The organism is Xanthomonas sp. WHRI 10204 (assembly GCF_040202875.1).
GTDB lineage: Bacteria > Pseudomonadota > Gammaproteobacteria > Xanthomonadales > Xanthomonadaceae > Xanthomonas.
The window spans coordinates 1,669,501-1,771,819 of the sequence record NZ_JBEGDW010000001.1; the positions used below are offsets into that span (position 1 = coordinate 1,669,501).

At 65.1% G+C, this 102,319-nt stretch carries 82 protein-coding genes, 1 tRNA gene and 3 other RNA genes (1 of these 86 cut by a window edge); 43 read left to right on the forward strand and 43 right to left on the reverse strand.

The features are described from left to right. From ABQZ00_RS07280 to aptA, 6 genes are all read right to left on the reverse strand, one after another. Nucleotides 1-1,039 carry the 5' portion of a DHA2 family efflux MFS transporter permease subunit gene (locus tag ABQZ00_RS07280; protein WP_323520048.1) on the reverse strand. 398 nt of this gene lie to the left of the window's left edge, so the window shows 1,039 of its 1,437 coding nt (coding positions 1-1,039); it begins with the start codon at nucleotides 1,037-1,039; its stop codon lies off the left edge, out of view. Nucleotides 1,040-1,642: 603 nt separating this feature from the next. Then, on the reverse strand, nucleotides 1,643-2,635 hold the full coding sequence (locus ABQZ00_RS07285; protein WP_323537218.1) for an HD-GYP domain-containing protein: 993 nt from the start codon (nucleotides 2,633-2,635) through the stop codon (nucleotides 1,643-1,645). A 34-nt stretch (nucleotides 2,636-2,669) separates the two neighbouring features. After that, nucleotides 2,670-6,764, reverse strand: a complete 4,095-nt coding sequence (locus tag ABQZ00_RS07290) for a CHASE domain-containing protein (RefSeq protein WP_323537217.1) — start codon at nucleotides 6,762-6,764, stop codon at nucleotides 2,670-2,672. Nucleotides 6,765-6,915: 151 nt separating this feature from the next. After that, a complete protein-coding gene (locus tag ABQZ00_RS07295; RefSeq protein WP_055851787.1) occupies nucleotides 6,916-8,220 on the reverse strand; it encodes a DUF445 domain-containing protein in 1,305 nt (434 codons plus the stop codon). A gap of 568 nt (nucleotides 8,221-8,788) precedes the next feature. Next, the gene (locus ABQZ00_RS07300) at nucleotides 8,789-9,643 is read right to left on the reverse strand and encodes a plasmid replication/partition related protein (protein ID WP_323537216.1); all 855 of its coding nucleotides are present in this window, start codon (nucleotides 9,641-9,643) and stop codon (nucleotides 8,789-8,791) included. A 241-nt stretch (nucleotides 9,644-9,884) separates the two neighbouring features. Continuing rightward, nucleotides 9,885-11,237 carry an omega-aminotransferase AptA gene (gene aptA, locus ABQZ00_RS07305; RefSeq protein ID WP_323537215.1) on the reverse strand — a complete coding sequence of 451 codons (1,353 nt, stop codon included), beginning with the start codon at nucleotides 11,235-11,237 and terminating at the stop codon, nucleotides 9,885-9,887. 377 nt (nucleotides 11,238-11,614) lie between these two features. On the opposite strand from aptA, the gene ABQZ00_RS07310 reads away from it, so the two are divergent. From ABQZ00_RS07310 to ABQZ00_RS07325, 4 genes are read left to right on the forward strand one after another with little or no spacing between them, the layout of a single operon-like run. Further along, nucleotides 11,615-13,294, forward strand: coding sequence for an OFA family MFS transporter (locus ABQZ00_RS07310; RefSeq protein ID WP_055851795.1), 1,680 nt, complete (start codon nucleotides 11,615-11,617; stop codon nucleotides 13,292-13,294). 6 nt (nucleotides 13,295-13,300) lie between these two features. Next, complete coding sequence (gene fdhD, locus ABQZ00_RS07315) at nucleotides 13,301-14,146, forward strand: formate dehydrogenase accessory sulfurtransferase FdhD (RefSeq protein WP_055851798.1); 846 nt, start codon at nucleotides 13,301-13,303, stop codon at nucleotides 14,144-14,146. Then, nucleotides 14,143-16,491, forward strand: coding sequence for an FdhF/YdeP family oxidoreductase (locus tag ABQZ00_RS07320; RefSeq protein WP_323537214.1), 2,349 nt, complete (start codon nucleotides 14,143-14,145; stop codon nucleotides 16,489-16,491). The genes fdhD and ABQZ00_RS07320 overlap by 4 nt, the downstream gene beginning before the upstream one ends. After that, nucleotides 16,481-16,753, forward strand: a complete 273-nt coding sequence (locus tag ABQZ00_RS07325; protein WP_161961637.1) for a hypothetical protein — start codon at nucleotides 16,481-16,483, stop codon at nucleotides 16,751-16,753. Before ABQZ00_RS07320 ends, ABQZ00_RS07325 begins: the two co-directional genes overlap by 11 nt. A gap of 190 nt (nucleotides 16,754-16,943) precedes the next feature. Here ABQZ00_RS07325 and ABQZ00_RS07330 read toward each other — a convergent pair whose 3' ends face one another. Continuing rightward, complete coding sequence (locus ABQZ00_RS07330) at nucleotides 16,944-17,324, reverse strand: hypothetical protein (protein WP_323537213.1); 381 nt, start codon at nucleotides 17,322-17,324, stop codon at nucleotides 16,944-16,946. A 313-nt stretch (nucleotides 17,325-17,637) separates the two neighbouring features. On the opposite strand from ABQZ00_RS07330, the gene ABQZ00_RS07335 reads away from it, so the two are divergent. Further along, nucleotides 17,638-18,918 carry an MFS transporter gene (locus tag ABQZ00_RS07335; RefSeq protein WP_323537212.1) on the forward strand — a complete coding sequence of 427 codons (1,281 nt, stop codon included), beginning with the start codon at nucleotides 17,638-17,640 and terminating at the stop codon, nucleotides 18,916-18,918. Nucleotides 18,919-19,079: 161 nt separating this feature from the next. Here the strand turns inward: ABQZ00_RS07335 and ABQZ00_RS07340 are convergent, their stop codons facing one another. From ABQZ00_RS07340 to ABQZ00_RS07350, 3 genes are all read right to left on the reverse strand, one after another. Continuing rightward, the gene (locus tag ABQZ00_RS07340) at nucleotides 19,080-20,378 is read right to left on the reverse strand and encodes a diguanylate cyclase (protein WP_055851809.1); all 1,299 of its coding nucleotides are present in this window, start codon (nucleotides 20,376-20,378) and stop codon (nucleotides 19,080-19,082) included. A gap of 100 nt (nucleotides 20,379-20,478) precedes the next feature. Next, nucleotides 20,479-21,795: an NAD(P)/FAD-dependent oxidoreductase gene (locus ABQZ00_RS07345; RefSeq protein WP_323537211.1), complete on the reverse strand. Its 1,317-nt coding sequence runs from the start codon at nucleotides 21,793-21,795 to the stop codon at nucleotides 20,479-20,481. Then, nucleotides 21,795-23,174, reverse strand: coding sequence for a glutamine synthetase family protein (locus tag ABQZ00_RS07350; protein ID WP_323537210.1), 1,380 nt, complete (start codon nucleotides 23,172-23,174; stop codon nucleotides 21,795-21,797). The genes ABQZ00_RS07345 and ABQZ00_RS07350 overlap by 1 nt, the downstream gene beginning before the upstream one ends. A 147-nt stretch (nucleotides 23,175-23,321) precedes the next feature. Here ABQZ00_RS07350 and ABQZ00_RS07355 point away from each other — a divergent pair, with 147 nt between their 5' ends. Both ABQZ00_RS07355 and ABQZ00_RS07360 read left to right on the forward strand, forming a co-directional pair. Beyond that, nucleotides 23,322-24,077, forward strand: a complete 756-nt coding sequence (locus ABQZ00_RS07355; RefSeq protein ID WP_323537209.1) for a gamma-glutamyl-gamma-aminobutyrate hydrolase family protein — start codon at nucleotides 23,322-23,324, stop codon at nucleotides 24,075-24,077. 6 nt (nucleotides 24,078-24,083) lie between these two features. Then, a complete protein-coding gene (locus ABQZ00_RS07360) occupies nucleotides 24,084-25,469 on the forward strand; it encodes a glutamine synthetase family protein (RefSeq protein ID WP_055851821.1) in 1,386 nt (461 codons plus the stop codon). Between the two features lie 78 nt (nucleotides 25,470-25,547). On the opposite strand, the gene ABQZ00_RS07365 is transcribed toward ABQZ00_RS07360, so the two are convergent. Further along, entirely contained in the window at nucleotides 25,548-25,790 is a 243-nt protein-coding gene (locus ABQZ00_RS07365; RefSeq protein ID WP_323537208.1) for a hypothetical protein, read from the reverse strand. A 468-nt stretch (nucleotides 25,791-26,258) separates the two neighbouring features. On the opposite strand from ABQZ00_RS07365, the gene ABQZ00_RS07370 reads away from it, so the two are divergent. The 5 genes from ABQZ00_RS07370 to ABQZ00_RS07390 all read left to right on the forward strand — a co-directional run bounded on the left by ABQZ00_RS07370 (nucleotide 26,259) and on the right by ABQZ00_RS07390 (nucleotide 33,571). Then, a complete protein-coding gene (locus ABQZ00_RS07370; RefSeq protein ID WP_323537207.1) occupies nucleotides 26,259-27,626 on the forward strand; it encodes an aspartate aminotransferase family protein in 1,368 nt (455 codons plus the stop codon). A gap of 217 nt (nucleotides 27,627-27,843) precedes the next feature. Continuing rightward, the gene (locus ABQZ00_RS07375; protein ID WP_055851825.1) at nucleotides 27,844-28,959 is read left to right on the forward strand and encodes a polyamine ABC transporter substrate-binding protein; all 1,116 of its coding nucleotides are present in this window, start codon (nucleotides 27,844-27,846) and stop codon (nucleotides 28,957-28,959) included. Nucleotides 28,960-29,290: 331 nt separating this feature from the next. Beyond that, nucleotides 29,291-30,493, forward strand: a complete 1,203-nt coding sequence (locus ABQZ00_RS07380; protein ID WP_055851830.1) for an HlyD family secretion protein — start codon at nucleotides 29,291-29,293, stop codon at nucleotides 30,491-30,493. Then, nucleotides 30,490-32,076 carry an MDR family MFS transporter gene (locus ABQZ00_RS07385; RefSeq protein ID WP_115562271.1) on the forward strand — a complete coding sequence of 529 codons (1,587 nt, stop codon included), beginning with the start codon at nucleotides 30,490-30,492 and terminating at the stop codon, nucleotides 32,074-32,076. Before ABQZ00_RS07380 ends, ABQZ00_RS07385 begins: the two co-directional genes overlap by 4 nt. Nucleotides 32,077-32,080: 4 nt before the next feature. Beyond that, on the forward strand, nucleotides 32,081-33,571 hold the full coding sequence (locus ABQZ00_RS07390) for an efflux transporter outer membrane subunit (protein WP_055852292.1): 1,491 nt from the start codon (nucleotides 32,081-32,083) through the stop codon (nucleotides 33,569-33,571). Nucleotides 33,572-33,876: 305 nt separating this feature from the next. Here ABQZ00_RS07390 and ABQZ00_RS07395 read toward each other — a convergent pair. Then, nucleotides 33,877-33,952, reverse strand: a non-coding RNA gene (locus tag ABQZ00_RS07395) — sX9 sRNA. 307 nt (nucleotides 33,953-34,259) lie between these two features. Between ABQZ00_RS07395 and ABQZ00_RS07400 the strand changes: the two genes are divergently transcribed. Genes ABQZ00_RS07400 through ABQZ00_RS07410 form a run of 3 tightly spaced genes read left to right on the forward strand, consistent with a single transcriptional unit; the run spans nucleotide 34,260 to nucleotide 37,146 of the window. Then, nucleotides 34,260-35,390, forward strand: coding sequence for an ABC transporter ATP-binding protein (locus ABQZ00_RS07400; protein WP_311238636.1), 1,131 nt, complete (start codon nucleotides 34,260-34,262; stop codon nucleotides 35,388-35,390). Beyond that, nucleotides 35,387-36,301 carry an ABC transporter permease subunit gene (locus ABQZ00_RS07405; RefSeq protein ID WP_323537206.1) on the forward strand — a complete coding sequence of 305 codons (915 nt, stop codon included), beginning with the start codon at nucleotides 35,387-35,389 and terminating at the stop codon, nucleotides 36,299-36,301. The genes ABQZ00_RS07400 and ABQZ00_RS07405 overlap by 4 nt, the downstream gene beginning before the upstream one ends. Further along, nucleotides 36,298-37,146, forward strand: a complete 849-nt coding sequence (locus ABQZ00_RS07410; RefSeq protein ID WP_055851842.1) for an ABC transporter permease subunit — start codon at nucleotides 36,298-36,300, stop codon at nucleotides 37,144-37,146. The genes ABQZ00_RS07405 and ABQZ00_RS07410 overlap by 4 nt, the downstream gene beginning before the upstream one ends. 135 nt (nucleotides 37,147-37,281) lie before the next feature. Here the strand turns inward: ABQZ00_RS07410 and ABQZ00_RS07415 are convergent, their stop codons facing one another. Next, nucleotides 37,282-37,605, reverse strand: coding sequence for a hypothetical protein (locus ABQZ00_RS07415; RefSeq protein WP_323537205.1), 324 nt, complete (start codon nucleotides 37,603-37,605; stop codon nucleotides 37,282-37,284). 348 nt (nucleotides 37,606-37,953) lie between these two features. Between ABQZ00_RS07415 and ABQZ00_RS07420 the strand changes: the two genes are divergently transcribed. After that, nucleotides 37,954-39,318 carry an NAD-dependent succinate-semialdehyde dehydrogenase gene (locus ABQZ00_RS07420; RefSeq protein ID WP_323537204.1) on the forward strand — a complete coding sequence of 455 codons (1,365 nt, stop codon included), beginning with the start codon at nucleotides 37,954-37,956 and terminating at the stop codon, nucleotides 39,316-39,318. A gap of 276 nt (nucleotides 39,319-39,594) precedes the next feature. Here ABQZ00_RS07420 and ABQZ00_RS07425 read toward each other — a convergent pair whose 3' ends face one another. The 9 genes from ABQZ00_RS07425 to ABQZ00_RS07465 form a co-directional block, all read right to left on the reverse strand. Continuing rightward, nucleotides 39,595-40,596, reverse strand: a complete 1,002-nt coding sequence (locus ABQZ00_RS07425; RefSeq protein WP_115527960.1) for a magnesium and cobalt transport protein CorA — start codon at nucleotides 40,594-40,596, stop codon at nucleotides 39,595-39,597. Nucleotides 40,597-40,610: 14 nt separating this feature from the next. Further along, nucleotides 40,611-41,876, reverse strand: coding sequence for a lipoprotein N-acyltransferase Lnb domain-containing protein (locus ABQZ00_RS07430; RefSeq protein WP_323537203.1), 1,266 nt, complete (start codon nucleotides 41,874-41,876; stop codon nucleotides 40,611-40,613). Beyond that, nucleotides 41,873-42,751: a CorC family transporter gene (locus ABQZ00_RS07435; protein WP_055852298.1), complete on the reverse strand. Its 879-nt coding sequence runs from the start codon at nucleotides 42,749-42,751 to the stop codon at nucleotides 41,873-41,875. Before ABQZ00_RS07435 ends, ABQZ00_RS07430 begins: the two co-directional genes overlap by 4 nt. A 95-nt stretch (nucleotides 42,752-42,846) precedes the next feature. Then, nucleotides 42,847-43,365, reverse strand: a complete 519-nt coding sequence (locus ABQZ00_RS07440; RefSeq protein ID WP_323537202.1) for a hypothetical protein — start codon at nucleotides 43,363-43,365, stop codon at nucleotides 42,847-42,849. Next, nucleotides 43,365-43,850: an rRNA maturation RNase YbeY gene (gene ybeY / locus ABQZ00_RS07445; RefSeq protein WP_055851860.1), complete on the reverse strand. Its 486-nt coding sequence runs from the start codon at nucleotides 43,848-43,850 to the stop codon at nucleotides 43,365-43,367. The genes ABQZ00_RS07440 and ybeY overlap by 1 nt, the downstream gene beginning before the upstream one ends. A 55-nt stretch (nucleotides 43,851-43,905) precedes the next feature. Then, on the reverse strand, nucleotides 43,906-44,778 hold the full coding sequence (locus ABQZ00_RS07450; RefSeq protein ID WP_323537201.1) for a hypothetical protein: 873 nt from the start codon (nucleotides 44,776-44,778) through the stop codon (nucleotides 43,906-43,908). Between the two features lie 171 nt (nucleotides 44,779-44,949). Next, nucleotides 44,950-45,936, reverse strand: a complete 987-nt coding sequence (locus ABQZ00_RS07455; RefSeq protein WP_323537438.1) for a PhoH family protein — start codon at nucleotides 45,934-45,936, stop codon at nucleotides 44,950-44,952. 685 nt (nucleotides 45,937-46,621) lie between these two features. Then, the gene (miaB, locus tag ABQZ00_RS07460) at nucleotides 46,622-48,091 is read right to left on the reverse strand and encodes a tRNA (N6-isopentenyl adenosine(37)-C2)-methylthiotransferase MiaB (RefSeq protein ID WP_323537200.1); all 1,470 of its coding nucleotides are present in this window, start codon (nucleotides 48,089-48,091) and stop codon (nucleotides 46,622-46,624) included. 64 nt (nucleotides 48,092-48,155) lie between these two features. Then, the gene (locus ABQZ00_RS07465; RefSeq protein ID WP_323537199.1) at nucleotides 48,156-48,776 is read right to left on the reverse strand and encodes a glutathione S-transferase family protein; all 621 of its coding nucleotides are present in this window, start codon (nucleotides 48,774-48,776) and stop codon (nucleotides 48,156-48,158) included. 110 nt (nucleotides 48,777-48,886) lie between these two features. On the opposite strand from ABQZ00_RS07465, the gene ABQZ00_RS07470 reads away from it, so the two are divergent. The 9 genes from ABQZ00_RS07470 (at nucleotide 48,887) to ABQZ00_RS07510 (ending at nucleotide 56,402) form a co-directional block, all read left to right on the forward strand. Further along, nucleotides 48,887-49,852 (forward strand): helix-turn-helix transcriptional regulator, encoded by a 966-nt coding sequence (locus ABQZ00_RS07470; protein WP_323537198.1) that lies wholly within the window; start codon nucleotides 48,887-48,889, stop codon nucleotides 49,850-49,852. A gap of 49 nt (nucleotides 49,853-49,901) precedes the next feature. Then, nucleotides 49,902-50,891, forward strand: coding sequence for a lytic transglycosylase domain-containing protein (locus tag ABQZ00_RS07475; protein ID WP_323537197.1), 990 nt, complete (start codon nucleotides 49,902-49,904; stop codon nucleotides 50,889-50,891). A 366-nt stretch (nucleotides 50,892-51,257) separates the two neighbouring features. Next, nucleotides 51,258-51,902: a ubiquinol-cytochrome c reductase iron-sulfur subunit gene (gene petA / locus ABQZ00_RS07480; protein ID WP_323537196.1), complete on the forward strand. Its 645-nt coding sequence runs from the start codon at nucleotides 51,258-51,260 to the stop codon at nucleotides 51,900-51,902. Continuing rightward, nucleotides 51,902-53,161 (forward strand): cytochrome b, encoded by a 1,260-nt coding sequence (locus tag ABQZ00_RS07485; RefSeq protein ID WP_055851880.1) that lies wholly within the window; start codon nucleotides 51,902-51,904, stop codon nucleotides 53,159-53,161. The genes petA and ABQZ00_RS07485 overlap by 1 nt, the downstream gene beginning before the upstream one ends. After that, a complete protein-coding gene (locus ABQZ00_RS07490) occupies nucleotides 53,154-53,912 on the forward strand; it encodes a cytochrome c1 (RefSeq protein WP_055851883.1) in 759 nt (252 codons plus the stop codon). Before ABQZ00_RS07485 ends, ABQZ00_RS07490 begins: the two co-directional genes overlap by 8 nt. A gap of 758 nt (nucleotides 53,913-54,670) precedes the next feature. Continuing rightward, nucleotides 54,671-55,306 carry a glutathione S-transferase N-terminal domain-containing protein gene (locus ABQZ00_RS07495; RefSeq protein WP_024939278.1) on the forward strand — a complete coding sequence of 212 codons (636 nt, stop codon included), beginning with the start codon at nucleotides 54,671-54,673 and terminating at the stop codon, nucleotides 55,304-55,306. Nucleotides 55,307-55,384: 78 nt separating this feature from the next. After that, on the forward strand, nucleotides 55,385-55,825 hold the full coding sequence (locus ABQZ00_RS07500) for a ClpXP protease specificity-enhancing factor (protein WP_115513199.1): 441 nt from the start codon (nucleotides 55,385-55,387) through the stop codon (nucleotides 55,823-55,825). A gap of 31 nt (nucleotides 55,826-55,856) precedes the next feature. Continuing rightward, nucleotides 55,857-56,231: a hypothetical protein gene (locus ABQZ00_RS07505; RefSeq protein ID WP_323537195.1), complete on the forward strand. Its 375-nt coding sequence runs from the start codon at nucleotides 55,857-55,859 to the stop codon at nucleotides 56,229-56,231. 94 nt (nucleotides 56,232-56,325) lie between these two features. Continuing rightward, a non-coding RNA gene (locus ABQZ00_RS07510) (sX9 sRNA) lies at nucleotides 56,326-56,402 on the forward strand. A gap of 78 nt (nucleotides 56,403-56,480) precedes the next feature. On the opposite strand, the gene ABQZ00_RS07515 is transcribed toward ABQZ00_RS07510, so the two are convergent. Further along, nucleotides 56,481-56,861, reverse strand: coding sequence for a DUF3301 domain-containing protein (locus tag ABQZ00_RS07515; RefSeq protein ID WP_055852311.1), 381 nt, complete (start codon nucleotides 56,859-56,861; stop codon nucleotides 56,481-56,483). A gap of 257 nt (nucleotides 56,862-57,118) precedes the next feature. Continuing rightward, a non-coding RNA gene (locus ABQZ00_RS07520) (sX9 sRNA) lies at nucleotides 57,119-57,194 on the reverse strand. Between the two features lie 349 nt (nucleotides 57,195-57,543). Here ABQZ00_RS07520 and ABQZ00_RS07525 point away from each other — a divergent pair. Continuing rightward, nucleotides 57,544-61,938, forward strand: coding sequence for a DEAD/DEAH box helicase (locus ABQZ00_RS07525; protein WP_323537194.1), 4,395 nt, complete (start codon nucleotides 57,544-57,546; stop codon nucleotides 61,936-61,938). Here the strand turns inward: ABQZ00_RS07525 and ABQZ00_RS07530 are convergent. Continuing rightward, nucleotides 61,878-62,498, reverse strand: coding sequence for a DNA-3-methyladenine glycosylase (locus ABQZ00_RS07530; protein ID WP_323537193.1), 621 nt, complete (start codon nucleotides 62,496-62,498; stop codon nucleotides 61,878-61,880). The two genes, ABQZ00_RS07525 and ABQZ00_RS07530, sit on opposite strands and share 61 nt — an antisense overlap. A 299-nt stretch (nucleotides 62,499-62,797) precedes the next feature. Between ABQZ00_RS07530 and ABQZ00_RS07535 the strand changes: the two genes are divergently transcribed. Both ABQZ00_RS07535 and ABQZ00_RS07540 read left to right on the forward strand, forming a co-directional pair. Continuing rightward, the gene (locus tag ABQZ00_RS07535) at nucleotides 62,798-64,456 is read left to right on the forward strand and encodes a methyl-accepting chemotaxis protein (protein ID WP_115513197.1); all 1,659 of its coding nucleotides are present in this window, start codon (nucleotides 62,798-62,800) and stop codon (nucleotides 64,454-64,456) included. 11 nt (nucleotides 64,457-64,467) lie between these two features. Then, nucleotides 64,468-64,977, forward strand: coding sequence for a chemotaxis protein CheW (locus ABQZ00_RS07540; protein ID WP_055851899.1), 510 nt, complete (start codon nucleotides 64,468-64,470; stop codon nucleotides 64,975-64,977). A 338-nt stretch (nucleotides 64,978-65,315) separates the two neighbouring features. Here ABQZ00_RS07540 and ABQZ00_RS07545 read toward each other — a convergent pair whose 3' ends face one another. The 5 genes from ABQZ00_RS07545 to rnd all read right to left on the reverse strand — a co-directional run bounded on the left by ABQZ00_RS07545 (nucleotide 65,316) and on the right by rnd (nucleotide 69,142). Further along, nucleotides 65,316-66,401, reverse strand: coding sequence for a GGDEF domain-containing protein (locus tag ABQZ00_RS07545; RefSeq protein WP_323537192.1), 1,086 nt, complete (start codon nucleotides 66,399-66,401; stop codon nucleotides 65,316-65,318). 188 nt (nucleotides 66,402-66,589) lie between these two features. Next, nucleotides 66,590-66,766 (reverse strand): hypothetical protein, encoded by a 177-nt coding sequence (locus ABQZ00_RS07550; protein WP_162847468.1) that lies wholly within the window; start codon nucleotides 66,764-66,766, stop codon nucleotides 66,590-66,592. A 153-nt stretch (nucleotides 66,767-66,919) separates the two neighbouring features. Next, a tRNA-Ala gene (locus ABQZ00_RS07555) sits at nucleotides 66,920-66,995 on the reverse strand. Nucleotides 66,996-67,080: 85 nt separating this feature from the next. Next, a complete protein-coding gene (locus ABQZ00_RS07560) occupies nucleotides 67,081-67,482 on the reverse strand; it encodes an H-NS histone family protein (protein ID WP_055851906.1) in 402 nt (133 codons plus the stop codon). A gap of 565 nt (nucleotides 67,483-68,047) precedes the next feature. Continuing rightward, nucleotides 68,048-69,142: a ribonuclease D gene (rnd, locus tag ABQZ00_RS07565; RefSeq protein WP_115527947.1), complete on the reverse strand. Its 1,095-nt coding sequence runs from the start codon at nucleotides 69,140-69,142 to the stop codon at nucleotides 68,048-68,050. A gap of 118 nt (nucleotides 69,143-69,260) precedes the next feature. Between rnd and ABQZ00_RS07570 the strand changes: the two genes are divergently transcribed. Next, entirely contained in the window at nucleotides 69,261-71,108 is a 1,848-nt protein-coding gene (locus ABQZ00_RS07570) for a formylglycine-generating enzyme family protein (RefSeq protein ID WP_503064269.1), read from the forward strand. A 437-nt stretch (nucleotides 71,109-71,545) separates the two neighbouring features. Next, nucleotides 71,546-72,796 carry a virulence factor gene (locus ABQZ00_RS07575; protein WP_323537191.1) on the forward strand — a complete coding sequence of 417 codons (1,251 nt, stop codon included), beginning with the start codon at nucleotides 71,546-71,548 and terminating at the stop codon, nucleotides 72,794-72,796. Nucleotides 72,797-73,113: 317 nt separating this feature from the next. Here ABQZ00_RS07575 and xseA read toward each other — a convergent pair whose 3' ends face one another. Together xseA and queG are read right to left on the reverse strand one after the other, a co-directional pair. Continuing rightward, nucleotides 73,114-74,451, reverse strand: a complete 1,338-nt coding sequence (gene xseA / locus ABQZ00_RS07580; protein ID WP_323537190.1) for an exodeoxyribonuclease VII large subunit — start codon at nucleotides 74,449-74,451, stop codon at nucleotides 73,114-73,116. 54 nt (nucleotides 74,452-74,505) lie between these two features. Further along, nucleotides 74,506-75,573 carry a tRNA epoxyqueuosine(34) reductase QueG gene (queG, locus tag ABQZ00_RS07585; RefSeq protein ID WP_323522652.1) on the reverse strand — a complete coding sequence of 356 codons (1,068 nt, stop codon included), beginning with the start codon at nucleotides 75,571-75,573 and terminating at the stop codon, nucleotides 74,506-74,508. A gap of 24 nt (nucleotides 75,574-75,597) precedes the next feature. On the opposite strand from queG, the gene ABQZ00_RS07590 reads away from it, so the two are divergent. The 6 genes from ABQZ00_RS07590 to ABQZ00_RS07615 all read left to right on the forward strand — a co-directional run bounded on the left by ABQZ00_RS07590 (nucleotide 75,598) and on the right by ABQZ00_RS07615 (nucleotide 83,255). After that, complete coding sequence (locus ABQZ00_RS07590; protein ID WP_323537189.1) at nucleotides 75,598-77,085, forward strand: NAD(P)H-hydrate dehydratase; 1,488 nt, start codon at nucleotides 75,598-75,600, stop codon at nucleotides 77,083-77,085. Continuing rightward, a complete protein-coding gene (gene tsaE / locus ABQZ00_RS07595) occupies nucleotides 77,082-77,582 on the forward strand; it encodes a tRNA (adenosine(37)-N6)-threonylcarbamoyltransferase complex ATPase subunit type 1 TsaE (protein WP_323537188.1) in 501 nt (166 codons plus the stop codon). Before ABQZ00_RS07590 ends, tsaE begins: the two co-directional genes overlap by 4 nt. Nucleotides 77,583-77,652: 70 nt before the next feature. Continuing rightward, a complete protein-coding gene (locus ABQZ00_RS07600; RefSeq protein ID WP_323537187.1) occupies nucleotides 77,653-79,314 on the forward strand; it encodes an N-acetylmuramoyl-L-alanine amidase in 1,662 nt (553 codons plus the stop codon). Between the two features lie 138 nt (nucleotides 79,315-79,452). Continuing rightward, nucleotides 79,453-81,324 (forward strand): DNA mismatch repair endonuclease MutL, encoded by a 1,872-nt coding sequence (gene mutL, locus ABQZ00_RS07605; protein WP_323537437.1) that lies wholly within the window; start codon nucleotides 79,453-79,455, stop codon nucleotides 81,322-81,324. Next, nucleotides 81,324-82,259, forward strand: coding sequence for a DUF1684 domain-containing protein (locus tag ABQZ00_RS07610; protein ID WP_323537186.1), 936 nt, complete (start codon nucleotides 81,324-81,326; stop codon nucleotides 82,257-82,259). Before mutL ends, ABQZ00_RS07610 begins: the two co-directional genes overlap by 1 nt. Nucleotides 82,260-82,292: 33 nt before the next feature. Then, nucleotides 82,293-83,255, forward strand: coding sequence for a TraB/GumN family protein (locus tag ABQZ00_RS07615; RefSeq protein WP_323537436.1), 963 nt, complete (start codon nucleotides 82,293-82,295; stop codon nucleotides 83,253-83,255). Nucleotides 83,256-83,302: 47 nt separating this feature from the next. On the opposite strand, the gene phaR is transcribed toward ABQZ00_RS07615, so the two are convergent. The 3 genes from phaR to gluQRS all read right to left on the reverse strand — a co-directional run bounded on the left by phaR (nucleotide 83,303) and on the right by gluQRS (nucleotide 85,764). After that, on the reverse strand, nucleotides 83,303-83,878 hold the full coding sequence (gene phaR / locus ABQZ00_RS07620) for a polyhydroxyalkanoate synthesis repressor PhaR (RefSeq protein WP_005994381.1): 576 nt from the start codon (nucleotides 83,876-83,878) through the stop codon (nucleotides 83,303-83,305). Between the two features lie 159 nt (nucleotides 83,879-84,037). Further along, the gene (locus ABQZ00_RS07625; RefSeq protein ID WP_055851936.1) at nucleotides 84,038-84,778 is read right to left on the reverse strand and encodes a beta-ketoacyl-ACP reductase; all 741 of its coding nucleotides are present in this window, start codon (nucleotides 84,776-84,778) and stop codon (nucleotides 84,038-84,040) included. 86 nt (nucleotides 84,779-84,864) lie between these two features. Further along, the gene (gene gluQRS / locus ABQZ00_RS07630; RefSeq protein ID WP_323537185.1) at nucleotides 84,865-85,764 is read right to left on the reverse strand and encodes a tRNA glutamyl-Q(34) synthetase GluQRS; all 900 of its coding nucleotides are present in this window, start codon (nucleotides 85,762-85,764) and stop codon (nucleotides 84,865-84,867) included. A 97-nt stretch (nucleotides 85,765-85,861) separates the two neighbouring features. Between gluQRS and htpX the strand changes: the two genes are divergently transcribed. Then, entirely contained in the window at nucleotides 85,862-86,740 is an 879-nt protein-coding gene (htpX, locus tag ABQZ00_RS07635; protein WP_323537184.1) for a protease HtpX, read from the forward strand. Between the two features lie 227 nt (nucleotides 86,741-86,967). On the opposite strand, the gene ABQZ00_RS07640 is transcribed toward htpX, so the two are convergent. The 4 genes from ABQZ00_RS07640 to ABQZ00_RS07655 all read right to left on the reverse strand — a co-directional run bounded on the left by ABQZ00_RS07640 (nucleotide 86,968) and on the right by ABQZ00_RS07655 (nucleotide 91,423). Then, nucleotides 86,968-89,037 carry a GGDEF/EAL domain-containing response regulator gene (locus tag ABQZ00_RS07640; RefSeq protein WP_115514532.1) on the reverse strand — a complete coding sequence of 690 codons (2,070 nt, stop codon included), beginning with the start codon at nucleotides 89,035-89,037 and terminating at the stop codon, nucleotides 86,968-86,970. 117 nt (nucleotides 89,038-89,154) lie between these two features. Further along, nucleotides 89,155-90,336: a BaiN/RdsA family NAD(P)/FAD-dependent oxidoreductase gene (locus tag ABQZ00_RS07645; RefSeq protein ID WP_323537183.1), complete on the reverse strand. Its 1,182-nt coding sequence runs from the start codon at nucleotides 90,334-90,336 to the stop codon at nucleotides 89,155-89,157. Then, nucleotides 90,333-90,881: a YaeQ family protein gene (locus ABQZ00_RS07650; RefSeq protein ID WP_323526310.1), complete on the reverse strand. Its 549-nt coding sequence runs from the start codon at nucleotides 90,879-90,881 to the stop codon at nucleotides 90,333-90,335. The genes ABQZ00_RS07645 and ABQZ00_RS07650 overlap by 4 nt, the downstream gene beginning before the upstream one ends. Nucleotides 90,882-90,937: 56 nt before the next feature. Continuing rightward, nucleotides 90,938-91,423 carry a YaiI/YqxD family protein gene (locus ABQZ00_RS07655; protein ID WP_115513182.1) on the reverse strand — a complete coding sequence of 162 codons (486 nt, stop codon included), beginning with the start codon at nucleotides 91,421-91,423 and terminating at the stop codon, nucleotides 90,938-90,940. A gap of 268 nt (nucleotides 91,424-91,691) precedes the next feature. On the opposite strand from ABQZ00_RS07655, the gene ABQZ00_RS07660 reads away from it, so the two are divergent. Beyond that, nucleotides 91,692-91,907 (forward strand): cold-shock protein, encoded by a 216-nt coding sequence (locus ABQZ00_RS07660; RefSeq protein ID WP_005923176.1) that lies wholly within the window; start codon nucleotides 91,692-91,694, stop codon nucleotides 91,905-91,907. A 383-nt stretch (nucleotides 91,908-92,290) separates the two neighbouring features. Beyond that, entirely contained in the window at nucleotides 92,291-92,989 is a 699-nt protein-coding gene (locus tag ABQZ00_RS07665; RefSeq protein WP_323537182.1) for a glutathione S-transferase family protein, read from the forward strand. 109 nt (nucleotides 92,990-93,098) lie between these two features. On the opposite strand, the gene ABQZ00_RS07670 is transcribed toward ABQZ00_RS07665, so the two are convergent. After that, nucleotides 93,099-93,974 (reverse strand): alpha/beta hydrolase, encoded by an 876-nt coding sequence (locus tag ABQZ00_RS07670; protein ID WP_055851966.1) that lies wholly within the window; start codon nucleotides 93,972-93,974, stop codon nucleotides 93,099-93,101. A 280-nt stretch (nucleotides 93,975-94,254) separates the two neighbouring features. Here ABQZ00_RS07670 and ABQZ00_RS07675 point away from each other — a divergent pair, with 280 nt between their 5' ends. Both ABQZ00_RS07675 and ABQZ00_RS07680 read left to right on the forward strand, forming a co-directional pair. Continuing rightward, nucleotides 94,255-95,811 carry a protein adenylyltransferase SelO gene (locus ABQZ00_RS07675; RefSeq protein WP_323537181.1) on the forward strand — a complete coding sequence of 519 codons (1,557 nt, stop codon included), beginning with the start codon at nucleotides 94,255-94,257 and terminating at the stop codon, nucleotides 95,809-95,811. A gap of 92 nt (nucleotides 95,812-95,903) precedes the next feature. Continuing rightward, complete coding sequence (locus ABQZ00_RS07680) at nucleotides 95,904-96,464, forward strand: adenine phosphoribosyltransferase (protein ID WP_115513178.1); 561 nt, start codon at nucleotides 95,904-95,906, stop codon at nucleotides 96,462-96,464. 355 nt (nucleotides 96,465-96,819) lie between these two features. Here the strand turns inward: ABQZ00_RS07680 and dbpA are convergent, their stop codons facing one another. Further along, nucleotides 96,820-98,196, reverse strand: coding sequence for an ATP-dependent RNA helicase DbpA (gene dbpA / locus ABQZ00_RS07685; RefSeq protein WP_115513177.1), 1,377 nt, complete (start codon nucleotides 98,194-98,196; stop codon nucleotides 96,820-96,822). 108 nt (nucleotides 98,197-98,304) lie between these two features. On the opposite strand from dbpA, the gene ABQZ00_RS07690 reads away from it, so the two are divergent. Further along, complete coding sequence (locus ABQZ00_RS07690) at nucleotides 98,305-100,200, forward strand: ATP-binding cassette domain-containing protein (RefSeq protein WP_323537180.1); 1,896 nt, start codon at nucleotides 98,305-98,307, stop codon at nucleotides 100,198-100,200. Between the two features lie 190 nt (nucleotides 100,201-100,390). Here ABQZ00_RS07690 and ABQZ00_RS07695 read toward each other — a convergent pair whose 3' ends face one another. Both ABQZ00_RS07695 and ABQZ00_RS07700 read right to left on the reverse strand, forming a co-directional pair. Beyond that, nucleotides 100,391-100,816, reverse strand: coding sequence for a barstar family protein (locus tag ABQZ00_RS07695; RefSeq protein WP_115527929.1), 426 nt, complete (start codon nucleotides 100,814-100,816; stop codon nucleotides 100,391-100,393). Next, nucleotides 100,813-101,253 carry a ribonuclease gene (locus tag ABQZ00_RS07700; RefSeq protein WP_323537179.1) on the reverse strand — a complete coding sequence of 147 codons (441 nt, stop codon included), beginning with the start codon at nucleotides 101,251-101,253 and terminating at the stop codon, nucleotides 100,813-100,815. The genes ABQZ00_RS07695 and ABQZ00_RS07700 overlap by 4 nt, the downstream gene beginning before the upstream one ends. A gap of 263 nt (nucleotides 101,254-101,516) precedes the next feature. On the opposite strand from ABQZ00_RS07700, the gene ABQZ00_RS07705 reads away from it, so the two are divergent. After that, on the forward strand, nucleotides 101,517-102,128 hold the full coding sequence (locus tag ABQZ00_RS07705; RefSeq protein WP_323522665.1) for a superoxide dismutase: 612 nt from the start codon (nucleotides 101,517-101,519) through the stop codon (nucleotides 102,126-102,128). Nucleotides 102,129-102,319: the final 191 nt, after the last annotated feature.

The window sequence follows — 102,319 nt, forward strand, 5'->3', positions numbered from 1 at the left end:
GTACGCCGTTGCCGATCAGGCTGTTGCGGTAGCCAAAGCGGCGCAGCAATTGCGGGGTGATGGTGCGCATCAGCAACGCACCGAGTGCGGTGGCCAGAATCAGCCGCCCGCTGTGCGCGGCGCTGAAACCGAAGCTGATCTGAAACAGCAGCGGCAACAGAAACGGCTGCGCGCCCTGGGTGATGCGCATCAGCGCACCGCCGATCACCGACAGCCGGAACGAGTCGATGCGCAGCAGGGTCAGATCCAGCAGCGGTGCCGGGTGGTGGCGCGCATGCCACAGATATCCCACCGACGCGGCCGCGCCGATGGCCAGCAACCAACTGGCCATGCCGATGCCGTCCTGCTGGCTGACCATTTCCAGGCCGAACAACAAGCAGCCCAGCGCCATGCCGCACAACACGAAGCCGCGCAGGTCGAAGCGTGCCGGTGCGGTGTCGGTGGGAATTTCCGGGATGAAACGGCGCACCAGCAAAAAGCCGGCAATGCCGATCGGCACGTTGATGTAGAAGATCCAGCGCCAATCCAGATACGACACGAAAAAGCCGCCCAGCGGCGGGCCCAGCATCGGGCCGATGAAGGCGGGCACGAGCGTCCAGGCCATCGCCGACACCAGATGGCGGCGCTCCACGGTGCGCAGCAGGATCAGGCGCCCGAGCGGGGCCATCATCGCGCCGCCGGCGCCTTGCAGTACGCGTGCGGCCACCATGGTGGGCAGGCTGTCGGCCAGCGAACACAGGATCGAGCCGCCCACGAATACCCAGATCGAAGCGCCGAACACCCGGCGCAGGCCGAAGCGGTCGGCGATGGCACCGCTGGCCGGGATCAGTACCGCCAGCGCCAGCAGATAGCTGGTCATGGCGATGCTCATGGCGGGCGCGGCAACGCCGAAGTCGCGCGCCAGCGTCGGCAGTGCGGTCGCCAGCACCGTGGCGTCCATCTGCTCCATGAAGATGGCACACGCCAGGATCAACGAAATGATGCGGTAGTCGGGATAACGCGGCGGCGTGACGCCGGCCTCGGACACGCTGGAAGACATCGGACTCTCGGTTGCCGGGCCGTGTCCACGACGCCTGGAGGCGCCGGATCGGCCCGCGTCGCACGGTGTTGTGCGGCGCAGCATGGGCATTGTCCGCCTGCGTGGCGCACGGTTCAAGCGCGTGGCGGCAACGCTGCGTGCGGTCGGGAGTGTGGCCGGCGTTGGCTGTGTTGGGGTGCGAGCTGCTGCGGGGGCAGGGCGCGTGCGGTCGTCTTTAGTGGATGGAGGAGGCGCGCCGGAGCGCTGCTTCCTGTAGCGCAGATTGGCCGCGTTCTCGGTCGGAAAGGACGCACCAATGTTCGAGCCGGTCGTGTGGTGGCGCGCGGGATAGCAACGGCACTGCGTGGAGGCGATGTCTGATGGGTGTGGTGGTGATGCCTGCGTCGTACCCTCATCCGGCGCTTTGCGCCACCTTCTCCCGGTGGGAGAAGGGAGGTGATATGCATGCCGACCGTGCTGCGATGGCGAGCACCGATCACCAATCATCAAGTAACAAGCACTAAGTAACAAGCACCAAGCAACAAGCAACAAGCAACAAGCAACAAGCAACAAGCAACAAGCAACAAGCACTGTGCAGCCGGGAGCGCTTCCTAAAGTGTGGGATCAGCGCTGTGCGGTCGGGCTGTCCCAGGCCTCCTTGACCAGCAGGATCCTCGCCAGGGACTCGCGGAAATGCTGAACCAGACGCGGTTCCAATTGCTTGCCCGACATGCTTTCCAACTTGCGCATCGCGTCTTCCACCGTCCACGGCGCCTTGTAGGCGCGCCGTCCGCACAGCGCGTCGAATACATCGGCTACTGCGACGATGCGTGCCGATTCCGGAATGGCCTCGCCGGCCAGGCCGGTGGGATAGCCGCTGCCATCCCAGCATTCGTGGTGATGCAGTGCGATTTCGGCGGCCATCTGGAACACCGGTCCGCGGCCGTGTCGTAGCAGGTCGTGTCCGGCCTGCGGGTGCTGCCGCACCACCGAGCGCTCGTGCTCGTCCAGCGTGTCGGGCTTGTGCAGGATGCTGCCGGGCACGGCGATCTTGCCGGCGTCGTGCAGTGGTGCGGCATCCTGCAGCATCTGCGCCTGCTGCGGCGACCAGCCGGCGGTTTCGGCCAGCACCCGGGCATACACCGCCATGCGCCAGATATGCGCGCCGGTGTCCGCGTCCTGGGCTTGGCCAGCGGTGCCCAGCAGATGGATCGCATCGCGGTATTGCTGCGCCAGGCGCGCGCTTTCGGCCAGCCTGAGCTGGGTGTTGATGCGCACCTTGAGCAAGGCCGGCGAGTACGGTTTGCTGACGTAATCGGCCGCGCCCGCTTCCAGCCCGGCGCGCTCGTCGTGCTCGCTGTTACGCGAGGTCACGAACAGGATCGGGATGGCATTGCTGGAGGGTTGCTGCTTGAGCGTGCGCGCCACCGCATAGCCATCCATGTCGGGGAGTTCGACATCCAGCAGGATCAACGCAGGCGCGTGGCGCGCCACCGCATCTAGCGCCTCGCCCCCGGTTTTGGCGAACACCAGCGCAAAGTCGTCACGCAACAGCTGGCGCAGGGTCGCCAGGTTGCTGGACTCGTCGTCGACACACAGCAGGGGACGGGACGGCATGGGTGATCCTTGCAGACGGCACGGGAGATCGCCGTCAGCGTGGGTGGGTGGCTTGCCAGTCGTGCAGGGTGGCCTGCGCGCGGCGGAAATCGAAGTCCTCCACGGCGCGTTGCAGTTCTTCCTGCAACGCAGGCGGCAGGTGCGGTGCGCAGATCAACAGCGCGTGGTCGATCTTGTCGGCGTCGTCGGTGGAAAGAGCCACCTCCAGGATCTGCAGGCTGCCGGCGTCCAGCGCGACTGCGTCGTCTTTGGCTGCCGCAGTGGTTTCGTCGTCTTGCAAAAAGACGCCAATCGCCTCGGCGGTGCGCTGCATCACATCCTTGAGCGCAATCAACGAGGCGGTGATGTCTTGACCATCTTCGATACGCGTTTCCAGATCGCTTGCAGCACCGGCCAGTGCCGGCAGCGCCAGCGAGCCCGCCGCACCACGCAACTTGTGCGCCATTGCGCCGATGGCAGGCAGTTCGTTGCGGCGCAGGTGTTCGGCCGCGACTTCGGCCGGGTCCGGATTGTCGCGCAGCAGCTTGCTCAGATAACGCGCGTAAGGCTCGCGGTCGCGCCACAGGCTGCGCGCGCGCGCGGCGTCCAGTAGCTCGGGATCGTCGTGCTGCCACTCGGGGCCGGCCGCCAGTTCGGTTTCGTGCGGCAGCGATGGAATGCGCTTCATCCCGGGATGCATGAAGTGACGAATGGCGGTGACTAGTTCCTCGACATTGAAGGGCTTTGCGATAAAACCGTTCATGCCCGCTTCCAGCGCTTTTTCCTGTTGCGGGCGGAATGCGCCAGCGGTCAGCGCGATCACCGGCAGGCTGGCCAGGGCAGGGATCTGCCGCAGCCGGCGGGTGGCTTCGTAGCCGTCCACCACCGGCATCTGCACATCCATCAACACCAGATGGAACAGATCCGGCGCGCGCTTGAGGGTGTTGACCGCCTGCTCGCCATCGTGGGCGACGGTGACCATGGCGCCTTCGCCCTCAAGAATGCGCTGCGCCACCTCGCAGTTGATCTCGCTGTCGTCGACCAGCAACAGGTGCGTGCCTTCCAGCCGCCGTGCCACGAAGGTGGGCGTGACCGGACGCGCACCCGGGCGCTGGTCGACCAGCTGTTCCACCAGACGATGCAATGCCGCGCTGGTCACCGGCTTGGTCATTACCGCGTCCAGATCCTGTTGCTCGGGATGCTGTTCCAGCAGACGTCGCTCGTAGGCGGTGACCATGACGATCACCGGATGCGGACCAGGGGCGGCACGTGCGCGGATTTCGCGCGCGATCGCCACGCCATCGATGTCGGGCATGCGCCAGTCGAGCAGGAAGATGTCGTAGGGCTCGCTGGCCTGTTCGATCGCCTGCAGCGCGGCCCGGCCGCTGGCCACTGCATCCACGCGCCAGCCCAGGTCGGTGGTGATCCGCACCAGATTGCTGAGCGCGGCATCGTGGTCGTCGGCGATCAGCACGCGCGGCATCGCTTCCGGCGGTAGCGCCGGCAGGTCCTGCTGCGCCTTGGGTGGCGCGGCCTTCTCCAGGGTCACCACGAAATAGAACTCGCTGCCGCGGCCGGGCACGCTTTCCACTTCCAGCTCGCCGCCCATCAGTTCGATCAGCCGTCGGCTGATGGTCAGGCCCAGACCGCTGCCGCCATAGCGTCGGCTGGTCGAGGTGTCGGCCTGCAGAAACGGCGAGAAGATCAGGCTCTGCTTTTCCTTGGAAATGCCGATGCCGGTGTCGCGCACGGAGAACAGCAGCTTGACCTTGTTGGGATCGCCGCTGGGGAAGCGCCGCACCGACAGCACCACTTCGCCCTGCTCGGTGAACTTGATCGCGTTGCCGACCAGATTGACCAGCACCTGGTTGATGCGCAGCGCATCGCCCAGTAGCCAACGGCTGTCGCGCGGCAACGGCTCGACGATCATCTCCACCGGTTTGGCGCTGAGCGAGGAGCGCATCAGGTCGGCGATGTTGTCGAACAATTGATTGAGATCGAACGGTGCGCGTTCCAGATCGATGCGTCCGGCCTCGATCTTGGAAAAGTCCAGAATGTCGTTGATGATTTCCAGCAAGGTGCGTGCGGAGCGGTCGATCTTGGTGACCATGTCCTGCGCCGCGCCAGGGAGCTCGCTGCGCTGAAGCAGATACAACATGCCCAGGATGGCGTTCATCGGGGTGCGGATTTCGTGGCTCATGTTGGCCAGGAAATCGGACTTGGACTGATTGGCGCTCTTGGCGGCATCCATTGCCAGACGCAGCTGTTTTTCGTGCAGTTTTTGCTCGGTGAGATCCACCGCAACGCCGAGGTAACCGATCACCTGATCGTTGTCGTCGCGCAGGGTGCTCAGGGTCAGCAACACCGGCAGGCGGCGACCGTCGTGACCGACATAGGTCCATTCGCTGGTGTCGCTGCGGCCCAGGCTGGTGAGCGCGGCCACCGCTTCCAGCGTGTGCGCCACCGGCACCCCGGTCTGCTCGGACAGCAGGTGCGCGCGCTCCTGCAGTTCTTCCGGTTCGACGAACTGGCTGGCCTTGCGCCGGCCGATCACATCCTCTGCGTTATAGCCGAGCAGCTTTTCTGCGGCGCGATTGAACAGCGTGATAAAGCCGCTGGAATCGGTGGCGATGATGGCGTACCCGGCATGCGCCAGAATCGCGCGCTGCAAGACCGAGAACTTCACCAGCTCGCTGGTGCGCTCGGCTACCTGATGTTCGAGTGAGGCGTTGAGGTCGAGAATGCGTTGATGCGACCGCACCCGCTCGGAGATATCGCGGAAAAAGTGCGAGTGCCCGCTGAGCGTGCCATCCGGTTCGATGATGGGCGCCTTGCTCGCCAGCACATGCACCTGATGACCATCGCGGTGGCGCATGCTCTGTGCGGCCGAGGCATTGGTCGGGTACGCTTCATCGGCGTGCTCGATCTGCGGCATCGCATACGGTTGCGGCGACAGCAGCAGCGTCAGGTCTTGATCGATCGCGTCCTCTGCGGTGTAACCGAACATCGCTTCTGCGGCCGGGTTCCAGTGGGTGATGCGGCCATCCGGAGTTTCGGCCACGATGGCCTCGCTGGAATGGCTTACCAGTGCGGCCAGTTCCATCTGCTTGCGCAACACCTCTTCGCGGCGCAGCCCGTTGCTGAAGTACAGCCACAGCAGTGCGGCAAACAGGGCGGACGTTGCCAAGACCAGGCCACCCACCACCCATGGCGAGGTCTGATTGAGCGAGGCCACAAAGCTGGCCGTGGGGTGGGCGGTGATGATCCAGGTGCGCCCGTAGATGGGCAACAGCTGCACCACCGGCCGCCAGCGCGCGCTGTCGCCGGCTGGGGTGCCGCTGCGGTAGAAATTATGGGTCGGCTCGTTGCGATCGGACAGATCCAGCGCCACATCGTCGCGTTCGCCCAGTGCGCTTTTCACCATCTGCTCGACGCTGAAAGGCGCGTACACCCAGCCGTTGGTGGCGGCCATGCGTTGCTGTGGCGTTTGCAGCGGCATGCCCTCGCGATACACCGGCAGCAAGACCAGAAAGCCACTCTCGGTGGGCACGCGATAGCCCGACAGCGAGACCGGCGAGGTCATGATCGGCTCGCCGCTGCGTGCGGCCTGCAAGGCGGCGGCGCGGCGGCGCGGTTCGGACGCGATATCCAGACCGATGGGGCGATTGCCCGACGACTCCGGTTCGAAGTACAGCACGATGTAACGTTCGCCATCCCACGGCGCCAGCAAGCGGCGGTGGATATCCGGTGCTCCGTCGGCGCGCGCGGTCTGCAAGAACGCGTCCTCGTCGGCAGGCGCGACCCGATGGATGTAGCCGTAGCCCAGCACGCCGGGAAACTCGCGCGCGTAATCGCGCGAGCGGCTGTACAGGGTGAAGCGATCTCGACTGATGACCTCGCTTCCCGAACCGATCACCGCACCGCGCGCGCCGCGCAAGCCGTGCTCGAAGGTGTACATGCGTTCGCTGATATTGCGGGCGAGGGTGCGCACGACATACTGAAAGCGCTGCTCGCGCTCGAGCTCGTTATGCCGCTGCAGCCAGACCCCAGTGACGATGGCGGCGATCAAACCTGCGGTAAGGATCAGCAGTGCGCTGATAAAGGCGCGGCGCCCGTATTTCCTGCGCAGATCCCAGCGGCCATTCGGCATTTTCGTTCCTTCGCCTTGCCTGTTGTGTGCCCAGTGTCCTGGCCGACGGCAACGTCGACCTCGCGGTACCGCCTGACGATTATCCGGCTGCGTGCAGTCTCCCCAGTTGCTGCACGCTAGCCTGTTGGGCGATCAACGTCATCTCAGTGCATCAGAACGATAGCCAAATCGATAATGCATGAAGCGCAAGGCCGATCAATCCACCGACCAACGTCCCGTTGAAGCGAATGTATTGCAGATCGCGTCCGACACCCAATTCCAATTGTTCGACGAGGTGACGTTCGTCCCAACTTTTCACTGTCGATGCAATGTGCTCGGTGACCGATGCGCGCAGGCGCGTGGTGAGTTTGTCGGCTGCCTGCAGCATATGCTGGTTGAGTGCGTCGCGCAGTGACGGATCTTGCGACAACGCCTGGCCGAGCGATTGCATGGAGCGCTCCATGTGCGCAGCCATCGACGACTCTTCACGCGCCAGATCGTTGCGCAGCGCATCGCGGATCTCGCCCCACAGGCCTTGCACGTATTCCTGCAGCGCGGGATGTTGGATGGCACGTTGCTTGAGTTCTTCTACACGCGCAGCCATTTCCGGTTCGTCACGCAGGCGCGCGATGTAGCCTTGCAGCCACGCTTCATAGTCGAGCCTGATTGGATGCTCGGGCGTCTTGAGAATGTCCTGGAGTTCTTCGATGGCCGCACGCGCCATGCGGTCGGCCAGACTGTCGCCGATCTCTTCGATCGGCTTGATCCAGTTCACTGTGCCGACCAGCTTGGGCCATTCGCGGCGCGCATACCGCACGATCAATGCAGACGCGCGCGTCTTGACCTGTTCCTGGTCCAGCCATTCGCCCAACCGCAGCAACACTTCGTCGAGCAATTTCTGATGGCGCCCGTCGGTGGTGAGCAGCGCCATCACATCGCCGACCGTCGCGGCGGCATTCCACTTGCGCAGGCGGTCCACCACGAAGCGCTGGATGGCGCTGCGCACGGCAGCTTCGTCCAGCAGCTCCAGCGCCTGCAACATCCAGCCGCGTGCCATCTGCGCGAGCATGCGTGACTGCTCGGGTTTGGCCAGCCATTCGCCGAGGCGGCTGGCGGGGTCGAACACGCGCAGCTTTTCCATCAACGCAGCGGGCGCAAGGAACTGATCGCGCACGAATACCGCCAGCCCATCGGCCAGCCGCTCCTTGCCGCGCGGCAGGATGGCGGTGTGCGGGATCGGCAGACCCATCGGACGGCGAAACAGCGCCACCACCGCAAACCAGTCGGCCAGTGCGCCCACGGTCGCCGCCTCGCAGAAGGCCGACACCCACGCCCAGATGCCTTGCTCGCCCATCAGGTGACTGACGATAAAGCCGGCAAACATCGCCAGCAGCAAGGCCACCGCCAACAGCTTCATCCGCTGCAGCTGGGCACGACGGGGATCGATGGGGCGGGGAGCGCTGAGACTGGGTTCCATCCGCGAAGTGTACCCAGTCGTTTGACCAGGGCATGTCCACGGCAGGTGGGCGACGTCGCGGGCGGCTGCAGGTGGCCGCGCCTTTGGTGCCTGTGCTCCAGCTGCGCTTGCAACGGTGCGACCAAGCGTCTGCTGCCGTCGTAGTAGCGCACCCGGGCGCGACGGGCTTTATCGGGACTGCCCGTCGCGCCCAGGTGCGCTCCTACGCGAGCTGTTGGCTAGTGGGTGCGCGGACTCAGCCGCGCAGGCGCTGCAGCTGCGCTTGCAACGGGTGCGACCTCGAGCTCTGCCAAAGCATCGATGACTGTCGTAGGAGCGCACCCGGGCGCGACGGGCTTTCCTGGGAACGCCCATCGCGCCCAGGTGCGCTCCTACGCGAGCTCTTGGCTAGTGGATGTACGGACTCAGCCATGCAGGCGCTGCAGCTGCGCTTGCAACGGGTGCCACCTCGAGCTCTGCCAAAGCATCGATGAGTTTCGTAGGAGCGCACCCGGGCGCGACAGGCTTTCCTGGGAACGCCCATCGCGCCCAGGTGCGCTCCTACGTGATGGCGAGTGGATGCGCGGACTCAGCCGCGCAGGCGCTCCAGCTGCGCTTGCAATGCGGTCACCTTGGACTGCAGTGCGACGTTTTCGTTTTCCAGTTCGGTGACGCGGCGCTGCAAGGCCTTGACGTCGCGGCGCTCGGCTTCGCCGCCTTCGGCCTCGTCGGGCTTGGGTTTGCGCTTGGCGTCGCGCACGCGCTTGGCGGCCTGTTTGAGTTCGGCCTTACCGGCCTGCGCGGCGGCGCGTTGTTCGTCTTCCGACAGCGTGGCCACGGCGGCTGCGGCGCTGATCGAGATCTCGCCGGCCTTCACTGCCTGCACCACTTCCGGCGCGGCCTGTTTGTGGATGCGCTCGATCATCACCACCTGGTTGCTGCTCAGGCGTGCCTCGCGTGCCAGCTCGGCGCGGCTCACCGGGGTGGAGGTTTCCTCCCACGGGGGGCTGTCGGTGTCGTCGCTCGCGCGGGCTGCGCTGTCGTCGAGGCCGGTATCGGCCTGTGCGTCATCCACCACCGGCGCCTCGGCGGCGGCATCGGCCTCGCGCTGGGTGCGCTGGCGGGCGGCCAGGATCTCGCGCTTGCGCAGCGCCAGCACGCCACGCTGGAAGTCGGACACGCTGCGCCGGCCAAGGTGCTGCTCGATCATCCACAGGTGCACGTCCTGCATCGACTGGAAGCGCGGGTTCTGTACGGTCTGGAACGGCAGCCCGTGCTTCTGGCAGATGCCGTAGCGGTTGTGGCCGTCCACCAGCACATCGCCCCACAACACCAAGGCATCGCGACAGCCTTCGGCCAGCAGGCTGCGCTCCAGCGCCTCGTGCTCGTCGGGTGTCAGCGGGTCGATGTAGGCCTTGAGTTCTTCTTTGACAACGATGTTCATGGGGCAACTGCGGGGGAGTGCGGGGCCGGCATTGTAGAGAGCCTGCTCCGGCTTTGCGCGCTTGACGTGGTACCCGTGCCCGTGACACGCGAGCGCCGTCGTGGAACGGCCACGCGCGCCGTCACCCGCTGTCTTCAGGCGAGCGGCGCGTACGGCGGTAGCCGGCGCGACGAAGCCCCTGCAGTGCGCGGCCAGGGCCCGCGTGCCTCTGCCTGCAACGCACCCATGCCGCCGGCCGCGCTCAGTCCACCAGGCGCAGGATGCCGGCCAGCGTCTCGACCATCTGCCCGATCTGCTCGGGGGTGACGATCAACGGTGGCGACAGCGCGATGACATCGCCGGTGACGCGCACCAGCAGTCCGCCGTCTTGGAAGCAGCGCTCGAACACTTCGTAGCCGCGTGCACCGGGGGCGCCATCGCGCGGCGCCAGTTCGATGGCGCCGATCAGGCCGACGTTGCGGATGTCGATCACGTGCGGCAGCCCCCGCAGGCTGTGCAACGCGGCTTCCCACTGCGGGCCGAGCGTGATCGCACGCGAAAACAGCCCGTCCTCGGCATAGGTGTCCAGGGTCGCAATCGCAGCCGCACAGGCCAGCGGGTGACCGGAGTAGGTATAGCCATGAAACAGTTCGATGGCGTTTTGCGGCCCGTGCATGAACGCGTCATGGATCGCATCGGCCACCAGCACCGCGCCCATCGGCACGGTGCCGCTGGTCAGCCCCTTGGCGGCGGTGATGATGTCGGGCGTGACGCCGAAGCGCTGCGCGGCGAACGCCTCGCCGACGCGGCCGAAGCCGGTGATCACCTCGTCGAACACCAGGAGGATGCCGTGGCGGTCGCAGATGGCGCGCAGCCGTTGCAGATAGCCTTCCGGCGGCAAAATCACGCCGGCCGAGCCGGACACCGGTTCGACGAACACCGCGGCGATGGTGGAGGCGTCGTGCAGGGTGATCAGCCTTTCCAGGTCGTCGGCCAGCTCCGCGCCGTGCGTCGGCAGCCCGCGTGAATAGGCATTACGCTGCAGATCCAGGGTGTGGCGCAGATGATCGGTGCCGGCCAGCAGCGGGCCGAACCACTTGCGGTTGTTGGGCAGCCCGCCGATCGACATGCCGCCGAAGCCGACTCCGTGATACGCCTTCTCGCGGCCGATAAAGCGGGTGCGATGGCCCTCGCCGCGCAGGCGGTGGTAGGCCAGCACGATCTTCATCGCGCTATCCACCGCCTCCGAGCCGGAGTTGGTGAAGAACACATGGCCCAGGCCGGGCGGCGCGATGGCGGCCAGGCGCTGCGCCAGCACGAACGGCAGCGGTGAGCCCATCTGAAAGGTCGGGGCGAAATCCAGCGTGCCGGCCTGCGCGCGGATCGCCGCCACGATGCGTTCGCGCGCGTGTCCTGCATTGCAGCACCACAAGCCTGCGGTGCCATCCAGGATCTGCCGGCCGTCGACATCGCGGTAGTACATGCCGGCGGCCGAGGCGAGCAGGCGAGGGCGTGCCTTGAATTGCCGGTTGGCGGTGAACGGCATCCAGAACGCATCCAGCTGCGTCGGTGTCTGCAGCGCAGGCGCATCGTCGCGCGGAAGTGGGTCGTGCATGGCCGGCTCCGTCACGGGGGTCGCCCGACTGTACTCAGCCATCGCCTCGGGCGTCACCCCGCCGCTGGCAGGAATGGGCGATATGCCCGCGCAGGCCTGGCGGATGCCCATCGATCTAATGCATAAGAACTAGTCAATTAGTCGCAGCGCCGGCCGCTAATCTCAAGGAACGCTTGCGTGGCGTGTGTGTGGCAATGCGTTGGAACGCTGCGAGGCGTCGCCAAGCATTGCAAAGCTGCAAGGATTGCCGATGATGCGCCAGACAACCGCTGGTTGGGCCTGGTCGTCGCCGCTGCTTATATCGCAACACGCTAAACGATCGCAGCCGTCAATCGTCTTTATCGCAGTTCATCGCACTTTATTTTTGGGGAATGGGAATGACGCAAGGGTCCACCGTGGCGACAGCCAGTGGCGCAGACGCCGGTCTGCTATCCAAGGAGCGCATCATTGCGCGTCCGGGGTTCAATCGTTGGCTGGTCCCGCCGGCTGCGCTGGCGATCCATCTGTGCATCGGCATGGCCTACGGCTTCAGCGTGTTCTGGCTGCCGCTGTCCAAGGCGCTGGGGATCACCGAAGCGATTGCCTGCCCGGCCGACATGGGCCTGTTCGCGCGCATGGTGGCGACCACCTGCGACTGGAAGATCAGCGAGCTGCAGTGGATGTACACCCTGTTCTTCGTGCTGCTGGGCTGCTCGGCGGCGATCTGGGGCGGTTGGCTGGAACGTGCCGGCCCGCGCAAGGCCGGTGTGGTTTCGGCGCTGTGCTGGTGTGGCGGCCTGGTGATTTCGGCGGCCGGTATCCACTTCCATCAGATCTGGATGTTGTGGCTGGGTTCGGGCGTGATCGGTGGTATCGGTCTGGGGCTGGGCTACATCTCGCCGGTGTCGACCCTGATCAAATGGTTCCCGGACCGTCGCGGCATGGCGACCGGCATGGCGATCATGGGCTTTGGCGGCGGCGCAATGATCGGCAGCCCGCTGGCCGATGCGCTGATGCGCCATTTCGCCACACCCACCTCGGTGGGCGTGATGGAAACCTTTTTGGTCATGGCCGCGCTGTACTTCGTCTTCATGATGGCCGGCGCCTTCGGGTATCGCGTGCCGCCGAGCGGTTGGACCCCGGCCGGCTGGACCGCGCCGGTGGCCAGCACCAACGCCATGATCACCGCCAACCACGTGCACGTCAGCAAGGTCTGGGGCATTCCGCAGTTCTGGCTGCTGTGGGGCGTGTTGTGCCTGAACGTCTCGGCCGGTATCGGCGTGATCGGTATGTCCTCGCCGATGCTGCAGGAAGTGTTCGGCGGCCGGTTGATCGGCGTGGACATTGGCTTCGGCAGCCTGGATACGGCTCAGCTGGCCAGCATCGCGGCGATCGCCGCAGGCTTCACCGGTCTGCTCAGCCTGTTCAACATCGGTGGCCGCTTCTTCTGGGCCAGCATGTCCGACAAGCTCGGCCGCAAGAACACCTACACGCTGTTCTTCCTGCTGGGCATCTGCCTGTACGCAGCGGCGCCGTCGGCCGGTGGCGTGGGCGGCATTGCGCTGTTCGTGGGCATCTTCTGCATCATCCTGTCGATGTACGGCGGCGGCTTCGCCACCATTCCGGCCTATCTGGCCGACCTGTTCGGGACCCAGATGGTTGGCGCCATCCACGGCCGTCTGCTGACCGCCTGGGCCACCGCCGGCATCCTCGGCCCGGTGGTGGTGGGTTACATGCGCGAGTACCAGCTGGCGCACGGCAGCCCACCGTCACAGGTCTACAACACCACCATGTACATCCTCGCCGGCATGCTCGTGCTCGGCCTGATCTGCAATTTGTTGGTGCGCCCGGTGGCTGCGCGTCACTTCATGACGCCCGACGAACTGGCACGCGAAAAGCAGCTGGCGCACGAGAAGGTCGACCGCAGCGGGCATGCGGTGCTGCCGCCGGAACAGATGGCGCGGATCGGGCATGGCGGCAACCCCGCAGTGGTCGCGTTCGCTTGGTTGGCGGTTGGCATCCCGATGGCGTTCGGTATCTGGGTGACGCTGCAGAAAGCCTTTGTGCTGTTCCACTGAGGTGAAATGACCAGTCCGTCTTCCCGCACAGTGCGCCCCGGTAGTGTGGTGCGCACGGTTGTCCGCCATCGCGGCGGTCGCGGTGCCACGGTGCAGGACATGGTGGCGGCCGAAATGCCGGTTGCCTTGATCTACAACCAGGTGCCGTTCGCGGTGATGATGGCGACGCCGGAGGACCTGGAGGATTTCGCGCTCGGGTTCTCGCTGAGCGAAGGCATCGTCGATCACGCGCAGGACTTGCGCGTGGTCGCGGTGGAGACCTTTCTGGAAGGCGCTTCGCTGCAGATCGAGATCCCGCCCGAGCGCGCGGCCGCGTTGGACCAGCGGCGGCGCAATCTGGATGGACGCAGCGGTTGCGGCGTGTGCGGCAATGAATCGATCGAGGCGGTGCTGCGTGTGCCGCCGCGCGTGCAGTCGACGCTGCAGATCGACGCCGATGCGTTGGCGCGTGCGCTGGATGCGTTGCATGCGCAGCAGCCGATCGCCGCGCAGACCGGCGCGGTGCACGCCGCCGGTTGGGCCGATGCGAACGGCGTGGTGCAGCTGGTGCGCGAAGACGTCGGGCGCCATAACGCGTTGGACAAATTGATCGGTGCATTGGCGCGCGCGCGCATCGATGCATCGCAAGGGTTTGCGGTGGTCACCAGCCGCGCCAGTTATGAAATGGCCATGAAAGCCGCGCAGGCCCGAATTCCGCTGCTGGCAGCGATTTCGGCACCTACCGCGCTGGCGATCAGCCTGGCCGACAGCGCGGGACTGACCCTGATCGGGTTTGCCCGCAATCACGATTGTGTTGTTTACAGCCATCCACAACGCCTGGATCTGGGCGTTGCCGTGGGAGAGCCCGCATGAGCAAGAAAACCATCAAGCAGTACGACAATCCCGCGGGCGGCTGGGGCGCATTGCGCTCGGTGGCCAAGCACCTGATGGAACAGGACATCGCAGTGCAGGGCGCCAAGACGCTGCTGCATGCCAACCAGCCGGACGGCTTCGATTGTCCGGGCTGCGCCTGGCCGGATCGCGACCATACCTCCACCTTCGAATTCTGCGAAAACGGCGCCAAGGCCGTGGCCGCCGAATCCACCGCGCGCCGCGCCGGGCTGGAATTGTTCGCCTCGCACAGCGTCAGCCTGTTATCGCAGTACAGCGACTACTGGCTGGAAGGGCAGGGCCGGTTGACCCACCCGATGCGCTACGACGCCGCCACCGACCACTATGTGCCGGTGAGCTGGGACGATGCGTTTGCGCAGATCGCTGGCCATCTCAATGGCCTGGCGACTCCGGATGAGGCGATCTTCTATACCTCAGGGCGCACCAGCAACGAAGCGGCGTTTTTGTATCAGTTGTTCGTGCGCGAGTTCGGCACCAATAACTTCCCGGACTGCTCCAACATGTGCCACGAGCCATCGGGCACCGCGCTGCGTTCGCAGATCGGGGTGGGCAAGGGCACGGTGTCGTTGCACGATTTCGAGCTGGCCGATGCGATCTTCATCTTCGGCCAGAACCCGGGCACCAATCACCCGCGCATGCTGGGCGAGTTGCGTCAGGCCTCCAAGCGCGGCGCGGCGATTGCCGCGTTCAATCCGCTGCGCGAGCGCGGGCTGGAAAAATTCGCCGACCCGCAAGACAAGCTGGAGATGCTGCACAACGGTTCCACGCGCATCGCCTCGGATTATTTCCAGCTCAAGATCGGCGGCGACCTGGCGGCGTTGAAGGGCATCATCAAGCATGTGCTGGAGCGCGATGCGCAGGCCCAGCGCGATGGCACGCCGCGCTTGCTGGATCTGGAGTTCATTGCCGAGCACACCGCTAATTTCGACGCATTCGCTGCCGATGTGCATGCGGAAGCCTGGGACACCATCGTCGAAGAATCCGGCCTGGACGAAGCGCAGTTGCGCAAGGCCGGCGAGATCTATCTGAAGGCCGAGCGCGTCATCGCGTGCTGGGGCATGGGCATTACCCAGCACAAGCACTCGGTGGCCACCATCCACATGATCACCAACCTGCTGCTACTGCGCGGCCACCTGGGCCGCCCCGGCGCAGGCGTGTGCCCGGTGCGCGGGCATAGCAACGTGCAGGGCGACCGCACGATGATGATCTACGAAAAACCGCCGGCTGCGTTTCTGGACAAGCTGCAGTCGGTGTTCGGGTTTGCGCCGCCGCGCGAAGACGGCTTCGACACCGTGGGTGCGATCGAGGCGATGCTGGATGGGCGCGGCAAGGTGTTCTTCGCGATGGGCGGCAATTTTGCCGCCGCCACGCCGGATACCGATGCCACGCACCGCGCGCTGCGCAACTGCGAACTCACCGTGCATGTCACCACCAAGCTCAATCGCAGCCACCTGGTGCATGGGCGCGATGCGTTGATCCTGCCGTGCCTGGGGCGTACCGAAATCGATATCCAGGACGCCGGCTCGCAAGGCGTGACGGTGGAGGATTCGATGAGCATGGTGCACCTGTCGGCCGGCATCAATCCGCCGGCCTCGCCGGATCTGCTGTCCGAGCCGGCGATCGTGGCGCGCATGGCCGAAGCCACGTTGGGCGCGCGCAGCGCGATCCGCTGGCGCTGGCTGGTGGGCGATTACGACCGCGTGCGCGAGCTGATCGCGCAGGTGTTCCCGGACTTTGCCGACTTCAATCAGCGCGTGCGCACGCCGGGCGGCTTCCGCCTGTCCAACACCGCGCGCGACCGTAACTGGGTCACGCCCGAGCAGCGTGCGGTGTTCAAAGCGCACGCGGTGCCCACCGACAACCCGATCCATCGCGCGCGTCGTTCGCGGGGCGATCAGATGGTGTTTACGCTCGCCACCACGCGCTCGCACGATCAGTACAACACCACTATTTACGGGCTGGACGATCGCTACCGCGGCGTGTTCGGCGAGCGCCGCGTGCTGTTCATCAACGGCGCCGATATCGCCGCGTTGAACATGAAGGCCGGCGATTGGGTGGATCTGGAAAGCCTGTGCGAAGACGGCGTGCATCGCGAGGCGCGGCGCTTCTTGCTGGTGGACTACAACATTCCGCGCGGCTGTCTGGCCGCGTATTACCCGGAAACCAATGCGCTGGTGCCGCTGTCGAGTTTTGCCGACGAAGCACGTACGCCGACCTCCAAGTCGATTCCGGTGATCGTGCTGCCGCATCGCGCCGAAACCGCCGACGCGGCGCCGCGCGATATCGGAGCGGTGCTTGTCCGCTGATCCGCAGCTCACCGCGCAGCTGCTGCAGGCGCTGGCCGACACGCCCGAGGGCGTGTCGCTGTCGCGGCTGTGCAAGCAGCTGGGCGTGCGCATGAGCGTGTTGTTGCGCACGCTCGCGTGGCTGGGCAGTGCCAACCTGGATGGCCAGCCAGGCCCGGGTTGGATACGGGTCGACGAACGCGGTGAGCGGCAGTTCGCGGCATTGACGCCGGCTGGTGATAGGGAATGCAGACAGCGCCAATCGTTGGCGGACTCCGATTAGGGCACGTTGTTCGATTGCGTTGAGATTGGAATCGTTTCAGCGGTGCAGAGACACTCGTTTCGCACCGTTTACTCCATCAAGTGGGAGAAGAGGCGCGGACTGGACCAGCGGGGCGGCTTGCGGGCAGATTTCTCAGCACGCTAGCAGCCACTTCACATCCATTCGCCTACCCACGTCCGGGAAGCGGGAATCAATCGCAAGACTTGCTGAAAGGGAAGGCTGGGTGGCCGACAAATTCGATGCACAGATCCTGGTTCGCAGTGTGCAGTGCGAATGTATGATTCCTTCCATCCTGAGTGGTAATCGTCAGATCCAAGGATGCATTATCGCCGCCATAATTGAAATTCCAATGAACTTGCTGGCTTCCTTTACGGCCTGCGTTCCATGTGTATAGTGTTTTTCCATCAGGTGCTTTCAGCTGCGCAGTGACCTTCCAGTTTTCATGCGCCGCTTCAATCGAGATGTAGTGGCGTTCAGCCTGTGCGGCGGATGCGCCAAAAAGGCAGAAAAGACCGAGGATGGCCGCCAGTGGTACGGTCGCCGATGGACGCTTTTTCAGTGATTTTTGCATGGCGTGTTTTTCCAGAATTTAAAAAAGTTCAGGGTGAGGCGGCGCCGGCTGGATGGAGCTGAGCCTTTCGCCGTTGAAATATGAAATGGCTGAATCGATTGAATCGACTCATATGCTAGTTCGATACGGTTCTGCCATGAATGCGTTTTTCCGAACATTTGTGTCCATTCGAGAGCGTTTCTGATCCGCGTGACGATCGAACGCATGCGGTGAGGGAAAGTGGACCTCTCACCACCGCAACTGCAGCAAGCCCGCGGCAAGGAAAGGCGCAGTCTGCGAGAATGCGCTATCTCCTTTTGGACAGCGACTCACGATGACTGCCGCCGTGCCACTCGCCACGCCCGTCAATTCGCCTGCGCGCGTGCTGTTTGCCAGCCTGATCGGCACCACCATCGAGTTCTTCGATTTCTACATCTATGCCACCGCTGCGGTGCTGGTGTTCCCGACCTTGTTCTTTCCGGCCGGCGATGGCAGTGCAGCGATGCTGCAGTCGTTGGCGACCTTTGCGGTGGCTTTCATCGCGCGACCGGTGGGCTCGGCGGTCTTCGGCCACTTCGGCGATCGGGTCGGCCGCAAGGCCACGCTGGTGGCGGCGTTGCTGACGATGGGCTTATCCACGGTCGCCATTGGTCTATTGCCCGGCTATGCGCAGATCGGAGTGTGGGCCCCGTTGCTGCTGGCGCTGTGCCGGTTCGGTCAAGGGCTGGGCCTGGGCGGCGAGTGGGGCGGCGCCGTGCTGTTGGCCACCGAGAACGCACCGCCGGGCAAGCGCGTGTGGTACGGCATGTTTCCGCAGCTGGGTGCGCCGCTGGGCTTTTTGCTGTCCACCGGCACCTTCCTTGGCATGGGCGCATTGCTGGACGATGCGGCCTTCATGCAGTGGGGCTGGCGGGTGCCGTTTCTGGCCAGCGCCTTGTTGGTGCTGACCGGGCTGTGGGTACGCCTGAGCATTACCGAAACACCGGATTTTCAAAAGACCCTGGATCGTCAGACGCGGGTACGGCTGCCGCTGGGCACCGTGATCTCGCAGCATTGGCCGGCGTTGATCATCGGTACGCTGGGTGCGTTTGCCACCTTCGTGTTGTTCTATCTGATGACCGTGTTCGCATTGGGCTATGGCACCAAGACGCTGGGCTACGACAAGGAACAATTCCTGCTGCTGCAGATGGCCGGCATCGTGTTCTTTGCGCTGGGCATTCCGTTATCGGCCAAGTTCGGCGATCGGCATGGCGCACCGTTGGCGATGATGCTGGCCAGCATCGCCATCGTTGCGTTCGGACTGGCGTTTGCGCCGTTGTTCCAGGCCGATCACCCGTTGCAGGTGTTGGCCTTTCTTGGGCTGGGCTTCTTTTTCATGGGGCTGACCTATGGTCCTTGCGGCACCTTGCTGGCGGAGTTGTATCCCACCGAGGTGCGCTATACCGGCGCGTCGCTGTCGTTCAATCTGGCCAGCATCCTGGGTGCGGCCCCGGCGCCATATGTGGCCACGCAACTGGCGGCGCGCTACGGGGTGCAAGCGGTGGGTTACTACCTGGGCGGTGCCGCGGTGTTGAGTTTGCTCGCGCTGACGATGGTGCGGCGATCGCGTCGATAGATGCTGTTGGGTACGCGCCTGGCATAGGCGCGGGCTGGTGCGCGCAGAGGTGCTATCTGTAACGCGTCGTCGCGCCCGGGTGCGCTCCTACGGGAGCTAGAGAAAGACGCGCTTTGAGGTGCGCCCTGGCCGGCCGTCGTGTTGGTGCAAGCGTGCGGCGTTCAGCCCGCCAAGCGTACCTGGTTGCGGCCGCCGGCCTTGGCCAGGTACAGATACTTGTCGGCTTCGTTCAACAGGTAATGCAGCGATTGGTCGCCTTCGGTCGCGATGCACACGCCGATGCTTACCGTCATGCTCAGCGTGTCGTCGCCGACGCGGACGCGTAGTGCGCTGATGCGTTCGCGCAGGGTTTCGAAGTAGCTGGTGGCGTTGGCTGCATCCAGCCCCGGCACCAGCAGGCAGAATTCTTCGCCACCGAAACGCGCCACCAGGTCCTGCGGACGTGCATGCCCGGAGACCGATGCGGCCACCGCGCGGAGCGCCTGGTCACCGGCTTCGTGGCCCCAGGTGTCGTTGATGTGTTTGAAGTGATCGATATCCAGCATGGCCGCGGTCACCGTCTGGTCCTGCGACAGCAACTGCGGGATCACGCGCTGGCTTTGTTCCAGGAAGTAACGCCGATTGGGCAGGCCGGTGAGGAAATCGCGTGTGGCCAGATCCTGCAGCGTGCCGATCAATTCCAGCTGGTCCACGTTCTGCGAGACGCGGCAGAAGAATTCTTCGCGCGAGAAGGGCTTGCGCAGGAAGTCGTTGGCGCCGTTCTTCAAGAAGCGCGGGATCAGCGACGAGTCGCTGTTGCCGGAGATGCCGATCACCGCGACCTTGTCGCGCGAGCGCAACGCACGCAGCCGGCGGGTGAATTCCACGCCTTCCATGCCGGGCATTTCCTGATCGACGATGGTCAGGCGGATGTCGGGGTCGCGTTCGATTGCTTCCAGTCCGGCGGCGCCGTCGGCGGCCAGCACCACGCGGTAGCCGTACATCGACAGCAGTGCGGCGGCGTAGGTACGAGCAGACAACGAATCGTCCACCACTAACGCGCCGATGCGACGATTGCGCTCCAGGCGCTGCACCAACCAGGCCAGATATTCGATGCTGCCCGGTGCGTTCTTGAGTACGTAATCGATGATCTGCTGCTGCAGCACGCGCTGGCGCAGATCCTCATCGTATACGCCGCTGACCACTACGGTCGGCAGGTTGCGCGAGAGGAAGAACTCCACGACCTTGTCGCGGTCGCCGTCGACCAGCACCAGGCCGGTCAGGACCAGGAACCAGCCATCTTCTTCGTCGAGCACGCGCGCCGCTTCGGCCAGGGTCGAAACGACCGTGACCGGCAGTTCCACGCGTTGCTCGATGGCTGCGCGCAGCATGCTGGTGAACGTGCGCGAGTTTTCCACCAGCAACACGCGTTGCGGCAGAACTGCGCTTTCACTATTGCGATGTAGGGTACCTGGGGACATCGGCTGGCCGTGTGGATCGAACCGTCAGATCAGCTAACGGCTCTGCTCGCCAAAACTTGAGCGCTGCGTTGCAGCTTGCGCGATGGACCCGGGGGTGCGGTCACCACAGCGCGTCGCGCAGCCGGTACCAGCTCATGGCCGCCACCAGCAGTGGGGTGCGCAGCCGCTGCCCGCCGGGAAACGGGCGGTGCGGGATACGCGCAAACACGTCCAGCCGCTGGCTCTGGCCAGCGATGGCCTCGGCGATCACCTGTCCGGCCAGACCGGTGGCTGCCACACCGTGGCCGGAGAAGCCCTGCGCGAAATACACAGTCGGCGCGAGCCGGCCCCAGTGCGGCGCGCGGTTGCGGGAGATGTCCACGTAGCCGCCCCAGACGGTCTCCAGCGGTACCTCGCGCAACTGCGGAAACACCGTGTGCATACGCTGCGTCATCAAGCGATTCAGGCTTGGCGGCGGGCGCGACGAATAACTGGCGCGCCCGCCGAACAGCAGCCGGTGATCGGCGCTGAGCCGGTAATAATCCAGCGCCCAATTGGTGTCGGCCACCGCCATGTCGTTGCCGATCAGCGCGCGTGCGCGCGCCTGGCCCAGCGGCGGGGTGGCACCCACGTAGGTGCCGACCGGCATGATGCGCTGCTCCAGCGGCGCGGCGATGCCGTGCAGCAAGGCATTGCCGGCAATCACGCCGAAGTCTGCGGTCACGCTGCCATCGGCCGTGTGCATCGTGACCTGCGCGCCAGGGTCCAGGCGGGTCACCGCCGAGTCTTCGAAGATGCGTACGCCAGCCGCCAGTGCCGCTCGCGCCAGGCCGAATGCATAGGCCAGCGGATGCAGATGGCCGCTGGCGGGGTCGAACATCGCACCCAGATACAGTGGGCTGTCGAGCACCTGGCGGGTGCGGGCGCGGTCCCACCACTCCAGCGGGTAGTCGTAGCGCTGCGCCATGCGCACGATGCCGTGCTGCAGCGCCCGCACCTGGCGCGGCTTGAGCGGGACATGGGCATGACCATCGCGCCAGTCGCAGGCAATGGCATGGCGTTCGATCCGCTGGCGTAGCAGGCGCATGCCGTCGCGCGAGAAGTCGAACAACAGGCGCGCATCTTTATCGCCGACCAATGCTTCCAGCGTCTCCTGTTCGCAGCCGTAGCCGACGATGGCCTGGCCGCCGTTGCGACCGGATGCGCCCCAGCCGATCCGCCGGGCCTCCAGCACGACGACCCGGTAGCCGGCTTCGGCCAGCGCGAGCGCCGCAGTCAGTCCGGTGTAACCGGCGCCGAGAATGCAGACATCGGCGCGCTCTGCGCCGCGCAGGCGCGGTTGCGCGGGCAGTGCGGGCGCGCTGCGCGTGTACCAGCTGTCCGGGTAGCCGCCCTCCGCGGTGTCGGCGTGCGGCAGCGCGGTGGCCGGGCTGCCCATCACACGGTCCGCAGGTACCGGGCGTAATCGACGTCCGGCACCTGCGCCTGGTAGTCGAGCAGCTCGCGTTGTTTCTGTTGCCCGAACACATGCTGAAACTGCGTGCCTAGCTGGGCGCCGATTAAGTCGCTGGAACCAAACGCATCGATCGCGCCCTGCCAGGTGCGTGGCTGGAAGATTCCTTGCGCATAGGCATTGCCGGTGATCGGCGGCGTGGGTTCGGCGGGCTGCTGCAGGCCGTCGAGCATAGCCGCCAGCACCGCGGCTGCGGCCAGATACGGGTTGGCATCGGCGCCGGCAATGCGATGTTCGATGCGCGTGTTGCGGGCATCGCTGTGCGGGATGCGCAGCGCCACGGTGCGGTTGTTGAAGCCCCAGCTGGCATCCAACGGCACGAAGGCATTGCTGACGAAGCGTCGGTAACTGTTGGCGTGCGGCGCGAACAACAGCAGCGATGCGTCCGCATGCCGCTGCAGCCCGGCGATGGTGTGGCGCAGGCGGTCGGTGGGCATCTCGGCCTCGCCGGCCAGCACGTTGTGCCCGTCGGCATCGAGCAGGCTCACATGCAGATGCAAGCCACTGCCGGCCTGGCCGGGGAACGGCTTGGCCATGAAGCTGGCCAGCATGCGCTGCTGCTGCGCGATGGCCTTGATGGTGCGTTTGAGCAGGATCGCCTCGTCGCAGGCGGCCAGCGCATCGGCGCGATGTTGCAGGTTGATTTCGAACTGGCCCGGTGCGTACTCGGCCACGGCGGTGTCGGCTGGGATGCCTTGCTGGCGGCACGCAGCGGTGACCGCATCGGTAAAGCCACGGTGATCGTCCAGATCCTGCAACGCGTACACCTGGGTGCTGTCGCTGCGGATGCCGGTGACCGGGTCGCGCGGGGTCTGCGGGCGCCCCTGCGCATCGGGCACTGCATCGAACAGGTAGAACTCCAGCTCCACCGCCACCACCGGGGTCAGCCCGAGTGCGGCAAAGCCGTGCAACACCCGCTGCAGCACCGCGCGTGGCGCGACCTCGAACAGGCTGCCGTCTGGCGTGTGCATCGCCAGCAGCAGCTGCGCCATCGGCTGCGGCGCCCACGGTACCGGGCGCAGCGAGCCCTCGATCGGCCGGCAGATGCGGTCGGCATCGCCGATGGCATAGCCAAGCCCGGTTTCTTCCACGGTGTTGCCGGTGATGTCGGTGGCGATCAGCGACATCGGCAGGCATACGCCATCGCGGTAGACCTTGTGCAGCGCATCGGCAGTGACGCGCTTGCCGCGCAACACACCGTTGGTGTCGGGCAATAACAGGTCGACGGAGTGGCAGCCGGCGATACGCGCCAGGGTGGCGGCATCGGCAGCGGGCAGCGATGCGACGGAGTTCTCGGAAGCCATGGGCACCACCTGCGAAGTCGCCGCCCAGCCTAGCAAAGCACGCGTGATCGTTTGCGATCAGGCAACGGTGCAGCGGTGGCAATGGCGGCGGTGGCGCGGTAAGTTCGAGCGCATCTGCCGTTCAACGCACCGCATCGGGATGTCTGCATGGCTGTCGTACCGTTGGTCGGATTGCCGACCGATCGCATCGCGCAAGGGCCGCATCCGTTTCTGGCGGCCGGCGAAAAATACATCCGTGCGGTCGTCGACGCGGCCGGTGCCACGCCGGTGCTGCTGCCGAGTCTGCAGCCCAGCCTGGAGGCCGGCGTGTGGCTGGATCGGTTGGACGGCGTGTTGCTCACCGGGGCGGTCAGCAATATCGAACCGCATCATTACAGCGACGACTCCAGTTGGGAGGGCAACCCGCACGATGCCGCGCGCGATGCCACCAGCCTGGGGTTGATCCCGCAGGCGCTTGCGCGCGGCCTGCCGGTGCTGGCGATCTGTCGTGGGCTGCAGGAGGTCAATGTCGCGCTCGGTGGACGCCTGCATCAACGCGTGCATGCGGTACCCGGTCTGGCCGATCATCGCGAAGACCGTAACGCGCCGCTGGACGTGCAATACGGCCCCGCGCATCCGCTGCAGTTGCAGCCGGGCGGCTGGCTGGCTGGCATGAGCGACTCGGCCGAGGTGTGGGTCAACTCATTGCACGGGCAGGGCATCGCCACGCTGGCCGACGGCCTGCTGGTCGAAGCGACCGCTCCCGATGGTTTGATCGAAGCCTTTCGCGGCCCGGGACCTGGCTTTTTACTCGCCGTGCAGTGGCATCCGGAATGGCGTGTCACACAGCATCCGTTCTACCGTGCCATCTTTCAGTCCTTCGGCGAGGCCTGTCGCCGTTACGCCGCTCAGCGCGGTCAGTGAGGTTGTATGTCGATCCGCACACGTTCGCGTAAATCCACGCCCAAGCAGCCGGAGAGCGCATTGCGCCGCTGGCTCAAGGACCGCCACATCACCGAGGTCGAATGCCTGGTGCCGGACATCACCGGCAATGCGCGCGGCAAGATCATTCCGGCCGACAAGTTTTCGCACGATTACGGCACGCGGTTGCCCGAAGGCATCTTCGCCACCACGGTCACCGGCGACTTTCCGGACGACTATTACGCACTGACCTCGCCGTCGGACTCGGACATGCATTTGCGCCCGGATGCGTCCACCGTGCGCATGGTGCCGTGGGCCGCCGACCCCACCGCGCAGGTCATCCACGATTGCTACACCAAGGACGGCCAGCCGCACGAACTGGCGCCGCGCAATGTGCTGCGTCGCGTGCTGGAGGCCTACGCCGAGGTCAAATTGCAGCCGGTGGTGGCGCCGGAGCTGGAGTTCTTTCTGGTGCAGAAGAACACCGATCCCGACTTCCCGTTGCTGCCGCCGGCCGGGCGTTCCGGTCGCCCGGAAACCGCGCGGCAGTCGTATTCGATCGATGCGGTCAACGAGTTCGACCCGATCCTGGATCTGATGTACGACTATTGCGATGCGATGGAGCTGGACGTGGATACCTTGATCCACGAATCCGGCGCCGCGCAGCTGGAAGTCAACTTCACCCACGCCGACGCCTTATCGCGCGCCGACCAGGTGTTTCTGTTCAAGCGCACCATGCGCGAAGCGGCGCTGCGGCACGGGGTGTATGCGACATTTCTGGCCAAGCCGATGGAAACCGAGCCCGGCAGTGCGATGCATATCCACCAGAGCCTGTTGCATGCCGGCACCGGCAAGAACGTGTTCAGCGGCAAGCGCGAGGGCGGGTTCAGCGACACCTTTGCGCATTATCTGGGCGGGCTGCAGAAATACATTCCGATGGCGATGGGGCTGCTAGCGCCAAACGTCAATTCGTACCGGCGGCTGATGTTCGGCGAGGTGTCGCCAAGCAATGTGCTGTGGGGCTTCGACAACCGCACCTGCGGGTTGCGGGTGCCGATCGATGCGCCGCAAAACATGCGGGTGGAAAGCCGGTTTGCCGGCTCCGATGCCAATCCATATCTGGCGATGGCGGCGACATTGGCGTGCGGGTTATTGGGCATCCGCGAAAAGCTGGAGCCGACCGCTCCGATCAGCAGTAACGGCAAGGAGCAGGGCTACGATTTGCCGCGCTCGTTGGGTGAGGCGCTGGATGGGTTGGAAAAATGCGAGGCGTTGCAGGAGATGTTGGGGCGTCGGTTTGTGCGGGCCTATATCTCGGTGAAGCGGAAGGAGTATGAGACGTTCTTTCGGGTGATCAGTTCGTGGGAGCGGGAGTTTTTGTTGTTGAATGTGTGAGTGGGTCGGATGAGTGTTGCCGCGCGCTCCCTTCTCCCGCCGGGAGAAGGTGCCCGAAGGGCGGATGAGGGTGCGGTGTCAGGCGGTGTTGAAGCTTGGCTTGTGTGCTTCAGTGCCTCTAAAAGCTTCAAAACAGAGCAGGGCTTTCACGCCCTTCGGGCGCGAGTCACTTTTTCTTTGCTTGTGCAAAGAAAAAGTAACCAAAAAGAAAGCACACCCCGTCCTCGCGCCCTCCGCGCCATAGGCGCTGCGGGTGCGCAAGTCCGGCAGAAATTTTTGTAAGGGACATCCATGTCCCTTACAAAAACGTCGCGCATCCATGCGCGCCGCCCTACGGGTTGTATCTGCCGGCCTTGCCGCTGCGGTATGGGGCCCCGTAAGGGCGCAAGCAAAGCAAGGCAAGGCAAGGCAAGGCAAGGCAAGGCAAGGCGGAGCAAGGCTAAACAAAGCGAAGCGAAGCAAAGCAAAGCAAAGCGCTGCGCAGATCAGCGCTGCACAGGTCAGCGCATCAAGGTGTAGCGATGTCATGCGGAAGCCAGCCGGTGCTTGGCAGGAGGCCGGCGCCGCGAAGGAAATGCGCAGACCGCGCACGCAGCAAGGCGTTCCCTTCTCCCATCGGGAGAAGGTGCCCGAAGGGCGGATGAGGGGGCGGTGTTGTTGGCAGCGCTAGTTCTCGCGGCCAAGCCGTCTGGCGGCGTGCCAGCGATTCGCAGGGCAATCTGCAATGCCGTCCACGGTGCGGCAACAGGGCGTGGGTATGCTCGTGGTTCCTCATGCGTGGAGCAGGTCGTGGATCCTTCTGTGCTCAGGTCGTTGCAGCAGCTCGATGCGGCGCATCATCTGCATCCGTTCAACGACAACGCGGTGTTGGCGGGCAAGGGCACGCGCATCCTGACGCGCGGTGAGGGCGTGTACGTGTGGGACGCCGATGGCAACAAGCTGCTGGATGCGTTCGGTGGGTTGTGGTGCGTCAATGTGGGTTATGGACGCACCGAGCTGGCGCAGGCGGCGGCGCGGCAGATGGAGCAGCTGGCGTACTACAACAGTTTTTTCCAGTGCACCACCGAGCCCACCATCCACCTGGCCGCCAAGCTCGCGGAACTGACGCCCGGCGATTTGAATCATGCGTTCTTCGCCAATTCCGGGTCGGAGGCCAACGACACCATCCTGCGCCTGGTGCGGCATTTCTGGGCGGTGCAGGGGCAGCCGCAAAAACACGTCTTCATCGGTCGCCACAATGGCTATCACGGCACCACCATGGCCGGTGCCAGCCTGGGTGGCATGCAGGGCATGCACAAGCAGGGTGGGTTGCCGATACCGGGCATCGTGCATATCGAGCCGCCCAATCATTTCGGCGATGGCGGGGACATGGCGCCGGACGAATACGGGCTGCTTGCCGCGCGCCGTCTGGAAGCCAGGATTCTCGAACTCGGGCCGGAAAACGTGGCGGCGTTCATCGGCGAACCCATCATGGGGGCGATCGGTGTCTATATCCCGCCGCACAGTTATTGGCCGGAAATCCAGCGCATCTGCCGGCACTACGACGTGCTGCTGGTGGCTGACGAGGTGATTTGCGGATTCGGGCGTACCGGGGAATGGTTCGGGGCGGATTACTTCGGCTTTCAGCCCGATGTGATGACGCTGGCCAAGGGCATCACCTCCGGCTACATCCCGCTGGCGGCGGCGATGTTCAACGATCGCGTGGCCGGGGTGCTCAAGCAGCAGGGCGGCGAGCTGGCGCATGGCGGTACCTATGCCGGGCATCCGGTGTGCGCGGCGGTGGCGCTGGAGAATCTGCGTCTGCTGCAGGACGAAGGCATCGTGGATACAGCACGCACGCAGATCGCGCCGTATCTGGCGCAGCGCTGGGCCGAGTTGGGTGTGCATCGGCTGGTCGGCGAGGCGCGGATCGCGGGCCTGGTCGGCGCGCTGGAGCTGGTGCCGGACAAGCGCCAGCGCGGCCGATATTTCCCCGGGCGCGGACGGGTTGGTGCGATGTGCCGCGACTTCGCGCTAAAGCGCGGGCTGATCCTGCGCGCCACTTACGATGCAATGCTGCTGTCGCCGCCGTTGATCATCACCTGCGAGCAGGTCGACGAGCTGTTCGACAAGGCCTGGGCGGCGTTGGACGACACCGCGCAGGCGTTGGGCAAGTAAGCGCGGCGGCAGGCCTCCCGCCGCAGAGCAGCGCAACCACAGCGCAGCAAGCGCCACCGCCGCGGCCGGCCTTCGCCAATCCCGACGCTTCAGCGCGTCAAACCGCGAACCCCGGTCCACGCACCTCCCGCTGTGCAAACCCGGACGCGGTGGGTAGGCTGGGCGCAGACCGGCCGCGATGCCGGGCCGCTCCCACCGCGCTGCCCTGGAGACCCACATGACGCTGCGACTGCTCGCCCTGACCCTGTCCATCACCCTGTTGTCCGGCTGTGGCGGCGGTGGCGCGCCGGGCAAGGCCGATGCGCAGGCCAAGGTGCTCAACGTCTACAACTACTCCGACTACATCGCCGAAGACACGATCCCCGCGTTCGAAAAGAGCACCGGTATCAAGGTCACCTACGATGTGTTCGACAGCGACGAGATGGTGGAAACCAAGTTGCTGGCCGGTGGCAGCGATTACGACGTGGTGGTGCCCACGCTCAACTTCTTCGGCCGGCAGATCCAGGCTGGTGTGTTCCTGCCGTTGGACAAGAGCAAGATCCCGAATCTGGTCAATCTGGATCCGGACGTCATGCGCCGCATCGCTGCGCAGGACCCGAACAACGCCTATGGCGTGCCGTACATGATCGGCACCACCGGCATCGGCTACAACGTGGACAAGCTCAAAGCGATCTTCGGCAGTACCGATGTCGCCAACAGCTGGGATCTGGTGTTCAAGCCGGAGAATCTGTCCAAGCTCAAGGACTGCGGCGTCACCATTCTGGACACGCCCTCGGACATGATCCCGATCGCGCTGAATTATCTGGGCCTGGATCCGCACAGCAGCGTGCCGGCCGAGATCGAGAAGGCTGCCGCGCTGATCAAGACCATCCGCCCGTACGTGCAGAACTTCCATTCCAGCCAGTACGTCACCTCGCTGGCCAATGGCAATACCTGCCTGGCGGTGGGGTGGTCGGGCGACATCATCCAGGCGCGCGATCGTGCCAAGGAGGCCGGCAACAACGTCAACGTGGCCTACGCCATTCCGAAAGAAGGCGCGCCGCAATGGTTCGACATGCTGGCCATCCCCAAGGACGCCAAGCATGCTGACAACGCCTACGCCTTCATCAATTACCTGTTGAAGCCGGAGGTGGCCGCGGCCAACAGCAACTTCATTCACTACGCCAACCCGGTACGCACCGCCACGCCGCTGGTGGATGCGGCGATCCGCAACGACCCCACCATCTACCCGCCGCCGGAAGTGACCGCCAAGATGTTCACCTACGCGATCAACTCGCCGGACGTCGATCGCCTGTACACGCGGCTGTGGACCGAGATCAAGACCGGCCGCTGAGCCGTGGCGTCAGGCGCTGATGCGGCGCGGGCCGCCGCATCCTTATCAAACGCCAATCATTGGCTGAGACACTGCAAATCTGGTCGCGGCAGCGTGCAGCTGGCGCACCGGCATCGCATCGCGAGCGCACGCTTGGGTGCAGCACGCGGCTGCCCGACACGCGCCGACCGAGCCATACCGCGCGTCCGGCCAGCCTCAGCCCCAGCTGACTGGCCTCATCACGCAACCTGTACTGACGAGTTCAAATAATTGCATGGTTCCGCCGCTTTCGCCGTGCCGCTGATGCGGCATGCCGCTGCGCGCATCGCCCACGACCTACAGGACGCTTCCTTTGAGCAACCAAGCAGACCACCCGTCCAACGATGGCCGCAGCCAGACCGCGGATGCGCAGGGCGCCGACGCGCACGACGACCAGGAGCAGAAGCCTTCGCCGTTGAAGAACCCCAAGGTCAAGTGGACGCTGATCCTGGTGGGCGTGCTGGTGCTGGTCTTGCTGGTGGTCTGGCTGGCCTATTACCTGATCAAGGGCCGCTACATGCAGGACACCAATAACGCCTATCTGCAGGCCGATTCGGTGGCGGTGGCGCCGCGCGTCAGCGGCTATGTGACCAAGGTGATGGTGGGCGACAACCAGATCGTGGACGCCGGCCAGCCGCTGCTGCAGATCGACGACCGCACTTACCAGGCAACCCTGCAGCAGGCCGAGGCCGCGATTGCCGCGCGCCAGGCCGATATCGCTGCGGCCACGGCCAATGTCTCTGCGCAGGAATCGGCGCTGGTGCAGGCACGTACCCAGGTCACTGCTGCCGCTGCCAGCCTCACCTTCGCCCAGGCCGAAGTGAAGCGCTTCGCGCCGCTGGCGGCGTCAGGCGCCGACACCCACGAGCATCAGGAAAGCCTGCAGCACGAGCTGGCGCGCGCCCGCGCCCAGTACGACGCGGCCCAGGCGCAGGCCAAAGGGGCGCAGAGCCAGATCCAGGCCAGCACGGCGCAACTGGAGCAGGCCCAGGCCGGGGTGAAGCAGGCCACCGCCGACGCCGATCAGGCCCGCATCGCGGTGGAAGACACGCGCCTGACCAGCCGGATCCACGGCCGCGTCGGCGACAAGACCGTGCAGGTGGGGCAGTTCCTGGCCGCCGGCACCCGCACCATGACCATCGTGCCGCAGGAATCGCTGTACCTGATCGCCAACTTCAAGGAAACCCAGGTCGGCCTGATGCGTCCCGGCCAGCCGGCCGAGATCGAGGTCGACGCGCTGTCCGGGGTGAAGCTGCACGGCAAGGTCGAAAGCCTGTCGCCCGGGACCGGCTCGCAGTTCGCGCTGTTGCCACCGGAAAACGCCACCGGCAACTTCACCAAGGTGGTGCAGCGCTTGCCCGTGCGTATCCGTGTGTTGGCCGGCGAAGAGGCGCGCAAGGTGCTGGTGCCAGGCATGTCGGTGGAAGTGACGGTGGACACGCGCTCGGCCAAGGACGCCAAGGAGCGTGCTGAAAAAGAATCCGACCGCGTGCAGGAGCAGGAGCGCGCGCAGTGAGTGCAGCGGCAGCCACCGGCCCGAGTGCCGGCGGCAGCGCGACTCGCGAGAAGGCCGAGCCGGGCGCCTGGCTGGCGGTGCTGGCCGGCACCATCGGCTCGTTCATGGCGACGCTGGATATCTCCATCGTCAACGCTGCGCTGCCCACCATCCAGGGCGAGGTCGGCGCCAGCGGCACCGAAGGCACCTGGATTTCCACCGCGTATCTGGTCGCCGAGATCATCATGATCCCGTTGACCGGCTGGTTCGTGCGCACCTTGGGGCTGCGCAACTTCCTGCTGATCTGCGCGGTGATGTTCACCGCGTTTTCGGTGGTGTGCGGGTTGTCGACCTCGTTGACGATGATGATCATCGGCCGGGTCGGGCAGGGGCTGGCCGGCGGTGCGCTGATTCCTACCGCGCTGACCATCGTTGCGACCCGGCTGCCGCCCAGCCAGCAGACCATGGGCACCGCCTTGTTCGGCATGACTGTGATCATGGGCCCGGTGATCGGCCCGCTGCTCGGTGGCTGGCTGACCGAAAACGTCAGCTGGCATTACGCGTTTTTCATCAACGTGCCGATCTGCGTCGGCCTGGTGGCGTTACTGCTGCTGGGGCTTAAGCATGAAAAGGCCGATTGGGCGGGCCTGCTCAATGCCGATTGGCTGGGCATCTACGGCCTGACTGCGGGCTTGGGCGGGCTCACCGTCGTGCTTGAAGAAGGCCAGCGCGAACGCTGGTTCGAGTCCAGCGAAATCAACACGCTGAGCCTGATCGCCTTGAGCGGATTCATTGCCCTGGTGGTCGGCCAGTTCCGCAAGCGCGCGCCGGTGATCCGTCTATCGCTGCTGCTGCATCGCAGTTTCGGCGCGGTGTTCATCATGATCATGGCGGTGGGCATGATCCTGTTCGGCGTGATGTACATGATTCCGCAGTTTCTGGCGGTGATCTCCGGCTACAACACCGAGCAGGCCGGTTACGTGCTGCTGCTGTCCGGCCTGCCCACCGTGCTGCTGATGCCGATGATGCCCAAGCTGCTGGACGTGGTGGACGTGCGCATCCTGGTGATCGCCGGGCTGATCTGTTTTGCCGCGGCGTGTTTCGTCAACCTGTCGCTGACCGCCGACACCGTCGGCACGCATTTCGTTGCCGGGCAGTTGCTGCAAGGCTGCGGGTTGGCACTGGCGATGATGTCGCTCAATCAGGCGGCCATCTCTTCGGTGCCGCCGGAGCTGGCCGGCGATGCATCGGGCCTGTTCAATGCCGGCCGCAACCTGGGCGGCTCGGTCGGGTTGGCGCTGATCTCCACCTTCCAGGAGCGCCGCATGACCTTCCACACCGAAACCATCGGTAGCGCGATCACCGCCAATGCGACGCGCGCGCAGGACTTTCTGGCTGGCCTGAGCGCGCAGATGCAGGGCAGCGCCGGTGGCGAGGCGGCCATCCGCTCGATCGCGCAGTTGGCGCGACTGGTGCAACAGCAGGCGTTGGTGATGACCTACAGCGATCTGTTCTGGATCTTCGGCGTGATCGTGGTCTGCACGATCCCGCTGGCTTTTTTGCTCAAACCGTTACCCAAGGGGGCGCACCTTGCAATGCACTGATTCCCTGCGCCCGATGCGCATGCCACTGGCGGCGGCGCTGAGCGCCGTGTTGCTGGGCGGCTGCATGGTCGGCCCCAACTACACCAAGGCACCGCCGGTGGCCGATGCGGCCATGCAGGCGCCCGCGCTGCATCGCGCCAGCGGCGCGCAGGTGGTTGCCGCCGCGCCGTTGAACCACTGGTGGGAGCAATTGAACGACCCGCAGCTCACCCAGCTGGTGACCCGGGCGTTGGCCGACAGCCCCAATCTGCGCGCGGCGCAAGCGCGTCTGCGCGCCAACCGCGCACTGGCCCGGCAACGCCGCGCCGAGCGTTTGCCCAAGCTCAATGCCAGTGCGATCTACGCCTATGCCGAGCCGCCGCAGACCATCGTGGACACGCTGGGCGGGCTGCAGGAGGGCCAGCCCGGTCAACAGCCAGCTGCAGGCGATCAGGCACTGGATCTGGACAAGACCCAGATCTACAGCGCCGGTTTCGATGCCAGTTGGGAGCTGGATTTTTTCGGCCGCCGTCGTCGCGCCGCCGAGGGCGCGCTGGCGCAAGCGCAGGCCTCCGAAGCCGAGCTGGCCGATGCGCAGGTGCAGCTCGCCGCCGAAGTGGGGCAGGTGTACCTCAACTATCGCGGGCTGCAGGCACGCCTCGCCATTGCCGATGCCAACCTGGACAAGATCGGCCAATCGCTGGCATTGACCCGTCAACGCCGCGAGCGCGGTGCGTCCTCGGACCTGCAGGTGGAGCAGATCGCTACCCAGGTGCAGCAGCAGCAAGCGCAGCGCCTGCCGCTGGAAATGCAGTTGCAGGAAGCGCTGGACCAGCTCGCGCTGATGGTCGGACGCGAGCCCGGCGCGTTGGACGCGCAACTGGCGGCGGTGCAGCCACTGCCGATGTTGCCCACCGACGTGCGCGTGGACGATGCCGGCGCGTTGATCCGTCGTCGCCCCGACGTGCGCAAGGCCGAGCGCGAGCTGGCCGCGTCCAGCGCGCAGATCGGCGAGGCGTTGAATGGCTACTTCCCGCAGGTGACCCTGCTGGGTGGGCTGAGCTGGGTAGCCGGTTCGCCCAGCGACTTCAACTCCGATGCGCTGACCACCCTGGCAGTGCCGATGCTGCGCTGGTCGATCTTCGATTTCGGCAAGACCCGTGCGCAGGTGGAACAGGCGCGTGCCGGCAATGCCGGCCGCGAGGCGGCTTATGAGGGCGCGGTACTGGCGGCATTGCAGGACGCCAACTCCGCGTTGTCGCGCTTCGGTTCGGCGCGCAAGCAGCTGGTGGTCGCGCGCCAGGCCGAAGCCTCGGCCACGCGCTCGGCCGGACTGATGCAGCAACGCCGCGATGCCGGCGCAACCTCGTCGATCGATCTGCTCGACGTGCAACGCCAGCAGTTGTCCGCACAGGACGCCGCCGCGCAGGCGCAGGTGCAGTTACTGGTCAACTACGTCGCGCTGCAAAAGAGTCTGGGTCTGGGCTGGAGCGAGGCGCCGCAGGAGACGCGTTGACCGTTGTCTATGGTCGATGGGCTTCAATCAGGCATGCATGTATGCATGCCTGCGCTGCCATTGCCATTGCCGCGCGTCGGTGAGGGTTGCGCATGCGGTCTGCATCGGGAGGATTGGTGGCACGGACGTCATCGGGTTGATGGAATTTGCAGAAGCCCCGTCAGTGAGTTTGGAGACCAGGACTTTGCTGGACCAAAACACGCACCGACGAGGACGGCTTGCATACCGATTTACGCATCGTCTTACACGTTTGGACGGCGTGCGTTCTGCATCCGGATATCCGGTTGATCAGACCAACTTGGAGCGGCCAACACAACGGAGCCAGCAATCGTCAGGTGGATGCGGACGGCCCGGAGGAACCGGAATGTACGAGTGGTAGATGCCGCAACGAACACTGAGCACTGAGCACCGCCCGCCTGGCGTTGAGCACAGTTGTTTTGTTAGCTGCTCGTCTAGCGTTGGCCCCGCTTGATTGGCTGGTATTGCCCGGCGATGTCTTCTCCAATCGAAACAAGTCACCACTGATGCAGTCACGGACACTTGCCGCAATGCCGCTTGATCGTCACTCTCAGCCGCAGACGCGCAGACGCGCAGACGCGCACGCGCCCGACAGCCGATACATGCTTTTGCCATCATGGCGCGCAGGCTCTACCCCCGGCGCCTGCGTTTGCCGTCATCGAGAGGAACCATGTCACTGACCGACGCCTTGCCGCCCCTGTCCACCCCTGCGGATGCCGGCTACCTGTCCATCAGCGAGGTCCGTAAGGAATTCGATGGCTTTGTCGCGGTCGACGATGTCAGCCTGCAGATCCGCAAGGGCGAAATCTTTGCGCTGCTGGGCGGGTCGGGCAGCGGCAAATCCACCTTGCTGCGTTGTCTGGCCGGCTTCGAGCGACCCACCAAGGGGCGCATCACACTCGATGGCCAGCCGATCGACGCGCTGCCGCCGTATGAGCGCCCGATCAACATGATGTTCCAGTCCTACGCGCTGTTTCCGCATATGAGCGTGGAGCAGAACATCGCCTTCGGGCTGAAGCAGGAAGGCCTGTCGAAGGCCGCCATCGCCACCCGCGTCGGCGAGATGCTGGAGCTGGTGCAGCTGGGCGCGTTGGCCAGGCGCAAGCCGCATCAGCTCTCCGGCGGCCAGCAGCAGCGTGTCGCGCTGGCGCGCTCGCTGGCCAAGCGACCCAAACTACTGCTGCTGGACGAACCGATGGGCGCGCTGGACAAAAAACTGCGCTCGCAGATGCAGCTGGAACTGGTCAACATCATCGAAACCTCCGGGGTCACCTGCGTGATGGTCACCCATGACCAGGAGGAGGCGATGACCATGGCCACGCGCATCGCGCTGATGGATCAGGGCTGGATCCAGCAGGTCGGCACGCCCGATGAAATCTACGAACAACCGGCCAACCGGTTCGCCGCCGAATTCATCGGCTCGGTCAATCTGATCGACGCCGTCATCGCCGAAGACGCGCCCGATTACGTCACGCTGAAGACGCCGGCCTTCGACGCCCCTATCCGTATCGGCCACGGTATCACCGGCTTCGAAGGCCAAGCGGTGGCGTTTGCGCTGCGTCCGGAAAAACTCGCCATCGGCAAGGACGAACCCACGCAGGCCTGCAACAAGGCGCAGGGCGTGATCGAAGACATCGCCTATTTCGGTAGCCATTCGGTCTACCACGTGCGGCTGCCCAGCGGGGTCAAGCTGATGGCCAACTTCGCCAATCGCCAGCGCTGGGCCAGCGAAGCGCTGACCTGGGGCGATGCGGTGTGGGTGGGCTGGGGCGAGGACGACGGCGTGGTGCTTACCGCATGAGGCCGCGCCTTTCCCGTCGCGGCTTGCCGGGTGCGCGTTGGGGCGTGATCGCCGCGCCGTACCTGTGGTTGCTGGTGTTCTTCGCGATCCCGTTCCTGATCGTGCTGAAGATTTCGTTTGCCGAGCGCGCCATCGCGATGCCGCCATATACGCCGCTGTTCGCATCTGCGGCCGATGGCGCCCTCAGCGTCAAGCTGCATCTAGGCAATTATCTGGCGCTGCTGCGCGACAGCCAGTACGTGGCCGCGTACCTGGGCTCGATCAAGATCGCGGCGATCTCCACCGCACTGGCGTTGTTGATCGGCTACCCGATGGCGTATGTGATCGCACGCTTGCCGTCGGCTACCCGCAACGTGGCGATGATGCTGGTGGTGCTGCCATCGTGGACCTCGTTCTTGATTCGTGTCTATGCGTGGATCGGCATTCTCGACGGCAACGGCCTGCTCAATCAGGCGCTGCTGGCGCTGGGCGTGATCAAGCAGCCATTGCAGTTGCTGTACACGCCCGTCGCCGCCTACATCGGCATCGTCTACTGCTATCTGCCCTTCATGGTGTTGCCGCTGTACGCCAATCTGGTCAAGCACGACAACCGCTTGCTGGAAGCGGCCTACGATCTGGGCGCGCGTCCGTGGCAAGCATTTGTGCGCATCACCTTGCCGCTGTCGCGTAACGGCATCGTGGCCGGCTGCATGCTGGTGATGATCCCGGCGGTGGGCGAGTTTGTGATTCCGGAAATGCTGGGCGGCCCCAACACCTTGATGATCGGCCGCGTGTTGTGGGGCGAGTTCTTCAATAATCGCGATTGGCCGGTGGCCGCTGCCGTGGCCACGGTCATGCTGGTGTTGTTGCTGGTGCCGATCGTGATCTTCCACCGTTACCAGCAGCGCGAGCTGGAAGGGCGGCTGACATGATGCGCGCCTCGCGCGGTGGGCGCGTGCTGGGCGGCAGTGTGCTCGCGCTGGGTTTCGGGTTTTTGTATCTGCCGATCCTGTTGCTGATGGTGTACTCGTTCAACGCCTCGCGCCTGGCCACGGTGTGGGGCGGGTTTTCGACGCGCTGGTATGGCGAGTTGCTGCGCGATCGGCAATTGCTGGAGGCGGCCTGGGTCAGTCTGGAAGTTGCGTTCTGGACCGCCTGCGCATCGATGGTGCTGGGCACGATGGCCGCGATGGCGATGGTGCGCATGCGGCGGTTTCCCGGCAAAACGCTGTTCGGTGCGCTGATCACCGCACCGCTGGTGATGCCGGAGGTGATCATCGGCTTGTCGATCCTGCTGTTGCTGGTCTCGATGGGCGGCGTGCTCGGCATCGCACCGCGCGGGGCAGTGGCGATCTGGGTCGCGCATGTCACCTTCACCGTGTCGTTTGTCACCGTGGTGATTTCCTCGCGCCTGCAGGAGCTGGACCGCTCGCTGGAAGAAGCCGCGATGGATCTGGGGGCCACGCCGCTGAAGGTGTTCTTTCTGATCACCTTGCCGATCATCGCCCCGGCACTCGCATCGGGTTGGCTGCTCGCCTTTACGCTGTCGCTGGACGATGTGGTGATTGCCAGCTTCCTGGCCGGGCCGAGTTCGACCACGCTGCCGATCAAGGTGTTCGCATCGGTGCGGCTGGGCATCAGCCCCAAGATCAACGCACTGGCCACAGTGATGGTGCTGGCGGTGTCGGTCGCCGCAGTGATCGGTTGGTGGCTGCTGGCACGCAGCGAAAAACGCCGTCTGCGCGATCAGCAACTGGCGCTGCAAGCGGCTCCCTGAGCAGGTGCCCGCGTTAGTGTGGCCAATGAACTGCAGCAAGCGGCCATCAGACAGGTGCGAACGCTCAAGCCACCGACCTGGACGACGGCTACGACGGCCGCCGGACGCTGGGCACACCAGTAGGAGCCGCGGCGGCTACCTGGCCGGAGGCGTGTATCCGTTGTCCCAGGGCTGCGGCTTGGTCAGGTAGCACTGATACTCGGCCCTGATGTCGTAGCCGTGTTGCTCGACTCTAGGTTGTTCATCGGCGCGGTCCTTGCGGTTGTCCTTGCCGTCGTCCTTGGACTTTCGCTTATCGGGAAAGATCGTGACCATGTTCGGCGACGACTGCGCGGTGATCAGTTGGCGGATGGCAGTGTCCGAGCACGCATGCAGTGCCTCGTCCTCGCAGGGTTGCGCGGGATCGGGCATCAGGCTGTTGCAGCGCACGGTGACAAACCCGGCCGGGCCGCGGGCCACGCAAGAGGTCCTGGAGGACGGCACATCCCGGCAGGCATGCACTGGTGCCAAGTACAACGAGAGCAATGAGATTCCGGCGCATCGTGGTGGTCTTCCATGGATGGATGAAGCTGCCACAGCGCATGCTGGAGCAATGCGCGGTTGGACCGTCTGAACAGGGCAAGGCTGCTTTCGGTACCTCGTCTGGGAGCGTGATCCCAGCGGTCATTGATCAGAGAGCTGTGCGGTGAAGGTGCGGCATTGCGTCGCGGTGCGGGTAAACACAGCGTTGCAGCAATTTGCAGTGGTTGTGACGCGGCTGCAACTTCCCGGCGACTAGCATTGGGCGTCTTGCAACTGGAGACCGTCATGTCCTACGACACCGTCAACCCTGCCAACGGCCAGGTCGAACATACCCAGCAGACGCTGGACGCCGCCGCCATCGAGGCGCGCTTGGCCGCTTCCGCCAAGGCGTTTCCGCAGTGGGCAGCACTGCCCTTGGCCGAGCGCGGCGCCCTGCTGCGCCGGGTCGGCGAAGAGTTGACCAAACGGCGCGACGACCTGCAGCGCATCATGACCGCCGAGATGGGCAAGCTGCGCCGCGAAGCGCTGGCCGAGGTCGACAAGTGCGCGCAGGCCTGCGCGTATTACGCCGACCATGCTGCCGAGTATCTGGCGCCGCGCGAGATTCCAACCGAGGCGCAGTCCAGCTATGTGCGCTATGAACCGCTGGGCTGCGTGTTTGCGGTGATGCCGTGGAATTTCCCGCTGTGGCAGGCGTTTCGCTTTCTTGCGCCGGGCCTGATGGCCGGCAATGTGGCGCTGCTCAAGCACGCCAGCAACGTGCCGCGTTGCGCCGATGCGATGAAAGACGTGCTCGATGCTGCCGGCATTCCGCCGGGCGTTTTCGACGTGCTGCATATCGACAACGACCAGGCCGCCGATGTGCTGCGCGATGACCGCATTGTTGCAGTCACGCTGACCGGCAGCGAACGTGCCGGCCGCTCGCTGGCCGCCAATGCCGGCGACCAGCTGAAGAAATGCGTGATGGAGTTGGGCGGCAGCGACGCCTTCGTGGTGCTGGAAGACGCCGATCTTGAGCACGCCGTGCAATCGGCGGTGCAGTCGCGCTTCGACAATAGCGGGCAGACCTGCATCGCCGCCAAGCGCTTCATCGTGGTCGATGCCATCGCCGACCAATTCATCGAACGCTTTGTCGCCGCCGCCGCCGAGCGCGTGGTCGGCGACCCTCAACAGGAAAGCACCACGCTCGCACCGATGGCACGCGCCGATTTGCGCGACGAATTACACAAGCAGGTGCAGGCCAGCGTGGAGAAGGGAGCGAAGGTATTGCTGGGCGGCGCACCGGTGCCGGGCTCGCATGCCGGCTACCCGGCCACGATCCTCGACCAGGTCGCACCCGGCATGCCGGCGTACGACGAAGAATTCTTCGGCCCGGTGGCCTCGATCATTCGTGTGGCCGACGAAGCCGAAGCGATACGTGTGGCCAACGACACCACCTTCGGCCTGGGCGGCAGTGTGTGGACCGCAGACGCCAAGCGCGGCGAGCGCGTCGCGCAGCAATTGCAGTGCGGTGCCGCCTTCGTCAATTCGGTGGTCAAGAGCGATGTACGGCTGCCATTCGGTGGCATCAAGCGCTCAGGATTTGGCCGCGAGCTCGCCGATCACGGCATCCACGAGTTCATGAATATCAAGACGATCTATGTGGCTTGAGTGCCGGGAGTGGGGATTCGGGAGTAGGGATTCGTCAAGCAACGGCGCTTCCTTCTCCCATCGGGAGAAGGTGCCCCAAGGGCGGATGAGGGTACGCATCAGCTGGTCGTTGGCTAGCGCGCGCCAACAGAAACCACCAGCCTTCAAACAGGATTGATCGAACGATCAAACGCAACAGCGCTCAAACTCAACCATCACTCAAGCTCGATCAGCAACCAGCCAACCCGCTCCAACCAATCCCGAATCGCCACTCCCCAATCCCGGCCGCAAAGCGGCCTACAGCCACCGGGCGCGCTTGAATAGGCGATATAGCACCAGGCACGAGGCCACCACACCGCCCACCAGTAAGGGGTAGGCGTATGGCTTGTCGAGTTCGGGCATGTGGCTGAAGTTCATGCCGTACCAGCTGGTGATCAGGGTCGGTGCGGCGAGCAGGGCGGCCCAGGCGCCCAGGCGCTTGACGGTTTCGCCCTGCGCCAGCGTCACCATCGACAGGTTGACGCTCAAGGCGGTGCCCAGCATCTCGCGCAAGGTGTCGATGGCGTCGTTGATGCGCACGGCGTGATCGAGCACGTCGCGCAGGTAGATGCCGACCTCGTCATGGATCAACGCGCCCGGATTGCGCTTGAGATGCGACAGCACGTCCTGTAAAGGGGCGACCACCAGACGCATCTTGTTGAGTTCGCGCTTGAGCTCATACAGGCGCACCACGGTTTCGCGCTTGTAATTGTCGGCAAAGATGTCTTTTTCCAGGCCTTCCAGCGTGTCGCGAAACTCGTCCATGATCGGCAGATAGTTGTCGACCACAAAGTCCAGCACGCCATACAGACAGAACGACGCGCCCTTGCGCAGCATCGCCGGCTCGCGTTCGACCCGATGGCGGACCGGCGTGTAGGACAGCGACGCGCCATGGCGCACGGTCAGCAGAAAACGTGCGCCGAGGAACGCATGCGTCTCGCCGTAGCGGATGCGTTCGTTGACCAGTTGCGCGGTATTGACCACCACAAACAACGAATTGCCGTAGCTCTCGGCCTTGGGGCGTTGGTGCGCCTTGAGCGCATCCTCGATAGCCAGATCATGCAAGCCGAACTCGTCACGCAACTTGTGCAGCACCGATTCCTGCGGCTCGTACAAGCCGACCCAGACGAAGCCATCCGGGCGCTCCAGCACATCGCTGATCTGCTCCAGGCTGATGTCGTGCCGCTTGCCGTCACCGTCGTAGTACGCGCAGGTGATGACGCAGGACGGGTTGTCCGGATGGCGACCGTGGTTGTTCATGCGCGCATCCTGGATCAGCGCTGACGCAGCGGCAAGTCGCGCGGCTGCAGAGCGATCGCGAGCGCGGCGTGGACCGGCAACAGCAGCATCACCCATTGCAGGTTGTATTGCGCCTGGAACGAGAGCCAGTGAATCACCATGGCCAGCAAGGCCCCTGCGGCCACCAACCAGCGCAGTCCATCGAACCAGCGTCCGGGCCGGCGACCACGCAGCAACTGTATGCCGCCGATCAACAGCAGCACGCACAGCGGATTGACCAGCAGCAGATTGCGGTTGGCCCAGGCGGACTGGTGCGCAGTAAAGCCCCACAGGTACACCAGCAGGCCGCCGCCGATGGCGCACAGCAACCAAAACGGCAGCGCAAGGCCGGCCAGTAAGCGTGGTTTGCGACGCAGTGCCAGCGCGCCGGCTGCAAGCGCCAGGCCAACCAGCAACCACGGCCACCAATGGCGTTGCTGGTCGGCAGGTTCCGGGGCGATGCGGTGCGGCAGCAGTACCTGCGTGGCTTGCACCAAGGGGCGGCCGGCGCTGTTGTGTACCTGGGTCAGGCTGTCGGCCAGCCGCATCGGTACGAACGCTTCTTCCCAACGCGACAGCGAGCGGTCTGCGTACGGCCCCAGCCCCAGGTCGAAGCCCAGCCACATCCACGGGGCAGGGGAGGCCAGGCGCACCGCTTCGCTGCGGAAGGTATTGCCGCGCGAGCGGCCAGCCAGCTGCGATTTCAAACCGCCGCCCATGGCACGGTCCAGCGTGTCGCGCACCATGGTGGCGCAGTTGGCTTCGAAGTAATCGTAGTGATAGCGGGCGTTTTCCGGCCGGCTGCGGACCGCCAGGCCATCGGCAAGCGCGCGCGCCTGCTCCGGCGGCAGATCCAGCCACTGCACGCTGACGCCGCGGCCAACGTCGCGGTACTGCGACAGGTCTTCTTCCAGCGGCAACGCCACCAGGTAATACATCATTTCGCCGCGGGTGAAGCGCGGCACGAAGTCCGGCTCGCTCGGGTCGAAGAAGCCGAAGTTGTACGAGGTTGCCCGCTGGGTGAGCGGGTCGACCACCACGATGGCGTCATGCCCGAAGCGCTCGAAGAACACTTCGCCCGGCTGCATGGTGACCACGCCGACGCGCGGTGGCGGTGTGCTAGCCGGGGCAGCAGCCTGCGTCACCTGGGCCGACACAAGCGGCGCCACCAGCAGCGTCAGCAGGAGCAGCGCCCAGGACGCGACCCATTGCCAGCCACCACGGCCGCATCGCACCGTGGCGTGACGGCGCGCGAGCTTCAAGCGTCGTCCTGCGGGTCGGGCGGCAGGATGGTGACGTGGAAGGCGTGCACACGGCGCGTGTCGGCCTTGGCCACGCGGAACGCAAACCTGCCCAAGGTCAACTCTTCGCCGGTCTCCGGCAGGTGCCCGATCGCATCGGTCACCAGCCCACCCACGGTGTCGTACTCGTCATCCGGGAATTCGGCGCCGAAGCGTTCGTTGAAGTCCTCGATCGGCGTCAGCGCATCGACCACGTAGCGGCCATCCGCCTGGATCGCGATCAGCGAATTCTCTTCTTCGGCATCGTCGTGTTCGTCGTCGATCTGGCCAACGATCTGCTCCAGCACGTCTTCAATGGTGACCACGCCGGCGACGCCGCCGTACTCGTCCACCACAATCGCCATGTGGTTGCGCGACAGGCGGAATTCCTTGAGCAGCACGTTGAGCTTCTTGGACTCGGGGATCAGCACCGCCGGGCGCAACAGCTCGCGCACATTGCCGGGCCCGTTATCGGCAACCACGCCGCGCAACAGGTCCTTGGCCAGCAGGATGCCGAGCACTTCGTCCTTGTTTTCGCCATGCACAGGGAAGCGCGAGTGGCCGGATTCGACCACCTGCTTCATCAGGTCGATGAAGCGCGCTTCCACCGGCAGCGACACCATTTGCGAGCGCGAAATCATCACGTCGCCCACGGTGAGCTCGGACACGGAAATCGCGCCTTCCATCATGCGCAGGGTGTCCGCGGCGATGAGACCGTCTTGTTCGGCGGTCCGCAGCAAGGCGACCAGTTCGTCGCGGGTATGGGGTTCGCCAGAGAAGGCCGCGCTCAGGCGTTCGAGCCAGCTGCGGCGTTTTTCGGGGTTTTCTGAGGTGTGGCTACTGTCGTCTTCGGACATCATGACGGGGAAGGGCACCCGGCAGACCAGGCGATAGGTCGCAGTCTAGCAGGAAGCCGGCAAGCCGCTGTGGATGCGCTGCCGGGCGCTGGGTTTTATGGCAGGTCCAGGCTGTAGCCGCAGCCGACCACGGTCTTGCCCGGATGCGATTTGACGTTGGTCACGCTGAGCACGACCGACTCGATCATCGCCTCACCGGTCTTCGGGTTGGTGGTGTCTTCGCTGACCAGCTCGCGGCCATACATGACCTTTTCGGCGTTATCCACGCCCAGTTCCAGGTCCAGCTGTTTGGCCAGCGGGCGCGGGTCGGGCAGGTCCAGGATCGCCATGACGCTGGCGCCGGAAAACGCGATATGCGTGGTGCTGTGGCCGAACACAGTGATTGGCGTGTTGAGCGTGTATTCGGTCATGAACAGGTTGGACTGGTCCAGCGGCGTCCAGCCCAGCGCGACTGCCTTGAGCGGGTCGGCCAGTACCGGCGTCAGGGCATTGAAGTCGCCAATACGCTGCCGGCATTCGATCAACGCCGGCAGGTCCGGGCGCACCGGGGTGGTCTGTGCCAGCACCGCTGACGGGCTCAGCAGCAAGCAGGTCAGGGCAAACCACGCGCGCATCAGCGCTCCCCCGCATACGGGTCGTCGATGCCCAGGTCTGCCAGGATTTCTCGCTCCAGTTGCTCCATGGCGTCGGCTTCCTTGTCGTCTTCGTGGTCCCAACCCAGCAGATGCAAGGTGCCATGCACGGTGAGATGCGCGTAATGCGACGCCAGCGATTTGCCCTGTTCGGCCGCCTCGCGTGCCACCACCGGCGCGCAGATCACCAGATCGCCGAGCAGCGGCATCTTGATGCCCTTGGGCAGGCCTTCGGGCAGTTCGGCCGGAAAGCTCAGCACGTTGGTGGCGTAGTCCTTGCCGCGATAGTGATGATTGAGCGAGCAGCCTTCCTTCTCGTCGACCACGCGCACCGCCAGGTCGGCCTCGCGGATGCGGCCCTTCAGCGCAGCGGCCACCCATTTGCGAAAACTTACCGCCGACGGCAGGCCGGCGCGCGGGAGCGCGTAACTGACGGCAACGTCGAGGCGGACGGGTCCTTTGGTCATGGGAGCACCAGCAAGTCAGATCAGACAGAGGTGACAGTATCGCGCGAGTGCTGCCTCACTGCGACTTCCAGTCACCGGCGCTGTAGGCGATTTCGATCACCTCGGCGGCGTTTACCAAATCTTCGATGCCAGCCTGCTTGGTCGACGTGTAGCAATTGAAGCCCAGATGCGCCTTGAGCTGGCGCGTCATGTCCACGGCGCCTTGCTCGGGCTTGGCCTTGGCGTCGAGGTGGATGGTCAGGTCCGCGCATCCGCCGATGTTGGTCACCTTCACTGCCGGTACGAGCGCACGTGCGGCCTGGTCGGCGAGCGCGTCAAAGTCGGGTTGCGCGATGGCTCGCTGCGCTGCCGATACCCGCACCTTGACGTAGTAGAGCTGCTTGTAGAACAGATAGCCTGTGGAAAGCAGCGGCATGCCGGACGACGACAAGTCCATGCTGAGTTTCAACTTTTCTCCAACGATTCGCTCGGCATCGGCAATGGCCGCAATCACCTGGGCATCTACCGCGCTGGCCGGGGTGTGAGTCGGGGCATCGTCGCTTGTCAAGATGAACCTGGTCTGGTCCAGCTCGTCAAGCCGTGAATAGGTGCCTTGCGTACGCGCCGCGGCAAGATCCTGGCGGAAGGCGGCCATGCCGTGCTTGATGGCTTCGGCTTGATCACGTTGCCCGGCCGGATACACGAAGACATCGATGTTCAATTCCGAATGGTCGGCCATCGTGTAATGAAACCCGGCGCCCGAAACCTTGGCGGCCGGGTTGTAGGAACTGCGGGCGAGCCTGAATGGGCCAATATTCCTCGGTGCGGCCAGATAACTGGTTTCGATGTAAGCGCGGGAGGATGCACCGGCATTCTCCGCTGCGGCTGGCAACGCAGCCGGCGCAAGACCCAATAGGCAGACAGAGAGCAAGACGCGATAGCCGACCATGCGCACTTCCTGTGCAGAGCGTTGTCCCAAGTGTAACGCTGTAGCGCTGCGGATTGGCGCGGGCAGATCCGCGCTACGGCGGCACGATGACCACGCCGAGAATTTCCGCAGTTTCTGGCTTGTCCTAAATTTGCACCAAGCCCCGCTTAGAAGGGCGCCATCGTTACACCGTCATGCCGCAGGTTCGGCAGGCTTTTCGACTAAGTCGCGCTTTTCATAAGCGTTGACAATACGTGCCACCAACGGATGCCGCACCACGTCGCGTGCTTCGAAGAACGTGAAGCTGGCGCCTTCCACCTCGTGCAGCACCTCGATCGCATCGCGCAGGCCGGATTTGACGTGCTTGGGCAGGTCGATCTGGGTCAAGTCGCCAGTGACCACGGCGGTGGAGCCGAAGCCCAGGCGTGTCAGGAACATTTTCATCTGTTCAATGGTGGTGTTCTGCGCCTCGTCCAGGATCACGTAGGCATCGTTGAGCGTGCGGCCGCGCATATAGGCCAGCGGGGCGATTTCGATGACGTTCTTTTCCAGCAGCTTGACCACCTTTTCCACACCCAGCATTTCGTACAGCGCGTCGTACAGCGGGCGCAGGTACGGGTCCACCTTCTGGCTGAGGTCGCCTGGCAGGAAGCCGAGCTTTTCGCCGGCTTCCACCGCTGGGCGCACCAGGATCAGCCGCTGCACGCGCGATTCGTTCAAGGCTTCCACCGCGCTGGCCACTGCCAGGAAGGTCTTGCCGGTGCCGGCCGGGCCGATGCCGAAATTGATGTCGTGCGTGGCGATCGCATGCAGGTACTTGGCCTGGTTGGCGCCGCGGCCGCGCACGGTGCCGCGCTTGACCTTGATCGCCACGTCCTGCGCCTGGTACGCACGGTCTGCCACATGCTCGACATTGGCATCGGTCAAGCGCAAGTGGATCGCATGGTTATCGAAGGTGGTCGAGGCGGCTTCGTCATACAACGCAGTCAACAACGTCTGCGCGGCGGTGATCGCCGGCTCCGGGCCGGTGATACGGAAGATATTGCCGCGGTTGGCGATCTCGACGCCAAGTTTGAGTTCGATCTGGCGCAGGTGCGCGTCGAACGGGCCGGCCAGATTGGCCAGGCGCTCGGTGTCGTCGGGTTCCAGGGTGAAATCGCGGTAGGCAGGTGAGTTCATGGTGGGGTCGGACAGCGCGCGTGCGGCGTCGGTAGGGCGGCAGATGAGGGTAGCGCGCAGCATGTGATCCCACCAACAAACCCGGTGGCGCCAGCGATGGCCGCTGCGCGCGCAGGCAGTTTTCCACAAGCGCTGTGGAGTCACGCATCACTAACCTGTGGATAGATTGCGTCAGCCTTACTGGCGCAAGGTCTGGGAGCTATGTGGTGAAAAAATCACCAGTGCCTGCGAGGTTGTCCACACGCGGTGTGGATCGAATTCGGCAAAGCCTGTGGGTAAGTGTCACGACGCCTTGTGCTGCAAGGTGTTGCAGCGGTGTGGTGAATTTTTGACCACTGCAGCGGATGCGGTGGAATGCTGCGTGCAGCGATGTCGCCGCGCTGCGACGCATCGCCGGATGCGCGAGTAGGTGGCGACATCGCCTCCGGCAACGCGGCTATGCATCTCGCGCATCGCCCACGAGAACGCTAAGCAGCGAATCCACTGCATGGAGGCGAAACAGAAGTCACGCGCGCCAGCACTTGCGCCGCCTAATCCAGCACACGCGCCAGCACGCAATGCGGCTGGCAGCTTGCATCGATCTTTCAGGTGTGCCGACACTGCATCACGCGTGCTGCGCACGCGCGATGTGTGTGCGCTGCAAAAGACTGTCTCGGCGCAGCGCCGCACAACTGCGGCGCGTATGTCAGCTGGCGCTGTCGTCCAGTTGGATGCGACCACGCAGCGAATTGCTCATCGCCTCGGTGATCAACACATCCACAAACTGCCCGATCAGACGCGGATTGCCTGGGAAATTCACCGGTCGCATGTTCTCGCTCTTGCCGGTCAGCTCGTTCGGATCGCGGCGCGATGGGCCTTCCACCAGCACCCGCTGCACGCTGCCGACCATGGACTGCGAGATGGTCGCCGCATGCGCGCTGATGTGTGCCTGCAAGCGCGCCAAACGCGCCTGCTTGACCGCATCGGGCGTGTCGTCTTCCAGGTCCGCAGCCGGCGTGCCGGGGCGACGCGAATACACGAACGAAAAGCTCTGATCGAAGCCGACGTCTTCGATCAATTTCATGGTCTTTTCAAAATCCGCTTCGGTCTCGCCGGGAAAGCCGACGATGAAGTCCGAGCTGATCGAAATATCCGGGCGCACCGCGCGCAACTTGCGGATCTTGGATTTGAATTCCAGCGCCGTGTAACCGCGCTTCATCGCCGACAGAATGCGGTCGCTGCCTGCCTGCACCGGCAGATGCAGATAGTTGGCCAGCTGCGGCACGTCGCGATACGCATCCACCAGCGAATCGGAAAACTCCAGCGGATGCGAGGTGGTGAAGCGGATGCGGCCAATGCCCTCGATCTGCGCGATGGTGCGGATCAACAGGCCCAGATCGGCGTACTGCGCTGCCTCGCCCGCATCGGCGCCATACGCACCGCGGTAGGCGTTGACGTTCTGGCCGAGCAGGTTGATCTCGCGCACGCCTTGCGCCGCCAGCTGTGCCACTTCCACCAGCACGTCCTCGAACGGGCGGCTGACTTCTTCGCCGCGCGTGTAGGGCACCACGCAGAACGAGCAGTACTTGGAGCAACCTTCCATGATCGACACGAATGCCGACGGACCATCGGCGCGCGGTTCTGGTAGGCGATCGAACTTCTCGATTTCCGGGAAGCTGATGTCCACTTGCGACTTGCCGGATTGGCGCCGAGCACGGATCAGTTCCGGCAGTCGATGCAAGGTCTGCGGCCCGAACACCAGATCCACATACGGCGCGCGCTTGACGATGGCTTCGCCTTCCTGCGAGGCCACGCAACCACCCACGCCGATGATCACCGGCGTGCCGCCGGCCTTGGCGCGGTTTTCCTTGAGCAAGCGCCAGCGGCCCAATTGGCTGAACACCTTTTCCTGCGCCTTCTCGCGAATGGAGCAGGTGTTGACCAGCACCACGTCGGCGTCTTCGGGGTTGTCGGTCAGCTCCAGCCCTTCGGACGCGGCAAGCACGTCGGCCATCTTGGCCGAGTCGTACTCGTTCATCTGGCAACCGTGAGTCTTGATGTACAGCTTGCCCCGCACCACGGCGGGTGCCGCAGGGCGGGCGACCGGCAACGGCAGCAGGGCAGGTGCGTCCACTGCGGTGGCCGCGGACAGATCGGAAACGGATGTCCCGGGCATGGCGCTTATTCCAGGCGGGTGAGATAGCCGGGCAGTTTACCCGCTCATGGCAGCGCTTGCGCTCCTAGCTTGCTGCCTGCGCGTCGACGCCGGTAGCGCGCGCGAATGCCGGGCGCTCGGTCATGCGTGCGATATAGGCGCGGGTCGGGGCCGGCGGGTCGATCATGCCGAATTGCACCATCCATGCCAATGCGCCGCCCCATAGCACGTCGGCTGCGCTGCAGCGCGTGCCCAGCAGGTAGTCGCCCTGCGCCAGCTGTGCGTAGACCACGCTCAGTACGGTGTCGGAGTCGGCATAGGGCGAGAGCGAGCGCGGTGGGGGCGAGCGCTTGAGCGCAAGGTCGACGATTGCCGGTTCGAATGCCGCGCCATAGAACGCCAACCAGCGCAGGTAGGCGCCGCGGTCGGCGTCGCCCGGCGCAGGCGACAGGCCGGCTTCCGGGTAGAGCTCGGCCAGGTACTGATAGATGGCGCCTTGTTCGGTGACCACGCTGTCGCCGTGCACGATCGTCGGGATCTTGCCCATCGGGTTGATCGCGAGGAACTCTGGCGCAAGCTGCTGCTCCTTTTCCAGATCGATGATCTGCAGACTGTAGCTGGCGCCCAGCTCTTCCAGCAGCACCAGGACACCGCGTGAGCGTGAGCGGGGATTGTGGAACAGGATGATGTGGCGGTCGGCGGACATGGTGGGTTCCTTGAGAGCAGCTGGTGGTGAGGGTGGTTTCGAGGTCATTGCTGATATGACGATCCTAAGGAGGCCTTGCGGACAGTTTCTGTCCGCAATACCGTCTCGCCATGGCTTCGACCGCTGCCCGTTTGTTGCGACTGCTTTCCTTACTGCAAGGTGGCCGCAGCTGGCCGGGCGCTGCACTGGCCGAGCGCCTGGAGGTGCACCCGCGCAGCCTGCGACGCGATATCGAGCGACTGCGCGAGCTTGGCTATCCGGTGCACGCGGCGCCGGGATCCGGTGGCGGTTACCGACTGGGGCAGGGTGCGGCGGCCTTGCCGCTGCTGTTCGAAGAAGAAGAGGCCCTGACCGTGGCGATCGCCCTACGCGCGGCAGCCCCGGCCATCGCCGGCATGGATGCGGCGGCGGCCCGGGTGCTGGCGAAGCTGGACCCGCTGCTGCCGCGCCGGAGCAGTCAACGCGCCAGCGCCGCACACGCTGCCATGGCGAGCATGCCGATTGCCGAGGCGGGCCCCCTGGTAGATGCGGCCTTGCTGGCGCAGCTTGCCGGCGCCTGCCGCGACCGCACCACGCTACGGCTGGACTATCGACGTCACTCCGGCGGGGCCATCATCCGCTGCGTCGAGCCAGCGCTGTTGGTCAACTACGGTCGGCGCTGGTACCTGCTGGCCTGGGATTGCGAACGCCAGGATTGGCGCACGCTGCGCGCAGATCGCATCGATCTGGCGGTCCTTACCGGGGCCCGGTTCGGCGCACGTGCGCTGCCGGAGGAGCCGCTGCAGTTGCTGCGCAAAGCCATCGGCGAAGCGCCGTTCCCCTGTCGGGTGAGGGTGCGCCTGCCCGGGACGCTGGAGGTGTTGGCCGCGCAGGTCCCACCCTGGCTGGGCGCGCTGGAGGCAGACGGGGCAGGCCATTGCTGGCTTGGGCTGGGCGCGCCGAGCATGCCGGCGCTTGCCGCCAATCTGCTATTGCTGGAGCTGCCATTCGAGGCGATTGCGCCGGACGCCCTGCGGCAACCGCTGGTCGATGCGCTGGATGCATTGCGGACACGACTGCACCGGCCGTCGGCCTGAGCATTGCCGCCTCTTGGCAAGCCCGGGGCAAGCTGGGACACTCCGCCGCATGAAGGGGATGTCAAGATTGCTGGGGATATTGCTTGTCACGTTGTCGGCTGCGCCGGTCAGCGCCGGCACGCTATACAAGTGCGTCAGCGGCGACGGCATCACCAGCTACCTGAGCAAGCGCCAGAGCGGCGCAACCTGTAGCGTCATCAGCAGCTATACCCCCGACCGCTCGGCCCGTCGTCCGCCATCTTCGCCTTCGCCTGTGTACCCGGCGTCGGCAGGGTCCAGCGGTTTGGCTCGTCCCATCGCCAGTATCGACAGTGGCGCGCCCGCTACGATCATCAGCCCGCCACCACGGCGCGCGGCCGAGGCCGCTGTGGCCGCGCCGGGTGCGCTGCCGGTGGCAGAGCGTGCGACATCGATCATGCCCGCCGCCGCGCCGGCTGCCGCGGTCAACCCGCGCCGCGTGGTCAGCGGGCAGGTCTATTCGTATATGAAGGACGGCGTGCGCCATTACACCAGCGCACGTCCGCGCCAGGTGGCCAGCATCGAAGGGCTGCGCACCATCCACTACAGCTTCATCGAGACCTGTTACGCCTGCGGCGCCAAGCCGGGCGTCAACTTCGGCGCAATCCGGCTCAACACTGCGGCCTACCAGCAGGAGATCGCGTCGGCGGCGCGCGAGTTCGGGGTCGAAGAGGCGATCGTGCGCGCCATCATCCATGCCGAGTCGGCCTATAACCCGCTGGCGCTCAGTCGCGCCGGTGCACAGGGACTGATGCAGTTGATGCCGGGTACCGCACGCCGCTTCGGCGTCAACGACGCCTATGACGCATCGCAAAATATTCGCGGTGGCGTGCAATACCTTTCGTGGTTGCTGAAGCGCTTCAATGGCGACCTCACCCTGGCAGCCGCGGGTTACAACGCCGGCGAGGGTGCCGTGGACCGCTACGGTGGCGTGCCGCCCTACAGCGAGACCCAGCGCTACGTGCAACGCGTCGGCCTGCTGGCCGGCCGCTATCGCGGTCAGAGCGCCACTGCCAACTGAGCAACGCGCTGCGCCCCGGCACTTGCAGATGCAGGCAGCGCTGAGGTGGTGACTCCATGAGGCCTTGCCGTTCGCATGGTCGCCAGTGCTGCACACGCGCAGCGATGCCTCCGCTGCCTCATCGCGCCCTCGCACCGATGCGTCGTCTGCGCGCACTGCGTCACAACCATCGCATGGGTTATCGCGGTTCGCAGGCACGACGACAGGCGACCGCGCACATCGGCCATTGCATCGCACATGCCCGACTGCGTACATTGCATTGTCTGTGCATTAAGCGTTCCGCTACACTGCGGTCGATTCATCGCGGCTGGACCCCCCGCCAGCCGTTGGCAGCCTCACGCTACCTAATTAAGATCGGAGAGCCGGATGGCCAACGATGGGGTTAACGCACCTGCTGATATCGGGCGTCGTCGGTTTTTGACCGCGACGACGGCCGTGGTCGGTGCGGTCGGAGCAGGATTTGTTGCAGTTCCATTCGTGAAGTCGTGGAATCCCAGTGCACGCGCCAAATTGGCAGGTGCACCGGTGACCGCCGACATCAGCGCCTTGCAGGAAGGGCAACGGCTGGTCCTGGAATGGCGCGGTCAGCCGATCTGGATCGTCAAGCGCTCCAAGGCGATGCTCGATGCATTGCCGTCGTTGGACGACCGGCTCAAGGACCCCAAGTCCGAGAACAAGGACCAACAGCCCGAGTACGTGCTGAAGAACCCCGAGTACCGCTCGATCAAGTCCGATATCTCGGTGCTGGTCGGGTTGTGCACGCATCTGGGGTGCTCACCGGAAATGGTGGCCGAAATCAGGCCCGAGCCCTACGACCCGCAGTGGAAGGGTGGCTACTTCTGCCCCTGCCACAAATCGCGTTTCGACATGTCCGGCCGCGTCTTCGACGGCGTGCCCGCACCGATCAATCTGCTGGTGCCCCCGCATCACTATGTGGACGACAACACCCTGGTGATCGGCGTCGATCCGGATGGTGCAGGTCCGGCGACCAAAAGCACGGGGGCTGCCTGATGAGCAATATCCTGGTTCGTACCGCCAACGGTGTGTTCGAGTGGGTCAACGAACGCGCGCCCGGGCTGATGCCCACGTACCGCAAGCACATCAGCGAGTACTACGCGCCGAAAAACTTCAACCTTTGGTACTACTTCGGCTCGCTGGCCATCGTGGTGCTGGTGAATCAGATCGTCACTGGCATCTTCCTGACGATGCACTACAAGACCAGCGCCGCCGAAGCATTCGCGTCGGTCGAATACATCATGCGCGACGTGGAGTGGGGCTGGCTGATCCGCTACATGCACAGCACCGGCGCCTCGCTGTTCTTCATCGTGGTGTATCTGCACATGTTCCGCGGGTTGATGTACGGCAGTTACCAGAAGCCGCGCGAGCTGGTGTGGATTCTGGGCATGCTGATCTACCTGGTGCTGATGGCCGAAGCCTTCATGGGCTATGTGCTGCCGTGGGGGCAGATGTCGTTCTGGGGCGCCAAGGTCATCATCTCGTTGTTCGGCGCCATCCCGGTGATCGGCAACGGGCTGACGGAGTGGATCATGGGCGATTACCTGCCCGGCGATGCCACCCTCAACCGCTTCTTCGCGCTGCACGTGATCGCACTGCCGCTGGTGCTGTTGCTGCTGATCGTGCTGCACATCGGCGCGCTGCACGAAGTGGGCTCCAACAATCCCGACGGCGTGGATATCAAGAAGGGGCCGAAGGGCAATCGCTGGGATGCGCACAAGCCCGCCGATGGCATCCCGTTCCACCCGTATTACACGGTGAAAGATCTGGTTGGCGTCGGCTTTTTGCTGCTAATTGCTGCCTTCATCATCTTCTTCGCGCCAGCGTTCGGCGGCCTGTTTCTGGAGCACGACAACTTTACCGAGGCCAATCGGCTGGTAACGCCGGAGCACATCAAGCCGGTCTGGTACTACACGCCGTACTACGCGATGTTGCGCGTGATACCGAACAAGCTCGGCGGTGTGCTGGTGATGTTCTCGGCGATCGCCATCTTGTTCCTGGTGCCGTGGCTGGATCGCGCCAAGGTGCGCTCTGTGCGCTATCGCGGCTGGATCTCGAAGGTGGCGCTGGGCGTGCTGGTGGTGTGCTTTGTGTGGTTGGGCGTGATCGGCTCCGGCCCGGGCACCGATGCGCACGAAACCTATGTGGGGCGTGTGCTTACCTTCCTGTACTTCGCCTTCTTCATCACCATGCCGGTGTGGACGCGGCTGGACAAGACCAAGCCGGTACCGGAGCGGGTGACGACCCATGACTAAGCGCATCGTGATGTCATGGAAGTCGCGCGTGGCGGCACTGCTGTGTGGCCTGACCCTGGCCGCAGGCGCAATGGCGGCCGAAGGCGGGAAGGTGCAGCAGGCGGGCAACGATCTGGGCGACCGCGCATCGCTGCAACGCGGCGCGCAGTTGTTCATGAACTACTGCTCCGGCTGCCACTCGTTGAAGTACCTGCGCTACTCGCGCATGGCCAGCGACCTGGGATTGAGCGAAGCCGAGGTCATGGCCAATCTCAACTTCACCGGGGCCAAGGTCGGTGAGCATATCGAAGGCACCATGCCGCACGATGCGGCGACCAAGTGGTTCGGCAAGGCACCGCCGGATCTGACCTTGATCGCGCGCGTACGCGGTACCGACTGGGTGTACACCTACCTCAAGTCGTTTTATCTGGATCAGACCCGTCCGCTGGGATGGAACAACCAATTGTTCCCCAACGCGTCCATGCCCAATCCGCTGTGGGAGCTGCAAGGCCTGCAGCAGGCGCAATTCGGCCCGCCCGACAAAGCCACCGGCGACAAACCGGTGGAGGCGCTGAAGCTTGGGCAGCCGGGACGTCAGACGCCGGTGGAGTTCGACCAGACCGTGCGCGATATCGCCAACTTCCTCGAGTACGCCGGCGAACCGGCCGCACTGAAGCGGCAGAGCATGGGTGTGTGGGTGATCCTGTTCCTGGCGCTCCTCACCTTCATCGCGTACTTGTTGAAGACGGAATACTGGAAGGATGTGCATTGAGACTTGAGGGACGTGCGTTGATCGGGGCGTAATCTCCGATTAATGCCTGCCTGCACCAAGCGCATGCCTCAAGCACGTACCAAGCAAAGGCACCAAGCTGCGGACGTCAAGCGCAGACACTGACCTACATGCTCAAGCCCCTCTCCCCACGGGAGAGGGGTTGGGGTGAGGGTCGGCTGGCGAGTGATGCATGCACGACCGATCAATCGTTGCTGGCACGATGATGCTGACCTCGATCACGCGCGCAGATCTGCGCGGATGCAACGCGCACTGCAGGCATTCCGCAATGCGTCAGCCTGCTCACGACAGCGAAAGCACACCCCGGCAATAGCAGCCGCATACACCACGCGATCTGCGCAACCTGCGCGACGCTGCAGCGGCGTCAGCCAGTGGTCACACCAAGCCATACAGCTCAGCGGTTCTGCCAATGCAACGTTGGCCGCTGCGGCGCGATGCCCTGCGGGGCGCAGGCTTCACGAAGTGGCATCCAGGTGGGGGCATCGACTGCAATGCCACGCATCTGCTGTTGTCGGCGCCTGAACCGCATCGCCGCAAAGTGAGATCTCCGCCAAAACGGCGCAAATCGTCTGCCATGCCTGACAACTCGACAACGTCATCGGCTACCCGTGCATTAATAAGGCCTATCACTCTTGGCTTTTGCGTGACGTGATTGCACACTCGAAGGACCGTGGTGACGGTCGGCGTTGGGCCGACCGCGCCGATGCGGCCGGCGGATTCCGGTCGTCGGAGAGCCTTGAATGGCGACGAGTGTGCGTATGCGGAATACCTTGACTTTGTTTTCGTCCAACGACGACGTGTTGTGCCACCGGGTCCGTCTGGTCCTGGCAGCGAAAGGGGTGACCTACGACCTGGTGCCGGTCGACCCGCAAAATCCCCCCGAAGATCTGATCGATCTCAATCCCTATCATTCGGTGCCGACGCTGGTCGAACGCGACCTGGTGCTGTATGCCGCATCGGTGGTCAGCGAATATCTGGACGAGCGCTATCCGCATCCGCCGCTGATGCCGGTCGACCCGCTGTCGCGCGCGCGCCTGCGTCTTGCGATGTTGCGTATCGAACACGACTGGGTGCCGCAGGTGCAGGCGATCCAGCTCGGCAACAAGACCCAGGCCGAAGCCGGCCGCAAGCGGCTGAAAGAACTGCTCACCGCATCGGTGCCGCTGTTCAAGGCCAGCAAGTTCTTCCTTAATCCGGAAATGAGTCTGGCCGATTGCGCGATGGCGCCGATCATCTGGCGACTGGATGCATTGGAGATCGGTCTGCCCAAGGATGGCAAGGCGATCGAGGACTACGGCAACCGGATCTTCCGCAATCCCGGTTTCATTCGCAGCCTCACCGATCAGGAAAAGAAGCTGCGTGATTTGCCGGGCTGATGTGACGGCTGTATGCCAACAGACCGACTTGCGAGCGCGTCGCCGCCGTTGCGGGCCATGTCCGGGTAAAATGACGTCATGAGCGAAGATTTCCCCCGCATGACCAGCCATCGCCCGTACCTGTTGCGGGCCTTGGTCGAATGGATCAACGACAACGGCATGACGCCGCACGTTTTGGTGGATGCAGGACTGCCCGGCGTGCAAGTGCCGGCCAGTGCTGTCAAAGATGGCCGCGTTGTGTTGAACATCGCCGAGCGCGCCGTGGTCGGGTTGCAGGTCGACAACGAGAGCGTGAGCTTTACTGCGCGCTTCGGCGGCGTCAGCTACCCGGTGATGGTGCCGATGGCCGCCGTACTGGCGGTCTACGCGCGCGAAACCGGGCAGGGCATGGCGTTGCCGGACGACATTCCCGGCACCAGCAGCGAGCCGCCGGATCCCGGTGCTCCGCCGCCGAGCGCGCCTGCGCCGGATGAGCCGCCAAGCGGTGGCAAGCGCCCGCATCTGCGCGTGGTCAAGTAGCACGCGCAAGATGACTGACCGCAGCGTTCCCATGCTGGTGGAACGCGCGCGTCATGTCGATTGCAGTGAGCCGGATGCGTCCGGCGCGGTCGATTACCACTACGAGTACGACCTCTATCGCTTCACACAAGGCGCGCGCTGTCTTGTGGCGCGCAGCTATGTCGATACGCCCGATGAGGCGCACTTTCTCAGCATCGAAGTGGGTGGCAAGTCGCGGCTGTTGAAGCGGGCGGACATGCAGCATCCGCTCTGCCTGTTCGCGCAGGCACAGTTGCGCCGCGAGGGTAAGCAGCAGCTACGTTGGTTGAGCGGCAGGGGCGACGGTTACGACCCGGTGCCGGATGGCGCGGCAGCTCCGATGGCCGGATCTGGCTGGAGGTCTGCCATTCGTCGCCTGATGGACTGAGCCAAGGACAACGCACGACGACAGTCGCGACGAATAGCGCCTAACAACGTGCTGCGCTCGTCGCCGAGCGGGCGCGGCCGGCGTTCGGTAGGGAAGGGACCAACCGTCCACTCCGGTTCTGAGCGCGCCGTCCGCACCCACCTGACGACTGCTCGCGAGGTTGCGTTAGCCGCTATACGCTGGCATCAGGCATCAAGCATCAGGTAGCTGCAAGACGAAGGCGCCAGGGCAGGTGCCAACGCAGCCTGCTCATTCCAGCCGTTCTTGCTCCGGGTGCAGCGCACGCACCGTTGCGACCTGCGGCCCCGTGAAGGCAATCAATTGATCACCACGCAGCACCAGTTTGCCGCTGTGCCGATCTGCGCCATCGTAGGAATACTCGAAGCGGAACGTGCGCTCGAAGCCCAGCCATCCATTGGGCATCCTGCAGATGCGCAGATTGGTGGAGTGCACGCTCTGGTCCAGCCACTGCACATCCGCAGCGCGGCAGGCATTGCGGCCGAGGATATCGGCGCGTTCGGCTGCGGCCCGCGACGAGTTCCAGAACGCGAACAGTGCGGCGCCGGCAATCATGAAGAGGATGAGGCTGGGCATGCCGCCAATGTGCCACGGCTTGCGGCCGATCGACAATCGTCCGCTCGGCCCGCAGCGTTGCGTCAGCGACGCCACCATCGCCAAGTAACCGGCGGTGCTCCCAATCCCGCATCCCGCAGTCCGGCCCAAGCCATGCCGCACCAGGAGCTGCTATCAGAACGTAGCGACCTGCTGAGAAGCGGACGCGGACGGGTACACGGGCACCAGAGTGCAAGCGCGGTACATAAAAGCCCGAGCACCGGCCGCGCCCGTCGGGTGCTCGCGCTTTAGCCTTGCTTGCTCGCACCAAGAGCGGCCAGCACAACGTAGCGAGCAACCGCGAAGCGGACGTGGACGGTACTTTGGCACCAGAGTGCAAGCGCGATACACAAGAGTCCGAGCACCGGCCGCGCCCGTCGGGTGCTCGCGCTTTAGCCTTGCTTGCTTGCACCAAGAGCGGCCAGCACAACATAGCGAGCAACCGCGAAGCGGACGTGGACGTTACACGGGCACCAGAGTGCAAGCGTGGTAAACAGGATTCCGGGCACCGAGCGTGCCCGCCTGGCGGCTGCACCGGTTTGATGGACGCGGCCTAGTCTTGTCTAGTCGCTCTAAATCGTTCACTGCCACCGCCGCATCCGGCTTGTGTGGGCTGCTGCCGACCCCCATCCATTGCACTCTCGTCGAGTTGAATCCGATTGCCGGGCGCCCGTTGGCGTCGTGGTGTCGGGCATCGCCCATGCATCCTGTTCTGCAGCACTTCCATCCTGTGGTCGCCGCGTGGTTCGCGAAGACCTTTGCGGCGCCCACGCCGGCGCAGATCGCTGCGTGGCCGGCGATCCAGGCAGGGCGGCATACGCTGGTGGCGGCGCCGACCGGGTCGGGCAAGACGCTCACCGCGTTCTTTGCGGCGATCGATGCGCTGATTCGCGACGGCCTGGACAACGGCGGTGCGCTGCCTGACCAAACGCGGGTGGTGTATGTGTCGCCCCTGAAGGCGCTCTCCAACGACATCCATCTCAATCTGGACGCGCCGTTGCAGGGTATCCGCGCGGCCCTGGCCGCCGAAGGCCTGCCGGACGTGGCAGTGCGCACGGCGGTCCGCACTGGCGACACGCCACAACGCGAGCGGGCTCAGGCACGGCGCGTGCCGCCGCATATTCTGGTGACCACGCCGGAGTCGCTGTACGTGCTGCTGGGCTCGGCATCCGGGCGCAGTGCCTTACGGCATGTGCGCACGGTGATCGTCGATGAAATCCATGCGGTGGCGGCGGACAAACGTGGCAGCCATCTGAGCCTGACCTTGGAGCGGCTGCAGCGACTGGCCGATCAACCGATCACGCGGGTCGGTTTGTCGGCAACGCAGAAACCCATCGACACCGTGGCGCAGTTTCTGGTTGGCGTTGGCGAAGACGGCGTGCCACAGCCCTGCGAGATCGTCGATATCGGCTACACGCGTGAGCGCGATCTGGCGTTGGCGCTGCCGCCGACACCGTTGAGCGTGGTGATGTCCAACGACCAATGGCTGCAGGTCTATGCCGACGTGGCCACGCTTGCGCAGCAACATCGCACCACGCTGGTGTTCGTCAACACGCGGCGCATGGCCGAGCGTGCGGCGCGGCATCTGGGCGATTTGTTGGGCAAGCAACGCGTTGCCGCGCATCACGGCAGTCTGTCGCGCGAGACGCGTCTACTGGCCGAACAACGGCTCAAGGCGGGTGAGCTCACCGTGCTGGTGGCGACCGCCTCGCTGGAGCTGGGCCTGGATATCGGCGATGTGGATCTGGTGTGCCAGCTCGGATCGCCGCGCTCGATCGCCACCTTCCTGCAGCGTGCCGGCCGCTCCGGTCACAAGGTCGGCGGCACGCCGAAGGCGCGGCTGTTTCCGCAGACCCGCGACGAGTTGGTGGAGTGCGCGGCGTTGCTGGACAGCATCCGACGTGGCGAACTGGATGCGCTGCGCATCCCATTGGCGCCGGTGGATGTGCTTGCACAGCAGATCGTGGCCGAAGCGGCCTGCGAGGACTGGGATGAAGATGCGCTGTTTGCGTTGATGCGGCGCGCGTGGCCGTTCGCCCAGCTGAGCCGCGCCACCTTCGATAGCGTGGTGCGCATGCTGTGCGAGGGCTTCAGCACCCGGCTTGGCCCGCGTGCCGGGTATCTGCATCGCGATGCGGTGCATCGGCGGCTGCATGCGCGCCGCGGTGCGCGCATGACCGCGCTGACCTCCGGCGGCACCATTCCCGAAACCGGCGATTACAGCGTGGTGCTGGAGCCGCAGGCCGAAAAGATTGGCACAGTGAACGAAGATTTTGCGATCGAAAGTCTCACCGGCGACGTGTTCCAGCTCGGCAATGCCAGCTACCGCATCCTGCGCGTGGACGCTGGCCGAGTGCGTGTGGAAGATGCAAAGGGCGCGCCGCCGAATATCCCGTTCTGGTTGGGCGAAGCGCCTGGCCGCAGCGACGAGCTGTCAGCAGCGGTGTCGCGCCTGCGCGGCGAGATTGCGGCCCGACTCGACAGCGCACCGCATCAGGCAGCACGCGATTGGCTATGCAGCGCGCTGGGCTATTCTGCAGAAGCGGCGCAGCAACTGCTGGACTATCTGGCGCATGCCTGCGCGGCGCTGGGCGCCATGCCCACGCAGCAGTGTTTGGTGATGGAACGGTTTTTCGATGCCAGCGGCGGCACGCAATTGGTGATCCACTCGCCTTACGGCAGCCGCATCAATCGCGCTTGGGGGCTGGCATTGCGCAAGCGCTTCTGCCGCACCTTCAATTTTGAATTGCAGGCGGCAGCGACAGAAGATGCGATCGTGTTGTCGCTGTCTACCAGTCACAGTTTTGCGCTGGAAGAGGTTGGCCGTTATCTGCATTCGTCGTCGGCCGAGCATGTGCTGATCCAGGCGCTGCTGGATGCGCCGCTGTTCGGCGTGCGTTGGCGCTGGAATGCGACCAACGCAATGGCGCTGCCGCGTTTCACCGGTGGCAACAAGGTGGCGCCGCAGCTGCAGCGGATGAAGTCCGAAGACCTGTTGGCGACCGTGTTCCCGGATCAGGTGGCCTGTGCGGAGAATCTGGTTGGCGAGCGCGAGGTGCCGGATCATCCGCTGGTTACGCAAACGCTGGACGATTGCCTGCATCAGGCGATGGACAGCGAAGGCTGGTTGCAGGTGCTGCGCGGGCTGGAATCGGGCGCCATCACTCTGGTGGCACGCGATCTTGCGGCGCCGTCGCCGCTGGCGGCCGAAGCCTTGAATGCGCGTCCGTACGCATTTCTGGACGATGCGCCACTGGAAGAACGCCGCACCCAGGCGGTGCAAAGCCGCCGTTACACGCCGCAGAACAGCGACGACCTGGGGCGGTTGGATCCACAGGCCATCGCGTCGGTGCGTGAGGAAGCCTGGCCGCAGCCCCGCGATGCCGAAGAGATGCACGAGGCCCTGGTCGGGCTGGGCGTGCTGCCTGTCGATGAAATGGCCGGTGCGCAGTGGCAGCCGTGGTTGACGGCACTCGCCGCCGATGGTCGCGCCAGTTGCCTGGTGATGGACGGCGCTCCGGCACTGTGGATCAGCGCCGAGCGGATCGATTGGTTCATGCCGTTGTATCCGCACGCCTCGGCGCAGCCGCCATTGAAAGCGCCGGCCGACTGCCGTGTGACCGACTGGGAGCGCGACTGGGCGGTGCGCGAGCTGTTGCGCGGGCGCTTGTCGGCAGTGGGCCCGGCACAAGTGTCGGCATTGGCCGCCGCATTGCGCTTGCCCGAAGACGAGATCGCGCTGGCATTGCTGGCATTGCAGCGCGAGGGCTATGTCATGGCCGGCCAATTCAGTGCGCACGCGCCGTCGGAAGAATGGTGCGAACGCCATCTGCTGGCGCGCATCCATCGCTACACGCTGGGGCGGTTGCGGCGCGAGATCGAGCCAGTGTCGCAGCGCGATTACGCGCGCTTTCTGTTCGAGTGGCAGCATGTGGACAGCGAGAGTCGGGTTGCTGGACCGGACGCATTGGCGGGGGTTGTCGGGCAACTGGAAGGCTTCGAAGCGCCGGCCGTGCTGTGGGAAAGCGAAGTGCTGCCGGCGCGTGTGCACGACTATCAACCCGCCTGGCTGGATGATTTATGCACCGCCGGACGCACCGTGTGGGCGCGCTTGCGGCCGGGCGGTGGACGCAGCGGCGGCGCGTTGCGGGCGACTCCAATCGTGCTGCTGCCGCGCCGTGACGCGCAGCGCTGGAGTGGCCTGGCACGTGCGGTCGACGATGCACCGCTGGGGTCGCGCGCGCAGCGTGTGGTGGAGGTCCTGCAGCAGCAGGGTGCGTTGTTCTTCGACGAGATTTCCGATGCCGCGCACCTGATGAGCACCGAGCTGGAAGACGCCCTGAGCGAACTGGTGATGCGTGGCCGTGCCCATTGCGACAGTTATGCCGGGCTGCGCGCGCTGCTGGTGCCGGCCTCCAAGCGGCCGTCGGCGCTCTCGCGGCAGCGGCGTCGTGCCACTGCTCTGGGCATACGCGATGCCGGGCGATGGGCGCCGGTGCGTGCGCTTGCCGAGCTACCGCTGGCCGAAGCCGGCGAGCGGCATCAAGAGATGCTTGAGCACGTCGCGCGCACGCTGCTGCGCCGCTACGGCGTGGTGTGCTGGCGCTTGCTTGAGCGCGAGGCGGCGTGGTTGCCGCCCTGGCGCGAACTACTGCGCATGTATCAACGCCTGGAAGCGCGCGGCGAAATCCGCGGCGGCCGTTTCATCGCCGGTCTGTCTGGCGAGCAATTCGCCTTGCCGGATGCGATCGCGGCCCTGCGCCGCGTCCGCGCCCAGGCTCCGCAGCAGCGCTGGGTGTGCGTGAGCGCAAGCGACCCCAGCAATCTATTGGGCAGCATCCTGCCTGGCGAGCGCGTGGCACGCGTGCCGGGCAATCGCGTCGCATCGCTGGACGGCCTGCCGATGGCGGTGTGGGCGGCCGATCGCTTCCAACCGCTGCAGGACCTCACCGCCGAACACACCGAGCAGGCCTTGCGCCTCCTGCAACGCGGGCCAGGTGCGGCCGAGCAGACGCCGATGCAGCAATGGTTGGCTCAGTCGCCTGGCAGCGCCGCACGCGTGCCGGTCACGCGCGGGAGCGGGCGCGACAAATAGGCGCTGTCGGGCACCACCCATCGCCATGGCTGGTCGACGGCCTTGCGGATGCCGATGCGCGGCGTCGCCAGCGCAACCGCCGGCGGCGGGGTGCCATCGTCTTCGATCCATAGACGTGCGCCAGCATCGGTCAGGTCCAGTCCGTTGTCGGCTGCAGTGACGCCGAATGCCTGCGCCAGACGGCCGGGGCCAGTGATCAGTGCCTTGGCCGGTGCGGCGCCGCGTGCCGCCTGCATGGCCTGCACGCCGGCGAGCGGCTGCAGCGCGCGGATCAGCACGGCGTGCCCGGGGGCGCCGCCGCAGACTGCATTGATCGCCCAGTGCATGCCATAGATGAAATACACATACAGATGCCCGGGTGCGCCGAACATCACCTGCGTGCGCGGGGTGATGCCACGGAACGAATGCGCGGCAGGATCGTCGCTGCCGCAATAGGCCTCGACCTCGGTGATGCGGCCGCGCCGGCCATCGGCACTGACCAGCACCTTGTTGAGCAGGCGCGGCGCAACCTTGCGCGAATCGTGTGCGTAGAAAGCGCGGGGCAGTGGCGTGGGCGACATGGCATCAGCCTAGCCGCCCGGTCGTGATGTCTCTGCGGACTGTCCCGGACATCCCGCAGAGCAGGGGTAGGGTTTTTCCGAACGCGCCAGGTCAGGAGCGCTGGACCTGTCACAAAACTGCATATCCAATCTCATGAATAGGCGCTGTACCGATGGAAGCATATCAAGCGTGTTTTGCCAGCGCCGATAGCTATCAACGATTGGTTAGACGAGTCCGCATCGTGCGATCGGCACGCGCAGCACCGTCGATTGCCCATGCAACGCATGCAGCCCACGCAGCACTCAAAGAGAACTCCCCAATGTTAGGCAACTTCAAAATCGGAACCAGGCTGATCGTGGCGTTTCTGATCGTCTCGGCGATCGGCGCGTGCATCGGGTGGGTCGGCTATTCCAACTCCGGACGCATCAGCGACCTGTCGACCTCGCTGTACGAGCGCGAGTTGCTCGGCCTGTCCAACGTCAAGGAAGCCAACATCAATCTGATCTACGCAGGCCGCGCACGCGCCAACCTGTTGCTGGCCAGCAGCGCGGAAGAACGCCAGTCGCATGTGCAAAACATCGACAAGTACACCGCCAAGGTGGTCGATCACATGACCCGTGCACGCGGCAGCTTTCAGACCGAAGAGGGCAAGACCAAACTGGCGCAGTTCGATCGTGCGTGGCAGACCTATCTGGATGAGCGCGGCCGCTTTATCGAAGCCGCCAATCGCGAAGCATTGCGCGAGGCCAATCCCGAACTTGCTGCATTGTCGCGTGCGGTGCGCGCCAGCTCGGATGAAGTGGATACCTTGATGACCGATCTGAGCGGACTGCGCGAGCGCAGCGCCGCCTCGGCCAACGCAGAAACCGGCGCCATCCATGCGCGCAGTTCCAAATTGCTGATCGCCATCATTTGCGGCGGTGTGTTGCTCGGCGCCGCGCTTGGGGTGGTGATCAGCCGCAGCGTCACCGGCCCGATCCGTCGCGCGGTTGCAGTCGCCAATGGCCTGTCGGAAGGCGATCTGACCATGCGCATCGATGTGCACGGTCGCGACGAAACCGCGCAGTTGCTCGAAGCCATGCGCACCATGGTGCAGAAGTTGTCGCAGGTGGTGGGCGAGGTGAATACCAGTGCCGAGACCCTGGCCAGCGCGTCCGAAGAAGTCAGCGCCACTGCGCAGTCGTTGTCGCAGGCCGCCAGCGAACAGGCGGCCGGCGTGGAAGAAACCAGCGCCTCGCTGGAGCAGATGACGGCATCGATCAGTCAGAACACCGAGAACGCCCGCATCACCGATGGCATGGCCACCCAGGCCGCGAAGGAAACCATCGAAGGCGGCGAAGCGGTGGTGGCCACCACCCAGGCGATGAAGCAAATTGCGCAGAAGATCGGCATCATCGACGACATCGCCTATCAGACCAATCTGCTCGCGCTCAATGCCGCCATCGAAGCGGCGCGTGCCGGCGAGCATGGCAAGGGATTTGCGGTGGTGGCGGCCGAAGTACGCAAACTGGCCGAACGCAGCCAGGTGGCCGCGCAGGAAATCGGCGAGGTGGCCAGTTCCAGCGTCGAACTGGCCGACCGCGCCGGGCGCCTGCTCGACACCATCGTGCCGAGCATCAAGCGCACCTCGGATCTGGTGCAGGAAATCTCCGCCGCTTCCGAAGAACAATCCTCGGGTGTGAGCCAGATCAACTCGGCGGTGGTGCAGCTGAGCCAGACCACCCAGCAGAACGCCAGCGCCTCCGAAGAACTTGCCGCCACCGCCGAAGAAATGAGCGCACAGGCCGAGCAGCTGCAACAGAGCATGGCGTTCTTCCGGCTGGGCGGGCAGGGCGCTGCAAGCACGCCGCCCAAGCGTGGCAAGCAGGTCGCTGCACGCCCGGCACGTGTTGCAGGTGCGCGCGCTTGGCGTGGCACTGCAGCGCCGGCTTATGCGATGTCCGAGGGCCCGGACGAAGGCCAGTTCGCTCGCTTCTGAGAGATCGATCGATGACCGCACAGACTTCCGATGTCATGCCGGGCGATGCCGATGCAGCCGCCCAATACCTCACCTTTCAACTGGACGGCGAAACCTTCGCTACCAGCATTCTTGGGATTCGCGAAATCATCCAGTACCGCACGCCGACGCCAGTGCCGTCGATGCCAGCGTGCGTGCGCGGCGTGATCAATCTGCGCGGCGCGGTGGTGCCGGTGGTGGATCTGCAGGCACGGCTCGGGCGTGCCGACAGCGCCATCAACAAGCGCAGCTGCATCGTGATTCTGTCCACAGAGCAGGCGCAGGGCACGCAGGTGATCGGCGTGCTGGTCGACGCCGTCAACGCGGTGATCGAACTGGCCGATGACGATATCGAAGCGGCGCCGGCATTCGGTACGCATATCCGCCGCGATCTGCTGCGTGGCATGGGCAAGGTGGGCGAGCGCTTCGTGGTGCTGCTGGAGATGGAACAGGTGCTGCAGGTGGACGAGATTGCCGGCAATGCCGACGCGCTGGCTGCCTGAGGCCGCTTGGAATTCGGGCGAGCCGATGCCGGTCGATTGAGAGTGCAGACGACTGCCAGCGCTTAGAGAGACTGCGCGTCGTGAGCCGCGTTGATTCGTAAGCCGGGCGCTTTGGTTGGGTAGTGGGCGCGGCAGTAGGTTGTCTGCCGCTCGTTGCCCAAGGCAAATCACATAGCGCAAAGACGTTCGGCGTCAGAACGTCGCAGGCGCGCATCAACCAATGTTGAACACGTGTTGCGTAGCGCCGTGTACCCGCAGTGCTACGTGCATGGCACTGCAGCGTCTGTCACTCAGGGCACACAGTAAAGACAGCGCAAGCAATTCAGCTCGAGCGAGTGTCAGCCTTGCAGATGCCAGCCGCTGAACCGCTGCACGCGGTTGCGTCCATCGCAGATCGCGCCCTGCAACGCATGTCGCGCGCGTGCCAGCAAGGTGTTGCTGTCGAGCGTCTCGCTGGCAGGCACATCGACCAGCCCGATGCTGGTCGTCAACGTACCGATGGGCCAGTGCGCGGTTTCGACCGTTTGACAGATATCTTCGGCAGCCTGCATTGCAGCAGGCGCTACCGCAGCCGGCAGCGCTACGCACAGCCGATCGCAGTCCAGCCGCGCCACGATCGCGGTCTGCGGCAGCTGCGCCTCGACCAGTCTTGCCGCCTGCACTAGTGTCGCTTCCGCTGCGGCAACGCCCGATTGCAGTTTGTGCCGCTTGAAGCCATCCAGATCGATCAGCAAAAAGCCCAGCGATTGTTCCGGCACTGCGGCGCACGTGTCTTGCAGACGCTGCAGGCCATGCTCCAGCCCGGTGCGGTTCCAGAGCCCGGTGAGCGCGTCGCGTAATCCATCGAGCTCGACCAGCTCGGCCGCACGCCGTAACTCGATGGTGTCCACGACCTGCCGGGCCAGCACCCGCAGCGCATCGCGTTCGGCGCCCGACAGCCGCCGTGGCGTGCGATCGAGCACGCACAAGGTGCCTAACGCGATGCCATCGGAGGTCAGCAGGGGCGCGCCGGCGTAAAAGCGGATCTGCGGCTCGCCGGTGACCAGCGCGTTGTTGACGAAGCGCGCATCCAGATGCGTATCGGCCACTTCCATCAGCTGGTCGGGCGCAAGGATGGCGTGCGCGCAGAACGACAGCGTGCGTGGCGTCTCGCTCGGCTGCATGCCGATCTTGGATTTGAACCACTGCCGCTGCGTGTCGACCAGCGAGACCAGCGCCATGGGCGTGCGGCACAGGGCGGCGGCATCGGCGGCGAGCTCGTCGTACTGCGGCTCTGGGGCGGTATCCAGAAGCTGGTAGGCCTGCAGTGCGGCTAGACGGTCGTCTTCATTGGCCGGCGGGCGCGCACCCAACAAGGCGCCAATGTCGCCCGGCAACAAGGTGGCGTGGATCAGGTGCAACGCGGGCGCGTCGGGAAGCTGCATGCAAGGCCTTTGCAACAAGCGCCATCAAGGCGATCAAGTGTCTGCAGCGATGGTCGCTGCCGTTAGGTGCGCCGAAATGTCGGCCGCCCCAGCGGCTGACATTCCAGGATCTTGCCACATCGGCGGGCCGCAGACGCGGTGTCGAACCCACGCCGATGCTGCAGTACTCGGTCTGTCGAACGCTGCAGCTATTCGCCCTGGCCGGCAGTCCCCTTGGGGCGGCGGCTGTGCTCGTCATGCACTTTCAGATCTTCCTGGCCCGGGCGCTGCTTGGCGGTTTCGTCCTGCTTGCGCGAGTCCTGGCTGTCGGAGACGCCGCTGGCGTCGTCGTCGGCACTGTCGGGTTGGCGCTGTTGGTTGCTCATGGCGAAGGGTCCGCTGTGATGGAGAGGCGGACGTTAGCGCGCGCGATGTGATATCGGCGGCATGGCCTGTCCCTCCGCGTGCTTGGCGCCGGTGGGACAGCTGAAACGAAAGAGCCCTGGACGCGAACGTTCAGGGCTCTTCGTTTGATGCGGTGGTGGAGCGGAAGGGGATCGAACCCTCGACCTTCGCGATGCGAACGCGACGCTCTCCCAGCTGAGCTACCGCCCCACGTGACTCGATTCTAACCACATGCCGCCCCCTTCGCCAAGGCAACCGGCAGCGGACCGCGGCAAACCGGTCAATCCCGCACGGATTACTCGCGAATCAACGGGAACTTGAGGTCCGGGTTCTTGGCCTTCCATTCCTTGTACGACACCGAGCCTTCCCAGGCAGCGAAGGCCTTCGGGGTACGGCCGCGGCCAGACCAGGTTTCGCCGGTGTGCGGCAGCTCGTACTTCGGCTTCACTTCGCTACGGCCGCTCTTGACCACTTCCTTGCGCGCCGAAGTGGTGCCCAGATAGGCCGCGATATCGTTGCGCTGCTTGGTATTGAAGTGACCGGCAAACTGCTCGAGCAGCGAGACGATGGTGGCATGCGCAGAGGATGCCTCGCTCGCGCGCTCGGTTTTCTCCTGTTCTTCCAGCTTCTGCAGCTCGTCCAGCAGCTTGGCTTTGGCTTGCGCGATGGAATCCAGTTTCGAAGAGGTATTGCTCACAGAGGTATGGCCTCGGAATAAAGAGTGGAGACGCCGCCCTAGGGGCGAGCGCCATTATGGCATGCGGCCCGGGGGCGACCGCTGCGTGTGCGGGGGCTTGCACACGACGTGAACAGCCTTTTCACAAGGTCTGCCTGGCCGCTTTCGCATTGTCGTTGCGGGCGCTGCCCAGCTTACACGCAGGCCAGCAAATTCGACCATGACGAGAGCAGGAGCAGGAGCAGGAGCAGGAGCAGGAGCAGGAGCAGGAGCAGGAGCAGGCGATGAGCGATGACCAGCGCAGCACCGGCTTACGCAACCATGACCGCATCATTCTGCCGCTGAAGACGATGAGCCTCAGTACCGGACCACGACGCTTGGAGTGAGCGGCGTCGCACTGCGCGCAAGAGTGCTGTCTGGGGCTGCTACCAGCGCAAGGACACGTGGGCAGGGGATGGACTGTTTCCAACACACTCTGGCGCGTTGCGCAGCGCCGGAGTGACCCGGACGCATCGCTTCGAGCAGACCGCATCTGGCAAAAAGAAAGCCCGCATCGCTGCGGGCTGTCGTCTGCGTAACGCCGGGTTCACTGCGCCGTGTTGTCGGCCAGTAATGGCATCAGCTGCGCTTCCAGTATTTCGCGTCGCCATTGGCCCAGCGCGGCAGGCCAGCTGTGCTGCTCGATCAGGGTTTCCAGATGCCGACGCGAGGCGAGCAGGCCGTCCGCTAAGCCAAGTTCGCGGCTGCGCTGCGCTACGGCATCCTGTAAACGCTTGAGCACGGCCTTGTTGCCATCGGTGGCGGCCTGCGCCAGCGGTGCGGTGTCTTCGTCGGGTAGCGGCGTGTTGAGCGCGTCCCACACTGCGTTGGCGAGCTTGCGCGGGGCTTTGGGGAATTTGTCGAACTGGCGCAGCAAGGCGTCCAGATCCGCGGGCGGAAAGCGCGCCAGCTGGCTGGCCAGTTCGTTGTCCAGAATCCAGCTGCGCGGACGATCGCTCTGACGCGCCTGCAGATCGCGCCAGCGCAGCAGCCGCAGCAACCGACGTTGCGCGGCCGGCTCCAGAAATTGTGCGGTGCGCAGGCTCACATGCGGCCAGCGCTCGCCGTCATCGTGCTCGACCGTGGCAAGTAGGCGCTCAGCGTCTTCGGCCAGCCAGCCCAGGCGATCCTGCTCGGTGAGGCGACGGGTCAGCTCGTCGTGAATCGCGAACAGGTAACGCACGTCGTCGGCGGCGTATTCCAGTTGCGATGCCGACAGCGGGCGACGCATCCAGTCCGAGCGCGTCTCGCCCTTGGTCAGCAAGGTGCCGGTGACTTCCTGCACCAGCTTCTGGTAGCCCATGCCGCCACCCACACCGGCCAGCGCGGCAGCGATCTGGGTGTCGAACAGCGGGCGCGGCAACACGCCGCATGCGCACTTGAAGGTGACCAGGTCTTCGCTGGCGCTATGCATCACCTTGACGATGTCGGTGGCGGTCAACCACTCCTTGAGCGCCTCGTTCATGCCCGGAATCAGCGGGTCGATCAACAGGATCTCCTCGCCGATGGCCATCTGCACCAATGCCAGTTGCGGCCAGTAGGTGCGTTCGCGAATGAATTCGGTATCCAGGCCGATGCGCGAAGGGCGCGCCGCCTGCAGGCGTTCGGTCAGCTCGGAGGGGTGGGTGATCCAATGGGGCACGTGATTTCCGTCGACAGCAAGGGTTTGCGCAGAACGCGCAGAATAGCCTAACGTCGCGATCGCCTGTCGTGCGGCAGAGCACTGGAAGGAGCAGGTGGTGGGTAAGTGCGGTAACCGGATGGCAGCGTGGGCACTGGTCGCGCTCAGCATGTGCGCCTGTTCGCGTGCCCCCGCGCCGACACCGGCGCCCGCGGCTGCGCGACAGCCGGCAGCGTCAGCGCAGCCGAACAAACCGAATGTGTCCATCGGTGGCGAAGAATCCGCCGAGACGGTCGCGCAGTGGCAGCCACCGGCGGTGGAGCTGGGCGACGAGCCCTTGGCGCAGGTACGTAAGCGTGCCGACCAAGCCCTGCAGGACGACCGCCTGTATCGCGATGCGGACGATGCGATCCCGCTGTATCTGGCGATCGAACAACGTGCCGGTGGCAAGGATGCGGCCAGCCGGCGTGGCCTGGAACAGGCACGCGCACGCTTGATCGAACGCGGGCAGGCGCTGGTCGCGCAGACCGATCGGCAGGACGATGCGCTAGACCAGGCGCGCGAGCTTGCCATCGTGGCCTTGGCGCTCGCACCCAAGGACCCGAAGGTGCGCGCCTTGCAAAGCGAGGTTGAAACCGCGCAACGCGTGCTCGGTTTCAACCGCGCCGGCGAAGAAGATCTGCGCGGTGGCCGTCTGGGCGAAGACGGCAATGGCGCGCTGGCGAATTTTCGCGATGCCGCGCAGCTGGACCCCGACAACCCACGCACGCGCCAGGGCCTGGCGGCAGTGGAAAGCGGCTTGCTGGAGCGCGCCGAACAGGCCGCCGACGCTGCCGATTTCATCGGCGCGCGTTACTGGTTGCAAATGGCCGGGCAGGTGCGTGACCGCGCGCCGACCATTGCCGATGCGCGCGCGCGCATCGAGCGCACCCGGCGCGCGCAGATCGCGGCTTTACACGACGCCGGTCTGCACGATCTGACCTCGCCGCGCGGGCTCAAGGCGGCCGGCGAGAAACTGGCGGAAGTACTGCGCATTGCCGACCCGGGCGACCCGATGGCCGGCGACCTGCGGCGACGCCTGGAATTGGCCACCCACTACGGCAGCTTCCGCCCCGGGCAGGTGTTCACCGATGGGCTCAAGGTCGGTGGCCGTGGGCCGCAGATGATCGTGGTGCCGCATGGCGCTTTCCAGATGGGCGCAGGCGACGCCGAACCGGGCGCATCCGACAACGAGCGCCCGGCGCATTACGTGCGCTTCGCGCGCGGCTTCGCACTCTCGATCACCGAAGTGACGGTCGGCGAATTCCGCCAGTTTGTCGAAGCCACCGGCGCGCGTCCACGTGCCACCCGGCGCGGACACTCGGTGGTGTACGACGAGCGCAGCGGCAACTTCATCCGCCGCAGCGGGGTGGACTGGCAGTCCGACTACAACGGCGCGCAGGCCGCGCCCAACAGTCCGGTAATGCACGTCAGCGTCCGTGATGCCGAAGCCTATGCGTCATGGCTGTCGGAACAGACTGGCCGGCATTACCACGTGCCCAGCGAGGCCGAGTTCGAGTACGCGGTGCGCGCCGGCACCACCGGACGCTATCCGTGGGGCAAGGCCGGCTCGCCACCGCGCGATGCAGGCAATTTCACCGGCGGCAACGACGTCTCGCGCAGCGGCCGGCACTGGAATAACGGCTTCGTCGGTTACGGCGATGGATTCTGGGGGCCGGCACCGGCGGGCAGCTTCCGCGCCAATGCCTGGGGCCTGCACGACATGGGCGGCAACCTGAGCGAATGGGTGGCCGATTGCTGGCACGCCAGTTATCGGCGTGCACCGGCCGATGGCGCGGCGTGGTTCAACCCGGGCTGCCGGCAGCGCATGATCCGCGGCGGCAGCTGGGCCAATTCGCCGCAGCAGACGCGTGCGGCCTGGCGGCAGTCGCAGGACTCTGACAGCACCAGTGCGCGCATCGGGTTCCGGCTGGCACGCGGGATCTAGTCGCGCGGCTGCGGCCAAGTAGGCGCCGAGCGTGCGATCGGGTTGCCCGCGTTTGGCGCGGCAGAGTCGCTTCTCGCCCAGTGGAGCTGCCTTGGCTGCCATCCAGCGGTGCCGCGGTGGCACCTTGAAGCGGGGACGATACGCTTCGCCGGCCGAGCAACACCGTCCAAAACAGACACAGCGGCAATCGCACACGCACGCTGGCACGGAGGACGTCGGGATGAAGCTAGATCGATCCGACAATGCTGCCGCTGCAAGGGAACATGGCCGGTAATGCCTGCGTCCTTTACCGTCTTCAGGACCAGGAGCTAACCAGCCGCCATTTGCAGCGTTCCCGAGTCCCATGGCTTAACCGCAGCGAACACCCGCCCGCACCAGTCCGGAACCGTTGGCGCAGACCGAGGTCGAAGCGCCAGCGCTTCTGAAGGACTGCTGCGATGGGCATGGGGATCAAACTGTTTCGCTGGGTCGTGGCAATCCTGCTGATCGGCGGCAGTGGCTATGCCGTGGCGCGGCATATGCAGGACGGCAACACCGCAGGACATTACCGCTCGGTGGAAGTGGTCCGCCCGGAAGGCACGCCCAAGGCGATGGTGGTGCTATTGCCCGACAGCGCGCACGCACAGGACGGACAACGGCTGGCCGACATGCTGAGCAACGACGGTGCGTTGGTTGCGGTGATCGATACCGCCAGCTACCGCGAACGTGTGCGCTCGCACCACGCCGCGTGCAGCTCGCTGGCCGACGACGCCGAGCGGCTCGGCAAGAAGTTGCTGCGCGCCGAACACGTGGACGCGTTCCTGCCGCCGGTGCTGGTGGGGCAGGGCGATGGCGCGGTGCTGGCGCGTCAGGCTTTGGCGTCTGCCGCACCCGACGTGCTCGGCGGCGCGGTGGTCGCCGACGCCGGCACCAAGGAGGCGGGCCTGGCCTGCTCGCGCGACGTGCCCGATGCCAATCAGGGCTTCCTCGATGATCTGGTCGACGATGCCAGCCCCATGCAGATTGCCGCAGCCACGCGCGGCCACTTCCAGGCAGCGCAGGCGCAGGGTCTGGGCGATCTGCCGTTGGTCGAAATGCACGCACCCGGTAGCGACAAGCTGGTGGTGATGCTGTCTGGCGATGGCGGCTGGCGCGAGCTGGACAAGGGCATTGCCGCGCAGTTGCAGCAGCAGGGCGTGTCGGTGGTGGGCTGGAACAGCCTGCGCTACTTCTGGGCCAGCCGTACCCCGCAGCAGGTGGGTGCCGATCTTGACCGGGTGATCGCCGCGTATCGGCAACGGTGGCATATCCATCACGTGGCGCTGGTCGGTTACTCGTTCGGCGCCGACGTGCTGCCGTTCGCCTACCCGGACCTGTCGCCGCAGCAGCGCGCCTCGGTGCAGTTCGTCAGCCTGCTCGGGCTTGGTCATCAGGCCGACTTCAAGGTGCGCGTCGGCGGCTGGCTGGGCTGGCATAACGATGCCGAGCGCGATGTCGAACCTGCGATCCAGTCGCTGGATGCGCATCGTCTGCAATGCATTTACGGCAGCGAAGAAAAAGACACGCTATGCCCGGAGCTGCGCACGCGCGGCGTGGAGGTCGTGATGCGGCCCGGTGGGCATCACTTCGATCACGACCCGGTGGCGCTGGCTGGCGTGCTGATGCAGGGCTGGCAGCATGCGGCAACGCAGATGCCAGCCCACAGCTAGCGCATGTTCATGCCCTTGCTATGTGTGCAAAGCCTCATGGCGGTTTGAGATATCGGCAGGCGATTGCGGCTGCGCGGGCAAAGTACGCAACGCAGTGGCGGCGCGCACGAGAGCATTGCTGCAAGCCTCCGCTGCTCATCGTTGTCGCGACCACGAAGGATGCGGTCGCCAACGCGCTGTCGGTCATGCGGCACAAGTACCCGCATCCGCGCCACTACGCGCAGTCGCTGCACACCATCGTCGCGACGATGCCGCCTGCAGTCTGACAGTGCGCCGTGGGTTATCCGGCACAAGCACCCGCACCTGCGTTGTCGCCGTCAGTCGTCGCTCGGCTCGACCCGCACCGCGATGCTGCCATCGGCCAGTTGCGCACGCAGGCGCTCGCCTGGCGCCACGTCGGCGGCACTGCGCACCACGCTGCCATCGGCAGTACGGGTGACGATGGCATAACCGCGTGCCACGGTGGCGAGCGGGCTGACCGCTTCCAGCGAGCGCACCAGGCCGCGCAAACGTAATTGATCGTGCTGTAGCCGCCGTTGCATCGCCGCCTGCGGGTGTAATGCGCGCAACCGTTGCTGCAAGGTGGCTAGATTGCGTTGCGGGTTCTGTGCCTGCAGGCGCGTCTGCCCGCGTTGCACGCGTGCCTGCAGACGTTCCAGCAGTTGGGTCATGCGCGCGCGCAACTGCCGGCCGGCTTCTTCCTGGCGGCGCTGCAGCAGCTGCAATCGCGCCTGCGGGCTATGCGCACGCAAGCGCAATGCAAGCCGGTCGGCGCGTTGCATCGCATTGCCCAATGCGTGCTGTTGCAGCTGGGCGATGCGCGCGTGCGCGCGCCGCACCCGTGCGACCAGTTCGCGTTGATCGGGCACCAGCAATTCGGCTGCGACCGACGGCGTGGGGGCACGCACGTCGGCGACAAAATCGCTGAGGCTGAAGTCGGTCTCGTGGCCCACCGCCGACACCACCGGTGTCTGCGCGGCGGCAATCGCGCGTGCCAGGCGCTCGTCATTGAACGCCCACAGATCTTCCAGCGAACCGCCGCCCCGGGTAATCAGGATGACGTCATAGCGCCCGGACGCATCGGCGCGCTGCAGCAGCGAGGTGACTTGCGCCGCAGCGCTGTCGCCTTGCACCAGCGACGGCAACAGGTCCACTTCCAGCAGCGGGAAGCGCCGTGCCAGCACGCTGAGCACGTCGCGCACCGCCGCACCGCTGGGCGAGGTGATCACCGCCAGTCGCCGCACGTGCGCAGGCAATGGCTGCTTGCGTTCGGCATCGAACAGGCCTTCTGCCGCAAGCCGCGCACGCAGCTCGTCGAAAGCCCGCCGCAGCGCGCCTTCGCCGGCTTCTTCCATGTGGTCGAGCACCAGCTGGTAGTCGCCGCGCGCTTCGTACAGGGTCAAACGCCCGCGTGCGAGCACGCGTAGGCCTTCGCGTGGCTGAAACTTCAGCCAGGTGCTCTTGGGCTTGAACATCGCGCAGCGGATCTGCGCGCGCGCATCCTTGAGCGTGAAATACAGATGGCCGGAAGACGGTCGGGTGACGCTGCTCAGTTCGGCTTCCACCCAGACCAACGGGAAGCTGCCTTCCAGTAGGTCGCGCGCCAATGTGTTGAGCTGGCTGGGAGTGAGGATCTGTTGGTTGCGGTCTGCCATCGCCGCATTATCCCGCAGTGGCGATGCGCATGCGTGAGCGCAGCGGCTGGAAACTCAGATGCCGTGTTGCGCCAGTGCCCAGCCCACGTGTTCGCGGACCAGCTCCGATGCGTCGTGGCGGCGGGCTTCCAACGCCGCCAACACCTCTGGCGTGCCGGGCGCGTTGCCCAGGCCGACGGCGATATTGCGCAACCAACGCTGATGGCCGCTGCGGCGGATCGGGCTGCCTTCGGTACGTTGCAGGAACTCGGCCTCGTCCCAGGCGAACAGCTGCGGCAGCGTCGCCACATCCAATGCGTTGCGCGCGCGGAAGTCGGCCTCATCGGTGCGTTGGGCGAACTTGTTCCAGGGGCAGACCAGCTGGCAGTCGTCGCAGCCGAAGATGCGGTTGCCGATCGGCTTGCGCATTTCTTCGGGAATCGGGCCATCGTGCTCGATGGTGAGATAGGCGATGCAGCGGCGTGCATCCAGCCGATACGGCGCAATGATGGCCTGGGTCGGGCAGATGTCGATGCAGCGCGTGCAGGTGCCGCAATGCGCAGTGGCGGGCGTGTCGACCGGCAGCGGCAGATCCAGGTAGATCTCGCCCAGAAAGAACCACGAGCCGCCGTTGCGATCGATCAGGCAGGTGTGTTTGCCGATCCAGCCTAGCCCGGCGTTGCGGGCCAGCGCGCGCTCCAGCACCGGTGCGGAATCGACGAATACGCGGTAGCCGAAAGCGCCGATCTCGCCCTGGATGCGCTCGGCCAGCTTCTGCAGCCGGTTGCGCATCAGCTTGTGGTAATCGCGGCCCAATGCATAACGCGCCACGTATGCGCGGGTGCCATCGTGCAAGGTCGTCCAGGCCTCGGTGTCGTCCTTGCGGCCGTAATCCATGCCCACCGACAACACCCGCAAGGTGCCCGGCACCAGCTCCTGCGGACGCGAGCGCTTGTCGCCGTGTTGGGCCATCCAGTGCATCGTTCCGTACAAGCCTTCTTCCAACCAGCTGCGCAGATGCGCCTCGTCTTCGCCCAGCTCGATGCCGGTGATACCGCAGCGTTGAAAGCCCGCTTCGCGCGCAAGCGCACGGATGCGCGCGGCAGCATGGGTGGGGTCGGGGCGGGCGAGGGCGGCAGACATGGCGACAAGTATAGAATTCCCGGCATGTACGCACCGCTCGCTCTTTACGACACCGCTGCCGCGCGCACGCTCGATGCGCAGGCCACCACGCTGCTGGGTGGCGATGGCTACACCTTGATGCAACGTGCCGGGCAGGCCGCCTGGCAATGGTTGCTGGAACGCTGGCCGCAGGCGCGACGCATCGTGGTGGTGTGCGGCACCGGCAACAACGGCGGCGATGGCTACGTGCTGGCGCGACTGGCGCAACGCGCCGGACGCCAGGTGTGCGTGGTGCATCTGCCCGAGCACGGCCCGGCCTCGGCGCTGGCCCAGCGCGCCTGCACCGAGTATCTGGCGGTTGGCGGTGCGATCGAGCTGTTTCCAACTCCGCTGGCGCAGGCCGATGTCATCGTCGATGCGCTGTTCGGTATCGGCCTGAACCGCGCGCCGGATGCGCAGACCGCCGCCTTGATCGAGGCCATCAACGCGGCCGGTACCCCGGTGCTGGCGCTGGATGTGCCCAGCGGGATCGATGCCGACCACGGTGTCGCTTTCGAGACCGCGGTGCGCGCGGAGACGACCTTGCAGTTCATCGTCCCGCATCTTGGCTTGTATACCGGCGACGCACTGGAATACACGGGCGAACGCGGCATCGCCGCGCTGGACGTGCCGGTCTCCGCATTCGAGGGGCTGCATCCGGCCGCACACAGCTGGGACTTTGACGCCCTGTCCGCGCACTTGCGGCCGCGTCGGCGCAATACGCACAAGGGCGAATCGGGACGTGTGCTGTGCGTGGGCGGCAATCTCGGCAGCGGCGGCGCAATCCTGCTGACCGCCGAAGCCGCATTGCGCAGCGGCGCAGGGTTGGTGCAGGTTGCCACCTGCGCCGAGCATGTCACCGCGCTGCTGGCGCGCTGCCCCGAAGCGATGGTGCGCGCCGTGCAGGCAGGTGACGACATCGCCGCACTGGCCGATGCCGCCGATGTCGTTGCGCTTGGGCCGGGACTGGGCCAGGACGACTGGGCGCGCGCGTTGTGGCAGGGCGTGCTGGGGTCGGACAGCGCGGTCGTCATCGATGCCGATGGCCTGAATCTGCTGGCGGCCACCGCCGCGCCACCGCGTGGCCCGCGCGTACTGACTCCGCATCCCGGCGAAGCAGGGCGGCTGCTGGGAATCCCCACCGCGCAGGTGCAGCGCGATCGCCTGGCCGCCGCTGCCGCGTTGGCCCAGCGGTTTGATGCAGTAGTCGTGCTCAAGGGGGCCGGCACCGTGGTGGCTGCCCCGCATGCGGTGCCGCGGATCATTGACGCCGGCAATCCCGGCATGGCCGTCGGCGGCATGGGCGACCTGCTGACCGGGGTGATCGCCGCGTTGCTGGGGCAGGGCTGGTCGGCCTTCGATGCCGCCAGCCTTGGCGCCTTGCTGCATGGCTGCGCCGGCGATGCGGCCGCACGCGGTGGCGAGCGCGGCCTGTTGCCCACCGACCTGCTGCCGCAGCTGCGTCGTCTCGTCAATGCTGGAGCCAGCGCATGAGTCAGCTCGACGCACATCTGATCGACGCCGAAGCCACAGAAGCACTCGGCCGCGCCCTGGCCGCGGTGCGGCCTGTCACGGCGATGGTGCAACTGCATGGCGACCTGGGCGCTGGCAAATCCACGCTGGCGCGTGCGCTGCTGCGGGCGCTCGGCGTCACCGGCCCGATCCGCAGCCCCACCTACACCCTGGTCGAGCGTTATCCGCTGAGCAGCGGCGACGAAGCCTGGCATCTGGACCTGTACCGCATCGGCAATGCCGGCGAGCTGGATTTCCTCGGCCTGGACGAAGGCAGCGCCAGTTTGTGGCTGGTCGAATGGCCGGAGCGCGGTGCAGGCATCTTGCCGCCGGTGGATCTGGACGTGGAACTGGCCGTGGAGGGCGACGGGCGCAGCGTAAGGTTGCTGGGCCGCAGCCCAGCCGGGCGCGACTGGCTGCATGCGGTGGCCCAACAGGCCGAGTTGCAGCCTCTTTTTGTCAGTGGACAAGAAGAATGAACGCCAGGTTACGGATTATTAAGGGAAATCACCTTGCAATTCACCCGGTTGGATGATTGAATCCAGCGCCATGACACCGGGGATCCGACAGATTTGCGCTTCCGCCCTGACCGCCAGCCTCAGCCTGGCGGTTTTTGCTGCGTGGGCCGGCGAAGTCAAGAGCGTCGGTGTCAGCACCGGCGCCACTGGCACGCGTGCAGAGATTCAGCTGGCCGGTAGCGGCGGTTTCAAGACGCTGTCGTTGGCCAACCCCAACCGTTTGGTGGTGGATTTCCCGGATTCGGCAGCCGCACGTGGCTTGAAGTTGCCGCCAGCGAGCGGCCTGGTCACCTCGGTGCGCACCGGGCAACCAGTGCCGGGCACGTTCCGGGTGGTGTTCGAACTGGCAAGCCCGGTCACCGCGCTCAAGCCGCAGATGCAGACGCTGGGTAGTGCCTCCACACTTGTGATCGAGTGGCCGGGCGATCCGGCGCCCGCAGCTGCGACACCGATTGCGGCCAGCACGCCTGCCGCACTGCCGCCGCCGCGTCCCGTCAACGCACAGGCCGAAGCCGCGCGTGCAACTGCAGCCCTGGCTGCGTCCGCGCAGCGTGCGTCGTCGCTGCCGCCAGCACCGCCAGCACCGGTCGTCGTGCCTGCCTCGGCGATGCCGACGGTCACCCCTGCAGCGGTGCCGACCACCGTCGCCACCGGCGTGCCGACGCCGCGCCCGGCAACGGCTGCAGTGGCTGCACAGACGACTCCCGCTGGCAGCATCCCTAATCGCGGTGCTGCGGGTTCCGCAACTGGTGCGGCTGCGACCGGCGGTGCGTCCGCCGCAGCAATCTTGAACGGCGGCAGCACACCGATGGCGGCTGCCGGCACCGGTGCGGTTGCGTCCGGCCCTGTGTCCAGCGCCAGCGCCGACGACGATCTGCCACCGCGCCCGGTGCTGCCCAGCGAAGCCTCGCGGGTCAAGATGGCGCCCGGCATGCGGCCGCTGATCGTTGCCATCGACCCCGGTCACGGCGGCCAGGATCCGGGTGCGATGGGTCCGACCGGCAAGCGCGAAAAAGACGTGACCCTGGCGGTCGGCCGCGAACTGGCGCGCCAGATCAATGCCACGCCCGGTATGAAGGCGTACCTGACCCGCGATACCGACGTGTTCATTCCCTTGCCGATGCGTGCGCAAAAAGCCCGTGCCGCCAAGGCCGACATTTTCATTTCCATCCATGCCGACGCTGCAGAAAATCGCAGTGCGACCGGCTCATCGGTGTATGTGCTGTCGACCAAGGGCGCCTCGTCGCAACGCGCACGTTGGCTGGCTGATAAGGAAAACGCCGCCGACCTGGTTGGTGGCGTGCGTCTGCAACAGACCGAAAGCACGCTGGCCAATGTGCTGCTCGACCTGGCACAAAGCGGCCATATGAAGGCCTCCGAAGATGCCGCCGGCCATGTGCTGGGTGGCCTCAAGCGCATCGGCAACAATCACAAGCCGCAACTGGAACGCGCCAACTTCGCGGTGCTGCGGACGTCCGACATGCCGGCGATGCTGGTGGAAACCGCCTTCATCTCCAATCCGGACGAAGAACGCCGCCTGATCGACCCGGCCTACCAGCGCAAGATCGCCTCCGCCGTGCTGGATGGCATCGATACCTTCTTCACCCGTCAGCCGCCTCCGGGCACCTTGTTTGCCGCGCGCGCGCAGGCCGAAGCCGATGCCGTCGGCACCGTGGCCGGCGGCAGTCGCTGACCCGCTCGGCTATCATTCCGCACTGATTCCTTGAGTGACGGCGCCTGCGCGCCGCCGGATTGCCGTGCCGACGTTCGTCTTGCCTGCTACACCCGCGATGCACCCTGTTTTGCGCTGCCAGCGCCGAAGCGCGCGCTGATGGCGATCCGTCAGTTACCCGAGATCCTGATCAACCAGATCGCTGCCGGCGAAGTCGTCGAGCGGCCCGCATCGGTGGTCAAGGAGCTGGTCGAAAACGCCCTCGATGCCGGCGCTACCCGCGTGGATATCGATCTGGAAGAGGGCGGCGTGCGCCTGATACGCATCCGCGATAACGGCGGCGGCATTCCGCCCGATGAACTGCCGTTGGCGGTGTCGCGGCATGCCACCAGCAAGATCGCCTCGCTGGACGATCTGGAAACCGTCGCCACGCTCGGCTTTCGCGGCGAAGCCTTGCCTTCGATCGCCTCGGTCAGCCGCTTTACGCTGATTTCGCGGCGTCACGATGCCGAACACGGCTCGGCGCTGCAGATCGAAGGCGGGCGGATTGGCGAAGTAACGCCGCACGCGCATGCGCCCGGTACCACGGTGGAAGTGCGCGAGTTGTTCTTCAACGTGCCGGCGCGGCGCAAGTTTCTGCGTGCCGAACGCACCGAACTTGGGCACATCGAAGAGTGGCTGCGCTCGTTGGCATTGGCGCGCCCGGATGTGGAATTGCGCGTCTCGCACAACGGCAAACCGTCGCGCCGCTACAAGCCGGGCGATCTGTACTCGGATGCGCGACTGGGCGAAACCTTGGGCGAGGATTTTGCAAGGCAGGCTTTGCGGGTCGATCACAGCGGTGCCGGTCTGCGCCTGCATGGCTGGGTTGCGCAACCGCATTACTCGCGGGCCAGTACCGATCAGCAATATCTCTACGTCAATGGCCGCTCGGTACGCGATCGCAGCGTGGCGCACGCGGTCAAGATGGCCTACGGCGATGTGTTGTTCCATGGCCGCCAGCCGGCGTATGTGCTGTTTCTGGAGCTGGACCCGGCACGCGTGGACGTCAACGTGCACCCGGCCAAGCACGAGGTGCGTTTCCGCGAAGCGCGGCTGATTCACGATTTTGTCTATCGCACCTTGCAGGATGCGCTGGCGCAGACCCGCGCCGGCGCCACGCCCAATAGCATCGGCAGCGACGGTGCGGGTTATGCGGCGACTGGTGGGATGGGCAACCTCGCTGGCGACGGTGCCACACCGTATGCCGGCGCATCCGGGAATGGTGGCGGCTCAGGCAGCTACGCCAACTGGACGCCCTCGCAGACGCCGTTGGGTCTGCGCGTGGACGAAGCGCGTGCAGCCTATAGCGCGTTGTATGCGCCGCCTTCCGGCAGCGCGCAGCAGTCCGCCAGCCTGCCGCAGTTCTCCGGAACCGGTCTGCCAGTCACGGCGGAAGAAAGCGGCGTGCCGCCGTTGGGCTACGCCGTGGCGCAATTGCACGGCATCTACATCCTGGCCGAAAACGCCGAAGGCCTGATCGTGGTGGACATGCACGCCGCGCACGAACGCATCGGCTACGAGCGGCTCAAGAACGCGCACGACAGCATCGGTCTGCATGCGCAGCCGCTGCTGGTGCCGATGACGCTGGCAGTGGGCGAGCGCGAGGCCGATACCGCCGAGCGCGAGGCCGAGACGCTGGCTACCCTGGGCTTCGAGATCACCCGCGCCGGCCCGCAATCGCTGCACGTCCGCAGCATTCCTGCCTTGCTGGCCAATGCCGAGCCGGAGGCGTTGCTGCGCGATGTGCTGGGCGACCTGCGCGAGCACGGTCAGAGCCGCCGCATCGCCAGTGCACGCGACGAGCTGCTGTCGACCATGGCCTGCCACGGCGCGGTGCGCGCCAACCGACGTCTCACCGTGCCTGAAATGAACGCGCTGCTGCGCGATATGGAAGCCACCGAGCGCTCGGGTCAATGCAACCATGGCCGACCCACCTGGGCTCGGTTTACGCTGAGCGATATCGATCGTTGGTTTCTCAGGGGGCGTTGATGGCAGTGCACACGGGGAAGGGCTGGCTGCTCGGCATGCTGGTGGCAGCGACGCTGGTCGGATGTGGGCGCGATGCGCCGCCGCCTGCCGCGCCGGTGGCGTTGGACAAGACATTCCTGGCCGACAACGCCGCCTGGCGCGAAAGCCGGATCAACGAACTGCGTGCGCCCGATGGCTGGACCAGCCTGGTCGGGCTGCATTGGCTGTCGCTGAAAGCGCATTACATCGGCAGTAGCGCCGACAGCGGCATCCGGCTCGCGGTCGGGCCGCCGAAGATGGGCATGGTGTCCAGCGAGGGCGGGGCAGTGTGGTTCGTGCCCGAACGTGGCGCTGCGCTCAGCGTGGATGGCAAGCCGCTGACCGGCAAGATCCGCTTCCAGTCCGATCGCGATCCGCAGCCGACGTTCATCCATTTCGACGATGGCAAGGGCGTGCTCAGCCTGATCCATCGCGGCGACCGCTACGCATTGCGGGTCAAGCACGCCGATGCGCCATCGCGCAGCAAATTCGCCGGGCTGGAGTACTGGCCGGCAGATCCTTCCTGGCGCATCACCGCACGCTACGTGCCCAACGATGTCGGCAAGACCATCCCGATCGTGGACATCGTCGGCATCAGTAGCGAGCAGCCCAACGCCGGCGCCATCGTCTTCGAGCGCGATGGCAAGACCTATCGCCTGGAAACGATCGGCGAGCCTGGGCGGCCGGCGTTCGTGGTGTTCGCCGACCGCACCAGTGGGCACGGCAGCTATCCGGCCGGGCGCTTCCTGGACGTGGACGTGCCGGATGCGTCCGGTCATGTGGTGGTGGACTTCAATCGCGCCTACAACCCGCCATGCGCGTTCACTCCCTTCGCAACCTGCCCGTTGCCGCCGCCGGAAAACCGGATCGATCTGGCGGTCTCAGCCGGCGAGAAAACCTACAAGGTGCCGCACTGACGTGATGAGGTGGATATGGTGAACGTTGATGCGATGACGGTGCGCCTGCGCGCGCGCGTTGCCGCCTGGTGCAGTGGCGCGCTGATCGGCCTGGCGCTGTGGAGCGGGGCGGCCGCACCGGCCTGGGCGCGCGGTGCCAACGACGCACCTGCCAGCCCGCCGGTGCCGCTGTTGTGGAAAGTCGACGGCAAGGGCGGCACGCTCTATCTGCTGGGCTCGTTCCACGTGCTCAAGCCCAGCGACTATCCGCTGTCGCCGGATGTGATGCAGGCATTCGCCAAGGCCGACCGTCTGCTGTTCGAGCTGCCGCCGTCGGATGCGCAATCGCCGCAGCTGGCCAGCCGCATGCTGCAGGTGGCACGACGCACCGATGGCCGCACCCTGCAGGACGTGCTGGACGCAAAGACCTGGCAGGCGCTCAGTGCCTACGCGCGCAAGTACCGCATGTCGATCGATGCCCTGCAGTCGCTCAAACCCTGGTTTGTCGCACTGTCGATCAGCCTGGCCGAGATGAGCCGGCAAGGCATGGACCCGAACGCGGGTCTGGACCATTACCTGATGGCTCAGGCGCAGGCCAAGGGCAAGCCTGCCGATGGCCTGGAGCGCGCCGAAGAACAGATCGCCCTGCTGGATGGCATGTCGCCCACCGAGCAGCATCAGCTGCTGGAAGAAGCGCTGGACGAAGCCGATACCACCGATCAGCTGCGTCGGCTGCATGCGGCGTGGCGCAATGGCGACGTGCACACGCTTTCCACGCAGATGGCCGAAGACATGCGCCGCCAGTACCCGGCGCTGTATCAGGACATCAACGTCGAACGCAATGCGCGCTGGGTGCCGCGGCTGGAAAAACAGCTGGGCAAGGGCAGTGGAACCACCCTGGTCGTGGTGGGCGCCCTGCATCTGTTGGGGACTGACGGTGTGGTGGAGCGCCTGCGTGCGCGCGGCTACCACGTAGAGCGGATCTGCTCGGCCTGCGCGGAGCAGGCCGGCCGCTGACTGCTCGCGCCTCCAGCCCATCAGGCTGGCAGGCGCGAGCAGTGCTGTCATCCGCGGTTGCGGGCCTTGCCGGTGGTACCGGTATGGCTATTCGACGCACCGTGCGTGCCGGTGCCCATCGGGCCGCTACCCATGCTGCCGGCGCCAGGCGGGGTCGGCGGTGTGCCAGGGCCACCCGGACGACCAAAACCGGCGCCGAAGTTGCGCTGAAATTCCTGCCACAACTCCAGGTTGCGCTCGGTCAGCTGGTTCATCATCGCCCAGGGGGTTTGCCCGAGCAGGTTGCCCATCTGCTGGCGGAACTGCTGCTGCTGGTCCAGGAACACCTGCATGCTGCGCTCCAGGTAGTTACCCATGAAGCCCTGCAGCGAATCTCCGTAGAAACGGATGATCTGACTCAGCAACTGGGTGGAGAGCATCGGCTCGCCGTCCTGTTCTCGGTCGGCAATGATCTGCAACAAGACGGCACGACTTAAATCTTCGCCACTCTTGGCATCGCGGACTTCGAACTCTTCGCCGTCGATGATCAACTGGCGCACATCTTCGATGGTGATATAGCTGGAAATCTCGGTGTCGTAGAGACGGCGATTGGGATACTTCTTGATGATGCGAAGTCCGGCCATGGAACGTTCACTCACACTGATAGTGCGCGCAGGATGGCGCAGCGCAGCAGCGGTTGCAACAGTCAGAAGGCCTTATTTGCTTAAGCGGACACATTAAAAATGTTGCGCAGCATGGTTTTTGATCCAAATCCATGCTGCACCGCAAAGTTGCAGCAAACGTTACCAGCCCATGTGGTGCCCGCCGTTGATGTCCAGATTGGACCCGGTAATCCAAGCGGCCTCTTCCGCCACCAGAAACGCCACGGCATAGGCGATCTCTTCCGGACGTCCCAGCCGGCCGGTTGGGATGTCGGCCACGATCTTGGCGCGCACCTCTTCCGGTACCGCCATCACCATGTCGGTGGCCACGTAACCGGGCGAGACCGTGTTGACCGTGACCCCGAACGCGGCATTTTCGCGCGCCAGTGAAATGGTGAAGCCGTGCATGCCGGCCTTGGCGGCTGCGTAGTTGGCCTGGCCGTACTGGCCCTTGAGCCCGTTGATGGAACTGATCTGAATCACCCGGCCCCAGCCGCGCTTGCGCATGCCTTCGATCACCGGGCGGGTGACGTTGAACACCGAGTTGAGGTTGGTGTTGATGACGTCGTGCCATTGCTCGGCAGTCATGCGGTGGAAGGTGGTATCGCGGGTGATGCCGGCGTTGTTGACCAGGACCTCGATCGGCCCCAGCGACGCTTCCACCTCCTCGACCAGTGCACGCGCATGCTCGGACGACGCCACATCGCCGCGGAACAGGGCAAATGCGTAGCCCTGTGCCTGCATGCGCTGCTGCCAGTCGCGCGCCTTTTCCTCGTTGCGGAAGTTGCTGGCCACCTTGTGGCCCTGGTCGGCCAGACGCTTGCAGATGGCGGTACCGATACCGCCGGTGCCGCCGGTGACCAATGCGACGCGAGATGTCATGACGACTCCATTAAGCAGGTAAGTCCGGGGGCGATCAGGGTGCCGGCGCAGGCGCCGCACCCGGATGCCGATGCTGGGTCGCAATTCTAGTCACGCCGGGGCTGCGATGCGCGCCCATCGCTGCCCAGGGCGCAGGTGCGCGGTAGCAGGTCGGGCGAAAAATGCTGCACGGCGTGCTGCAGCAGCGTGTCGATATCCGCACGCGGCGGCAGGGCGGACGCCGCCTGGCCCAGGGCCTGCCAGGCGGCACGCAGCGCAGGTAGCGGGTCGGCGTCGTCCAGTGCGGGCGCACCATGCGATTTGGACAGCTTGCGGCCATCGGCATCCAGGATCAGCGGCAGATGCAGATAGCGCGGCTGCGCCAGGTCCAGGGCGCGCTGCAGCAGGAGTTGGCGCGGGGTGGAGTCGAGCAGGTCGGCGCCGCGCACAACATCGGTGATGCCTTGCAGTGCATCGTCCACCACCACCGCCAACTGGTACGCCCAATAGCCATCGGCACGGCGCAGCACCACATCGCCGACGTCGGCGTACACGTCCTGCCGCACATGGCCTTGTAAGGCATCGTCGAAGCCGACCGGTGCCTGGGGCGGCACCCGCAGTCGTACCGCGCGCCGGTCGCCCAGCGGCGCCACGCAGGCGTGGTGGATGCCGCCCATCTCGGCCAGATCGGCACGGCTGCAGCTGCATTCGAACGCCAGCCCGGCCTCCAGCAGTGCGGCGATTGCGCCGGTGTAATGCGCATCTCGGTCGGATTGCCGGATCACTGGCAGGTCCGAGATCAGCCCGAACGCGGCCAGGCTGCGCAGCTGGCGTTCGGACGCGCCTGCCTCAGCGCGTGGCGGGTCGATGTCCTCGATACGCACGCACCACTGCCCACCGGCATGGCGAGCGAGCAACCAGCTGCCGAACGCCGCCAACAGGGAGCCGAAGTGCAGGGGGCCGGTCGGGGAGGGCGCGAAGCGGCCGCGGTAGAGAGGCAATGGCATAGACAGCTGAATCGTCGGTCAGGTGCTTGCTTGATTTCAAGTCGCGACGGCCGCAAATCCGCAACAGTTCACCCTGCATCAGTGGAGCAAGCGCGTCATGTTCAACCGCATTTTCCTGTTCCTGCTGACCAACCTGGCGGTGTTGTTCCTCGCCAGCATTGTGATGTCGGTCTTGGGCGTCAATTCCGCGCAGATGAGCGGCTTGCTGGTGATGGGCGCCATCTTCGGTTTCGGCGGCGCGTTCATTTCTTTGCTGCTGTCCAAATTCATGGCCAAGCGCAGCACCGGTGCGCAGGTCATCACCGAGCCGCGCACCCCGACAGAGCGGTGGTTGCTGGAGACGGTACGGCGTCAGGCGCAGGCCGCCGGCATCGGCATGCCGGAAGTGGCGGTCTACGAGGGCCCGGAAATCAATGCCTTCGCAACCGGCGCCAATCGCAACAATGCCCTGGTCGCGGTCTCCACCGGCCTGCTGCAGAGCATGAGCCAGGACGAGGCCGAAGCGGTGCTGGGCCACGAAATCGCCCACGTTGCCAACGGCGACATGGTGACCATGGCGCTGTTGCAAGGCGTGTTGAATACCTTCGTGATCGTGTTGGCGCGAGTGGTCGGCGGCATCATCGACAGCACCTTGTCGGGCAGCCGCGAGGGCGGCCGTGGCTTTGCCTACTACATCATCGTGTTCGCGCTGGAGATGGTGTTGGGCATGTTCGCGACCATGATTGCAATGTGGTTCTCGCGCCGGCGCGAGTTTCGCGCCGATGCCGGTGGCGCGCAGCTGGCCGGGCGCAACAAGATGATCGCCGCGCTGGAGCGGCTGTCGCTCAACCACGGCCAGAGCACCTTGCCCTCGCAGGTCCAGGCGTTCGGTATCTCCGGTGGGGTGGGCAATGGCTTGCGTCGCCTGTTCCTCAGCCACCCGCCGCTGACCGAGCGCCTTGCCGCGTTGCGTGCGGCCAATGGCGCTGCACTGTAAGCGGCACTCGAGATCGCGGCGGCTCCGTGTGATGCGGAAGGTGCTGCCGTCATCATCATCGATCATTGGTGCAACGGCCACATGAGCGCACCGCCCATGCTCAACGAAGCGGTGCCTGCTGCATCGCCTGGTCGGAAGCCGGTCGACTGCGTATCGGCTTGAAAGACAACAAAAAACCCGCGCATTGCGGGTTTTTTGTTGTCCTGCGTGACCGGCTTTCGGTTGGATTAGCCGAATTCGTAGTTCATCAGCGGGCCGGTCGGTGCGACAAAATCGCCTTGCACATAATCCACTCCGGCACTGAAGAAGCTGCTCATCGACTGCGCATCGGCGACGAATTCGGCCACGGTCAAAATGCCGGCCGGCTGCGCGCGCGAGGTGATTTCGCGGATCTTCTCCTGGCTTTCGCGGGCGGAGGCCACTTCGCCGGTGATGCCGCGGTCCAGCTTGAGGAAGGCCGGCTGGAAATGCGCGAGCAGCTGGAACGAGTCCAGGCCCGAACCGAACTGCTCCAGCCCGACCTTGCAGCCCATCGCAGACACTGCCGCCAGAAACTGCTGGGCATTGCGCAAATGCGTAAACACCTTCGATTCCGGCGTCTGCAACCACAAGCGCTCGCCCGGCACGCCGTACACCGCCAACTGCTCGCGGATGGTGTCGATCATCTGCGGGTCGGAGAACGAGTTCGGCCCGACACGCACCAGCAGGTGCGTTTTGTGCCCCGCACGTTGCCGTTCACCGAGCTGACGGATGGCGCGGGCCACCACCCAGCGGTCGATTTCGGTGACCAGGTCGTGCTCTTCGGCAATGGCCATGAAGGCATTCGGCGACATCATCTCGCCATTGCGATCCAGGCGCAGGAACGCCTGATACAGCTCCAGCGGCTCGCCCTGCAGATTGAGCACCGGCTGGTAATGCAGCAGGAAACCATCGCCAACCAACGCCTCGCGCAGCTGCTCCACCCAGCGTTCGATGCGTTCTTCCTCGGCGCGGTCGGAGGCGGCCGGGTCGTAGATGCTCACCGCGTTGCCGCCAAGTTCGGCGGTGGTGCGCACCGCCTCGGTCCCGCGATTGAGCACCTGGCCGATGCTGGCGATCTTTTCGCCGATCTGCACGCCGCCGATGCTCACCGTGACCGTGGCCGAGCGCGAACCGACGCTGAAAACATGCTGCGCGAACGCATCGCGTACCGTTTCCGCCAGCGCGTGGGAGCGTGCGTAGTTGCCGTCCAGCAACAGGGCAAAGCTGTGCTCGCCGAAGCGCGCCGCCACCACGCTTTCATCGACGATACCGGCCACATGCGCGGCCATCGCGGCGATCAGGGCGTCGGCCGAGTCCAGGCCGATCTCGGGAAGGATGCGCGCATAGTGATCCGGCTCGATCAGCAGAAAGCCGGATTGGCCTTCGCTGCGGCCGGCGCGCGCCACCGCTTGTTCCAGCGCTACCATGAAGGTGGGACGATTGAGCAGGCCGGTGACCTGATCGCGCTGGCGCAGGTCTTCGACCTCGCGCGCCAGTTCCGGGTCGAATTCCTCGCGGCGGCGGAACACCACCTGGATGCACGGCTCGCCTTCGTAGGTGGCGGTGGCAAATTCCATCGTCGCCGGGAAGGTGTCGCCTTCCAGTCGGCGCGCGTCGACCTTGTACTGCGCCGGCGGCGGCTCGCCCTTGGCCATCGCCTTGAGCAATTGCTTGAAGTCGTCGACGTACTGCGCGGCAATCATGTCCAGCAGCGACACGCCTTCGACATCATCGAACGACTCGAAACCGAACATTTCCAGATACGCCTCATTGGCGCGGATATGCATGCCTTCGTGCACGTAGGCAATGGGGTCGCGCGAGGAGGCGATCAGTGCATCGCAGCGGCGCTCGGTTTCGCGCATCTGCGCTTCGATGCGACGCAGGCCGCGACGCGCCTGCAGGTCGGCCCATTCCGAACGCACCAGGGAGAGTAGGTGTTCGGGACGGTGGCGCAGCACGATGGCGCGGATGCCGTGCGCAGCGGCCTCGACCAATGCATTTTCTTCGATGCGCTCGGCCAGCAGGATGATCGGAATGTCCTTGCCGCTGCCGGCGATCTGCTGCTGCAGAGCGCTCATCGGAATCTGCAGCGCTTGCCCATGCAGGGCCAGATCGATCTGGCCGGCAAGCATGCTGGCGAGCTCTTCCGGAGATTGCGGGCGCGAAGGCCGCACCGCGATGCCGCCGTTGCGCAGCGCCGTCACGATCGCCTCCGCACGCTCGACACTGTCGTCGACGATCATCAGGCGGAGGGTGAGATCTTTACCTCTTTGCATGCGCAACTCCCTGGCGACGGGCTTTAATACACGAAGGTCATCGGCTGCGTCCATGTCTGTGGACAAAGCCGCATCCGGTGTGAGACTTGGGCCACGCTTCCGCGCGATGAAGAGGGATCAGGCCACGCTGCCGGCGGCATGTCCCGATGCCCAGGCCCACTGAAAGTTGTACCCACCCAGCCAGCCGGTGACATCCAGCACTTCGCCGACGAAGTACAGGCCAGTCGCCAGCCGCGACTCCATGGTCGCACTTGAGACCTGATCGGTATCGACTCCGCCCAGCGTTACTTCAGCGGTGCGGTAACCCTCGGTTCCGCTGGCAATCAGCGGGAAGGCGGAAAGCAGGTCGGCCGCGCTCTGCAGCTGCGGTGGATCCAGCTGACGCACCGGTTTGTCCGGCAACCACGCTTCGCACAGGCGCTGCGCAAAGCGTCGCGGCATCACATCGCCCAGCACATTGCGCAGCTCGGTGGCTCCGCGTTGCTGCTTCTGCTCGCGCAGCCATGCGACTGCGTCTTGCCCCGGCAGCAGGTCGAGCCGCAAGTCGTCGCCAGGTTGCCAATAGGACGAGATCTGCAGGATCGCCGGCCCGCTCACGCCGCGGTGGGTGAGCAGCATGAAGTTGCGGAAACTGACCCCGTTGCAGTGCGCCTCCACCGGCAGCGCGAGGCCGGACAAGTCCTGCAGACGTTCCTGATGCTTGCCGCTCAGGGTGAGTGGCACCAGCCCGGCGCGCGTCGGCAGCAGCGCATGGCCGAATTGCTTGGCCAGGGTGTAGCCGAAGCCGCTGGCGCCCATGCTGGGAATCGACAGCCCGCCGGTGGCGACGATCAGCGATTGCGCCTGCACGCGCCCCAAGGTGGTGTCGAGCGTGAAGCCGTCGCTGTCGCGGCGGACCGAACGCACCTCGCATTGGGTGTGAATCTGCACCCCGGCTGCCTCGCACTCGTCCAGCAACAGCCGCACGATCTGCTTGGATGAGGTATCGCAGAACAGCTGGCCCAGCTCTTTCTCGTGATAGGCGATGCCGTGACGCTCGACCAGCTCCACGAAATCGCCCGGGCTGTAGCGCGCCAGCGCAGACTTGCAGAAATGGCGGTTGGCGGAAATGAAATTGCCCGGCGTGGTGCCGGTATTGGTGAAATTGCAGCGCCCGCCGCCGGACATCAGGATTTTCTTGCCGACCTTGTTGGCGTGGTCCAGCACCAGCACCTGACGGCCGCGCCGGCCGGCGGTGAAGGCGCTCATCAGGCCGGCAGCCCCGGCGCCGATGACCAGCACGTCGCAACGCATGCTCATTCGACCGGCGCTTGCCGCACCATCGGGGTCAGGGTGACGCTGCCGTGGTCGGCCAGCATCTGCACTTCGCCGTCCTGGATGATCACGTCAAAACGCATGCCGCGCTGGATCAGCGCCCCCAGGGCCTCGGTGGCCTGCGACTCCAGTTCGATCACGCGCAGGTTGCTGTGCCGGCCCATGGCGTTGGCGTGTTTCTTCCACCAGGTTTCGGTGGCCTGACCGCCGTAGCCAATCACCACCGCTTCACGCGAACGGTTGCAGGCCTTGCGTACGCGGCTCTCGTCGGGCTGGCCGAGGTCGATCCATAGATCCGGATCGCCGGTGTAGTCGCGCCGCCACAGGTCGGGCTCGTCGTCGTTGCTGAGGCCGCGGCCAAATTCCAGGCGGTCGTCGGCGAACAAGGCGAACGCGAGCAGCCGCACCATCAGGCGCTCGTCGGTTTCGGAAGGATGTTGGGCCAGGGTCAGCGGATGGTTGGCGTAGTAGCCGCGGTCCATGTCGCTGATCTGAAGTTCCGCCCTACGGACGGTGGCGGTGAGAGCCATCAGGATGCCGATTGCAAAGGGCGCTCATGATACGCGCCCGTTCCAGCTGCGGCGCGTCAGGTCGGCGTGCGCGGTTGCGCGGCCAGCCAGCGGTCCAGCTGGGCAGCGAAGGCCTGGCGATCGCGTGCGTGCAGTGCCGGCGGCCCGCCGGTCGCGATGCCTGCACCGCGCAACTCCTCCATGAAGCCACGGACCGACAGGCGCTCCTTGATGGTGTTGCTGGTGAACGCTTCGCCGCGCAGGCCGACCGCCGTAGCACCGGCTTCCAGCGCGCGTGCGGCCAGCGGAATGTCCTGGGTCACCACCAGGTCGCCTGCGGCCACCCGTTCGGCGATCGCGTCGTCGGCCGCGTCCGGGCCGCCAGGCACCTGCAAGGCGCGGACATGGGACAGGGACGGCGTGCTGAGATAGTGATTGGCGACCAGCGTCACGGCGGTGCCGGTGCGCGCAGCGGCGCGGAACAGGATGTCGCGGATCACCGCGGGGCAGGCGTCGGCATCGACCCAGATCTGCGCGCGTGTCGGTGTTTGAGGCGTATTCATCGCACTATTGTGGATGGGGAGGGACCTGACAGACAGTCGGATTTGGCCTGACTGCAAAAGATTTGACGCGAGGTGTCGCTTTTTGCCGAAAACACGAGTACTGTGCACGCACTGTGTTTGCAAGGGTCACCGTGAATCGTGGCCTGATGCAGCCGGATCGTTACAGATCTCGCTTCATCGTTCCGCTTTACCAACGCCTGCAACTCAGTCTCAGCTCCGGCTTTTCGGACGCTGCGATTTATCAATCTATAGTTCAGGAGTTAGTAAAATGTCAGATGCATCACGTCAGAGCGGTACCGTGAAGTGGTTCAACGATGCCAAGGGCTTCGGCTTCATCACCCCGGAAAGCGGCCCGGACCTGTTCGTGCACTTCCGTGCCATCCAGGGCACCGGCTTCAAGTCGCTGCAGGAAGGCCAGAAGGTCACCTTCGTCGCCGTGCAGGGCCAGAAGGGCATGCAGGCTGACCAGGTGCAGGCGGTCTAATCCGTCTGCAACCTTAGGGTTGCCAAAAACGCTGGTCGCGAAAGCGACCGGCGTTTTTTATTGTCGGCGTTTTTATTATCCCTTAGTGACCCTGCGCCGGTGTGGTCGTGTGTGTCTCCACGCCACGGCTGGTCTGCATCCAGTTCGTGCCTGTCCGGTGTTCGATCTGCCGAGTTTCCCGGTCTTCCTGCCGCTTCCAGTCATCTAACCACGTTAGTGGCCAGCCTGCCTCTGCGGCGGTTGCTCACCGCAGGCGTTGTGTGGGGCGATACGCGAGAACGATCAAGCGACAGACCGACGATTGCTCGGCGGGCGGCAGTGCTTGCGCGCGGTAATGACGTCCAGGTGGGTAGGATGGCGTTTTCCGTGTGCGGCCGCTTGCCATGATCACTGTTCACCACCTCAATAACTCCCGTTCGCAGCGCGTGCTGTGGCTGCTCGAAGAGTTGGCGCTGCCCTATCAGATCGTGCGCCATGAGCGCGATGCCAAGACCATGTTGGCCCCAGCAGAGTTGCGCGCGATCCACCCGCTGGGCAAGTCGCCGGTCATTGTCGATGGCGGCCTGACCATCGCCGAGTCGGGCGCCATTCTCGAGTATCTGACCGAGCGCTACGACACCGAATGCGCACTGTCGCCGCCTGCGCGGCCGATCGACTCCCCGGAGCGTCAGCAGTTCCGTTACTGGATGCACTACGCCGAAGGCTCGGCCATGCCGCCGCTGTTGATGACGTTGATCTTCGGTCGCATCCGTAGCGCGCCGATGCCGTTCTTCGCCAAACCCATTGCGCGTGCCATCGTGGACAAGGCGATGTCGGGTTTTGTCGGACCGCAGGTGAAGTTGCATCTGGACTGGATGGAGCAGTCGCTGCAGACCAACGCCTGGTTTGCCGGCGAGCGCTTTACCGCTGCTGATATCCAGATGAGTTTCCCGGCCCAGGCTGCGGCGGCACGGGGTGGCGGGCTGGAGAACTATCCGCGCTTGCGCGCGTTTCTGGAACGGATCGAGGCGCGCCCCGCGTATCAGGCTGCATTGAAGAAAGGTGGTCCATACGCGCTGATGGGACGCAACAACAACGACTGAGGTTGGAGATGACAACGGCGTGGCTTCGGCAGCCATGCCGCTGTTAGATCACCGGCCAATGACGGAGCTGCCAGCCGCACACTCGCTCATCATGCTCGCCAGCCCAGCCTTAGCGCGCTTTGCACTGGCGAAGAAACTGCACGGTGTCGCGAAGTTCCGGCGAATCGGCCGGCGGCTTGCGGAAGGCGAGCACCAGGCCCATGTGGCCGACGCCTGGATAAAACTTGACCTGCACGTTTTCTCCCTTGCTGCGCATGGCTTCGGCCAGCGCAACGCTGTTTTGTGGCTCGACGATGCGGTCGGCGTCGCCGTGCAACAGCAGCATCGGCGGTTCGTTGCCGTCGACGTAGAGCACCGGTTGCGACTTGGCCTGATCGGCTGACGAGGTGCCGAAGATCTCGACAATTTCGGGATCGGTCATCGGAGCAAAATCATAGGGCCCGGCCAGGCCGACAAAGCCGCACAACTGCTGCGGTTGCAAGCCTTGCGCTTGCAGCCAGCTGCGATCGGTCGCCAGCAGCCCGGCGATGTGGGCGCCGGCCGAGTGCCCCATCACCGCTAGCCGCGTGGGGTCGCCGCCGTACGCATGCGCGTGACGATAGCTCCAGGCGGTTGCGCTGGCAGCGTCGGCCATGAACCCTTGCAGCCCCACCTGCGGGAACTTGCGGTAGTCGGCCACCATCGCGACGACACCTTGACGGGCCAGTGCGCGGCCCATCCAGCGATAATTGGCGCGCTTGCCGTGTTTCCAGGTGCCGCCATAGAAAAACACCACCACCGGCGCGTCCACCACGCCGCGTGGCTGGTAGACGTCCAGTGCCAGACCATGTTCGGGATCGAAGACCTGGTTGGGATGTTCGACGACGCCATCGCGGCTGGAGGCGGCATTGATGCCACCGAAGAACACGCTGCTGCAGGCCGTCAGGCTGAGCGAGCCGAGCAGCAGGAGGGCGGGACGGATCCAGCGGAATGCGCGAAGAGGCATGGGCGATGTCGGTCAGAAAGGGGCGTGAGTCGGTCGGGTACGAAGGAGTGGTGCGCGCTGGATCGCGTGTACGTCCATCGGCAGCGATGTCCGCCAATTGCGCATTGCATCGGCGGCCGTGTGGCGATTGCGACGCGTATTAGCGGTGATCTGTTGTCGCCAGCATGTGCAGGAGGAGCTCGCTTGGTGTCGGTATGCGAAGTGAAGATACGCTGCGCACGCGCGCCCGGATGCGGGGTGGCCCATGTCAAGTTCACCGTCGGTGGCCTAGTCTTGCGGCATGACAACGCTGCACTTTGATAATCGCCTGCGCCAACAGTTGCCCGGCGACCCAGAAAACGGTTCGCGCCGTCGCGAGGTCAGCGCCGCCTGGTCGTCGGTGCTGCCGACCCCGGTTGCTGCGCCGCGCGTGGTCGCCTATTCGGCAGAGATGGCGCAGGCCCTCGGGTTGGACGCGGCCGAGATTGCGAGTGCGCGCTTTGCCGAGGTCTTTGGTGGCAATAGCCTGTATCCGGGCATGCAGCCATGGGCTGTCAATTACGGCGGTCACCAGTTCGGCCATTGGGCTGGCCAATTGGGCGACGGCAGGGCGATTTCCCTGGGCGAAGCGATCGGTGTGGATGGCGGGCGTTACGAGTTGCAGCTCAAGGGCGCCGGCCCGACGCCGTATTCGCGCGGTGCCGATGGCCGGGCAGTGCTGCGGTCGTCGATTCGCGAATTCCTGTGCAGCGAAGCGATGCACCATCTCGGCGTGCCGACCACGCGTGCGTTGAGCCTGCTGACCACCGGCGATGCAGTGGTGCGCGACATGTTCTACGACGGCCGGCCGCAGCGGGAGCCTGGGGCGATTGTGTGCCGGGTGGCGCCGTCGTTCATTCGCTTCGGCAATTTCGAATTGCCGAGTGCGCGCGGCGACCTCGCCCTGTTACGGCAATGGGTGGAGTTCACCATCACGCGCGATTTCCCGGAACTGGACGGCAGTGGCGAGGCGCTCTATGCGGCGTGGTTCGCGCAGGTCTGCGAACGCACTGCGGTGATGGTGGCGCACTGGATGCGGGTGGGCTTCGTGCACGGGGTGATGAATACCGACAACATGTCGATTCTGGGCCTGACCATCGATTATGGCCCGTATGGGTGGATAGACGATTACGACCCGGACTGGACCCCGAACACCACCGATGCGCAGGGTCGCCGCTATCGCTTCGGCACCCAGCCGCAGGTGGCGTACTGGAATCTGGGCCGCCTGGCGCAGGCGCTGGCGCCGCTGTTCGCCGACGCCGCACCCCTGCAGCAGGGGCTGGACCGGTTTCGCGACACCTATCTGGCGTGCGACCGCAACGACGCCGCTGCCAAGTTAGGGCTGGCCGAGTGCCGCGACGAGGACCTGCAACTGCTCGATGCGCTGCGCGATCTGATGCGCGAGGCGGAAATGGACATGACGCTGACCTTCCGCGCGTTGATCGACCTCACGCCTGAGCAGCCCGACCCGCAGCTGCTGCACGAGGCGTTCTACGACGAACACAAGCGCCTGGCCACTGCGCCGCAGCTGCACGACTGGTTACAGCGTTACGCCGCTCGGCTGCAGCAGGACAGCTTGTCGCCGGAGCAGCGGCGCGAGCGGATGCGCCTGGCCAACCCGCGCTACGTGCTGCGCAATTACCTGGCGCAGCAGGCGATCGACAAAGCCGAGCAGGGCGACCCATCGGGCGTGCAGGAAGTACTGGAGATCATGCGCCGGCCGTATGACGACCAACCAGGTAACGCTGCGTTTGCTGCCCGCCGGCCGGAGTGGGCGCGCGATCGCGCCGGGTGTTCGATGCTGTCCTGCAGTTCCTGACGCGCTCAGACGCACGGATGCCATAAATGCCGCGTCAAGCGCTGCGCAGCCTAGAATAGGGCGGTCCCCACTGGCAACGACGCCATCCCACCATGACAGACTGCACCCGCTGCGCCGGCACCAACTCCTCCGGCCCCAATCACTGGTCGGAACGGATTCGCGACATCGGCGATTTCCCCAAGCCGGGCATCGTCTTCAAGGACATCACGCCGCTGCTGTCCGATGGCCCGGATTTCGCTTCTGCGCTGGATGAGATGGCGCAGCCCTGGCGCACCACGCCGCTGGACGCGGTGCTGGGCATCGAAGCGCGCGGCTTCATCCTGGGCGCGGCCTTGGCGCGCGAACTGCGTACCGGGTTCGTGCCGGTCCGCAAGCCGGGCAAGCTGCCGGGGCGCACCCTGATCCAGGAATATGCCCTGGAATACGGCACCGATCGCATCGAAATGCACGAAGACGCATTGCCACGCGGCGCGCGTGTGCTGATTGTCGACGACGTGCTGGCCACCGGCGGCACGTTGCGTGCTGCGCTGAGCCTGGCCGCACAGCTGGAGCTGGAAATCGTCGGCGCGGCGGTGCTCGTCGAGCTGAAAGCATTGCAGGGCCGCGCGAAGTGGGTCAACGATGTGCCGCTGCTGGCGACCTTGGCTTACTGAGGTCGACCGCCTGACCTAGCGCGCTTGCCAGTAGATAGGCGCGGTGGGTGTTCGGAGTGCGCTTGCCAGCAGGCAGGCGCAATGGCCCTCGGGGTGCACCGCGAATGCGTCTGCATCGCAGCTCTCGGCCATGCTCTGGTGCCTGCCCAGAACTGCGCGCTACCGGTTGTTGGCCGCGCCAAATCGTGTATCGCGGCAGTCAATGCTACGAGCAAGTGCACGCATCGGCGTAGCGCCAGCAAGGCCTCGCATGCGGCCGGCATTGCACCGGCCGCCTTATCTGTTGCGTGAGACTCGCTGAACTCGGCCAACGCCGCATCCAGGTTCATGCGCTCGCGCAGGCTGTGACCGTTGCTTAGAGCTTGCTGACCCGGAACCGGCGTCCCTTGATCTTGCCCGCGTGCAGATGCGCCAACGCCTTGGCGACGTGCGCGCGCGCGATGGCGACGTAGGAGCGGGTGGGGTAGATGGCGATCTTGCCGATGGCCGCGCCCGACAGGCCGGCTTCACCGGTGAGCGCGCCCAGGATGTCGCCGGCACGCAGCTTGTCGGTCTTGCCGCCGTCGATCCGCAATGTGGTCATCGCCGCCTGCGGCAGCTGCGCCGGGCGCGCGGTCGCCAACGGTGCACGCGACCACTTCAGCGGCTGGCCCTGTTCGGCTTCCAGCGCCTGCGCGCGCGCTGTTTCGCGTGAGGCCACCAGGCTGAGCGCAAGTCCACGCTTGCCGGCGCGGGCGGTGCGGCCGATGCGGTGTCGGTAGGTTTCGGTATCGGTGGGTAGCTCGTAATTGACCACGGCCGCCAGGTCTTCCACGTCCAGCCCGCGTGCGGCCACGTCGCTGGCCACCAGTACGTTGCAGCTGCGGTTGACGAAGCGCACCAGCACTTCATCGCGGTCGCGCTGTTCCATGTCGCCATGCAGCGCGAGTGCGGAGAAACCGAACTCCTGCAGCGAGCCGGCCACTTCATCCACTTCCTTGCGGGTATTGCAGAACACCACGCTAGATTCGGGATTGAAGCGCAGCAGCAGGCCGGCGACGGCCTTCTGCCGATAGGTCGGGTCGACCTCGAAGAACTGCTGATCGATTTCGGGCGCGTTGTCGGCGCCTTCGACGGTGATTTCGATCGGGTCCTTCAGGATCTCGCGCGCCAGTGTGCGGATGATGTCCGGGAAGGTGGCCGAAAACAGCAGGCTCTGGCGATGTTTGTCGCAGCGGCTGGCGATTTCGCGGATGGGTTCTTCGAACCCCATGTCGAGCATGCGGTCGGCTTCGTCCAGCACCAGCGTGCGCACGCCGCCCAGATGCAGCGCGCGCTTGCGGGCCAGTTCCTGGATGCGCCCGGGCGTGCCGACCACCACTTGCGGGTCGTGCGCTTCCAGCGAGGCCAGCTGCGGGCCCAGCGGCATGCCGCCGGTGAGCACCACCAGCTTCATGTTGGGGATGCCGGTGGCCAGCTTGCGCAGCTGCTTGCCGACCTGGTCGGCCAGTTCGCGGGTGGGGCAGAGCACCAGCGCCTGCGCACGGGTCAAGGCAGGATCGAGCTTCTGCAGCAGGCCCAGCCCGAACGCGGCGGTCTTGCCGCTACCGGTCGGCGCCTGGGCGATGACGTCCAGCCCCTGCAGGATCGGCGGCAGGCTCTGCGCCTGGATGGGAGTAAGGACGGTGTAGCCAAGGGCGTCGATGCCGGGGGCCAGGGCCGGCGACAGCGGCAGCGCGGAGAATTCGTTCATGGCGCATTTTAGCCGGGAATCGGGAGTGGGAATCGGGAATCGCAAAGGTAGTGGCTGCGGCTTTTTCCATTCCCGATTCACCATTCCCGATTCCCGTACAATTGGCGCATGCCTTTAATCACTCTGCAAAGCGTCGACTACAGCGTCGGCGGCCCCTTGTTGCTGGAAAAAACCGACCTCACGATCGAGCCGGGCGAGCGTATCGCCCTGATCGGCCGCAACGGCGCCGGCAAATCGACCTTGATGAAACTGATCGCCGGCGAGCTCAAGCCCGACGACGGCGAAGTGCGCGTGCAGCAGGGCGTGCGCATCGCACGGCTGGAGCAGGAGGTGCCGCAGGGTACCGGCGGCAGCGTGTTCGACGTGGTGGCCGATGGCCTGGGCGAACTGGGTCACTGGCTGGCCGAGTTCCATCAGCTCAGCCATGCCGAAGTGTTCGATGCCGATGCATTTGGCAAGGTGCAGGCCAAGATCGACGCGGCCGATGGTTGGGCGCTGGATCAGCGCGTCACCGAGACCCTGACCAAGCTGGAACTGGACGGCGATGCGGAGTTTGCGCGCCTGTCCGGCGGCATGAAGCGCCGCGTGCTGCTGGCGCGCTCGCTGGTGTCCTCGCCGGATGTCCTGCTGCTGGACGAGCCAACCAACCATCTGGATATCGAAGCGATCGATTGGCTGGAGTCGTTCCTGAAGAACTGGAGCGGCAGCGTGCTGTTCGTGACCCATGACCGGCGCTTTCTGCGTGCGTTGGCGACCCGCATCGTCGAAATCGATCGTGGCCAGGTCACCAGCTGGCCGGGCGACTGGGCCAACTACGAGCGGCGTCGCGAAGAACGGCTCAATGCGCAGGCGCAGGAAAATGCGCGCTTCGACAAGATGCTGGCACAGGAAGAAGTCTGGATCCGCCAGGGCATCAAGGCGCGGCGTACCCGCGACGAAGGCCGTGTGCGACGTCTGGAATCGATGCGCAACGAGCGCGTGCAGCGTCGCGACCTGACCGGCAATGTGCGCATGGAAGTCTCGCAGGGCGAGTCGTCCGGCAAGAAGGTGATCGAGGCCAAGGAAGTCGGCTTTGCGTTCGGTGCGCGTACGATGGTCAAGGACTTTTCGACCATCATCCAGCGTGGCGATCGCATCGGTCTGATCGGCCCCAACGGCAGCGGCAAGACCACCTTGCTCAAGTTGTTGCTGGGCGATCTGCAGGCGCAGGAAGGCGAAATCCGCATCGGTACCAATCTGCAGATTGCGTATTTCGACCAGTACCGTTCGACCCTGCGCGAAGACTGGAGCGCCATCGAAAACGTGGCCGAAGGCCGCGATTTCCTGGAGATCAACGGCAAGCGCAAGCATGTGCATGCGTATCTGCAGGATTTCCTGTTCACCCCAGAGCGCGCACGCGCGCCGATCACGCGGCTATCCGGTGGCGAGCGCAATCGCCTGCTGCTGGCGCGGTTGTTTGCGCAGCCGTCCAACCTGCTGGTGATGGACGAACCGACCAACGATCTGGACGTGGAAACGCTCGAGCTGCTGGAAGAGTTGCTTGGCGAATACACCGGCACCTTGCTGCTGGTCAGCCATGACCGCGACTTCCTCGACAACGTGGTGACCTCGACGCTGGTGATGGAAGGCGATGGCCTGATCGGCGATTACGTCGGCGGTTATAGCGATTCGTTGCGTCAGCGGCGTACGCCGGCGACCAATGCGATGGCCGTCGCCAAGGCCTCGGCGACGGCTGTGGCGCCCACGCCCGTGGCGGTTGCGGTGCCAGCGGTAGATGCCGCGCCCAAACGCAAGCTCAGCTACAAGGATGCGCGCGAACTGGAGCAGTTGCCGGCCTTGATCGACAGCCTGGAGCAGCAGGTCGCAGCGCTCACCAATGCGATGAACGACCCGGCCTTCTATCAACGCGACAGCGCAGCGATGGCCGCGCATACCGCCGCGCTGGGAGATGCACAGGCGCAGCTGGATGCGGCGTTCGCGCGCTGGAGCGAGCTGGATAGTTGATTGCCGGACCGGCGCGCGACTGCGTGCCGGTCTTGTGGGTTGGTAGGCGCGGTAAATACGCATCGCTAGATGGGCGCGGCTTGCTTCGTGGTCCCATCAGTCTTCGACCGCTCTAACCCAACATTGCGTCATTTGCGGCGAAGACGTTGCCGCTATCGCAACAGCGTTCGGGAGGGTGTGTTAGCCGCTCTCAGTCGCAAGCACTCGCAGGCGCCACAAATGCTGCAAATGTGAGCCCGCGAGCGGCCCAGGCAGTGGCGGCTTCATCGAGAATATCCAGCAAGGTATCGCGCTCATTCGGCGCTGCCTGCGCCAATGCCTCGGCGCCGTCGATCAACAACGCATAGCCGCGCGGGGAGGGCAGCCAGGCCAGATCGCGCAGCGCATCGCTCAATGCATCCCAGTTGCGGCCGAAGCTGGCGGGGAAATCCAGTTGGGTGGCCAGGCGCATCAACAGCATGCGTTTGTCGCTGCAGGTGGCCAGATCCACGCGCAGGATGCGCAAGCCGGCATCGCGCGCCAGCGCTGCCATGGTGTCCAGATCGTCGGTGTCTGCCTGATAGACGCCAGATTGCTGCGGGTCGGACAGGTCCAGCGCAAAGTCGCCCGCGCTCATGGCGCCTGCTCCGGGGTCGGGCCCTTGAACGATTTGAAGGTTTGGTAATGATCGTCGCTGTAGTACCAGGTTTGCGGCGGGGTGCCGCCGGTGACGATGCGGCGTGCGCCGCGATCGGCGCTGCCGGGTGTGTCGACGGTGTATTCGCGGTAATAGCCGCGCGGATGCTCCGGTAGCCGGTGTTCGCGATTGCCGAACACGCCGCCATCCTGCGGATACGGAAACGGCCCGCCGCGCTGGATCAGGACGATGGTGGCCATCGCTTCGGTCGGCAGAAAGGCCGGCAAGTGCGGCACCTGACGCGCTGGCGGTGCTGCGGCGATCGGTGCGTTGAGCTGCGGCGCAAACTGCGGCTTGGGCGTCTGCAGCGTCCGCATGCCCCATAAGCCGGCAACGAGCAGCACGATGGCGACGATCAGCAAAGCGGGCTTGCGCATGAAGACGATCCGGAAGCGAAGAGTGTGCGGCAGAGCAAGTATGCCGCTGCGCGACTGTGTCGACTTTGAACGCGGCAGGGCGCCTTCGCGATTCACATCCAAGTAACCGGGGGCTGGTGCAAGGTGTGCAGCCAACAGGGCGCGGCACCCGATGCAATGGGATGAAGTTTCCCTGCCGCTGCCCTTGGTAAGCGCCGTCGGCGTCCTTACCATCTACCCCGCAACGCCCGGTCTTCGCCGGGCGGCAAGTCCAGGAGACACGCATGGCCTACACCCTTCCGCAGTTGCCCTACGCCTACGACGCGCTGGAACCGAACATCGATGCGCAGACGATGGAAATCCATCACAGCAAGCATCACCAGACCTACATCAACAACGTCAACGCGGCGCTGGAAGGGACCGAGTACGCCGACCTGCCGATCGACGAGTTGGTGTCCAAGCTGAAGAGCCTGCCGGAAAACCTGCAGGGCCCGGTGCGCAACAACGGTGGTGGCCACGCCAACCATTCGCTGTTCTGGACCGTGTTGTCGCCCAACGGCGGCGGCGAGCCCAAGGGCGAGGTCGCCAAGGCGATCGACAAGGACATCGGTGGTTTCGAGAAGTTCAAGGAAGCCTTCACCAAGGCTGCCGTCAGCCGCTTCGGCTCGGGCTGGGCATGGCTGAGCGTGACCCCGGACAAGAAGCTGGTGGTGGAAAGCACTGCCAACCAGGATAGCCCGCTGTTCGAAGGCAACACGCCGATTCTGGGCCTGGACGTGTGGGAACACGCCTACTACCTGAAGTATCAGAATCGCCGCCCGGAATACATCGGCGCGTTCTATAACGCGGTCAACTGGGACGAAGTCGAGCGCCGCTACCACGCTGCGATCGCCTGAGTCTTAAGCTGACGCTGTAACGCAAGAAGGCCGGGAGCGATCCCGGCCTTCTGCGTTTACTGCGGTCTGTCATGTAGGAGCGCACCTGGGCGCGAGGGGCCTTTTGCTGGGCGCTCGGTCGCGCCCGGGTGCGCTCCTACGATTGCGGGAGCGGCAATCAGAACCTGGCGTCGAACTTTCCTGGGTAGTCG

Coding starts and splice junctions, on each gene's coding strand:
- ABQZ00_RS07285 (WP_323537218.1), bottom strand. CDS start 2,635: ATGCCGTCCCGTCCCCTGCTGTGTGTCGACGACGAGTCCAGCAACCTG.
- ABQZ00_RS07290 (WP_323537217.1), bottom strand. CDS start 6,764: ATGCCGAATGGCCGCTGGGATCTGCGCAGGAAATACGGGCGCCGCGCC.
- ABQZ00_RS07295 (WP_055851787.1), bottom strand. CDS start 8,220: ATGGAACCCAGTCTCAGCGCTCCCCGCCCCATCGATCCCCGTCGTGCC.
- ABQZ00_RS07300 (WP_323537216.1), bottom strand. CDS start 9,643: ATGAACATCGTTGTCAAAGAAGAACTCAAGGCCTACATCGACCCGCTG.
- aptA (WP_323537215.1), bottom strand. CDS start 11,237: ATGCACGACCCACTTCCGCGCGACGATGCGCCTGCGCTGCAGACACCG.
- ABQZ00_RS07310 (WP_055851795.1), top strand. CDS start 11,615: ATGACGCAAGGGTCCACCGTGGCGACAGCCAGTGGCGCAGACGCCGGT.
- fdhD (WP_055851798.1), top strand. CDS start 13,301: ATGACCAGTCCGTCTTCCCGCACAGTGCGCCCCGGTAGTGTGGTGCGC.
- ABQZ00_RS07320 (WP_323537214.1), top strand. CDS start 14,143: ATGAGCAAGAAAACCATCAAGCAGTACGACAATCCCGCGGGCGGCTGG.
- ABQZ00_RS07330 (WP_323537213.1), bottom strand. CDS start 17,324: ATGCAAAAATCACTGAAAAAGCGTCCATCGGCGACCGTACCACTGGCG.
- ABQZ00_RS07335 (WP_323537212.1), top strand. CDS start 17,638: ATGACTGCCGCCGTGCCACTCGCCACGCCCGTCAATTCGCCTGCGCGC.
- ABQZ00_RS07340 (WP_055851809.1), bottom strand. CDS start 20,378: ATGTCCCCAGGTACCCTACATCGCAATAGTGAAAGCGCAGTTCTGCCG.
- ABQZ00_RS07345 (WP_323537211.1), bottom strand. CDS start 21,795: ATGGGCAGCCCGGCCACCGCGCTGCCGCACGCCGACACCGCGGAGGGC.
- ABQZ00_RS07350 (WP_323537210.1), bottom strand. CDS start 23,174: ATGGCTTCCGAGAACTCCGTCGCATCGCTGCCCGCTGCCGATGCCGCC.
- ABQZ00_RS07355 (WP_323537209.1), top strand. CDS start 23,322: ATGGCTGTCGTACCGTTGGTCGGATTGCCGACCGATCGCATCGCGCAA.
- ABQZ00_RS07360 (WP_055851821.1), top strand. CDS start 24,084: ATGTCGATCCGCACACGTTCGCGTAAATCCACGCCCAAGCAGCCGGAG.
- ABQZ00_RS07365 (WP_323537208.1), bottom strand. CDS start 25,790: ATGGATGCGCGACGTTTTTGTAAGGGACATGGATGTCCCTTACAAAAA.
- ABQZ00_RS07375 (WP_055851825.1), top strand. CDS start 27,844: ATGACGCTGCGACTGCTCGCCCTGACCCTGTCCATCACCCTGTTGTCC.
- ABQZ00_RS07400 (WP_311238636.1), top strand. CDS start 34,260: ATGTCACTGACCGACGCCTTGCCGCCCCTGTCCACCCCTGCGGATGCC.
- ABQZ00_RS07405 (WP_323537206.1), top strand. CDS start 35,387: ATGAGGCCGCGCCTTTCCCGTCGCGGCTTGCCGGGTGCGCGTTGGGGC.
- ABQZ00_RS07410 (WP_055851842.1), top strand. CDS start 36,298: ATGATGCGCGCCTCGCGCGGTGGGCGCGTGCTGGGCGGCAGTGTGCTC.
- ABQZ00_RS07420 (WP_323537204.1), top strand. CDS start 37,954: ATGTCCTACGACACCGTCAACCCTGCCAACGGCCAGGTCGAACATACC.
- ABQZ00_RS07425 (WP_115527960.1), bottom strand. CDS start 40,596: ATGAACAACCACGGTCGCCATCCGGACAACCCGTCCTGCGTCATCACC.
- ABQZ00_RS07435 (WP_055852298.1), bottom strand. CDS start 42,751: ATGTCCGAAGACGACAGTAGCCACACCTCAGAAAACCCCGAAAAACGC.
- ABQZ00_RS07440 (WP_323537202.1), bottom strand. CDS start 43,365: ATGCGCGCGTGGTTTGCCCTGACCTGCTTGCTGCTGAGCCCGTCAGCG.
- ybeY (WP_055851860.1), bottom strand. CDS start 43,850: ATGACCAAAGGACCCGTCCGCCTCGACGTTGCCGTCAGTTACGCGCTC.
- ABQZ00_RS07450 (WP_323537201.1), bottom strand. CDS start 44,778: ATGGTCGGCTATCGCGTCTTGCTCTCTGTCTGCCTATTGGGTCTTGCG.
- ABQZ00_RS07455 (WP_323537438.1), bottom strand. CDS start 45,936: ATGAACTCACCTGCCTACCGCGATTTCACCCTGGAACCCGACGACACC.
- miaB (WP_323537200.1), bottom strand. CDS start 48,091: ATGCCCGGGACATCCGTTTCCGATCTGTCCGCGGCCACCGCAGTGGAC.
- ABQZ00_RS07465 (WP_323537199.1), bottom strand. CDS start 48,776: ATGTCCGCCGACCGCCACATCATCCTGTTCCACAATCCCCGCTCACGC.
- ABQZ00_RS07470 (WP_323537198.1), top strand. CDS start 48,887: ATGGCTTCGACCGCTGCCCGTTTGTTGCGACTGCTTTCCTTACTGCAA.
- ABQZ00_RS07475 (WP_323537197.1), top strand. CDS start 49,902: ATGAAGGGGATGTCAAGATTGCTGGGGATATTGCTTGTCACGTTGTCG.
- petA (WP_323537196.1), top strand. CDS start 51,258: ATGGCCAACGATGGGGTTAACGCACCTGCTGATATCGGGCGTCGTCGG.
- ABQZ00_RS07485 (WP_055851880.1), top strand. CDS start 51,902: ATGAGCAATATCCTGGTTCGTACCGCCAACGGTGTGTTCGAGTGGGTC.
- ABQZ00_RS07490 (WP_055851883.1), top strand. CDS start 53,154: ATGACTAAGCGCATCGTGATGTCATGGAAGTCGCGCGTGGCGGCACTG.
- ABQZ00_RS07495 (WP_024939278.1), top strand. CDS start 54,671: ATGGCGACGAGTGTGCGTATGCGGAATACCTTGACTTTGTTTTCGTCC.
- ABQZ00_RS07500 (WP_115513199.1), top strand. CDS start 55,385: ATGAGCGAAGATTTCCCCCGCATGACCAGCCATCGCCCGTACCTGTTG.
- ABQZ00_RS07505 (WP_323537195.1), top strand. CDS start 55,857: ATGCTGGTGGAACGCGCGCGTCATGTCGATTGCAGTGAGCCGGATGCG.
- ABQZ00_RS07525 (WP_323537194.1), top strand. CDS start 57,544: ATGCATCCTGTTCTGCAGCACTTCCATCCTGTGGTCGCCGCGTGGTTC.
- ABQZ00_RS07530 (WP_323537193.1), bottom strand. CDS start 62,498: ATGTCGCCCACGCCACTGCCCCGCGCTTTCTACGCACACGATTCGCGC.
- ABQZ00_RS07535 (WP_115513197.1), top strand. CDS start 62,798: ATGTTAGGCAACTTCAAAATCGGAACCAGGCTGATCGTGGCGTTTCTG.
- ABQZ00_RS07540 (WP_055851899.1), top strand. CDS start 64,468: ATGACCGCACAGACTTCCGATGTCATGCCGGGCGATGCCGATGCAGCC.
- ABQZ00_RS07545 (WP_323537192.1), bottom strand. CDS start 66,401: ATGCAGCTTCCCGACGCGCCCGCGTTGCACCTGATCCACGCCACCTTG.
- ABQZ00_RS07550 (WP_162847468.1), bottom strand. CDS start 66,766: ATGAGCAACCAACAGCGCCAACCCGACAGTGCCGACGACGACGCCAGC.
- ABQZ00_RS07570 (WP_503064269.1), top strand. CDS start 69,261: ATGGCAGCGTGGGCACTGGTCGCGCTCAGCATGTGCGCCTGTTCGCGT.
- ABQZ00_RS07575 (WP_323537191.1), top strand. CDS start 71,546: ATGGGCATGGGGATCAAACTGTTTCGCTGGGTCGTGGCAATCCTGCTG.
- xseA (WP_323537190.1), bottom strand. CDS start 74,451: ATGGCAGACCGCAACCAACAGATCCTCACTCCCAGCCAGCTCAACACA.
- queG (WP_323522652.1), bottom strand. CDS start 75,573: ATGTCTGCCGCCCTCGCCCGCCCCGACCCCACCCATGCTGCCGCGCGC.
- ABQZ00_RS07590 (WP_323537189.1), top strand. CDS start 75,598: ATGTACGCACCGCTCGCTCTTTACGACACCGCTGCCGCGCGCACGCTC.
- tsaE (WP_323537188.1), top strand. CDS start 77,082: ATGAGTCAGCTCGACGCACATCTGATCGACGCCGAAGCCACAGAAGCA.
- ABQZ00_RS07600 (WP_323537187.1), top strand. CDS start 77,653: ATGACACCGGGGATCCGACAGATTTGCGCTTCCGCCCTGACCGCCAGC.
- mutL (WP_323537437.1), top strand. CDS start 79,453: ATGGCGATCCGTCAGTTACCCGAGATCCTGATCAACCAGATCGCTGCC.
- ABQZ00_RS07610 (WP_323537186.1), top strand. CDS start 81,324: ATGGCAGTGCACACGGGGAAGGGCTGGCTGCTCGGCATGCTGGTGGCA.
- ABQZ00_RS07615 (WP_323537436.1), top strand. CDS start 82,293: ATGACGGTGCGCCTGCGCGCGCGCGTTGCCGCCTGGTGCAGTGGCGCG.
- phaR (WP_005994381.1), bottom strand. CDS start 83,878: ATGGCCGGACTTCGCATCATCAAGAAGTATCCCAATCGCCGTCTCTAC.
- ABQZ00_RS07625 (WP_055851936.1), bottom strand. CDS start 84,778: ATGACATCTCGCGTCGCATTGGTCACCGGCGGCACCGGCGGTATCGGT.
- gluQRS (WP_323537185.1), bottom strand. CDS start 85,764: ATGCCATTGCCTCTCTACCGCGGCCGCTTCGCGCCCTCCCCGACCGGC.
- htpX (WP_323537184.1), top strand. CDS start 85,862: ATGTTCAACCGCATTTTCCTGTTCCTGCTGACCAACCTGGCGGTGTTG.
- ABQZ00_RS07640 (WP_115514532.1), bottom strand. CDS start 89,037: ATGCAAAGAGGTAAAGATCTCACCCTCCGCCTGATGATCGTCGACGAC.
- ABQZ00_RS07645 (WP_323537183.1), bottom strand. CDS start 90,336: ATGAGCATGCGTTGCGACGTGCTGGTCATCGGCGCCGGGGCTGCCGGC.
- ABQZ00_RS07650 (WP_323526310.1), bottom strand. CDS start 90,881: ATGGCTCTCACCGCCACCGTCCGTAGGGCGGAACTTCAGATCAGCGAC.
- ABQZ00_RS07655 (WP_115513182.1), bottom strand. CDS start 91,423: ATGAATACGCCTCAAACACCGACACGCGCGCAGATCTGGGTCGATGCC.
- ABQZ00_RS07660 (WP_005923176.1), top strand. CDS start 91,692: ATGTCAGATGCATCACGTCAGAGCGGTACCGTGAAGTGGTTCAACGAT.
- ABQZ00_RS07665 (WP_323537182.1), top strand. CDS start 92,291: ATGATCACTGTTCACCACCTCAATAACTCCCGTTCGCAGCGCGTGCTG.
- ABQZ00_RS07670 (WP_055851966.1), bottom strand. CDS start 93,974: ATGCCTCTTCGCGCATTCCGCTGGATCCGTCCCGCCCTCCTGCTGCTC.
- ABQZ00_RS07675 (WP_323537181.1), top strand. CDS start 94,255: ATGACAACGCTGCACTTTGATAATCGCCTGCGCCAACAGTTGCCCGGC.
- ABQZ00_RS07680 (WP_115513178.1), top strand. CDS start 95,904: ATGACAGACTGCACCCGCTGCGCCGGCACCAACTCCTCCGGCCCCAAT.
- dbpA (WP_115513177.1), bottom strand. CDS start 98,196: ATGAACGAATTCTCCGCGCTGCCGCTGTCGCCGGCCCTGGCCCCCGGC.
- ABQZ00_RS07690 (WP_323537180.1), top strand. CDS start 98,305: ATGCCTTTAATCACTCTGCAAAGCGTCGACTACAGCGTCGGCGGCCCC.
- ABQZ00_RS07695 (WP_115527929.1), bottom strand. CDS start 100,816: ATGAGCGCGGGCGACTTTGCGCTGGACCTGTCCGACCCGCAGCAATCT.
- ABQZ00_RS07700 (WP_323537179.1), bottom strand. CDS start 101,253: ATGCGCAAGCCCGCTTTGCTGATCGTCGCCATCGTGCTGCTCGTTGCC.
- ABQZ00_RS07705 (WP_323522665.1), top strand. CDS start 101,517: ATGGCCTACACCCTTCCGCAGTTGCCCTACGCCTACGACGCGCTGGAA.